This window comes from Corallincola luteus (assembly GCF_004336975.1).
Classification (GTDB): domain Bacteria; phylum Pseudomonadota; class Gammaproteobacteria; order Enterobacterales; family Neiellaceae; genus Corallincola; species Corallincola holothuriorum.
This window is the reverse complement of sequence record NZ_SJXE01000006.1, coordinates 115,344-207,500: the sequence shown is the minus strand read 5'-3', so window position 1 is coordinate 207,500 and position 92,157 is coordinate 115,344. Positions and strand designations below refer to the sequence as shown.

General features: G+C 49.1%; 86 protein-coding genes and 1 pseudogene (3 of these 87 only partly in view). 55 read left to right on the top strand and 32 right to left on the bottom strand.

The genetic code is table 11. The annotated features are described in order from the left end of the window. Nucleotides 1-10, top strand: partial view of a group II truncated hemoglobin gene (locus tag EZV61_RS13310; RefSeq protein WP_131416174.1) — the end only. 437 nt of this gene lie to the left of the window's left edge; 10 of the gene's 447 nt are visible here — the last part of the coding sequence; its start codon lies off the left edge, out of view; its stop codon occupies nucleotides 8-10. Here the strand turns inward: EZV61_RS13310 and EZV61_RS13305 are convergent. Beyond that, on the bottom strand, nucleotides 1-843 hold the 5' portion of the coding sequence (locus tag EZV61_RS13305) for a LysR family transcriptional regulator (protein WP_130567866.1). The gene continues 6 nt to the left of window position 1, outside the view; only the first 843 of its 849 coding nucleotides appear in the window; the start codon lies at nucleotides 841-843; the stop codon falls past the left edge of the window. The two genes, EZV61_RS13310 and EZV61_RS13305, sit on opposite strands and share 16 nt — an antisense overlap. Before the next feature lie 153 nt (nucleotides 844-996). Here EZV61_RS13305 and EZV61_RS13300 point away from each other — a divergent pair, with 153 nt between their 5' ends. Further along, the gene (locus EZV61_RS13300; protein WP_114339231.1) at nucleotides 997-1,380 is read left to right on the top strand and encodes a MaoP family protein; all 384 of its coding nucleotides are present in this window, start codon (nucleotides 997-999) and stop codon (nucleotides 1,378-1,380) included. Between the two features lie 38 nt (nucleotides 1,381-1,418). Here EZV61_RS13300 and hemF read toward each other — a convergent pair whose 3' ends face one another. Both hemF and tsaC read right to left on the bottom strand, forming a co-directional pair. Continuing rightward, nucleotides 1,419-2,345, bottom strand: a complete 927-nt coding sequence (hemF, locus tag EZV61_RS13295) for an oxygen-dependent coproporphyrinogen oxidase (protein ID WP_130567864.1) — start codon at nucleotides 2,343-2,345, stop codon at nucleotides 1,419-1,421. Nucleotides 2,346-2,360: 15 nt separating this feature from the next. Beyond that, complete coding sequence (tsaC, locus tag EZV61_RS13290) at nucleotides 2,361-2,912, bottom strand: L-threonylcarbamoyladenylate synthase type 1 TsaC (protein WP_130567863.1); 552 nt, start codon at nucleotides 2,910-2,912, stop codon at nucleotides 2,361-2,363. 179 nt (nucleotides 2,913-3,091) lie between these two features. On the opposite strand from tsaC, the gene purE reads away from it, so the two are divergent. Together purE and EZV61_RS13280 are read left to right on the top strand one after the other, a co-directional pair. Next, the gene (purE, locus tag EZV61_RS13285; protein WP_114339234.1) at nucleotides 3,092-3,577 is read left to right on the top strand and encodes a 5-(carboxyamino)imidazole ribonucleotide mutase; all 486 of its coding nucleotides are present in this window, start codon (nucleotides 3,092-3,094) and stop codon (nucleotides 3,575-3,577) included. Between the two features lie 2 nt (nucleotides 3,578-3,579). Continuing rightward, on the top strand, nucleotides 3,580-4,716 hold the full coding sequence (locus EZV61_RS13280) for a 5-(carboxyamino)imidazole ribonucleotide synthase (RefSeq protein ID WP_130567862.1): 1,137 nt from the start codon (nucleotides 3,580-3,582) through the stop codon (nucleotides 4,714-4,716). 3 nt (nucleotides 4,717-4,719) lie between these two features. On the opposite strand, the gene EZV61_RS13275 is transcribed toward EZV61_RS13280, so the two are convergent. From EZV61_RS13275 to EZV61_RS13260, 4 genes are read right to left on the bottom strand one after another with little or no spacing between them, the layout of a single operon-like run. Next, nucleotides 4,720-5,283 carry a DNA topoisomerase family protein gene (locus tag EZV61_RS13275; RefSeq protein WP_114339236.1) on the bottom strand — a complete coding sequence of 188 codons (564 nt, stop codon included), beginning with the start codon at nucleotides 5,281-5,283 and terminating at the stop codon, nucleotides 4,720-4,722. Between the two features lie 18 nt (nucleotides 5,284-5,301). Further along, on the bottom strand, nucleotides 5,302-5,775 hold the full coding sequence (locus EZV61_RS13270) for a DUF494 family protein (protein WP_114339237.1): 474 nt from the start codon (nucleotides 5,773-5,775) through the stop codon (nucleotides 5,302-5,304). Further along, on the bottom strand, nucleotides 5,768-6,853 hold the full coding sequence (gene dprA / locus EZV61_RS13265) for a DNA-processing protein DprA (protein ID WP_131416172.1): 1,086 nt from the start codon (nucleotides 6,851-6,853) through the stop codon (nucleotides 5,768-5,770). The genes EZV61_RS13270 and dprA overlap by 8 nt, the downstream gene beginning before the upstream one ends. Nucleotides 6,854-6,868: 15 nt before the next feature. Then, nucleotides 6,869-7,966, bottom strand: a complete 1,098-nt coding sequence (locus EZV61_RS13260) for a LysM peptidoglycan-binding domain-containing protein (RefSeq protein ID WP_165569607.1) — start codon at nucleotides 7,964-7,966, stop codon at nucleotides 6,869-6,871. A 131-nt stretch (nucleotides 7,967-8,097) separates the two neighbouring features. Between EZV61_RS13260 and def the strand changes: the two genes are divergently transcribed. From def to EZV61_RS13235, 5 genes and pseudogenes are all read left to right on the top strand, one after another. Next, nucleotides 8,098-8,613, top strand: a complete 516-nt coding sequence (def, locus tag EZV61_RS13255; RefSeq protein WP_131416168.1) for a peptide deformylase — start codon at nucleotides 8,098-8,100, stop codon at nucleotides 8,611-8,613. A 12-nt stretch (nucleotides 8,614-8,625) separates the two neighbouring features. Further along, entirely contained in the window at nucleotides 8,626-9,588 is a 963-nt protein-coding gene (gene fmt / locus EZV61_RS13250) for a methionyl-tRNA formyltransferase (RefSeq protein WP_131416166.1), read from the top strand. Further along, entirely contained in the window at nucleotides 9,575-10,897 is a 1,323-nt protein-coding gene (gene rsmB, locus EZV61_RS13245) for a 16S rRNA (cytosine(967)-C(5))-methyltransferase RsmB (RefSeq protein WP_131416164.1), read from the top strand. Before fmt ends, rsmB begins: the two co-directional genes overlap by 14 nt. A gap of 82 nt (nucleotides 10,898-10,979) precedes the next feature. After that, nucleotides 10,980-12,359 (top strand): annotated as a pseudogene (gene trkA, locus EZV61_RS13240) (Trk system potassium transporter TrkA); the annotation flags it as partial. A gap of 16 nt (nucleotides 12,360-12,375) precedes the next feature. Then, nucleotides 12,376-13,839: a TrkH family potassium uptake protein gene (locus EZV61_RS13235; RefSeq protein ID WP_131416162.1), complete on the top strand. Its 1,464-nt coding sequence runs from the start codon at nucleotides 12,376-12,378 to the stop codon at nucleotides 13,837-13,839. 3 nt (nucleotides 13,840-13,842) lie between these two features. Here EZV61_RS13235 and hemG read toward each other — a convergent pair whose 3' ends face one another. The 4 genes from hemG to pepQ form a co-directional block, all read right to left on the bottom strand. Further along, on the bottom strand, nucleotides 13,843-14,379 hold the full coding sequence (gene hemG / locus EZV61_RS13230) for a menaquinone-dependent protoporphyrinogen IX dehydrogenase (protein ID WP_131416160.1): 537 nt from the start codon (nucleotides 14,377-14,379) through the stop codon (nucleotides 13,843-13,845). A 27-nt stretch (nucleotides 14,380-14,406) separates the two neighbouring features. Further along, nucleotides 14,407-15,858, bottom strand: a complete 1,452-nt coding sequence (locus EZV61_RS13225; protein WP_114339246.1) for a TrkH family potassium uptake protein — start codon at nucleotides 15,856-15,858, stop codon at nucleotides 14,407-14,409. A gap of 109 nt (nucleotides 15,859-15,967) precedes the next feature. Further along, nucleotides 15,968-16,579 (bottom strand): YigZ family protein, encoded by a 612-nt coding sequence (locus EZV61_RS13220; RefSeq protein WP_131416157.1) that lies wholly within the window; start codon nucleotides 16,577-16,579, stop codon nucleotides 15,968-15,970. A gap of 6 nt (nucleotides 16,580-16,585) precedes the next feature. Further along, a complete protein-coding gene (pepQ, locus tag EZV61_RS13215; protein ID WP_114339248.1) occupies nucleotides 16,586-17,908 on the bottom strand; it encodes a Xaa-Pro dipeptidase in 1,323 nt (440 codons plus the stop codon). Nucleotides 17,909-18,169: 261 nt separating this feature from the next. On the opposite strand from pepQ, the gene fadB reads away from it, so the two are divergent. From fadB to tusA, 6 genes are all read left to right on the top strand, one after another. Continuing rightward, the gene (gene fadB, locus EZV61_RS13210) at nucleotides 18,170-20,320 is read left to right on the top strand and encodes a fatty acid oxidation complex subunit alpha FadB (protein ID WP_131416155.1); all 2,151 of its coding nucleotides are present in this window, start codon (nucleotides 18,170-18,172) and stop codon (nucleotides 20,318-20,320) included. A gap of 18 nt (nucleotides 20,321-20,338) precedes the next feature. Next, on the top strand, nucleotides 20,339-21,502 hold the full coding sequence (fadA, locus tag EZV61_RS13205; protein WP_114339250.1) for an acetyl-CoA C-acyltransferase FadA: 1,164 nt from the start codon (nucleotides 20,339-20,341) through the stop codon (nucleotides 21,500-21,502). A 168-nt stretch (nucleotides 21,503-21,670) separates the two neighbouring features. Then, on the top strand, nucleotides 21,671-22,036 hold the full coding sequence (locus EZV61_RS13200; RefSeq protein ID WP_114339251.1) for a response regulator: 366 nt from the start codon (nucleotides 21,671-21,673) through the stop codon (nucleotides 22,034-22,036). Then, nucleotides 22,033-22,647 (top strand): chemotaxis protein, encoded by a 615-nt coding sequence (locus EZV61_RS13195; RefSeq protein ID WP_114339252.1) that lies wholly within the window; start codon nucleotides 22,033-22,035, stop codon nucleotides 22,645-22,647. The genes EZV61_RS13200 and EZV61_RS13195 overlap by 4 nt, the downstream gene beginning before the upstream one ends. An 11-nt stretch (nucleotides 22,648-22,658) precedes the next feature. After that, a complete protein-coding gene (locus EZV61_RS13190; protein ID WP_114339253.1) occupies nucleotides 22,659-23,597 on the top strand; it encodes a sensor domain-containing diguanylate cyclase in 939 nt (312 codons plus the stop codon). A gap of 47 nt (nucleotides 23,598-23,644) precedes the next feature. Next, on the top strand, nucleotides 23,645-23,905 hold the full coding sequence (gene tusA / locus EZV61_RS13185; RefSeq protein WP_131416188.1) for a sulfurtransferase TusA: 261 nt from the start codon (nucleotides 23,645-23,647) through the stop codon (nucleotides 23,903-23,905). 9 nt (nucleotides 23,906-23,914) lie between these two features. Here the strand turns inward: tusA and EZV61_RS13180 are convergent, their stop codons facing one another. Next, a complete protein-coding gene (locus EZV61_RS13180) occupies nucleotides 23,915-24,448 on the bottom strand; it encodes a hypothetical protein (protein ID WP_114339255.1) in 534 nt (177 codons plus the stop codon). Nucleotides 24,449-24,634: 186 nt separating this feature from the next. Here EZV61_RS13180 and EZV61_RS13175 point away from each other — a divergent pair, with 186 nt between their 5' ends. Continuing rightward, a complete protein-coding gene (locus EZV61_RS13175) occupies nucleotides 24,635-27,829 on the top strand; it encodes an amidohydrolase family protein (RefSeq protein ID WP_131416153.1) in 3,195 nt (1,064 codons plus the stop codon). 74 nt (nucleotides 27,830-27,903) lie between these two features. On the opposite strand, the gene EZV61_RS13170 is transcribed toward EZV61_RS13175, so the two are convergent. Continuing rightward, nucleotides 27,904-28,539, bottom strand: a complete 636-nt coding sequence (locus EZV61_RS13170) for a hypothetical protein (protein WP_130567851.1) — start codon at nucleotides 28,537-28,539, stop codon at nucleotides 27,904-27,906. A 58-nt stretch (nucleotides 28,540-28,597) separates the two neighbouring features. After that, the gene (locus EZV61_RS13165) at nucleotides 28,598-29,188 is read right to left on the bottom strand and encodes a DNA-3-methyladenine glycosylase I (RefSeq protein ID WP_131416151.1); all 591 of its coding nucleotides are present in this window, start codon (nucleotides 29,186-29,188) and stop codon (nucleotides 28,598-28,600) included. A gap of 124 nt (nucleotides 29,189-29,312) precedes the next feature. Here EZV61_RS13165 and glyQ point away from each other — a divergent pair, with 124 nt between their 5' ends. The 4 genes from glyQ to EZV61_RS13145 all read left to right on the top strand — a co-directional run bounded on the left by glyQ (nucleotide 29,313) and on the right by EZV61_RS13145 (nucleotide 35,254). After that, nucleotides 29,313-30,224: a glycine--tRNA ligase subunit alpha gene (gene glyQ, locus EZV61_RS13160; RefSeq protein WP_114339258.1), complete on the top strand. Its 912-nt coding sequence runs from the start codon at nucleotides 29,313-29,315 to the stop codon at nucleotides 30,222-30,224. Further along, nucleotides 30,221-32,293, top strand: a complete 2,073-nt coding sequence (glyS, locus tag EZV61_RS13155) for a glycine--tRNA ligase subunit beta (RefSeq protein WP_131416149.1) — start codon at nucleotides 30,221-30,223, stop codon at nucleotides 32,291-32,293. The genes glyQ and glyS overlap by 4 nt, the downstream gene beginning before the upstream one ends. Before the next feature lie 240 nt (nucleotides 32,294-32,533). After that, nucleotides 32,534-32,977 carry an early set domain-containing protein gene (locus tag EZV61_RS13150; RefSeq protein ID WP_131416147.1) on the top strand — a complete coding sequence of 148 codons (444 nt, stop codon included), beginning with the start codon at nucleotides 32,534-32,536 and terminating at the stop codon, nucleotides 32,975-32,977. A gap of 84 nt (nucleotides 32,978-33,061) precedes the next feature. Then, on the top strand, nucleotides 33,062-35,254 hold the full coding sequence (locus EZV61_RS13145; protein ID WP_240695206.1) for an alpha-amylase: 2,193 nt from the start codon (nucleotides 33,062-33,064) through the stop codon (nucleotides 35,252-35,254). 94 nt (nucleotides 35,255-35,348) lie between these two features. On the opposite strand, the gene EZV61_RS13140 is transcribed toward EZV61_RS13145, so the two are convergent. The 5 genes from EZV61_RS13140 to dnaA form a co-directional block, all read right to left on the bottom strand. Further along, the gene (locus tag EZV61_RS13140) at nucleotides 35,349-35,543 is read right to left on the bottom strand and encodes a hypothetical protein (RefSeq protein WP_131416145.1); all 195 of its coding nucleotides are present in this window, start codon (nucleotides 35,541-35,543) and stop codon (nucleotides 35,349-35,351) included. Nucleotides 35,544-35,758: 215 nt separating this feature from the next. Further along, a complete protein-coding gene (gyrB, locus tag EZV61_RS13135) occupies nucleotides 35,759-38,176 on the bottom strand; it encodes a DNA topoisomerase (ATP-hydrolyzing) subunit B (RefSeq protein ID WP_131416143.1) in 2,418 nt (805 codons plus the stop codon). A 7-nt stretch (nucleotides 38,177-38,183) separates the two neighbouring features. Next, a complete protein-coding gene (recF, locus tag EZV61_RS13130; RefSeq protein WP_131416141.1) occupies nucleotides 38,184-39,302 on the bottom strand; it encodes a DNA replication/repair protein RecF in 1,119 nt (372 codons plus the stop codon). Nucleotides 39,303-39,305: 3 nt separating this feature from the next. Continuing rightward, the gene (gene dnaN / locus EZV61_RS13125; RefSeq protein WP_114339264.1) at nucleotides 39,306-40,409 is read right to left on the bottom strand and encodes a DNA polymerase III subunit beta; all 1,104 of its coding nucleotides are present in this window, start codon (nucleotides 40,407-40,409) and stop codon (nucleotides 39,306-39,308) included. A 42-nt stretch (nucleotides 40,410-40,451) separates the two neighbouring features. Then, nucleotides 40,452-41,843: a chromosomal replication initiator protein DnaA gene (dnaA, locus tag EZV61_RS13120; protein ID WP_131416139.1), complete on the bottom strand. Its 1,392-nt coding sequence runs from the start codon at nucleotides 41,841-41,843 to the stop codon at nucleotides 40,452-40,454. 428 nt (nucleotides 41,844-42,271) lie between these two features. On the opposite strand from dnaA, the gene rpmH reads away from it, so the two are divergent. The 21 genes from rpmH to EZV61_RS13015 all read left to right on the top strand — a co-directional run bounded on the left by rpmH (nucleotide 42,272) and on the right by EZV61_RS13015 (nucleotide 62,440). Beyond that, nucleotides 42,272-42,406 carry a 50S ribosomal protein L34 gene (gene rpmH, locus EZV61_RS13115; RefSeq protein WP_114339266.1) on the top strand — a complete coding sequence of 45 codons (135 nt, stop codon included), beginning with the start codon at nucleotides 42,272-42,274 and terminating at the stop codon, nucleotides 42,404-42,406. A 10-nt stretch (nucleotides 42,407-42,416) separates the two neighbouring features. Next, nucleotides 42,417-42,776, top strand: a complete 360-nt coding sequence (rnpA, locus tag EZV61_RS13110) for a ribonuclease P protein component (RefSeq protein WP_114339267.1) — start codon at nucleotides 42,417-42,419, stop codon at nucleotides 42,774-42,776. Further along, nucleotides 42,740-42,988: a membrane protein insertion efficiency factor YidD gene (gene yidD / locus EZV61_RS13105; protein ID WP_114339268.1), complete on the top strand. Its 249-nt coding sequence runs from the start codon at nucleotides 42,740-42,742 to the stop codon at nucleotides 42,986-42,988. The genes rnpA and yidD overlap by 37 nt, the downstream gene beginning before the upstream one ends. Before the next feature lie 12 nt (nucleotides 42,989-43,000). Further along, entirely contained in the window at nucleotides 43,001-44,656 is a 1,656-nt protein-coding gene (yidC, locus tag EZV61_RS13100) for a membrane protein insertase YidC (RefSeq protein ID WP_114339269.1), read from the top strand. A 92-nt stretch (nucleotides 44,657-44,748) separates the two neighbouring features. Continuing rightward, on the top strand, nucleotides 44,749-46,119 hold the full coding sequence (mnmE, locus tag EZV61_RS13095; RefSeq protein WP_131416184.1) for a tRNA uridine-5-carboxymethylaminomethyl(34) synthesis GTPase MnmE: 1,371 nt from the start codon (nucleotides 44,749-44,751) through the stop codon (nucleotides 46,117-46,119). A 181-nt stretch (nucleotides 46,120-46,300) separates the two neighbouring features. Further along, nucleotides 46,301-46,753, top strand: a complete 453-nt coding sequence (gene mioC / locus EZV61_RS13090; protein WP_114339270.1) for an FMN-binding protein MioC — start codon at nucleotides 46,301-46,303, stop codon at nucleotides 46,751-46,753. A 381-nt stretch (nucleotides 46,754-47,134) separates the two neighbouring features. After that, nucleotides 47,135-49,024: a tRNA uridine-5-carboxymethylaminomethyl(34) synthesis enzyme MnmG gene (gene mnmG, locus EZV61_RS13085; RefSeq protein ID WP_130567847.1), complete on the top strand. Its 1,890-nt coding sequence runs from the start codon at nucleotides 47,135-47,137 to the stop codon at nucleotides 49,022-49,024. After that, nucleotides 49,024-49,647: a 16S rRNA (guanine(527)-N(7))-methyltransferase RsmG gene (gene rsmG / locus EZV61_RS13080; protein WP_114339272.1), complete on the top strand. Its 624-nt coding sequence runs from the start codon at nucleotides 49,024-49,026 to the stop codon at nucleotides 49,645-49,647. Before mnmG ends, rsmG begins: the two co-directional genes overlap by 1 nt. A 17-nt stretch (nucleotides 49,648-49,664) precedes the next feature. After that, nucleotides 49,665-50,456 (top strand): ParA family protein, encoded by a 792-nt coding sequence (locus tag EZV61_RS13075; RefSeq protein WP_114339273.1) that lies wholly within the window; start codon nucleotides 49,665-49,667, stop codon nucleotides 50,454-50,456. Nucleotides 50,457-50,480: 24 nt separating this feature from the next. Then, nucleotides 50,481-51,380 (top strand): ParB/RepB/Spo0J family partition protein, encoded by a 900-nt coding sequence (locus EZV61_RS13070; protein WP_114339274.1) that lies wholly within the window; start codon nucleotides 50,481-50,483, stop codon nucleotides 51,378-51,380. Between the two features lie 105 nt (nucleotides 51,381-51,485). Beyond that, nucleotides 51,486-51,866: an ATP synthase subunit I gene (locus EZV61_RS13065; protein ID WP_165419407.1), complete on the top strand. Its 381-nt coding sequence runs from the start codon at nucleotides 51,486-51,488 to the stop codon at nucleotides 51,864-51,866. Nucleotides 51,867-51,880: 14 nt separating this feature from the next. After that, complete coding sequence (gene atpB, locus EZV61_RS13060) at nucleotides 51,881-52,735, top strand: F0F1 ATP synthase subunit A (protein WP_114339276.1); 855 nt, start codon at nucleotides 51,881-51,883, stop codon at nucleotides 52,733-52,735. Between the two features lie 56 nt (nucleotides 52,736-52,791). After that, complete coding sequence (gene atpE / locus EZV61_RS13055) at nucleotides 52,792-53,022, top strand: F0F1 ATP synthase subunit C (RefSeq protein WP_114339277.1); 231 nt, start codon at nucleotides 52,792-52,794, stop codon at nucleotides 53,020-53,022. 48 nt (nucleotides 53,023-53,070) lie between these two features. Further along, nucleotides 53,071-53,541, top strand: a complete 471-nt coding sequence (gene atpF / locus EZV61_RS13050; RefSeq protein WP_114339278.1) for a F0F1 ATP synthase subunit B — start codon at nucleotides 53,071-53,073, stop codon at nucleotides 53,539-53,541. Nucleotides 53,542-53,556: 15 nt separating this feature from the next. Then, nucleotides 53,557-54,090 (top strand): F0F1 ATP synthase subunit delta, encoded by a 534-nt coding sequence (atpH, locus tag EZV61_RS13045; RefSeq protein ID WP_114339279.1) that lies wholly within the window; start codon nucleotides 53,557-53,559, stop codon nucleotides 54,088-54,090. A gap of 15 nt (nucleotides 54,091-54,105) precedes the next feature. After that, a complete protein-coding gene (atpA, locus tag EZV61_RS13040; protein ID WP_114339280.1) occupies nucleotides 54,106-55,647 on the top strand; it encodes a F0F1 ATP synthase subunit alpha in 1,542 nt (513 codons plus the stop codon). Between the two features lie 41 nt (nucleotides 55,648-55,688). Next, nucleotides 55,689-56,552 (top strand): F0F1 ATP synthase subunit gamma, encoded by an 864-nt coding sequence (gene atpG, locus EZV61_RS13035; protein ID WP_114339281.1) that lies wholly within the window; start codon nucleotides 55,689-55,691, stop codon nucleotides 56,550-56,552. A gap of 31 nt (nucleotides 56,553-56,583) precedes the next feature. Then, nucleotides 56,584-57,972, top strand: a complete 1,389-nt coding sequence (atpD, locus tag EZV61_RS13030) for a F0F1 ATP synthase subunit beta (RefSeq protein ID WP_114339282.1) — start codon at nucleotides 56,584-56,586, stop codon at nucleotides 57,970-57,972. A 32-nt stretch (nucleotides 57,973-58,004) separates the two neighbouring features. Beyond that, nucleotides 58,005-58,427, top strand: a complete 423-nt coding sequence (locus EZV61_RS13025; RefSeq protein WP_114339283.1) for a F0F1 ATP synthase subunit epsilon — start codon at nucleotides 58,005-58,007, stop codon at nucleotides 58,425-58,427. 236 nt (nucleotides 58,428-58,663) lie between these two features. Next, nucleotides 58,664-60,034: a bifunctional UDP-N-acetylglucosamine diphosphorylase/glucosamine-1-phosphate N-acetyltransferase GlmU gene (glmU, locus tag EZV61_RS13020; protein ID WP_131416137.1), complete on the top strand. Its 1,371-nt coding sequence runs from the start codon at nucleotides 58,664-58,666 to the stop codon at nucleotides 60,032-60,034. A 489-nt stretch (nucleotides 60,035-60,523) separates the two neighbouring features. Next, entirely contained in the window at nucleotides 60,524-62,440 is a 1,917-nt protein-coding gene (locus tag EZV61_RS13015) for a hypothetical protein (RefSeq protein WP_131416135.1), read from the top strand. A 92-nt stretch (nucleotides 62,441-62,532) separates the two neighbouring features. On the opposite strand, the gene EZV61_RS13010 is transcribed toward EZV61_RS13015, so the two are convergent. Then, a complete protein-coding gene (locus tag EZV61_RS13010) occupies nucleotides 62,533-63,414 on the bottom strand; it encodes a transporter substrate-binding domain-containing protein (RefSeq protein ID WP_114339286.1) in 882 nt (293 codons plus the stop codon). Nucleotides 63,415-63,671: 257 nt separating this feature from the next. On the opposite strand from EZV61_RS13010, the gene EZV61_RS13005 reads away from it, so the two are divergent. The 3 genes from EZV61_RS13005 to EZV61_RS12995 all read left to right on the top strand — a co-directional run bounded on the left by EZV61_RS13005 (nucleotide 63,672) and on the right by EZV61_RS12995 (nucleotide 65,209). Beyond that, nucleotides 63,672-64,373 carry a pseudouridine synthase gene (locus EZV61_RS13005; RefSeq protein WP_114339287.1) on the top strand — a complete coding sequence of 234 codons (702 nt, stop codon included), beginning with the start codon at nucleotides 63,672-63,674 and terminating at the stop codon, nucleotides 64,371-64,373. 64 nt (nucleotides 64,374-64,437) lie between these two features. After that, nucleotides 64,438-64,686, top strand: a complete 249-nt coding sequence (locus EZV61_RS13000) for a DUF2960 family protein (RefSeq protein ID WP_114339288.1) — start codon at nucleotides 64,438-64,440, stop codon at nucleotides 64,684-64,686. 145 nt (nucleotides 64,687-64,831) lie between these two features. Further along, complete coding sequence (locus EZV61_RS12995) at nucleotides 64,832-65,209, top strand: hypothetical protein (RefSeq protein ID WP_130567840.1); 378 nt, start codon at nucleotides 64,832-64,834, stop codon at nucleotides 65,207-65,209. A gap of 85 nt (nucleotides 65,210-65,294) precedes the next feature. On the opposite strand, the gene EZV61_RS12990 is transcribed toward EZV61_RS12995, so the two are convergent. The 5 genes from EZV61_RS12990 to EZV61_RS19665 all read right to left on the bottom strand — a co-directional run bounded on the left by EZV61_RS12990 (nucleotide 65,295) and on the right by EZV61_RS19665 (nucleotide 71,498). Beyond that, a complete protein-coding gene (locus tag EZV61_RS12990) occupies nucleotides 65,295-65,807 on the bottom strand; it encodes a MarR family winged helix-turn-helix transcriptional regulator (protein ID WP_114339290.1) in 513 nt (170 codons plus the stop codon). A gap of 184 nt (nucleotides 65,808-65,991) precedes the next feature. Further along, complete coding sequence (locus EZV61_RS12985) at nucleotides 65,992-67,239, bottom strand: glutamate-5-semialdehyde dehydrogenase (protein ID WP_114339291.1); 1,248 nt, start codon at nucleotides 67,237-67,239, stop codon at nucleotides 65,992-65,994. Then, nucleotides 67,236-68,342 carry a glutamate 5-kinase gene (gene proB, locus EZV61_RS12980; protein WP_130567839.1) on the bottom strand — a complete coding sequence of 369 codons (1,107 nt, stop codon included), beginning with the start codon at nucleotides 68,340-68,342 and terminating at the stop codon, nucleotides 67,236-67,238. Before proB ends, EZV61_RS12985 begins: the two co-directional genes overlap by 4 nt. Nucleotides 68,343-68,372: 30 nt before the next feature. Beyond that, nucleotides 68,373-69,869 (bottom strand): sodium/proline symporter PutP, encoded by a 1,497-nt coding sequence (gene putP, locus EZV61_RS12975; protein ID WP_131416133.1) that lies wholly within the window; start codon nucleotides 69,867-69,869, stop codon nucleotides 68,373-68,375. Nucleotides 69,870-70,412: 543 nt separating this feature from the next. Continuing rightward, nucleotides 70,413-71,498, bottom strand: coding sequence for a bifunctional transcriptional activator/DNA repair enzyme AdaA (locus EZV61_RS19665; RefSeq protein ID WP_131416131.1), 1,086 nt, complete (start codon nucleotides 71,496-71,498; stop codon nucleotides 70,413-70,415). Nucleotides 71,499-71,636: 138 nt separating this feature from the next. Between EZV61_RS19665 and EZV61_RS12965 the strand changes: the two genes are divergently transcribed. From EZV61_RS12965 to EZV61_RS12955, 3 genes are all read left to right on the top strand, one after another. Beyond that, entirely contained in the window at nucleotides 71,637-72,404 is a 768-nt protein-coding gene (locus EZV61_RS12965) for a PepSY domain-containing protein (protein ID WP_131416129.1), read from the top strand. Nucleotides 72,405-72,532: 128 nt separating this feature from the next. Beyond that, nucleotides 72,533-73,687, top strand: a complete 1,155-nt coding sequence (locus EZV61_RS12960; RefSeq protein ID WP_131416127.1) for a GGDEF domain-containing protein — start codon at nucleotides 72,533-72,535, stop codon at nucleotides 73,685-73,687. A 1-nt stretch (nucleotide 73,688) separates the two neighbouring features. Continuing rightward, on the top strand, nucleotides 73,689-73,958 hold the full coding sequence (locus EZV61_RS12955; protein WP_114339296.1) for a YihD family protein: 270 nt from the start codon (nucleotides 73,689-73,691) through the stop codon (nucleotides 73,956-73,958). Here EZV61_RS12955 and EZV61_RS12950 read toward each other — a convergent pair. From EZV61_RS12950 to ilvC, 5 genes are all read right to left on the bottom strand, one after another. Further along, nucleotides 73,948-75,951, bottom strand: a complete 2,004-nt coding sequence (locus tag EZV61_RS12950) for a sensor domain-containing diguanylate cyclase (RefSeq protein WP_131416125.1) — start codon at nucleotides 75,949-75,951, stop codon at nucleotides 73,948-73,950. The two genes, EZV61_RS12955 and EZV61_RS12950, sit on opposite strands and share 11 nt — an antisense overlap. 110 nt (nucleotides 75,952-76,061) lie before the next feature. Beyond that, complete coding sequence (locus EZV61_RS12945; RefSeq protein WP_165569606.1) at nucleotides 76,062-76,958, bottom strand: LysR family transcriptional regulator; 897 nt, start codon at nucleotides 76,956-76,958, stop codon at nucleotides 76,062-76,064. A gap of 163 nt (nucleotides 76,959-77,121) precedes the next feature. Continuing rightward, nucleotides 77,122-79,119: a sensor domain-containing diguanylate cyclase gene (locus tag EZV61_RS12940; protein ID WP_131416121.1), complete on the bottom strand. Its 1,998-nt coding sequence runs from the start codon at nucleotides 79,117-79,119 to the stop codon at nucleotides 77,122-77,124. Between the two features lie 96 nt (nucleotides 79,120-79,215). Next, nucleotides 79,216-80,130: a LysR family transcriptional regulator gene (locus EZV61_RS12935; RefSeq protein ID WP_131416119.1), complete on the bottom strand. Its 915-nt coding sequence runs from the start codon at nucleotides 80,128-80,130 to the stop codon at nucleotides 79,216-79,218. A gap of 139 nt (nucleotides 80,131-80,269) precedes the next feature. Beyond that, complete coding sequence (gene ilvC, locus EZV61_RS12930; protein WP_114339299.1) at nucleotides 80,270-81,760, bottom strand: ketol-acid reductoisomerase; 1,491 nt, start codon at nucleotides 81,758-81,760, stop codon at nucleotides 80,270-80,272. Between the two features lie 127 nt (nucleotides 81,761-81,887). Between ilvC and ilvY the strand changes: the two genes are divergently transcribed. The 5 genes from ilvY (at nucleotide 81,888) to EZV61_RS12905 (ending at nucleotide 87,050) form a co-directional block, all read left to right on the top strand. Beyond that, entirely contained in the window at nucleotides 81,888-82,766 is an 879-nt protein-coding gene (gene ilvY / locus EZV61_RS12925) for an HTH-type transcriptional activator IlvY (protein ID WP_114339300.1), read from the top strand. 272 nt (nucleotides 82,767-83,038) lie between these two features. Next, nucleotides 83,039-84,241, top strand: coding sequence for a porin (locus EZV61_RS12920; RefSeq protein WP_131416117.1), 1,203 nt, complete (start codon nucleotides 83,039-83,041; stop codon nucleotides 84,239-84,241). A 76-nt stretch (nucleotides 84,242-84,317) separates the two neighbouring features. After that, nucleotides 84,318-84,884 (top strand): FMN-binding protein, encoded by a 567-nt coding sequence (locus EZV61_RS12915; RefSeq protein WP_131416115.1) that lies wholly within the window; start codon nucleotides 84,318-84,320, stop codon nucleotides 84,882-84,884. Next, nucleotides 84,877-85,611: a PepSY-associated TM helix domain-containing protein gene (locus EZV61_RS12910; RefSeq protein ID WP_131416113.1), complete on the top strand. Its 735-nt coding sequence runs from the start codon at nucleotides 84,877-84,879 to the stop codon at nucleotides 85,609-85,611. The genes EZV61_RS12915 and EZV61_RS12910 overlap by 8 nt, the downstream gene beginning before the upstream one ends. Before the next feature lie 134 nt (nucleotides 85,612-85,745). Next, nucleotides 85,746-87,050: an NTP/NDP exchange transporter gene (locus tag EZV61_RS12905; protein ID WP_131416111.1), complete on the top strand. Its 1,305-nt coding sequence runs from the start codon at nucleotides 85,746-85,748 to the stop codon at nucleotides 87,048-87,050. Here the strand turns inward: EZV61_RS12905 and EZV61_RS12900 are convergent. Next, nucleotides 87,004-88,854 carry a metallophosphoesterase gene (locus EZV61_RS12900; protein ID WP_131416109.1) on the bottom strand — a complete coding sequence of 617 codons (1,851 nt, stop codon included), beginning with the start codon at nucleotides 88,852-88,854 and terminating at the stop codon, nucleotides 87,004-87,006. The two genes, EZV61_RS12905 and EZV61_RS12900, sit on opposite strands and share 47 nt — an antisense overlap. Nucleotides 88,855-88,898: 44 nt before the next feature. Beyond that, nucleotides 88,899-89,249, bottom strand: a complete 351-nt coding sequence (locus EZV61_RS12895) for a hypothetical protein (RefSeq protein WP_131416107.1) — start codon at nucleotides 89,247-89,249, stop codon at nucleotides 88,899-88,901. A gap of 135 nt (nucleotides 89,250-89,384) precedes the next feature. Between EZV61_RS12895 and ccoG the strand changes: the two genes are divergently transcribed. From ccoG to EZV61_RS12880, 3 genes are all read left to right on the top strand, one after another. Then, nucleotides 89,385-90,806 (top strand): cytochrome c oxidase accessory protein CcoG, encoded by a 1,422-nt coding sequence (ccoG, locus tag EZV61_RS12890; RefSeq protein WP_131416105.1) that lies wholly within the window; start codon nucleotides 89,385-89,387, stop codon nucleotides 90,804-90,806. Between the two features lie 39 nt (nucleotides 90,807-90,845). Beyond that, a complete protein-coding gene (locus EZV61_RS12885; RefSeq protein ID WP_131416103.1) occupies nucleotides 90,846-91,838 on the top strand; it encodes a serine/threonine protein kinase in 993 nt (330 codons plus the stop codon). 62 nt (nucleotides 91,839-91,900) lie between these two features. Continuing rightward, nucleotides 91,901-92,157 carry the beginning of a thiol:disulfide interchange protein DsbA/DsbL gene (locus EZV61_RS12880; protein WP_114339309.1) on the top strand. It continues 346 nt past the right edge of the window, so the window shows 257 of its 603 coding nt (coding positions 1-257); its start codon is at nucleotides 91,901-91,903; the stop codon falls past the right edge of the window.

The following is a 92,157-nucleotide window of genomic DNA, read 5'->3' as shown; positions in this document are numbered from 1 at the left end:
TGAGGTTTGATCCAGTAGAGCCACAACCTGCTGCAATGCTTCCAACTGCTGATTTTGACAATGATAAACACCGTGTACACGCCGCGTGATCACCGGGGCGTCTACAACAGCAAAAAGTTCTTTCTGTTGCAGATAACTTTCCACCATCAGCTTTGGCAGGTAAACAGCGCCACCAGACTGCAACATAAACTCTAAGGCGATCCTTGCTGACGGCGTATGCAATATGGCCGCGCCAGCATGGGGAAGCTCCTGTGCGTGACGAATGCTAAACGCCGTGCCCCAATCCACCCGCAGGTATCGACTGGACAAGGCCTCATCCAGCCCCTGCCCCTCGATACTGCTCACCATAATTAAATCAAGATCAAACAAGGAGTGTTGCACTGTCTCTTCATTGGCTGGGGGATCAAACATCATGAGTAGGTCGATAGTTCGGGCCTGCAGTAACTTCATGCCCTGTGCCGGCGCACAGATCTCAGCCCGCAACCCCACCCCCGGCATACTGATACCAATGTTCGCCAACGAGGTTTGTAAACTAGCATCCCAAATATTGGCTGGCGCAGCGATAGCCAGTTGCGACATCTGACGACTATCTAAAGCGACCTCCTGCTGTGCCCGTTTCCATGCCAACAACATGGCATCCGCATGTCCAACTAAGCGTTCACCGGCCCCGGTGAGTTGAATATTATTCCGATGGCGGGTGAACAGTGTTGCCCCCATTAACGTCTCTAACTGTCTGATCCGAAAGCTCACGGCAGAAGGTGTAAGGAAAAGATTCTCCGCTGCCTGACCAAAATGGCGCGTACGCTGCACCTCCAAAAATGTTTTTAGCAACTCGGTATCCAACGTTATCTCCGAAATTTTTTCACGTGGCGTTAAAATTTTTTTGTTTTACGACCCAAAGGTCTATTGCTATTACTTCGCAAAACCAGATTCGTTCACCCGCTTGGTGAAACACCAAGTGACTTAGGGCAAGAAAACCAACTGAGTTGAAATAAGATGGCGACTAACAGTTTTGTAGCAGAGAAGCGCTTTTTTGACGACAAAAATTATCCACGAGGGTTCAGCCGTAGTGGCGACTTCACCAAGCAGGAAGCGGCCCTACTAGAGAGTCAGGGGCGCACGTATCAAGCTTTATATGAAGGCACCCGCGCTCCCGCTACGGCAGAGGAGCAAGCTTTTGTCGATACATTCCAAACCGAGCAAACAGCCACCACTCTGGAAACCAAGATCTGGGAGAAGTACCTAAAACGCACGCAAAAGCGCCGTGTGTTTACACTGTTCGGCTCTTCCAAACAGAGCTCCGATGAAAGTGATGACGATAGTCCCAACGATGATATTGACGTTGATGACTTAGACGATGCGGTTGGGGCAAAAGATTGAATGAAAAAAGGCAACGGTTCGTTGCCTTTTTACTGTTATCAGCCTAGCCAGTTCTGCGGTTTAAGGTAGCGCTCATAAAGTAACTGCTCCGGTGAGCCTTCAGCCGGCTGCCAGTTATATTCCCAAGCCACCAACGGCGGCATCGACATCAAAATAGACTCGGTACGTCCGCCAGTTTGCAAACCAAACAGCGTGCCACGGTCATACACCAGGTTAAACTCAACATAACGACCACGACGATAGAGCTGAAATTGTCGCTGCGATTCATTAAAGGGGGTCTGCCAACGCTTTTCCACGATAGGTAGATAAGCCCGCAGAAAGCCATCACCCACCGCCTGCATAAAAGCAAAACTTTGGGCAAAGCCAGGGCTGTTCAGATCATCAAAAAACAAACCGCCGACACCACGGGTTTCACCCCGATGCTTGAGGTAAAAGTAGTCATCACACCACTGTTTGTACTTCGGATAGCACTCATCACCAAACGGTTGGCAAAGATCTGACGCTGTTTGGTGCCAGTGCAACACATCCTCTTCAAACGGGTAAAAAGGCGTTAAATCAAAACCGCCACCAAACCACCAGACCGGTGCCTCTCCCTCTTTTTCAGCAATGAAGAATCGGACATTGGCATGGGAAGTCGGCACAAAGGGGTTGTTGGGATGAATAACGAGAGAAACACCCAGCGCCTCAAAACTTCGCCCAGCCAATTCTGGACGGTGGGCAGTGGCCGAAGCAGGCATCTCATGCCCCGTGACATGGCTAAAATTGACACCCGCCTGCTCAAACACCCGGCCACCTTTCAACACCCGACTTCTACCACCGCCACCCAAGTGGTCTTTTGCAGGATCTCGCTGCCAGGCATCTTCTGCAAAGCTTGCAACGCCATCAATCGCCGCTAAACCATCACAAATGGCATCTTGTAGGGCGAGCAAATAAGCTTTTACCGCGTATTTATCTACATCTTGCACACCTGATTCCTTCTATCAGCTAGAACGTAGGATCTGTCCTGTAAGACCATTACGGATCTCGGAGGGCGCAGCATTGCCGCCAACCGCTTTATCAATAACCACAGCCACATCCAGCAACACCTCCGGTGCCAAAGCTGATGCAGTTCGAGCGGGTTCTTGGCCAGCCAGGTTGGCACTGGTAGAAACAATCGCCCCGCCAAATTCGACACATAAAGCGGTCACCACTGGATGCGCCGACACTCGTACCGCCACACTATCAAATAGCCCAGAAACCAATGCCGGACAACTTGATGATTTTGGCAAAGTCCAGGTAACAGGGCCTGGCCAACAGGCAAACACCTCCGCACGACGCTCAGGGGTAAGTGCCGTATCATCAATATATGGCAAGAGCTGGCTGTAGTCGGCGGCAATGAGGATCAAACCTTTTTCCGCTGGTCGCTGCTTTAACGCTAACAACTTTGTTAGCGCTTGTTCATTGTTAGGATCACAACCCAGGCCAAACACAGCCTCAGTTGGATAGGCGATAAGCTCACCCTGCTTTAACGCTTCGACGGCATCAACAAACATCTATTAAGGTATCATCTTAAGGCGATTAATCACTGGCGTCGTTTATAGCACAGCACACAGCAAAGAGGCCAACCGGCACAGCTAGAGAGCATTCTCGATGACTCAATTCAACTTGTTGACGGAAACGGCTATAATTCGGCTTCTTATAGCGCTCTGACAGTCAAACAGCAGGAGAGGCAATGCAAGTAGGTATTATTATGGGGTCCAAATCAGATTGGCCCACCATGAAGCACGCAGCAGATATGCTGGATCATTTTGGCATTCAATATGAAACCAAAGTGGTCTCAGCCCATCGCACGCCTCACCTACTGGCTGAGTATGCAGGATCTGCACAAGCCAGAGGATTGAAAGTGATCATCGGTGGTGCAGGCGGTGCAGCTCACCTGCCAGGAATGACAGCAGCCTTCACCAGTCTGCCCGTTCTAGGTGTGCCAGTGCAGTCGCGCATGCTAAAAGGTATCGACTCACTGCTCTCTATTGTGCAGATGCCCAAAGGGGTCGCGGTTGGCACCTTAGCCATAGGTGATGCCGGCGCAGCAAATGCAGGCCTTTTGGCAGCGCAGATCATTGGCGCATTTGATCCCGCAATCATGGCAAAAGTGGATGAGTTCCGCCAAAGCCAAACCGATACTGTTCTTAGCCAACCGGATCCTTCCCAGGAGTAAGCATGCAGGTACTGGTATTGGGTGCGGGCCAGTTGGCTCGCATGATGTCCCTCGCTGGCGCACCGTTAGGCTTGAAGGTAAAAGCGTACGATGTACGCAGCCATACAGTGGTTCACCCATTGACGCTGGAGAATTATCAGCAGGATCTGGCCGCCGGCTTGATCGACTGCGACGTGGTCACTGCGGAGTTCGAACATATTCCGCAAGATATCCTCAGTCAATGCCAAGCCAGTGGCAAATTCCTGCCTGGCGCGGAAGCGATCCGCATAGGAGGTGACCGTCGCTTGGAGAAGCAACTTCTCGATAGTGCTGATGTCCCCAATGCCAAATTTCAGGTTGTCAGCACAGAGGCAGACCTGCATCAAGCGATTGCCTCTATCGGTCTGCCACTGGTACTGAAAAGCGCCCTAGAAGGTTATGACGGCAAAGGTCAGTGGCGACTAAAAACCACAGCGGACGCCGCTCAGGTATGGGCTGAAATTTCATCTTTTCTCCAAGAAAGCAGTGCTAATCAGGCGATAGTCGCCGAAGCATGGATCCCATTTGACCGCGAAGTGTCAGTCATTGGTGCGCGCGGCAAAGATGGTTCGGTGAAGGTCTACCCTCTTACCCAAAATCATCATGAGAATGGCATCTTGAGCCTGTCTGTTGCCCTTACCGACGCAGAACAATTGCAGCAGCAAGCCACCCATGCATTTGAGAAGCTTACGAAGACACTGGATTATGTTGGTGTGCTGGCGATAGAGTTTTTTGATGTCGACGGCGAGTTGCTGGTCAACGAAATAGCACCCAGAGTGCATAATTCAGGACATTGGACCCAGCAAGGCGCTGATGTATGCCAGTTTGAAAACCATTTGCGCGCAGTCTGCGGCTTAGCCATTGGCAACACTCAATTAGTATCAGCGGCAGCCATGGTCAACGTGATCGGTACAGATAATATCCCCAACAGCATCCATCAGCTCGATGGGGTCCACCTGCACTGGTATGACAAAGATAAGCGTGCCGGACGCAAAATGGGTCACATCAATGTCTGCGCTGAAGATAAAGCTGAGTTGAAAAAGCGTTTAGCGGCACTGCTCAAGCAGCTTGATGAAGCAGACTTCCCCGGTTTGCACCAAGCGGCACAAGCGCTAGTGTAGATATCAATCGGGGCGGGTCTGCTTTTTTCCGCACCGCTTATTCGCACACTGAAGCTGGTCACCGGAGGCCAGCTTTCTTTCCAGCAACAAACCAAAACCACAAAATTCACAGTTGCCCAAATGAGGTGGATGATTCACCGCGAACTGGCACTTAGGATAAGCATTGCAAGCATAGAATGTTTTGCCATAGCGATTGGTTCGCTGAGTCAGCTCGCCAGATTGGCATTTAGGGCACTTAAAACCGGTATCATCAGAGGTTTCTAACTGAGTGTGATAGTGGCATTCAGGGTAACCGGTACAGCCGATAAAAAATCCATAACGCCCCTGTTTCAGCGCCAATGGTTTCTCGCAATCGGGACACGGCAACTCCAATTCGCGCTCAATACGATGCTCTTGCGCATGGGTAGGACGGCTGAAGTGACACTCAGGATAATTGCTACACCCCCAAAAAGGTCCGGAACCACTGCCCCGTAAAACCAAAGAAGCCCCGCATTCGGGGCACTTTTCCTGAGATTTTTCGATAGCGCGCTGCGACGCATCGAACAGCGTCGAATCAATTTTTACCATGACAGGCCTCGCTTTCTTTTAATGGAGAAAGCCTTCGTTGACCTCAAACACCAAATCTTCCATCTGAGAGTAAGCACCTTCGCGACCTGGCACGTTGAAAAGCACCATCAGGATCACCCATTTCAGGTCTTCCAGTTCGATACTTTCCATATCGAGTTCCATCACTCGATCAACGACCATTTCCCGCGTTTCCATATCCAATACCTGGATATTCTCTAAAAACATCAGGAAACCGCGACATTCAGCATCAAGCTGCTGCGCTTCTTCAGCTGTATACACCCTGGTTGAGACAGCATCGCTACGCACTAAGTAGGGATGTCTGTCACTGTCTTGCAACTCGGCAAGCCCCTCTAACCAGCCTAAAGCTTTTGAAATTTCATCACGCCTAAAGCCTGCGCGGGTCAACTCTGAGGTTAACTCCTCATGATCGACCATCACCTCTACATCACTGTGGATGTAATTTTCAAAAAGGTACATGAGGATATCAAACATAATCGGTCCTCCTCACTCGCTGGTAACCACCTGGTACGACAGCTACTTCACCTTCGATCTCTAACATGGTCAGCTGCTGCATCACCGCTTCAATACTGCGGCCGCTGCGACTGACAATCAGATCTAAAGGAGTAGCCACATCTCCTACACTATCCAACAAACTGCCACTTGGCAATTTTGATTGCAGAGGTTTTTCTATCGCTATCACATGCGATGTCATCACCTCCTCTAATATATCGACCGGAGAAGTAACTAATTTAGCTCCCAACTTAATTAATTGATGACAACCTGCCGCTTCGGGGTCTGACATTGCCCCCGGAACAGCAAAAACCTCCCGGCCTTGCTCCGCTGCTAACCTAGCAGTGATCAAGGAGCCGCTCTTTAATCCTGCAGCAATCACCAAGGTGCCCAAAGAGAGGCCACTGACAATACGATTACGTTTGGGAAAGTGTTGCTTTAAAGGCGGCGTGCCCGGCACAAATTCGCTAACCAACGCACCGCCTTGATCAACGATTTGGTGAGCCAAATCACGATGACCCGCAGGATAGATCCGATCTGGGCCGGTGGCCATCACCGCAATTGTCTTACCTTTGTTTTGTAAAGCAGTGCGATGAGCGGTGCCATCAACCCCACGCGCCAATCCACCGGTAATACACATGCCCGCCGCAGCGATCGGCGCAACTAACTTCCGCGTATTCTCCAAATGGTTGGGCAAGGCCGCGCGGCTACCCACCACAGCCAGCTGCGGTTGCGCAAGCAACGTCACATCACCACAAACGAAAAGTAACGGCGGCGGATCGGGTAACTCGTTGAGTAGCGGTGGATAAGCGGCGCACGACCGAGAGACTATATGACATAGCTCCTGCTGAGCCCACAGCAAACAGTTGTCAATTAACCGCCAATCAGGTGAACTCAATGCCGTTGTTTGCGGCTGGGTTAAGGGGAGTTGGGCAGGAGCAAGGCTAAAGACTTGCTCAATGCTGTATTTAGAAAGCAATTTGGCGGCACTACGGCCGCCAAATCTTGGAAGTTGTGACAACACCAACCAACGTTCAATATTGCAACTTGGTTGGCGCATACTCACGAGATCTCGCTATGGGTTGGTTACAATATCCAACTGCTTCACAGGCTTGTCCGTGCGCATAATCAAGCCATAACTGACCTTCTCATACACTCGAAACACTAGCAGCTCTCCGACGCGCTCATCGGGTAATTGAACCATCACCTCTTCGTCACCAAATTCAATCGCCATTTTTTCAAGCGTGTTGGCATCTTCTTCATACTGGGGACGCTCAGGCGGCTCATCGTACATCACGGCGCCAGGCTGCATGATCGCTAATACATGACCGGCTTCGATATTGTGATTTGCACCAATACTCATCGCAACCACATCAAACTTACCCACGTACTTGGAGTAGTTGGCAGTATGGATGATATGACCTTTCACTAAGCGGTTAGGCTCATGGGGTTCAAAGAACGCCGGTAACACTTCACGCTCAAGGACTGGGATCAACTTATCGCCATTACGCACTTCATACTTGCTTTCAACAATCTCAAGCTTAGTGAAGTTACCTGCCGGCATAGATTTCGCGATTGCCACCAACTTGGCTTCATAGCCCAGCAACTCTTCCGTTTCCGGATGCATCAGGGCTTCACCTGGTCGATAAATACCGAACAGCTGTCCCTGCGGCGCATCAACGCCTTTCGCATACATAGTCTGTGGATAGCTAGAGCGCGTAGTGCCGTCGTTTGTTCCCAAAACATAGGGTAGGCTCGCGATCTCTTCCTCCGACAATACCTGCTCATAAATCAGGAACGGACGGATCTCTTTAAGCGGGATCGTTGGGATCGGCGCTTTCGGTTCACTGGTACGAACCTTAGGCCCCAATTTTACAATCCGGGTTGAAGAGGGTTTGGATTTCACCAGCTTAGGTTGCTCATTAATCCAGACCAGCTGCAACTCATCACCAGGGTAGATCAGGTGAGGGTTATCAATTTGCGGATTCGCCTGCCATAGCTTAGGCCACAGCCATGGCGTTTTCAGGAACATAGAAGATATATCCCAAAGCGTATCGCCCTTCTGCACGATATAGGTTTCAGGATAGTCGGGGTTCAATTCGATTTCGGTAGCATAAGCTGCCGTTATCACTAGAGTAAGTCCCGCAACCAAGGCAAGCAGTCTTGTTCTCACGCGGAAACCTTCCTTGTTGTTATTTGTCTTCATAATAAGACCATGCTGTTTTTCCCAGCCATGACTGGCTAGAATGTCGGCATGGCAACCACTGTTCTATTAATAGTCCAAAAAAGAAGAGTCCAAATACCATGGCGGTTTTAGAAGTCCTTCATTTTCCTGACGAACGTCTTCGCACCGTAGCGTCACCGGTGCCGGAGGTCAACGACGAAGTTCGCAAAATTGTCGATGACATGTTCGAAACTATGCGCGACGAAAACGGCGTCGGCCTCGCAGCGACACAGGTTAACATCCATAAGCAGATCGTTGTAATGGATGTGTCCGAAAAAAGTGATACACCCCGCGTATTTATCAATCCGGTGATCATTGCCCGCGATGGTGTCCAATGCAATGAGGAGGGCTGCCTATCAGTACCTGGCACCTATGCATCGGTCGAGCGCGCAGAAAAAGTCACCGTAGAAGCGTTAGATCGTAACGGCGAAAAATACCAGCTAGAGGCAGAAGGCTTGCTGGCTATCTGTATTCAGCATGAGTTAGATCACCTGCAAGGGAAGCTGTTTGTTGATTATCTGTCGCCCCTAAAGCGGCAGCGAATTAAGAAAAAGCTAGAAAAAGAAGCCAAGCTAGCTGCGCGTTCAGCGTCATAAACAGAGGTCATTGTGTCACGCCCATTAAATATCGTTTTTGCCGGTACCCCTGACTTTGCCGCTCGCCACTTAGCGCGGCTTATCAGCAGTGAGCATCGAGTGGTGGCAGCCTACACTCAGCCAGACCGCCCAGCCGGACGTGGCAAAAAGCTACAAGCTAGCGCCGTCAAGCAGTTAGCGGAAAGCCACCAGATTCCGCTATTTCAACCTAGCAACTTCAAGCAAGCAGAGGATGTTGAACAGCTAAAGGCGCTTAACGCCGATATCATGGTGGTCGTGGCTTACGGTTTACTTCTGCCCAGCTCAGTACTCGACACGCCGAAATTGGGTTGCATTAACGTGCATGGTTCCTTGTTGCCGAAATGGCGCGGCGCGGCGCCGATCCAACGCGCAATCTGGGCTGGAGATCAACAAACCGGTATTACCATTATGCAGATGGATATCGGCTTGGATACGGGTGATATGCTGCATAAAGTGGTTTGCGATATCACCCCCACGACCACCAGTGCCAGCCTATATGAAACCCTCGCAGAACTAGGTCCAGACGCTTTATTGCAAACACTTGAACGGATAGCTGATGGCGACATCACTCCAGAGGCGCAAGATGATGCAAGCGCCAGTTACGCAAAAAAGCTCAACAAAGCCGAAGCCACAATCGACTGGCAACTCCCTGCCTCTGTCGTCGATCAGCGCCGTCGCGCATTTACGCCCTGGCCAGGCAGCCAGTTTCATGTGGCTGACGCCATCGTCAAAGTGCATGATATGGAAGTGATCGACAGTGCAACGAACGCCGTTGCCGGCACTATCCTCAGCGCCGATAGTGAAGGGATCATAGTGGCCACCGGGCAGGGACAGATAAAGTTAACCCAGCTGCAGTTACCGGGCAAAAAAGCCCTACCGGCTGCAGATATCCTCAATGCTCGCAAGGCTTGGTTCGAGCCAGGCACCATATTGAGTTCCGATGACAACAGCTAATCCCAATATCCGTGCACTGGCTGCACAAGTCTTATTCCAAGTCGTTGATAAAGGGCAAAGCCTGACGCAGGCGCTGCCACCGCAACAAAGTCGATTACAAGATGGCCGCGACAAAGCACTGCTACAACAGCTTTGCTACGGCGTTTTGCGGCAGCTGCCAACGCTGGAGTTTTTTCTTAATCAACTGCTGGAGAAAAAACTCACCGGCAAGCTGCGAACCGTTCATTTTCTGTTGATGGTTGGGGTTTACCAACTCATCGCCAGTCGCATTCCTGCGCACGCTGCCGTTGCCGAGACCGTCGCTGCGGCAGTCAAACTGAAGCAGCCTAGGCTAAAAGGGTTGGTCAACGCTATTCTGCGTAATTTTCAGCGTCAGCAACAAGCGCTCGAAACTGCGTTAGCCAGCAATGAGACAGCCGATGCGATAAAACACGACCATCCTGGATGGTTACTGAATAGGCTGAAACGAGCTTATCCAGACCAATGGCAACAGATCGCAAAAGCCAATAATCAAGCCGCGCCGATGTGGCTACGCCCCAATCAAGCTAAAGTGGCGCCACAGGCCTACCAGCAGCTGTTGCTTGACGCTGAGATCCCCTGTCAACCAGCGCAGCCCCATGGCGCCATCTGCCTAGATAGCGCTGTCGATGTACATAAACTTCCAGGCTTTAATGATGGCCTAGTTTCCGTGCAGGACGGCGCACCGCAGTTTGCCGCATCATTGATGGCTGGCCAAGCGGGAGAACAGATACTAGATGCCTGCGCTGCACCGGGCGGAAAAACCGCCCACATCGCTGAAATGGTGCCGGATCTCAAACAACTGGTTGCCGTAGATATTGAAGAAAGCCGTTTAAAACGAGTGCATGAAAACCTTGCCCGCCTCAGTCTAAATGCCACGGTTATTTGTGGTGATGCCGCTAACCCCGATGCATGGTGGAGTGGTGACCAATTTGACCGCATCCTACTTGACGCGCCCTGCTCTGCCACAGGCGTCATCCGCAGACACCCGGATATCAAATGGCTGCGCCGCAACGACGACATCGCCAAGTTAGCTACACTGCAAGCTGAGATCCTTAGCGCAATGTGGAAACTCCTCAAGCCCGGTGGCACGCTACTTTACGCCACCTGCTCCATCTTGCCAGAAGAGAACAGCGAACAGGTTAAACGCTTTTTGCACACCCAAGCAGACGCTGAACTGCTCAACATCAATGATCGAGACAACGTAGACACGCCCGGTTGGCAGATCCTGCCCGGCGAACAGCAGATGGATGGCTTCTATTACGCACTTCTGCGTAAGCAACTGAACTAAACAGCGAAAAAGTGCGGGATAAGGTCAAGCTTATCCTCGCATAAGCCTCTATAATCTCTGCAAAACATGACTAAATTTTACGTCAATGAAGATTATTATTCTGGGTGCAGGGCAAGTAGGGGCCACGCTGGCTGAAAATCTGGTCAGCGAGCGTAACGAGATCACTGTCGTAGATAGAGATGGCGAACGCCTGCGCGAACTCAAGGACAAGCTCGATCTGCAGGTCATTGCCGGTCATGCCCCTCACCCCGATATCATGCGCAATGCGGGCGCTGAAGATGCCGATATGTTAATTGCCGTCACGGATAGTGATGAGATTAATATGATCGCCTGTCAGGTTGCTTTCAGTCTGTTTAATACGCCAACCAAAATCGCCCGGATCCGTTCAGACCAGTACCTGCACCACAAAGCGCAGCTGTTTCACAGCCAGGATATTCCGGTCGACCACTTCATCGCCCCAGAACAGCTCGTTACTCAATATATCAATCGCTTAGTTAACTATCCCGGCGCTCTACAGGTGATGGAGTTTGCTGAGGGACGCGCCTCATTGGTGGCGGTGAAAGCCTACTATGGTGGCTTATTGGTTGGTCGTGCACTGTCAGCTTTGCGCGAGCATATGCCGAATATTGAAACCCGTGTTGCCGCGATTTTCCGCCAAGGGCGCCCGATTAGACCCCAGGGCACCACAATTATCGAAGCGGATGATGAAGTGTTCTTTATCGCCGATAGCCGCCATATCCGCGCGGTGATGTCGGAGATGCAGAAGCTTGAACGCAGTTACAAGAAGATCATGATCGCCGGTGGGGGCAATATCGGTCTGGGTCTGGCCAGAGCGCTAGAAGAGCGCCATCAAGTTAAGTTGATTGAACGCAGCCCCAATCGCGCAACTTATCTTGCCAACGAATTGAGCAAAACCACGGTATTTTGCGGTGACGCATCGGATCAAGAGCTGCTTGGCGAAGAACATATTGAACAAACCGATGTCTTCATCGCCGTCACGAATGATGATGAAGCCAACATCATGTCAGCGATGCTCGCCAAGCGGATGGGTGCAGCCAAAGTAATGGTATTGATCCAGCGCGGCGCATACGTAGACCTGGTACAAGGCGGCGAAATTGATATCGCCATCAGCCCGCAAACCGCAACCATCTCGGCACTGTTATCCCATGTGCGGAAAGCAGACATTGTTAACGTCTATTCATTGCGACACGGTGCTGCCGAAGCGATTGAAGCGATAGCTCACGGCGATAAAAACCAATCGAAAGTAGTGGGTCGTGCCGTGCGCGACATCAAACTCCCGCCGGGCACCACCATAGGCGCAGTCGTGCGAGGAGAAGAGGTGCTAATTGCCCATAAGAGCACGGTCATCGAGTCAAACGACCACGTGATTATGTTCCTGGTCGACAAGAAGTATGTCGGTGAAGTAGAGAAGCTGTTCCAACCCAGCCCGTTCTTTTTCTAGAGCCTGCAGTTAGCAAATGTCTACCATAAACTACCGGCTTATCTGTTTGCTGATAGGCCTATTTCTCTCAAAATTGACCATGCTGATGGTGATCCCATTGGGGCTATCATTCATCGATCATGACGGGCTCACCTTCCATTATGTGCAATCCGCTGGCGTAACCGCAATTTCAGCCATCGCACTGTTAGCTCTGGGACGAGGCACCCGACGCTCACTCAGCCAGTTAACTATGCGGGTACGAGATATGTTTATGCTCACTACCTTGACTTGGTTGGTGATGACCGCGTTTGCAGCACTTCCTCTGATATTTGTACCCCACACCAGTTACACCGACGCTTTCTTTGAAACCATGTCAGGCGTTACCACCACCGGCAGCACCGTGATGTCGGGGCTGGATGCCCTACCCCGCAGTATCCTAATCTGGCGCTCACTGCTGCAATGGCTCGGTGGCATCGGCTTTATTGTCATGGGTGTAGGTATTTTACCGTTTCTCAATGTTGGCGGCATGCGCCTGTTCCAAACCGAATCATCCGATTGGTCAGATAAACCCGTACCGCAAACCCGCCGCTACACGCAACAACTGCTATGGCTTTATATCGGCTTAACCCTGCTGTGTAGTCTCTGCTACTGGTTGACTGGCATGAGCCTGTTTGAAGCCGTTTGTCACGCCATGACCACGCTTTCCACCGGCGGTTTTTCTACCTCTGATTCCTCCATGGCTGAGTTTTCCAGCGCCAGCCACTGGGTAGGCAGCGTGTTTATGCTGTTGGGAGGACTGCCCTTTATTCTGTTTATCTTGATGATCCGACGTCGCAGCCTAAAGGTTTGGCGGGATGAACAGGTCAGCGGCTACCTCGCACTGATAGCCGTCACCACACTGATCTTAAGCGTCTGGATGTGGCAAGTTGAACCGGTAGATTATATTGATGCCCTGCGCCTCACGCTGTTTAACATCGTTTCAGTGATCACCACGACAGGATTTGCTTTAGGGGACTACACCCAGTGGGGCAGTTTAGCGGTGGTAATGTTCTTCTTTCTAACCTTTGTCGGTGGTTGCTCCGGCTCCACCGCGGGGGGGCTGAAAATATTCCGCTTTCAAGTCGCCTTTAAGGTGATCTACCAACATATGAAACGTCTGGTACACCCTGCCGGCATATTTCCACGTAGATACAACGACAGAGAAATATCAGATGAGATCATCACTTCGATGATCGTACTGATGCACCTGTTTTTTCTCACTTGGGTGCTACTCTCTTTGGCGCTTGCCATGCTCGGGATTGAACCACTCACCGCTCTCACCGGTGCGCTCACCGCCCTCACCAATGTGGGGCCAGGGCTAGGGGATCAGATTGGTCCATCAGGGAACTTTGCTGACCTACCAGATACGGCAAAATGGCTATTGAGTATCGCGATGTTACTGGGGCGGCTTGAGATCACCACTGCGGCAGTTCTTTTACTGCCAACCTTCTGGCGCAAGTAAGTACTAACCAACCATCTTGTTTAGTTGACCAGCAAAGCTATCCACTGCCTGCCAGTCGGTGAACTCTACATCCTGACTAGGATCGGTTGGTCCCTTGGTCATTTTCATAATCAAACGAATGATCGCTTTGTCATACCAGCGGTACTTAGAGTAAACGCAAGCACCAGCAAACACTCCCTGCACAGTAGGATGCCAAGGAGATTTAACGGCAAATTTGCGCATATAGGCGTTAGTCTCTGGAGTGTTCTTATCCGCTTTACGCGCAGTCAAATTCACTCCAAAGAAAGCCGATGGTACGCTGGCCAGCGCATGGTGATGACGTTGAATAAACTGATAAAACAGTTGGCTGAAATGACCATAACGGACCGAAGCACCAATGACGATGCCATCATAACCGGCGATAGAAAAAGTGGCAGCCAACTCAGGAATGCTCACCAGCTCCACCTCATGCCCACGGGCCAGTAGTCGCTCCGCCAAACGGTTAGTGATCTTAAACGTTTGTCCTTCACGACTGTGAAACGCCATCAAATAACGCGCCATGAATAATCCTTAAATAGCCAAATTGAATTAGTTACGCCAGAACGCCGGAGTAAAGATCACCAACAGGGTAAAGATCTCAAGACGCCCAAACAGCATGGCTATAATCAACACCCACTTGCTGCTATCAGGGATCTCACCATAATGAGATGCCACCTCGCCTAAACCTGGCCCCAGGTTATTCAGACAGGCTGCCACCGCAGAAAATGCCGTAAGATCGTCCATTCCAGTGGCGATCAAAAGCAGCATGCAGAAGATAAATACCAAGGTATAAGCAGAAAAGAAGCCCCAAATCGCTTCAATTACCCGCTCGGAGAGCGGGCGCGAGCCCAGTTTAATACTGATAATCGCTTTCGGGTGTACCAGTCGCTTTAGTTCTCGCATTCCCTGCAGGTGCAGGATCAGCACTCTAACCACCTTCATCCCTCCCCCCGTCGAACCGGCACAACCACCGATAAACGACGCAAAGATCAGCAGGATAGGCAGAAAGATCGGCCAATCATGAAAGCCCGTGGTAGCAAAACCAGCAGTGGTGCCCATGGAAACCGCTTGGAATAACGCATGATCCAAAGCCGAATTAGGATTTTCATAAACCTTGCCATGCACCAAGACAAAAAAGCACACCGCCACGATCACTAACTGGAAAAACAGAAAGCCTTTAAACTCAGGATCAGAGAGGTAGTGATAGATAGATTTGGCACGCCACGCCGTGTAATGCAGCGCAAAGTTGGCACCAGAGATAAGCAGAAAGACCACACAAATCAGGTTGATCAGACTGGAATCAAAATGCCCGATGCTGGCGTCATAGGTGGAAAAGCCACCAATAGCGATAGTGGAAAAGCTGTGGCAGATAGCGTCAAACAGGTTCATACCCGCGGCCCAATAGGCTGCAGCACAGGCTAACGTCAAAGAGACATAGATATACCAGAGATGTTTTGCGGTATCGGCGATCCGAGGCGTCATTTTAGAGTCTTTCACCGGCCCAGGCGCTTCAGCACGATAAAGCTGCATACCGCCCACGCCAAGGATAGGTAGGATGGCGACGGCCAGCACAATGATCCCCATACCACCCAGCCATTGCAGCTGCTGACGATAGAACAGCACAGCTTTAGGCAAGGTTTCAAGATTGGTCAGAATGGTCGCGCCAGTCGTCGTTAACCCAGAAAATGATTCAAAAAACGCATCGGTATGACTGATCGATGGCGTTTCCGTCAACATCAGTGGCACAGCCCCCACACTGCCTAGCACTGTCCAAAACAGCACCACAATAAGGAAGCCTTCCCGCGCTTTTAGCTCAGCACGAGAATAACGATTTGGAAACCACAGCATAAAACCAATAAACAGGTTAAACAGGAAGGCCAGGAAGAACGGTAAGCCGCCGCCATCTTTAAAAATTAAAGAGACGAGGATCGGTGGCACCATGGTGACACTGAAAAGGCTAATCAACAGCCCGACGATGCGGATAATGGCACGATATTGCATCTACGAGCGCTCAGCCTCCATTGCGTATTGTGGCGAATCAAGCATCTGTTATGGATCTGTTTTTCTTCGAATATGGCGCCAGTGTAGGGCGAAGCAGAGATTATGCAATCTACTGCTTCACAACACAGCGGATTTGTCCGCCAGAGATATTGGTCAATTGCATTTGCAGCCCAGCGCTATGACGCTCAGGCACCGACACAGTAAACAACACATCATCGGCAAAAACTGAATCCAACAACTCAGCCTCAAACTGCTGTAGCAGCTGCTCAACACGCCCCGTTAAATCGTAACTTAACCGCAGCAACAATTGCTGTTCCGGTTCAACCGCCAACCACTGCGCCTGCTGCATTGCCAACTGCGCCGTACCACCATACGCACGTACCAAGCCGCCAGTTCCCAGCTTGATACCACCGGAGTAGCGCACCACGGCGATACAGATCTGACCAACACCAGCCCCTTGCAGTACCGCTAATATGGGGCGCCCAGCGGTGCCGCTCGGCTCACCATCGTCACTGAAACCTAAACAATGACTATCATCCGGTGTCCCCGCAACAAACGCGGAACACACGTGCCTGGCTTGGGGATGCAGCGCTCGCACCGACTCAATGTAGGCCTTGGCCGCTTGTGGCGACGCCACCCTGGCTGCAAGCGCAATAAATCGACTGCGTTTAATCTCCTGCTCGGCTGAGGCTGGCGCGGTCAACACCCGATAAGTAGCCATTAACGGTTACGCCAAGCCCAGATCCCGGGTCATATTCTCGGTACGATCTTGCAACACAATCAGGTTGTCTTCGATGCGAATACCACCATAACGCTTGAACTGTTCCACCTTATCCCAGTTGACGGCTGTACTATGGGCACAATCACGCAGGCTGGCTAACAAACTATCAATAAAGTAAAGACCGGGCTCAATCGTAAACACCTGACGTGGTTCGACTTTGCGGGTCAAACGCAGAAATGGATGTTGTTTCGGTGCCGGTTGATGAGTCCCACGTTCATCAGCCATAAAGCCGCCAACATCATGAACCTGCAGACCAAGGAAGTGGCCAAGACCATGGGGGAAAAAGGTTCGCGTCACACCACTTTCAATCATCGCTTCCGGACTCATATCAACAAATTTGAACCGTTGCAGCACCTCAGCAATCAGCAAGTGCATTGCTTTGTGGAGATCGGGGTAAGCGACCCCCGGCTTGAGCTGCTCCATGATCTGATGATGACATACATCCAACGCTGCAATCAGATCAGCAAACTCATCCTGTTGGAAACTGTAGGTACGGGTAATATCAGCGGCGTAACCATGGAAGTTGGCACCGGCGTCAATCAAAAAGCTATGGTGTTGCGCGGGTTTGCTGCGCTCCAACTGCATATAATGCAAAATCGAAGCGTGCTCATTTAAGGCCACAATATTGCCATAAGGCACATCATTTTCACCATGGCCCGTGGCCTGCAGATAAGCTAACTGGATCTCAAACTCAGAGCCTCCACCATAAAAAGCTGCTTTTGCCGCTTGATGCCCGGCAACAGCGATTTTATTGGCTTCACGCAGCGCCATCAGCTCATAATCACTTTTATACGCGCGGTGGTAATGCAGGTAATTGATCACCCCTTCCGGGTTAATTTGCCCAAAGCCAAGCACCTGTGCCAGCTCCTGTTGCTCACCAATATAAGCAACTTTACTCAGATCCGATGGCAACCAGTCGGCCGCGGCATCCGCTTTCTCCAGCAGTTGGATGGCAAAGTTATCAGTCCAGAAATCCTCTGGCGCATCAGGCACCTTATGCCAAAAATCTACCGGCCGATAAAACAACAACTTTGGTTTATCGTCGCCATTGATAATCAGCCAGCAATTAGGGTTATCGATCACTGGCACCCACGCTTTAAAGTGAGGGTTAACTTTAAATGGATAATCCATGTCATCAAGAAACTGGCGCTTGAGCTGACCAGAGTGGATAACGAGATACTCCAATCCTTCTCTCGCTAATAGGTCACGAGTACGGATCTGCAAATTGGCAATATGCTGGGTAAACAGGAGGCTATGTTGTTCGCTCATGGGCTTACATTCCAAATGATGACTGTCATAGCATACACAATTTCTACCTACTATCACGCTCGCCCCACGGCAAAAATAGCCAAGCACAGCGTAAAACCTGCGTCATATTAAGAAACCCAACAGGCTGGCAAAGCAAAAATTAAACAACCGTTTAAAATAACGGTTGAAATCCAGCCAGATCGCGTCCAAACTTAGCCTTTCTGGTATGACCAGTTATTATAATACGCCTACCTTGACGGGCTAGCCCGACGGGAGAAAAGAATGATATATCAAGGCAAAACCCTCTCTGTACGCTACTTGGAAACAGGTATCGCCGAACTACTGCTAGACGCAGAAGGCTCGGTTAATAAATTCGATCAAGCCACACTAGAAGACTTCAATCTGGCACTGGATGCACTTTACGCCAGCAGTGAATTGCAAGGTGTTCTACTCCGCTCTGCCAAAGAAACCTTTATTGTTGGCGCTGACATCACCGAGTTCCTTGCTACCTTTGCCCTGCCGGAGGAGGAACTACGACGCTGGATCAACCACGCCAACCAAATATTTAATCGCTTGGAAGATCTTCCTGTTCCCACCATTAGTGCCATCCGTGGCTTTGCTCTGGGGGGCGGCTGTGAAGCGATCTTGGCCACTGACCTTAGGGTTGCGGACAACAGCGCCAAAATTGGCTTACCAGAGGTGAAGCTCGGCATCATGCCCGGCTTTGGCGGTACCGTGCGTCTGCCACGCTTAATTGGTGCTGATAACGCGATGGAGCTGATCACCACCGGGAAAGACAATCGAGCAGATAAAGCACTCAGTTTAGGCTTGGTCGATGCGGTAGTGCCTCCAGACAAACTCGATGGCGCCGCATTAAACATGCTGAAAAGCGCCATCAATGGCGATATCGATTGGCAAGCACGGCGGCAGCAGAAGTGCTCACCACTGGGGTTAAACCAAATTGAAACCGCCATGTGCTTCACCACCGCAAAAGGGATGGTGGCACAACAAGCAGGTAAACATTATCCAGCCCCGATGATGGCGGTGAAAGCGATCGAAAAGGCAGCAAGCCAAGGCCGGGATGGTGCGCTTAATGCCGAAGCAGAAGGCTTCATCAAACTAGCGAAGAGTCCGCAAGCAGAAAGCTTGATAGGAATTTTCCTCAATGACCAGTTGGTGAAAGCTAAAGCCAAGCGAGCCGGCAAAACAGCACACAAATTTCAACGTGCCGCGGTGCTCGGTGCGGGTATCATGGGCGGTGGTATCGCCTACCAGTCAGCCTCCAAAGGCACCCCTATTGTGATGAAAGATATTCGTCACGAAGCGTTAGATCTTGGGCTCAATGAAGCAGCTAATCTGCTCGGGAAGCTGGTTTCTCGTGGCCGTATGAACGCAGCAAAAATGGCTGGCGTACTCAACAATATTACCCCCTCCCTTAGCTACGACGCTCTCGCAGATGTCGATGTGGTCGTGGAAGCTGTGGTCGAAAACCCTAAAGTGAAGGCCGCGGTGCTCGCTGAAGTGGAGCAACAGGTGACAGACAACACCATCCTCACTTCGAACACTTCAACTATCTCTATCGATCTGTTGGCTGCGAGCCTAAAACAACCCAGTAAATTCTGCGGCATGCACTTTTTCAACCCAGTACACAGAATGCCACTGGTGGAAGTTATCCGCGGCAAAGAGACCAGTGACGAAACGGTTGCATCGGTGGTCGCTTGGGCTGCAAAACTTGGGAAATCCCCCATTGTGGTCAATGACTGCCCTGGCTTTTTTGTTAACCGCGTACTGTTCCCCTACTTTGGCGGCTTCGCTAAGTTGCTCAGTGATGGCGCAGATTTCACCCAGATAGACAAAGTCATGGAGAAACAGTTCGGTTGGCCGATGGGCCCCGCCTACCTGCTCGATGTCGTCGGTATCGATACCGCACATCATGCCCAGGCGGTGATGGCAGAAGGCTTCCCTGAGCGGATGGCAAAAACTCAGCGGGATGCGATCGACGTGATGTTTGAACAGCAGCGCTTTGGCCAGAAAAATGGCGTCGGCTTCTATCGCTATGAGAAAGATCGTAAAGGGAAGCTAGCCAAACAACCGGCGGCGGATACGCCCGCACTGTTGGCAGAGGTCTCAGCAAATCCGCAAACATTCAATGATGAAGAGATCATTGCCCGGGTCATGATCCCTATGTGTAATGAAGTGATCCGTTGCCTTGAGGAGGGCATTGTCGCCTCACCGGCAGAAGCGGATATGGCACTGGTTTATGGCTTAGGTTTCCCGCCGTTCCGCGGCGGTGTCTGTCGCTATCTGGATCAGATAGGGCTCGACAGCTTTATTGCGCAAGCAGATGAACTCGCCCACCTTGGTCCCTTGTACCAGGTGACAGATGGACTGCGGCAGATGTCTGCCAACGGCAAACGCTTCTTCGCAGGCTAAGGCAGAGAGGAATTACTCATGAAAAACGCTGTAATTGTTGATTGCATTCGTACCCCGATGGGCCGCTCAAAAGGGGGCGTATTTCGCAACGTACGTGCTGAAGATCTCTCTGCACACCTGATGCAGGGACTTCTGAGCCGCAATCCGAATCTTGATCCCAACGAGATTGAGGATGTTATCTGGGGTTGTGTACAACAGACCCTGGAACAGGGATTTAATATCGCCAAAAACGCCTCTCTGCTGGCCGGGCTGCCACGCAGTGCTGGGGCTGTCACCATCAACCGTTTATGTGGCTCGTCAATGCAAGCACTACATGACGCCACCCGCGCCATAATGACCAATGCCGGTGATGTATTTATCGTCGGCGGTGTTGAGCATATGGGGCATGTCCCCATGAGTCATGGCGTCGACTTTCATCCTGGTCTCAGCCGCTCGGTCGCTAAGGCCGCAGGCATGATGGGATTAACAGCTGAAATGCTGGGACGAATGCACGGCATTAGCCGAGAGCAACAAGATGCCTTTGGTGCCCGCTCCCACCAGCGTGCTCACGCTGCAACTATCGAAGGGCGCTTTGCCAATGAGATCTTAGCCACTGAAGGCCACGATGCTGATGGCACACTGATCCAAGTGAAGCATGACGAAGTGATCCGCCCGGAAACCACGGTGGAGTCTCTGGCACAACTGCGGCCGGTATTTGATCCTGTCAACGGCACAGTGACCGCAGGCACCTCTTCTGCACTGTCAGATGGCGCATCGGCGATGCTGGTGATGTCAGAAGATCGCGCCAAAGCATTAGGTTTACCCATCCGAGCACGGGTCCGTTCGATGGCAATTGCTGGCTGTGATCCTTCAATCATGGGCTATGGCCCGGTACCGGCAACGCAAAAAGCACTCAAACGTGCGGGTTTGAGCATGGCCGATATCGACTTAGTGGAACTGAATGAAGCCTTCGCGGCACAGTCATTACCATGCGCCAAAGATCTTGGTTTGCTCGATATGGTCGATGACAAGGTGAACCTAAATGGCGGCGCAATCGCCCTAGGCCACCCACTCGGCTGCTCTGGCACCCGAATTTCAACGACACTACTAAATATTATGGAAGAAAAAGACGCTCAATTAGGTCTCGCCACCATGTGCATCGGTTTAGGTCAGGGGATCGCTACGGTTTTCGAACGCGTCTAACCCTCCTTTTCTCTGCCAAAAATATAAGCGGGTTCAACCTTTATCAATCAGGGCTGGACTCGCTTCACAAAGCCATATTGTCAGGGCTAGGCAGCTATCAGCCCCTATGCTATAAACCCTATAATCACAATTCAGTTACAATTCATTAGATAAGTTTAAGGGTTGGGAATGTCGCTACCCATTTTGATCTGTGACGATTCAGCATTGGCACGCAAACAGGTCAATAAAAGCCTACCGGAAGGTTGGGACGTTGAAGTCACTTTTGCTAAACATGGTTTAGAAGCTGTAGAGCACCTACGTCAGCATCACGTTGCATTGCTCTTTCTAGACTTAACGATGCCAGAACTTGACGGCATCGGCGTACTCGAAACCATCAAGAAAGAAAAGTTAGAAGTGTTTGTCATTGTCATCTCTGCCGATATTCAGCCGGAGATGAAAAAGCGCGTCATGGACCTTGGTGCACTCGACTTCATTCATAAGCCTGTCAACCGTGTTAAGTTGACTGAGATCTTAAACAAGTTCGGACTTTTATGAGCAGCCAGACTATTACCGAAGACCAGAGGGATTGTCTTCAAGAGGTGATCAACGTCGCAATGGGACAGGCCAGTGATAAACTCGCCCGCTTCCTTGAGACTTTTGTTCATCTGGAGGTGCCAGATATCGAACTGGTATCGACCAGCGAAGTTACCGCTATGCTTGCCAGTAACTATGAACAGAATCCGGTCTCTCTTGTTAGCCAAGGCTTTTCCGGTGCAGAAGGACTGCGCGGCGAAGCTCTGCTGATTTACAGCAAAATTAATGCTGACGAAATCGCTGATCTACTTGGCTATACCGAAGATGAGGCAACTCACACAGAGCAACTGACCGATATCAGCTCCTTGCTGACTACCACCTTTCTTGAAGGGTTAGCAGAGCAGATAGAAACTCAGCTTAGTTACAGCGCCCCTCGAGTGATGATGCTGCAGGAACAGGGTATCGCTCGCCAACTTGAGGAAAAAACCTTCAATTGGGAATATGCGCTCAAAGTAAACATCAGCTATCTGGTGACGGATCACTCATTTAACTGCGACATGTTATTGCTATTCCCAGGAACAGCAGTAGAAGTACTCAAGCAGGTGCTTGATCAGATCCTCGAAGATTTTTGATTAGTGGGCGAATGACTCAGAACTTACACAACACCATACTTAACCAAGTTAATACCGGCGTTCTTGTGATCAATTCAGATATGGAAATTGATTACTGGAACCGATTTTTGCAAGTCCACAGTGGCCGAGCAAAGGAAGATATTGTTGGTAGAAATCTGTTTGATGTATTCCCTGAGCTACCCAAACCCTCATTAAGAAGAAAGCTCCAAGGGGTTTTCCTTTTAGGCACTCCCACTTTCAGTTCATGGGAGCAGCGCCGCCACCTATTTGAGCTACCCCACAGCCGCCCGATCACCACAGATAGCGAATTTATGGCGCAGAACTGTAGTTTTCTGCCATTGAAAGATGAATCAGGCCAAGTGAATCAGGTCTGCATCATTATTGAAGACGCTACGGATGTTTGTTATTTCCAAAGCCAGCTGAACGACACCATGGCCAAGCTGGAAAAGTCCAGCCGCACAGATGGTCTTACTCAGATCGCTAACCGTCGCTACTGGGAAGAACGACTCACAATCGAGTTTGCCCGCTGCCATCGCCATGGTGGTGAGCTAAGTTTAATCATGTTTGATCTCGACAAGTTCAAATCAATCAATGATATCTACGGCCATCAAGCTGGTGATTTGGTGCTAGTCAGGACGGCCGCTGAACTAACCAGTATGCTGCGAACTGCAGATCTGGCAGGACGCTACGGTGGTGAAGAGTTTGGCATCGTATTACCAGACACCGATTTAACACAGGCAATGGTGGTCGCTGAACGTATCAGAGAGAAGATAGAAACCACGGTATTTGAGTTTAATGACAAAGTATTGCCCGTCACCATCAGCTTAGGGGTGACCCAGTACGACAGTAGCCAAAAGAACCATGAGAAGATGATTGCGCAGGCTGACGCCGCACTTTATAAAGCCAAGGAGAGTGGCAGAAATATCTCTATCGCCTTTGAACTTGAATAGTCATAGGCCTCCGCTCTATCATGGCTTCGCTATCTGCCGGAGCCATGATGAATACACAACTAAGCTTTCCCCCACACGACCAACAACTAGACACACAAGGCCTACGCTGCCCTGAGCCTGTCATGTTGGTAAGAAAGAAAATCCGCGCGATGGCAGCAGGTGAACAGCTGTTAATACTTGCCGATGATCCGGCGACAACCAGGGATATACCCAGTTTCTGTCAGTTTATGGACCATCAGCTGATCAATGCACAAACCCAACAAAAACCCTATTTCTATATAATAAAGAAAGGGATAGCTGCACACTAGCAAGCAAAGTTAGTTGACCCGCTCACTTTTCGGCACCACTTTCACCGCTACGTCCTGATCTGGAATATCAGTACACCCGCCGCGACGCATAAACAGATAGTTTTGCTGACCTAGCAACACCATTTCATCGCCAAGGTATTCAGCAACAGATAACCGGCCAAGCTCATTATCTACCTGCAGGTTGCGCCCCTTAAACTGGAATTTAGTCGTCGCATTATCGTCGAACTGATCCAGATCCTGAATTTCCAGCTGCCCCGTCATACTCAACGACCAGCGATCAGGATCGGTATAATCACGAACACCACCAATAGAGTGCGACTTAGCGTAGTTACACCAAACGCCAGCCAGGGTTCGAAGTGAAAGCTTATTGACGACGCCAGAGCCGACTTTGTATTCCGCCGACTCGCGATTTTCCTGATGCTCATTACAAGGCATATCACGGTACTCATCACCGTAATCTCCCGTGCAACGATACACTTTGGCTTGAACGCAGAAGCTAACAGAAGCAACGGCTATAATGAGCGCATACCATTTAATTGCCATATCCCTGACCTAGAGCACACCGAACTCCTTGTGTGCGTGACATGTGAATGATTTATATCCATTATCACTAATATAGTTAATGCCTATAAATTGTCCAACAAAAACGCAATATAGACTTGCGTCAAACAACGCAGAGCGGCAAGGTAAGCGGATATATTTAAGTCGTACCTACAGATAAAAACAAACATGACTCAACTTAGAATTATCATTCTTTTCAGTGTACTTCAGTCACTCTTTGTCCAAGCAGAGGATACTTGGGATGTCCAGAACCCCACAGGGATCTTCGATAACGCGCTGATTGATGTGCGTGAAGGTACTTGGATGAACTTGGATATCAGCCCAGATGGTCGCTGGTTAGTCTTTGATCTACTTGGTGATCTATATAAGTTACCAATTGAAGGGGGAGACGCGATCCCTCTAACTCAGGGTATCGCTTGGGATATGCAGCCCAGATTCAGCCCTGATGGAAAGCTGTTGGCTTTTACCTCGGACAGGGACGGTGGCGACAACCTTTGGTTAATGGAGTGGCAGAGTGGCAAGCTACATCAGGTCAGCAAAGAAACATTTCGCTTAGTGAACAGCCCAGCCTGGAGTCCTGACGGCGAAACCTTGGTAGTGAGAAAACATTTCACTGCTCGCCGCTCTTTAGGCGCCGGTGAAGTCTGGCAATATCATCTACGTGGTGGTGACGGCTTGAAACTCACCAGCCGCCCGAATGATGAGAAAGATCTTGGTGAACCCGCTTTTTCCCCTGATGGCCGCTATATCTATTTTAGTCAGGACGCCACCCCAGGTAAGACTTTCCACTACTCAAAAGATTCTGTGAAAGGGATCTATACGATTAAACGCTACGATCGTGAAACGGGTGAAATCAACACCGTGATTAAGCGTCCTGGCGGGGCTATTCGCCCTACTCCCTCTCCTGATGGGAACTATCTAGCCTATGTTACTCGCGACGATTTCCAGAGCGTTTTGATGCTTTACGATATGCGCTCTGGTACTAGCCAGCCGCTATATAAGAAGCTCGATCGTGATATGCAGGAAACTTGGGCGATCCACGGTGTTTATCCAACCCTAGCTTGGCACCCTAAAGGTGACCGCCTCTATTTTTGGGCCGGCGGCAAGATCCACGAGCTCAGCGTAGCCGATGGCGCCAGCCGTGAAGTTGATTTCCACGTCAAGACAGAGCTCGCGGTTCAACGCGCCTTGCGCTTTAAACAGCGCATCTCACCAGGCAATTTCGAAGTGAAGATGATGCGTTTTACTCAGGTTTCGCCATCCGGTCACAACCTGGTGTTTGAAGCCTTAGGCAAGCTTTGGATAAAAGAGCTGCCCTACGGTAAACCGCAGCGCATTACCAAACAGGAGAACCACTTCGAACTTTATCCGCAGTGGTCCCGTGATGGCACACAGCTTATTTACACCACTTGGCATGATCAACGCCAAGGCAGTGTAAGAATACTCGATGTCGACAAGCGCACCGAGGTGGTCATCACCAACGAACCGGGAAAGTATATTGAACCGACATTCTCTCCTGACGGTAAGCAGGCGGTGTTTCGTAAGGTTGCCGGTAACAGTTTATTAGCCGATGCTTGGTCGTTAAAGCCTGGCATCTATCGGGTCGATCTGACAGACAAAAGCCAAGGGGCTCCCACCCTAGTGACAGAACAGGGACGCGAGCCACAATTTGGAGCTGACAACAGCCGAATATTTTTAACTGAAAGTGGTGAAACGCCGCAACTGGTGAGTGTCGACCTCAACGGCTATCAATATAAGGTGCACTATAGCAACAAGCGTGTCACCGAATACAAGCTCAGCCCCAACGGTAAGCAACTCGCTTTTGCAGAAGGCTTTAAGATCTACGTAACGCCATTTATTGAACGCGGTTCAGTCATTGAGCTCAGCCCTAACAGCAATAATGTACCTGTCACCCAGTTGTCACAAAAAGCCGGTGAAAGCATCAGCTGGACAGCAAACAGTTTCGTGATCTATTGGACCCTCGGCCCCGAGCTGTTCAGTCAGTCAGCGAAGAACCTGTTTGCATTGAATAGCCCCGCCGACGAACTGGACCTGCTTTCGCTGACACAAAATGGCCAGTACATAGGTTTTATGCATCGCAGCTATCGACCCAGAGGCAAAGTTGCTTTAGTCGGCGGACAAATCATTACCATGGAGAAGAATCGGGTCATTAAGGATGGCACCATCGTCATCGACGGCAAACGGATCCTCGAAGTTGGCGAACGGGATAAAGTTAAAGTCCCGGGCGATGCCATTATCATCGATCTTAATGGGCGAACCGTCATGCCGGGGCTGATTGATGCACATGCTCACGGTGCTCAAGCCAGCAATGAGATCGTTCCGCAGCAGAACTGGAAGAACTATGCCGCCCTCACCTTTGGCGTAACGACGATCCACGATCCGTCAAACGATACCACCGAGATATTCGCTGCCAGCGAGTTACAGCGTGCTGGGTACATAGTCGCACCAAGGATATTCTCCACCGGTGCCATCCTCTATGGCGCCGAGTATCCCGGATTAACAGCACAAATTGAGACCATAGACGACGCGAGGTTCCACGTGGAACGCCTCAAACGCGCCGGCGCTTTCAGCATCAAAAGCTATAACCAACCAAGACGCGATCAGCGACAAAAGGTGATCCAAGCTGCCCGAGAGATGAATATGCTGGTTGTTCCGGAAGGTGGTTCACTGCTGCAACACAATCTCACCATGCTCATTGATGGACACACCACCATCGAGCACTCAATTCCTACGGCAAGGGTCTACGACGATATCAAGCAGCTTTGGTCGCAGATCCACACCGCATACACACCCACCATGGGCGTTGCGTTTGGCGGTATTGCCGGTGAAAACTATTGGTATGCCCACAACGAAATCTGGCTCCATCAAAGGTTGAGTCGATATGTTCCTGGTGACGTATTGAATCCACGCTCCATGCGTCGCCCGATTGCACCAGAGCATCACTACAACCATTTCAATGTCGCTAAAGTGGCCAATGAGCTTCGGCAGCAAGGCGTGTTAACCAATATGGGAGCCCATGGCCAACGGGAAGGATTAGCTGCACATTGGGAGATCTGGATGTACAGCCAAGGTGGGATGACACCAATGCAAGCATTGGCAACAGCCACGATTAATCCAGCCAAAACGCTCGGCCTAGATGATGAGTTGGGCTCATTAAAACCAGGGAAGCTTGCAGACCTAATCGTGATCGACGGTGACCCTCTGAAAGATATACGCCTGTCGGAAAAGGTGGTGTATACCATGGTTGGCGGTCGCCTGTTTGATGCGGAGCGTATGACTGAACTGAATGGTCCAGCCAAGAACCGCTTACCTTTCTATTTTGAAGCTTCAGCCAGCGAATAATTGCCGCTAGTTTTACAATCCATGCCCAGGCCTCCTATGAACAGATAGGAGGCGGGTTTTGGATTTTATAAGAATCAGAGGTCGTTAGTATCAGCTAAGCATTGACGCCAACCGAGCAGCGCCAATAAACAGAAACAGAGGAATATTGCTGAGGTATCAGGGATCATGGCGCGGGTAACAACGCGTATCCAATCTCCGGGTTCTTTGACATAAGAGTGGAAAGTCAGTTTGTTGCCATCGACTTTATACCAATCATTATTTTCCAGGCCCCGCAACTTAAACCAATCAGGGTAACGCGTTCCTTCAGCGCCTAATATAGCACTGGCAAGCGCCTCTAATTTACCATTACGGTCGGACATCACACCGATAATTTTGCCATCAAAATACCAATCAACTGTTAGCTTGGCCGACACTCGACCCATGGTATTTAAAAAAATCATGTGACTATCAATGTCACCACTGGCAAGCACACCTTGATCGACCGAGAGATTGTTGGCGAGTCCCACCCCTTGGCGCTCATCAAAGCCAAGCATTTCACACTCCCCCTGTTCAGAGAAGGCAGAACAGAACACAGAGTCATCATCAATCACTGCTGGCGCATCAATGATCCGGCCCCCCTCACCCACACCAATAATTGCTGCGGAAGCAGTGCCAGCAAGCAGCAACATCATTACTGTAGCAATCTGAACAAAGTGGCTAATTCTCATCATATCTATACTTACTTCAAGGTGACCTCAATAAGCATAGACTAATTTAAGACGGCGAGCGTTATGGCGTTTTTGGTGGCACAGCACACTGATGGTAGCAATGACAATCAACCAGATGATCGTTGATCATCCCCACGGCCTGCATAAACGCATAACAGATAGTACTGCCGACAAAATTAAAGCCTGCCTGCTTTAGCGCTTTCGACATCGCATCCGACTCCACAGATGTTGCTGGCACCTGCGACATCTCTGTCCAGTGATTGACGATCGGTTCACCACCAACAAATTGCCATAAAAAGTCACTGAAGCTGCCATGGTTCTGCTGGTAGGCTAAATAGGCTTTGGCATTGCGAATGATTGAATTCACTTTCAATCGATTACGAACAATACCTTTATCTTGTAGCAAGAGTTCAACCTTGGCCTCGTCATATTGCGCAATTAGCGTTGGCTCAAACTGATCGTATGCCTGCCGATACGTATCTAGCTTGCGCAAAATAGTGATCCAAGCGAGCCCAGCTTGTTGGCCATCAAGACAAAGCTTTTCAAATAGCTCTCGGTCATCATAAACGGGACGCCCCCAGACGTTATCATGGTAGTCAACATAGAGTGGGTCAGTTCCTGGCCACGGACAGCGCTGTTTCTTGTCATTCATCACGAAAGATCCCTGATATAAGGCGTTTAGAAGCCAAAATAGCCTACATTCTACGCCATGCAAACGGTATACTTGTCCAATTTTCTGCCAACTTGACCGCCAGCGTTTACGCTGCAGGACCATCATGCAAAAGTACGATGTAAAGACTTTCCAGGGCTTAATCCTGGCCTTACAGGATTACTGGGCACGCCAAGGCTGCGTTATTATCCAACCATTAGATATGGAAGTGGGCGCCGGCACCTTTCACCCAATGACCTTTTTACGTTCATTGGGCCCAGAGCCAAATAATGCGGCTTACGTTCAGCCAAGTCGCCGCCCTACCGATGGTCGCTACGGGGAAAACCCCAACCGTCTGCAACACTATTACCAGTTTCAGGTTGTACTGAAACCTTCACCACCGAACATTCAAGAGTTGTACTTAGAGATGCTCAACATGTTGGGGATCGATACGCTGGTACACGATATCCGTTTTGTCGAAGATAACTGGGAATCACCTACGTTAGGTGCCTGGGGTTTGGGTTGGGAAGTTTGGCTGAACGGCATGGAAGTGACGCAATTCACCTACTTCCAGCAGGTCGGTGGACTCGAGTGTAAGCCCGTCACCGGCGAAATCACTTTAGGTTTAGAGCGTCTCGCCATGTATATCCAAGGGGTCGATTCAGTTTACGACCTCGTTTGGGCGGATGGGCCGATGGGCAAGGTCACCTACGGTGATGTATTCCATCAAAACGAAGTAGAACAATCGACCTACAACTTTGAGCACGCCAACGTTGACGCGCTTTTTGCGCTGTTTGATGAAAGTGAGAAAGAGAGTGCTGCCATGATAGAGGCGGGCTTGCCACTACCGGCGTACGAAAAAGTGATGAAAGCTTCCCATGCATTCAACATGTTGGATGCACGTCATGCAATCTCTGTCACAGAGCGTCAACGCTATATTCTTCGAGTCCGCACGTTGGCTAAAGCCTGTGCTGAAACCTATTACAACGCGCGCGAAGCGCTGGGCTTCCCTATGTGCAATAAGCAGGAGGCGGAATGAGCACGCAAACCCTTTTAGTTGAAATCGGCACAGAAGAGCTGCCACCAAAAAGCCTGAGCAAACTGGCCAGTGCCTTCGCTGACAGTGTTCAAGCTGGTTTAGATAAAGCAGAGCTGAGTTATACAGCCGTTAACTGGCTTGCCTCCCCGCGCCGTTTAGCGGTTAAAGTTGAAGCATTGGCACCTGCCCAAGCAGATAAGGTGGTAGAGAAGCGCGGCCCAAGTCTAAAAGCTGCGTTTGATGCGGACGGCAACGCCACCAAGGCAGCCGAAGGGTGGGCGCGTGGTAACGGCATTACTGTCGCACAAGCGGAACGACTGGAAACAGACAAAGGCGCTTGGTTATTGCACAAGGCTGAAGTTAAAGGCAAAGAGGTTGATGCCCTTATCCCCGATATTGTCGTTGACGCCCTTGGCAAGTTACCAATTCCAAAACCGATGCGTTGGGGCAGCTCAGATGCCAGCTTTATTCGCCCTGTGCATACAATCACCCTGCTGTACGGTGACCAATTAATCGACGCTACCATTTTAGGTATTCAATCCAACCGCATTTTGCAGGGCCATCGCTTCCACGGCGCCGCCACCGTCACCCTCGAGCATGTAGATGACTACGAAGCGGTGTTGGAAGAACAAGGCTTTGTTATTGCCGATTTCCAACGTCGTAAAGCGATGATCAAGTCGCAGGTAGAAGCGGTCGCAGCGCAAGAAGGCGGTGTCGCAGACATAGATGACGCACTCCTCGATGAAGTGACCGGTCTGGTAGAGTGGCCTGTGACTTTAGTTGGTAGCTTTGAAGATAAATTCCTCGAAGTGCCTGCTGAAGCATTGATCTATACGATGAAGGATAATCAGAAGTACTTCCCGGTACTCACCACCGAAGGCGAACTGCTGAACCGTTTTATCTTTGTCAGCAATATAGCAAGTAAGCAACCAGAAGCGGTTATCGAAGGTAACGAGAAAGTGGTTCGTCCACGTTTGGCTGACGCCGAGTTTTTCTACAAGACCGACCTTAAAAAGTCACTGGAGAGCCGCCTCGACAGCTTGAGTACTGTGCTGTTCCAAAAACAACTGGGCACACTGAAAGAAAAGTCCGAGCGCATCGCCTCACTCAGTGGCGCAATCGCTCAGCAGATTAACGCCGACAGCAGCCTTGCCACCCGCGCGGGTTTACTATCAAAGACAGATCTGATGTCAGAGATGGTCATGGAGTTCCCTGACGTACAAGGCGTCATGGGTATGTACTATGCGCGCCACGACAAAGAAGACGAAGCGGTAGCCATTGCGCTTAACGAGCAGTATATGCCGCGCTATGCCGGTGATAGCTTACCCACAGGCGATATTGGCTGCGCTGTCGCTATTGCTGACAAGCTCGATACGCTGGTGGGTATTTTCGGTATCGGTCAATCTCCGAAAGGCGATAAAGATCCGTTTGCACTGCGTCGTGCAGCACTTGGTTTACTGCGGATCATCGTTGATAAGGCACTGCCACTCGATATTATCGAATTGGCTGAGACAGCCAAGGCGCAGTTCGGCGACAAGCTCACCAATGACAATGTCGTCAATGATGTGTTTGAGTTTGTGCTCGGCCGCTTCCGAGCCTGGTACCAAGATCAAGGCTACTCTGTCGATATCATCCAAGCCGTGCTCGCGCGAAAACCGAGTCGCCCTGCCGACTTTGATGCCCGTATCAAAGCGGTTGCTGCATTTAGAAGTTTGCCACAAGCCGCCGCACTGGCTGCAGCGAATAAGCGTGTTGGCAATATTCTCGCGAAGCAGGAAGCCCCTGTCGCAGAGACAATTGATGTAACACTGCTTATTGAAGAGCAAGAGAAAGCACTCGCCAACTCAGTTGCTCACCAACAGCAGCAATTAGCGCCACTGTTTGCCAATAATGACTATCAAACCGCATTACAACAACTGGCCAGTTTACAACCCGATGTTGATGCGTTTTTCGACAGTGTCATGGTGATGGCTGACGATTTGGCCGTTCGTGGGAACCGCTTGGCGCTGCTAAACCAGCTACGCCAAATGTTTTTGCAGGTTGCGGATATTAGCTTGCTACAGTCTTAGCAGGTTAAATATCAAACAAATGGCGGGTAGCAATCGGTGCAACCCGCCATTTTTCCTTATTTTATCGGGGTTTTAGCAGGTCCAACTGAAAAAATTTGCAGTTCATCAAACTTCCGCAGCGCTGCATTTGTTATAAAAACCCAGCTCCTAACAAGATAGGAATTCTGACCGTCAGAAAACCTACAAAGGGACGTCTAGACACAATCGGATATATCCAAAAGAAAAAGATAGGGAATGGCTATGTTTAAGAAACTTTTACTCGTTACTCTGGCAGCCGCAGCGCTGGCAACAGGTTGTACCGCTGGTGGTGGTAGTTCAGCAAGCGGCAAGCGCGACATGAGTGAATTCATGTACCTGCGCGGCGTATTCACTTGGTGGGATGCAGAGCCTGAGTTCCAATTGAAGAAAACTGATGCTGATGACGTTTACTACTCATCTGCTGAATTGGTTGCTGACGGCCAGCCTTACGACTTCAAATTCGCTGACGCGGGTTGGAGTGCTGGTAGCAACTGTGGCTTTAAAGGTAAAGAAGACGAAGTAATCGAAATCGGCAAGCGCGCCAAAGTTAACTGCTCTTCAGCTTTCGAAAACTTCAAGTTCACACCACCAGATACTGGTGTTTACAACTTCTTCATCGATTTCTCTAAAGAAGTTCCTGAAGCTTACATCGAAAAAGCTCAGTAAAATCGGGTATCATGTACCCAGCAAACGCCAGCCTTGCGGCTGGCGTTTTTGTTTCAGGAATATATAGCGGTTTAGGAATTTAATATGCATGGTAAGTGCTCTCTTAGCTTGATCTCCGGTGCATTACTACTCGCCAGCCTCAGTGGTTGCGGCAGTAATGATGTAGCAGAGGAGTCTCCCGGCCCTTTAACAACACCCATCTACTTGTACTACCCTGGTACTGACGGTTGGCGAATGGATCAAAAACTGATTCATACAGGCGATGGGGTTTATCGTGCAAAACTAAATCTAGGTAAAGGCCAATTTCAATTTCGCATCGCCGACAACAGCTTTACCTGTGGCACAAACTTTGGAGCGATTGGAGGTGAGCGCCTCAAGCTCAACCAGCCGACCGCACTTAATAGTTGTAACTCTAAGCAAAATTTCCAACTAAAAGTGTTCCGCTCTGGCGAATACGAAATCCTTTTAGATCCCAAGTCTGAGACAGTGCAAGTTTCCTTAGTTGTACCGCCGCAGGAACAAGGCGCCGAGGTGGCCGCAGCGCCCGCTCAGTGCGACACATGGGATGGCGGTGACGTTACCGTTGCGGTTGGCGATACTTTCGCTGAAGGGCAGTTGGTGAGAGATTTCTATTCCGGTGCCACTGCAACCGTAAGCGGTGGTTCTATCACCCTAACCCCCGCAAACAATAGTGAGGGCTTACTACTGCTGGAGCCTGCAGAAAAAGAGAGCTCAGACGAGTTCAGCTGGGATAATGCAACCGTTTATTTTGTGCTGACTGATCGCTTTGAGAATGGCGACCCCAGTAATGACAACAGTTACGGTCGAAAAAAAGACGGTAAGGATGAAATTGGCACCTTCCATGGCGGCGATCTCAAAGGCCTCACCAATAAACTAGACTACCTGGACGAGTTAGGCGTCAACGCCATCTGGTTATCAGCCCCTTACGAGCAGATCCACGGTTGGATTGGCGGCGGTATTCGCGGCGACTTTAAGCATTATGCCTATCACGGTTATTACGTTCTCGATTACACCAAAGTAGATGCCAACATGGGAACGGAAGATGAATTCCGAGCCTTTGTAGACGCCGCCCATGAACGGGGTATCCGTGTCGTGATGGACATCGTAATGAACCATACCGGCTATGCGACCCTAGCAGATATGCAGGAATTTAAGTTTGGCGCATTCCAAGAATTTGAGCAGCCGATTGAAGAGATCATAGGCGCAGAGCAATGGACCGATTGGGAGCCAGGCCCTGGCGAAACCTATCATAGCTTTAATAACTTGGTCGATTACGGTAACTCTGTTTGGGCTAAAAATTGGTGGGGCCGCGAGTGGATCCGCACCGATATTGCGGGTCATAAAAAGCCCGGCCGAAATGACCGCACTATGATGCTAGCTTACCTACCAGACTTTTTGACCGAGTCGAAAGAGCCAGCTCCCCTACCCCATTTCTTCGCGAATAAGCCTGATACCAAAGCTGTTGCTATAGAAGGTGCCACGGTCCGCCAGCAACTGATAGGTTGGTTGACACAATGGGTACGCGATTATGGTATTGATGGCTTCCGTGTCGATACGGCAAAGCACGTTGAGATGGAAGCATGGGCAGAGTTAAAGGTTGAAGCAACTGCTGCACTCGCTGAGTGGAAGCAGAATAACCCAGACAAGGCGTTGGACGACAAGCCATTTTGGATGACTGGCGAAGTTTGGGGCCACGGGGTGAACAAATCAAACTACTTCACCGAGGGTGGTTATGATTCGATAATCAACTTCCGTTATCAAAATGACGGTGCGCTTGTTGGAATGGAGTGTTTCAGTAAATCTGAGGAGGTTTATGAAACCTACGCGAAGAAGATTAATAGTGACGACTCCTTTAATGTGCTGACCTATCTGTCCAGTCATGACACTAAGTTGTTTTTTAATCGCAACGCCAACGACGATATCGCTAGTTACAAAGCGGTTGCTGCTCCCTTCCTGTTATTGCCAGGCGGTGTGCAGATATTCTATGGTGATGAAACTGCACGCCCATTTGGTGCAACAGGATCAGATAAGCACCAGGGCACACGTTCTGATATGAACTGGGCAGATATTGAAGAGGGTGGTGACGAACAACGTATCGACCTACTTCGTCATTGGCAAAAGATCGCTCAGTTCCGCAAGAAGCACCAAGCGGTGGCTGCAGGCCAACATGAGAAGTTAGGTGAGTCACCTTATGCCTTTAGTCGTAGCTTAGGTGACGATAAAGTGATGATCGTTTTTGCTGGTAAACCTATGTAGATTCGGTCTTTCATAAGCAAAAAAGCCGCCTGTGTGCGGCTTTTTTTACGTCTATATATCAGAAGCGTTTCGAAGCCGACAATTAAAACAACAGCTAAAAATAATTACGCAATAACCAGAGAAAAAATGGCAGCCCAAAGCACACGACTAGAATAGCGAACATAGCAATAATGCGTCTTTTTGAGCCTGCGAGATACTGCGCAGCAGCATACTCTTCTAGTGAACCGGATGCTAACAACAAGGAGATATGTTGAATATCCCGCGGTCCTTTCGGCTTTTTCTCATACATAGTTTTCATCCTGAACTCAGCACTCGACCTAACCTGTGCCAGGTACGTAAATTAGAATACGTCTATCTCCCGACAAATGCTATTCACCGCTCTGCTACTTGAAGAACTGGGTGACATAATCACAGGCACATAGAGAACACCGACTCTCGCCTTTTTGCCAAAAAAAAGCCCAGCATTTTATGCCGGGCTTTCTAATTACTGGTGACACTATCTAACTAGACATCTAGGTTGGCCACTTTCAACGCATTGGTCTCAATAAAGTCACGGCGGGGCTCAACCTGATCTCCCATCAAGGTAGAGAACAGTTGGTCTGCACCGATCGCATCTTCAATGGTGACTTGCAGCATACGCCGCACTTCAGGATCCATGGTAGTTTCCCAAAGCTGGTCCGGATTCATCTCTCCCAAACCTTTATAACGCTGAATATATTGACCACGTTTAGATTCAGACAGCAACCAACTAAGGGCCTGTTCGAAGTCCTCAACACTCTTCTTGCGTTCGCCACGAACAACATAACCGCCCTCTTCTACTAAGCCGTTAATCGACGTTGAGAGATCCGACAGCACTTTATAATCACTACTATGGAAGAAGTCGTAACCCAGTTCATAGCGATACTCGACGCCATGATGACGAACATTAAATACCGGGTAGAATAGCTGACGCTCTTCGTTGAACTTAGTTTCTACCGTATATTGTGTAGCGCCGGCATTGGTTTCGTTGAGAGTAGCAACAACTGTCAGTAACCATTCCTGTACTGTCGCCTCTTGCGCTAACTGCTCAACAGTTAAGGCTGGTACATAGATCATCTGATTCATCAGATTCTCACTGTAACGACGAGAAAGACGCTCCACCGTCGCCATACCATTTTGATAAAGGCGGACTAGCTGTTCCAATGCCACACCATTAATTGGTGGTGAATCTGGATTTACGTACAAGGAAGCATTATCGATTGCCAATGTGGTGAGGTACTCATTGAGAACTTCATCATCCTTAATATATCGCTCTTGCTTGCCCTTCTTTACTTTATACAGCGGCGGCTGCGCAATGTAGATATGACCCCGTTCGATCAGCTCTGGCATCTGACGATAGAAGAAGGTCAACAGCAGCGTACGAATATGGCTACCATCGACGTCGGCATCCGTCATGATAATAATGCTGTGATAGCGTAACTTATCAGGGTTGTACTCATCACGGCCGATGCCACAACCCATCGCAGTGATCAGTGTTGCCACCTCCTGAGATGACAACATCTTATCGAAGCGTGCTTTCTCAACATTAAGGATCTTACCTTTAAGCGGCAAGATAGCTTGGTTCTTACGATTACGCCCTTGCTTAGCCGAGCCGCCCGCAGAATCACCCTCCACAATATAGAGTTCTGACAGTGCCGGATCTTTCTCCTGACAATCTGCAAGTTTGCCCGGTAGCCCAGCCAAGTCCAACGCGCCTTTACGGCGTGTCATTTCACGAGCTTTTCTTGCCGCCTCACGAGCACGGGCAGCATCAACGATCTTCATTACAATCGTCTTGGCTTCGTTTGGTTTTTCTAACAGGTACTCTTGCAGCTTCTCGCCCATCGCCTGCTCAACGGCAGTCTTCACTTCGGAAGACACCAGCTTATCTTTGGTCTGCGAGGAGAATTTAGGATCAGGTACCTTAACAGAGATAACCGCAGTTAAACCTTCGCGGGCATCATCGCCCGTTGCAGAAGACTTCATTTTTTTAGTGAAGCCCTCTTTGTCCATAAAGGTATTCAATGTCCGAGTTAATGCAGCCCGGAAACCAGCGAGGTGAGTACCACCGTCACGCTGTGGAATATTATTGGTAAAGCAGTAGATATTTTCCTGGAAACCGTCGTTCCACTGCATCGCGACTTCTACAGACGTGCCGTCTTCACGCTCAGCATCAAAGTGGAAAACATCTTGATGAATAGGTGTTTTGTTTTGGTTCAGGTATTGAACAAAAGCTTGAATACCACCTTCGTAACAGAAGTGATCATTCTTATCGTCACGTTCATCCTGTAGCCTAATTGAAACGCCAGAGTTTAGAAATGAAAGTTCGCGTAGGCGTTTAGCTAGGATATCGTAATGGAAGTTGATACCAGTAAAGATGGTGTCACTTGGCCAAAAACGAATAGTTGTACCCGTGGCATCAGTATCTCCAAGCGTTGCTAACGGCGCCTTGGGTTCACCCAGATGGTATTCCTGCTCATGAATTTTACCATTGCGACGAATGGTCAATTCCAACTTGTCCGACAGTGCGTTTACAACCGAAACGCCAACACCGTGCAGTCCGCCAGATACCTTATATGAGTTGTCATCAAACTTACCGCCTGCGTGTAGCACGGTCATGATGACCTGAGCGGCGGATACGCCCTCCTCCTCATGGATATCAGTCGGAATACCACGACCATTATCACTAACAGAGACGGAACCATCGGTATGGATAGTGACAACAATGTCACTACAATGCCCGGCCAACGCTTCATCAATTGAGTTGTCTACTACCTCGAACACCATATGATGCAACCCAGTGCCATCATCCGTGTCGCCGATATACATGCCCGGACGCTTGCGAACAGCATCGAGCCCTTTTAATACCTTAATACTTGAGGAGTTGTAGCTATTCTCAGACATAGTGTTCTCAGTCATTATTATTAGCGGTGTGGGCGTCGTTGACGAACTGCCACGACTTAACACAACCTTGTTCCACGTGGAACACTCGGTCATCAGATGCCAGCCCTGAGGTGATTGCTTCTCTATTTATAAGAGTAATCAGTGCTTGGCAGCCCAATAGCCGAAGTTGTTCCAATACTCTTTGGCGATTAGCGCCATCGAGCTCTGACTCAATATCATCGAGTAGAAAGATCGCGCGTAAACCGCGATTCTCTCTTAGGTGTTTGGCCTGTGCTAACTTCAAACAACAGACCAACAATTTTAGTTGTCCTCTTGAACAAACAGCCTCTGCTGCCTGCCCATCAACCCGCAACGAAAAGCCTGACCGATGCGGGCCCGATTGGGTGTAACCGTACTTACAATCTCTATCGAAGTCACGTACCAATATATTGGCCAATGACTCTCTGTCGGTCCACCCAGGACGAAAGACGAATTTTACCTCAAATTGAGGAAAAAAGGCGTGTGCGAGGTCGGAAAAAAATGGCAAAAGTTCGGTTACGTACGCCTGGCGGTAAGTTGTCAACTCAAGCGCTTCCTTAACAAACGCTTGGTCCCAACTCGAAAACTCACTGCGCCTAGCCTTCGTTTTAAGTAAACGGTTACGCTGCGCCAACAACCGTTCACTGCGTCGCCAACATTCATGGAACCGTTGTTCCACGTGGAACACACCCCAATCGATAAACTTGCGCCGTTCTTTGTTGCCACCAGAGAGCAACATCAAAGACTCCGGACTCACTATTTGCACAGGCAGATGACTGGCAAGCGCAGACAAAGTTGAAACATTATCGCCATCCACCTTAGCTTGAAATACGCCCTTGCGGGCGCGACTCAATCCGAGGCGCACAACATTGCCATCAACGTCGCTATTTTCTAAATAGAGAAAGAACTGCTCGTGTTGGTTAGCAATGACTTTGGAAAGATCGGAGGTTCGAAAGGAGCGACCGGCATGGATAAGATAAACAGCTTCGAGCAAGCTCGTTTTACCTGCGCCATTTTCACCGAAGAAGAAATTAAAAGAAGGGCCTAATTCAAGGCCCACATTTTTCAAATTACGAAGATCGGAAATATTAATTCGCGTAATCGACATTAACTACAAACGCATAGGCATAACAACATACATGGCATGATCACTCGCAGCATCCTCAACCAAGGCGCTGCTATTCGCATCAGCCAACGTCATTTTTATCTGTTCGCCATTAACGACGTTTAGTACATCTAACAGATAACTGACATTGAATCCCATCTCCAACGATTGATCAGCGTACTGAACTTCTACCACCTCTTCCGCTTCCTCTTGCTCAGGATTATTCGCAGTAATCTTCAACTCTGCCGGATCAAGATTGAAACGAACCCCACGGAACTTTTCGTTAGAGAGAATAGCAGCCCTAGCTAACGCATCACGAACCACGGCGCGATCAGCAATCAAAATTTTGTCGCCGCCACGGGGTAATACTCTTTGGTAATCAGGAAACTTACCGTCGACCAACTTACAGGTGAACATAAACCCTTCAACACTGGCGCGCAGATGATTCTCACCAATCTGCAAAGTGATGATTTGTTCCTCAGTACCGATTAAGCGCTGCAGTTCGAGTACCCCTTTTCGAGGAACAATGCACTGCAAAGGCAAACCTTCGCTGATATTCACAGGCACAGTTGCTAAGGCTAAGCGGTGACCATCGGTGGCAACTGAGCGCAATACCTCGCCGTCAAGATCAAACAACATGCCGTTAAGGTAGTAACGGACATCCTGATTAGCCATGGAAAAACTGGTGCTATCGATCAGCTTCTTTAGCTCAAGCTGAGACAAACTCACTTCACAAATACTGTTCCACTCTTCAATATTCGGAAACTCGGCTGCGGGTAACGTAGCCAAATTAAATCGCGAACGACCAGAGCGGAGGACTAAACGGTCACCACTTTCAGCCAATTCGATATCAGCCCCTTCAGGTAGACTCTTACAGATATCCAAAAACTTTTTCGCTGGCACAGTCGTCGAGCCAACTTCACTGATCACTTGCGCAGGAAATCGAGCCACCAGCTCAACTTCTAAGTCAGTGCCGGTTAATGCAATGCCCTGCTCGTCCGCTTTAATTAAAATATTCGCCAACACTGGTAATGTTTGTCGACGCTCAACAGCACCGGTAACCAGCTGCAAAGGCCGAAGAAGTTGTTCGCGATTGACGGAGAGCTTCATCACTTCACCTTAATAGTTATGTTTGTAATCTAGATAATTTTACTACGAAGACAGCGTACGGATCAGGTTGGAATAATCTTCCTTTATATCGTGACTCTCTTCCCTCAGCTGCACTATCTTACGACAAGCATGCAGTACAGTGGTATGGTCGCGACCGCCAAATGCGTCACCGATCTCAGGTAAACTGTGGTTGGTCAACTCCTTCGCCAGCGCCATCGCTATCTGACGAGGACGAGCAACAGATCGACTACGACGCTTAGACAGCAGATCGGCAACTTTAATTTTGTAATACTCTGCTACTGTCTTCTGAATATTGTCTATGGTGATCAGCTTTTCCTGCAGCGCTAACAAGTCACGTAATGCTTCGCGAACAAAGTCGATGGTAATAGGGCGACCAGTAAAATTAGCGTTAGCAATCACCCTGTTCAACGCCCCTTCCAACTCGCGAACATTTGAGCGCAACCGTTTAGCAATAAAGAAAGCCACTTCGTCGGGCAAGTGGATCGCATTTTCTTGCGCTTTGCGCATCAAGATAGCGACACGGGTTTCCAACTCAGGCGGATCAATAGCGACCGTTAATCCCCAGCCAAATCTTGATTTCAGACGATCTTCTACGCCATCAATCTCTTTTGGATATCGATCACTGGTCAAGATAATCTGATGATTACCTTCCAATAGCGCGTTGAAAGTATGAAAAAACTCTTCCTGGCTACGATCTTTATGGGCAAAAAACTGAATATCATCAATAAGCAAGGCATCAACGCTACGATAGTATCGCTTAAACTCTTCTATCGCATTGTTTTGTAACGCTTTAACCATATCTTGTACGAAACGTTCTGAATGCATGTAAACGATTTTCGCGTCCGGCTTTCGCTCAACGATGCCATTACCTACTGCATGTAACAGGTGAGTTTTACCTAAGCCGGTGCCACCGTATAAAAATAACGGGTTATATGATCCACCGGGATTGTCAGCAACCTGACGCGCAGCGGCGCGTGCCAGCTGATTCGATTTACCTTCAACGAAGTTATCAAAGGTATAATTTAGATTGATGTTACTACGCTGTCCGGCAGGTTTAAGCGCTTCCGCGGGCGCAACTGCAGGTGCAGCCGCACTGACATCGGCTTGCACCGGTGCCGCCGCAGGTTTACATACCCGCTCAGCGCTTTGCGTATTCACGGCCGCTTTCGGCATAGACCCCACATCAAATACCAATTGGGGGGCACTGTCCTGAGCAAATAACTCGATGGTCTGGTTAATCCGCAGCAGATAGTTATCCCGCACCCAATCCAATACAAATCGGTTAGGTGCGAACAAAGTTAAACGGTCGGATGACTCTTGGGCTTGTAACGGCCGGATCCAGGTATTGAACTGCTGAACCGGCAAATCGTCCTTAAGCACCGACAAGCACTGTTCCCAAAGGCTGCTGGGCACGGAAAATACTCCTTATCCCGATAGCATTCGCCATCAGGGTGAAAACCAGAAATGTTATAATTAGCTAGTGACAGGGGAAGACCGACTACTTTTTATTTAGTAGCTCTTTTCGCGTCACCACTTTTTGGACCCTTATTATGGATCGAAATGGGTAGATCATCCTAGATCGATCTGATCTAATAATGCATGTGTTATAAGATCTATCTCTCTGTTTTTTATTGACAAAGAAAACTCTTTCAGATCCTGTCCACAGGTTATACATATACATTTATTATGCCATGGATCCGCCAAAGATCATTTTTGATCGCTTAAAAATATGGTTTGACTTTCACCACTACAAAGGTCTAAAATTCGCCCTCTTTTTTTGGGTGCTGGCAGCCAAAAAAGGCAACCAACACCTTTATGTAACTTAAATCGGCGGATCAGCTATGAAACGTACATTTCAACCGAGCGTTCTAAAACGTAAACGCTCTCACGGCTTCCGTGCTCGTATGGCAACCAAAAATGGTCGCGCTTTACTTGCTCGTCGTCGTGCCAAGGGTCGTGCTCGTCTGAGTGCTTAACCCGCCAGTGATGGCAAAGCACGCATTCGGTCGGGAGTTAAGACTCTTAACACCCGACCAATTTCAATTTGTATTCGCTAAGCCCGTTCGGGCAGGTTCCCCGCAACTTACTCTTCTCGCTCGTCATAACCAACTAGACCATCCGCGTCTAGGCTTAACTGTGGCAAAAAAACACGTTAAACGTGCTGTTGGCCGCAATAAGATAAAGCGCCAAATGCGAGAGTACTTCCGCCAACACCAAGCTGAACTGACCAATATCGATATTATTGTCGTAGCGAAGCGCGGTATTGGTGAATTAAGTAAGCAGGAACTCTACGAACTAATGAAGCGCTTATGCAAACTGTTAAACAAACGCTGCAAGCCGCACTAATCTTGTTGATCCGGGGCTACCAGATTATCATTAGCCCCCTGTTAGGTCCGAGGTGCCGTTTTTATCCAAGCTGCTCTGAATATGCGATTCAAGCAATCAAAGCGCATGGATTAATCAAGGGCGGTCGCTTGGCCTTACGCCGGATATCTCGCTGTCACCCTGGTAATCCAGGTGGTCACGACCCGGTGCCACCACCACCTAATAAGAAATAAGCTGAATTAGCCATGGAATCACAACGCAATTTACTGCTTATCGGGTTTCTACTGGTAAGCTTCCTACTGTATCAGCAGTGGGTATCTTACAGTCAGCCAGATACGGCACCTGTCGAAACCAGTTTAACTACGCCAAGTGCCACAGACGCACTACCTAGCGCACAAGCAACTGGTGGCGAAGAGGGTATTCCAGATATAGCCCCAGCCGCGCCACAGGCACCTGCCGCTGATGATACACTGGCACCTGTTTCGCGTTTAATCACAGTGACAACAGATAAACTCCGCATCACTATCGACACCTTGGGTGGCGATGTCGTGCACGCCGACCTGATGGAATTCCCATTAACGCTGGATTCAGACGATCCGTTCGTGTTGCTACACCAAAGCAATCAGTTCCGTTACATCGCACAAAGCGGTTTAACCGGTTTTGATACACGGGACAACCGCCCACTTTATGCCGCTGCACAGCAGAACTATACCCTCGCCGATGGCGAAGATATGTTGGCAGTGCCATTGAGCTACCAGCGCGATGACGGCGTCATGATCGCTAAAGTATTCAAGTTCAGCCGTGGCAAACACTCTATTGATGTAGATTTCCGCATCCATAACGGCACCAGCCAACCACTCAGTACCCAGGTATGGGCGCAATTGCGTCAAACGATGGCAGGTGAAGGCGGATCAATGTTGATGCCAACCTACCGCGGCGCAGCTTACTCGACAGCCGACTCACGATACGAAAAATTCAGCTTTGACGATATGAGCGAGAAAAAGCTCAATAAGCAAACCCAAGGCGGTTGGGTGGCCATGCTTCAGCACTACTTTGTTAGCGCTTGGGTGCCAGGCGCCGATGACAATAACGAGATCTATAGCAGCACCAGTAATGGTCAGGGCATCATAGGTTTCATCGCCCCCGCAACCACCATTGCAGCGGGTGCCGACCAAACCCTGAACACCACGCTGTTTGTCGGTCCTAAAGATCAGGATGCGCTGTCAGCATTATCACCAACCCTCAACCTAGTGGTTGATTACGGCTTCCTCTGGATGTTGGCGCAACCTCTGCATTGGTTGCTGGTATTGTTCCAAAGCTGGGTGGTTAACTGGGGTATCGCAATTATCCTAATCACGCTAACCGTCAAAGGCAGTATGTACCGCCTCACCAAAGCGCAGTTCAGCTCAATGGCGAAAATGCGCAAGTTGCAGCCAAAGATGGCTGCACTGAAAGAGCGTTATGGTGATGATCGCCAGAAGATGTCGCAAGCGATGATGGAGATGTATAAGAAAGAGAAGGTTAACCCCATGGGTGGTTGCCTACCTATTCTTATCCAGATGCCTATCTTTATTGCGCTCTATTGGGTACTTCTGGAAAGCTATGAGTTACGTCAGGCTCCCTTCTTCCTCTGGATCGACGATCTGTCAGTACAGGATCCATATTACGTATTGCCGTTGTTGATGGGCGCCTCCATGTGGTTGATGCAAAAGATGTCGCCAAATACCATTACGGATCCAACACAGCAGAAAGTGATGCAGTTTATGCCGGTCATATTCACTTTTATGTTCCTCTGGTTCCCTTCAGGACTGGTACTGTATTGGTTGGTATCCAACCTGATATCCATTGCCCAGCAATGGTATATCTACCGCCAAATGGACAAAGCAGACGCCAAAGCCTAACTAACAAGTTGAGCTAACAGTGAAAAGGGGCAACCAAGGTTGCCCCTTGTTGCTTTATAATGACGGTAATTATCCTAATTATTATCGCCATTATGCCTAGTCATATAGATACAATTGTCGCCCAAGCTACCCCTCCAGGCCGTGGTGGCGTTTCTATCATTCGTGTTTCCGGTCCCGACGCAGAGCGGGTCGCTGAAACCGTTTTGGGAAAAGTGCCAGCGCCTCGTGTCGCCGAGTACCTCCCCTTTAAAGATCACAAAGCACAAATATTGGATCAGGGCATAGCCTTACTGTTCAAAGCCCCGAACTCCTTTACCGGTGAAAACGTACTCGAGCTGCAAGGCCATGGTGGGCCCGTGGTTGTCGATATGCTATTGAAAGCGATCTGTCGCATTCCCGGTATACGCATCGCCAATCCAGGGGAGTTTAGCGAACGTGCTTTTCTAAATGACAAATTGGATCTGACACAGGCAGAGGCGATCGCTGACTTAATAGAAGCAAACAGTGAAGCCGCGGCCAAAAGTGCCCTGCACTCACTGCAAGGTGTATTTTCCCAGCAGGTACACGCGTTAGTAGAACAACTCACCCACCTACGGATCTACGTTGAAGCAGCTATCGACTTTCCCGATGAAGAGGTCGACTTTCTCTCTGACGGCAAGATCAGCGGCGACCTCAGCGCCATCGAGCAGCAACTCGCGGAAGTACAATCACAAGCCAAACAAGGCAGCTTGATCCGTGAAGGAATGCGCGTAGTACTGGCGGGCAAACCAAATGCCGGCAAATCAAGCTTACTCAACGCATTAGCAGGCAAAGAAGCTGCTATCGTCACAGAGATAGCAGGCACCACCCGAGACGTATTGCGAGAGCATATCCATATCGACGGGATGCCACTACACATCATCGACACAGCAGGCCTTAGAGAGAGCCCTGACAAAGTCGAACAGATAGGTATTGCACGCGCCTGGGAAGAGATAAACCAAGCAGACAGAGTCCTGTTTCTGGTTGACGCCAGCGAAACCAAAGAGACTGATCCCCATAAGATCTGGCCAGAGTTAGTCGACAAACTACCAAACGATGTACCACTCACTCTGGTACGCAATAAATTGGATGTTGCAGATATCCAAGCTAAGCCGACCGCAGAAGGTCGCTATCCAATAATCCAAATATCCGCGAAAACGGGCAGCGGTATTGATGAACTAAAAGTCCATCTAAAAGCGATCATGGGCTATCAAGGACAAGGGGGCGAAGGTCAATTTACCGCCCGACGTCGGCACACAGAGGCTCTCAAACAAGCTGAACAGCACCTGCTTCAAGGTCGAGAGCAGTTAGATATCTATTGTGCCGGTGAGCTGTTAGCGGAAGAGTTACGGCTGGCACAGCAAGCATTAGCAGAGATCACCGGTGAATTTAGTTCAGATGATCTGCTTGGAAAGATCTTTTCTTCTTTTTGTATAGGTAAATAACCAAATAAAACAATAAGTAACAGTTATAGCTTGGGGAATATGTGTGATCGTAAACGATCACTTACCCCCAACTTAATCCTGCCTTGTTCACATCAAATACCTTGGGTTACTCACAGAATTAGCCACAAGCGACAGCGAGCGGTTACAATAGCCATCACTTTACTCTGAAGCAGGTTTTTCGATGAGCAATACAGTTCAACTCTTGGTGGGCTCCATGCTAGGAGCGACCGAATATGTCGCAGACCACGCCGCAGACCTGTTGCAACAAGCAGGCTACAGCACAGAAATAGTGATCGACTTTAATCAATGGCGACCAAGAGATGATGAAAGCCAGCGTTGGCTCATCTGCACATCGACCCATGGCGCTGGCGATCTTCCAGATAATATTCAGCCACTGGCCGAATATCTGTTGATGCATCGTCCTAATCTTGCCAGTGTAAAGTATGGCGTTATCGGTTTAGGTGACTCCAGCTATGACACTTTTTGCGAAGGTAGTAAGACCCTAGATACCGTTCTGGAGGATTTAGGCGCCTATAAAGTTGCCGAACGACTAGAGATTGATGTCCAAGAAACACCGATCCCCGAAGATGCAGCCGAGGCCTGGTTGCCACAATTTATTGAAAAGATCGCTTAACAACTATGGATCTTAACTGTGTATAAGTAACCTAGTTACCCACAATACATACTGAAAAGCCCAGATTATCTCTCCCCATGTATATACGATTGTGGATAAAACAGTGTTTCATCCACGATCAATACCCGTTAGATCCCAACGATCACACAGCTTTCAAACAAGCTAACTTATTGTAATTTAAATCATTAAAATCTTAATCCACAGGGATCTCCGTACTAATTAAAAGATCAGTAAAGATCGATCTAAAGATCTTTTTGATCTTATTTAAGCAAGTAAGATCCTTTGTTCACTTCACGCCAGCCCTGCCATCAAGTAGAATATGCGACCCTTAAAGATCCTAAGGATCGCGATCCTTGAGATCCTAATGCGTGAGGCAGAGATATGTTGTTCGATGAAAAGTTTGATGTGATCGTTGTTGGTGGTGGCCATGCTGGCACTGAAGCAGCAATGGCATCAGCGCGAACAGGTGCGAACACACTTTTACTCACCCACAACATAGATACTTTAGGACAGATGTCCTGTAATCCCGCTATTGGTGGCATAGGTAAAGGCCATTTAGTGAAAGAGATTGATGCTCTGGGTGGTCTGATGGCCACAGCCATCGATCATGGCGGGATCCAATTCAGGACGCTCAATGCCAGTAAAGGGCCAGCGGTAAGAGCGACACGAGCACAGGCTGATCGTCAGTTGTATCGTTCCTTCGTGCGTCACGCATTAGAAAACCAGCCCAATTTGAAAATTTTCCAGCAGTCCTGCGATGATCTTTTAGTTGAGAACGATCGGGTTACCGGTGTGGTAACTAAAATGGGGCTGACGTTCAAAGCTGAGGCGGTGGTGCTGACGGTAGGTACCTTTCTTGGTGGTCAGATCCATATCGGCATGGAGAACTACAGTGGTGGACGCGCAGGTGATCCACCATCGATCGCATTAGCACAACGAATGCGTGAATTGCCGTTTCGGGTTGGTCGTTTAAAAACCGGCACCCCACCCCGTATTGACGCTCGTAGCATTGATTTTTCTGTGATGGAGCCACAACCCGGTGATGCGCCAACACCGACCTTTTCTTTCATGGGAAAAGCATCGCAGCATCCCCAGCAGATCGCCTGTTATATCACCCATACCAATACGCAAACCCATGAAATCATTAAAGGCGGGTTAGATCGATCACCCATGTATGCCGGAGTGATCGAGGGTGTGGGGCCAAGATATTGTCCATCAATTGAAGACAAGGTGATGCGCTTTGCGGATAAACAATCCCATCAGATATTCGTTGAGCCTGAAGGGCTAACTACCCATGAGGTTTATCCGAACGGTATCTCGACCAGTTTGCCATTTGATGTCCAGTTAAACTTAGTGCACTCGATTGTTGGCTTTGAAAACGCCCATATCACTCGACCTGGTTACGCCATCGAATATGACTTCTTTGATCCTCGGGATCTTAAAGCCACGCTGGAAACCAAGTTTATCCAAGGGCTATTTTTTGCTGGCCAAATCAACGGTACAACCGGTTATGAAGAAGCGGGCGCACAGGGATTAATTGCTGGTGTTAACGCTTCGCGCTTGGCTAATGAACTTGAGCAGTGGACGCCGCGTCGAGATCAGGCATATATGGGCGTATTGGTTGATGATCTTGCCACTTTGGGAACGCAAGAGCCTTATCGCATGTTTACCAGCCGTGCGGAATATCGTTTGTTGTTGCGCGAAGATAACGCTGATCTGCGTTTAACGCCGATCGGGCGAGAACTAGGCTTAGTGGATGATCTCCGTTGGCAGACGTTTAATGAAAAACTCGAAGCCATTGAGCAAGAAAAACAGCGCCTAAAAGAGACTTGGGTACAGGCTAATTCCGTTGCAGCTAGCCAGCTCAATCCAAAGCTGAAAACACCATTGGCGCGGGAAACTAACTTGGAAAGCTTGCTACGCCGACCAGAAGTGACTTATCAGATGCTTTCAGATCTCGAAGGTATCGGGGCTGGATTGGAGCATCAACAAGCGGCAGAACAAGTAGAGATCCAAACGAAGTACGCTGGTTATATTGAGCGGCAGAAAGATGAAATAGCCAAACTGCAACGTAATGAAAATACTCTGCTACCGTTAGATATTGATTACGCCAATGTCCCCGGGCTTTCTAACGAAGTGATCGCCAAATTGAACAACAGTAAGCCGGAAACGATCGGTAAAGCCTCCCGTATATCTGGGATCACACCGGCTGCTATCTCGATCTTACTGGTGCATTTGAAGAAGCTTGGTTTATTGAAAAAGAGTGCTTGATGGAACAGTTTAAAACCCAACTGATAACCCAAGCGAACAGCTTAGGTTTGTCGCTGACGGATGAGCAGAGTGACAAACTGTTAGGTTTTTTGGCGCTACTGAACAAGTGGAACAAAGCGTATAACCTCACCTCTGTGCGTGATCCGCAAGAGATGTTAGTACGTCATATTCTAGACAGTTTGGTAGTCTTACCCCATATGGACGGACTCAAGCGGGTCATCGATGTGGGGACGGGTCCGGGGTTACCTGGGATCCCATTGGCAATTATGATGCCCGAGACTCAATTTTTTCTGCTTGATAGTCTGGGTAAGCGTATTCGCTTTCAGAAGCAGGTTTGTCATGAGTTAGGACTCACTAATGTCACTTCTATACAAAGTAGAGTTGAAAAATTCCAGCCGGATCACCCATTTGATGCTGTGATCAGTCGCGCCTTTGCGTCGATAGGTGATATGCTCAGTTGGTGTAGCCATTTGGGCTGTTATTTTCTAGCCATGAAAGGCACTTATCCTGAACAGGAACTTGCACAACTGCCTGCCGACTTTACAGTCAAAGCAGTACATCCGTTACAAGTACCTGAGCTGGATGAAGCTCGTCACTTGGTAGAGATCATACGCAACCAATAACTCGATTGGGGTCTGTCGTGGGTAAAGTCATTTCAGTAGCAAACCAGAAAGGTGGTGTCGGTAAGACAACCACAGCTGTCAACCTGGCCGCGTCGCTGGCCGCCACCAAACGCAAAGTGCTGTTGATCGATCTCGATCCACAGGGTAATGCGACCATGGGGAGCGGTGTCGACAAATATGAAGTGCCGAAAAGCGCTTACGAGCTATTGATTGATGAAGAACCGTTTAATGACGTGGTGGTCACGGAAACAACCGGTGGTTATGACCTGATCGCTGCTAATGCCGATGTCACGGCGGCCGAAATTAAGTTGATGGAAGTTTTCTCGCGGGAAACGCGCCTGCGTAATGCATTGCATCCAGTGCGAGATAGTTACGATTTCATTTTTATCGATTGCCCACCCTCGTTGAACTTATTGACGGTCAACGCGATGGCGGCATCTGACTCTGTACTGGTACCAATGCAGTGTGAGTACTTTGCTCTGGAAGGATTGACCGCCTTGGTTGATACCGTGAGTAAAATATCAGCGGCAGTGAATCCTGGGCTACATGTCGAAGGTATACTTCGTACCATGTACGATCCTAGAAATCGCCTCTCCTGTGATGTATCAGAGCAGCTGAAACAGCACTTTGGTGACAAAGTTTACCGTACTGTTATTCCTCGAAATATCCGCTTAGCTGAAGCGCCTAGTTTTGGTACACCAAGTATGTACTACGATAAAAACTCGACTGGCGCTAAATCATACTTAGCACTTGCAGGTGAGATCCTGCGTCGTGCCGAGCTCAGTGGTGCTAATTCAGAATCAGCCTAACGTCTTAAGGAAATAGTTCAACTCATGTCGACACCTAAACGTAGAGGCTTGGGCCGCGGATTAGATGCCCTGCTAAGTACCAGCCAGGCAGCTCGAGATAGAGTGGATGCTCAGGCTGATGGCGAAGCGCAGTCTGCAGCGGCCATTCCGAAGGGAGAGATGCAAAAACTCCCGATTGAACAACTCACGCCTGGCAAATATCAACCTCGTAAAGATATGTCACCGGAAGCGCTGGAAGAGTTGGCGCATTCTATTGAAGCACAGGGCATTATCCAGCCGATTGTGGTGCGCAAAGTTGCCAGTGGTAAATATGAGATTATTGCCGGTGAACGGCGTTGGCGTGCTTCTCAATTAGCCGGGTTAGATATCGTTCCCTGCATGGTTAAAGATGTGCCCGATGAAGCCGCTGTGGCTATTGCGTTGATTGAAAATATTCAGCGTGAAGATCTTAATGCGATGGAAGAAGCTATCGCATTAAAACGCTTAATGACTGAATTTCAGCTTACTCATCAGGAAACCGCCGATGCCGTAGGTAAATCTCGCACTACTGTGACCAATTTATTACGCTTAAATAACCTGAATGATGACGTTAAGGTTATGCTAGAGCGTGGCGATATTGAGATGGGGCATGCCCGTGCTCTGTTGACGCTTGAAGGTGAGCAACAATCTGAAGCTGCTCGCATCGTGGTGGGTAAAGGCATGACCGTTAGGGAAGCTGAGCGCTTGGTGCGGAAGATTATGGATCCGCCTGAAGCGAAGCCAGAACCTACCATTGATCCAAATATCACCCAGTTACAAACTGATTTGGCAGAGCGTTTAGGAGCCAATGTAATGATCAATCATACTTCTAAAGGCAAAGGTAAGTTGGTTATTAGTTATACTAATCTGGATGAGCTTGATGGGATTCTTGAGCACATTAAGTAATGGCCTAGCACGGATATACAATGTCCATTTGCGCTCGGTCAATAAATGCCTTTATACTCCGCTAGCAAATTGGCTTGCCAATAATAAATTAAAGAAAAAAGCCTTGTGATCCCATTAATTTCGCAAACTAGGCGTGTAGCGATAAAACAGGTGCAGATTCTGCTGTTTTTGTCTGCTGCTACCGGTTTATCATGGACTATAGTTGCAGACTATATTGATGGTATCGCCGCATTTTGTGGTGGTCTTTCCGTGTCGGTAGGACAGTTAGTTTTTATCTGGTCGGCACTAAGATTTAATGGAGCCAGACAGGCTGGACTGATAAAGTCAGGTTTCAAGCAGGGGTTACATTTAAAATGGAGCGCGACACTTATCTTTGCTGCTTTAGCGTTAGCGAAGTTCAAGTTACCTCCGCTGCCCTTTTTAACAACTTTTTGTGTAATGGTATTGGTCAGTGCATCGATACCGGTTATGTTTTCAAAAAAATAAAATCAGGATGAGCTATGGCTGCCTCAGGTGAACCTTTAACTTCGACCGAGTACATCCAGCACCACCTCACCAACCTTCAGGTTTGCTCGACCGAGCATGGCCTGCAGTGGGGACACCACTGCAGTGAGGCTGGTTTCTGGGTGTTGAATGCAGACTCACTTTTTTGGTCGATCTCTCTCGGTGTATTCTTTCTATGGTTATTCCGCCGAGTGGGTAAAAAAGCTACAACCGGGGTGCCCGGTAAACTTCAATGTTTTGTTGAGATGCTTGTCGAGTTTGTTGATGGCAGTGTTCGCGATACCTTTCATGGAAAAAATAAGTTAATTGCGCCATTGGCTTTAACTATTTTTGTTTGGGTATTTTTGATGAACCTGATGGATCTTATCCCGGTTGATTTGATTCCCTATGCGGCTCAAGTAAGCGGCGTTCCGTATCAAAAAATAGTATCGACTACAGACCTTAATTTAACATTTGCCCTAGCTCTTGGCGTTTTTGCTTTGATGCTGTTCTATAGCGTTAAAGTGAAAGGTCCTATCGGTTTCCTGAAAGAACTAACCTTACACCCTTTTAATAGCAGCAATGTATTCATTCAGGCGCTATTTGTACCGGTTAACTTCCTTCTTGAAAGTATCACCCTACTGGCTAAGCCAGTATCACTCGGCTTGCGTCTGTTTGGTAACATGTATGCAGGCGAGTTGATTTTTATTTTGATAGCCATTTTATACAGCGCCGGCGCCGTTCTCGGTACGCTTGGTGGTGTGTTGCAAATCGGGTGGGCTATCTTCCACATATTGGTCATCACGCTGCAAGCGTTCATATTCATGGTGTTAACCATTGTGTATCTGAGCATGGCACACGAAGATCATTAACTCGTAACTAACTATTTGTTCGTTAAAACCATCAAAGCTAATAACTGGAGATTAAGATGGACGTACTTGGCTTGAAATACATCGCTGTTGCTCTGATGATGGGCCTTGCAGCCCTGGGTACCGGTATCGGTTTCTCTATTCTAGGCGGCAAGTTCCTAGAAAGCTCTGCCCGTCAGCCTGAGCTGGCGCCACAACTGCAAGTAAAGATGTTCATCGTTGCAGGTTTGCTTGATGCGATTCCAATGATCGCAGTTGGTATCGGCTTGTACCTATTGTTCGCTGCATAAGCTAACTATTTCATTAATGCGAACAGCAGTGAATAAGGAGGATGTGTTGTGAGTATCAACGCTACCTTGTTTGGACAAATGATCGCTTTTGCGGTGTTCGTGTGGTTCTGCATGAAATATGTGTGGCCACCGCTGATAAGTGCGATCGAAGAACGTCAGAAGAAAATTGCTGACGGCCTTGCTGACGCTGAACGTGCTTCAAAAAGCTTAGAATTGGCGCAAAATAATGCCGCGGATAAGTTAAAAGAAGCTAAGCAGCAAGCCACTGAAATTTTAGAGCAAGCTAACCGTCGCAAAAATCAGATTGTTGAAGAAGCACAAACTGAAGCGCGCGGTGAACGGGAAAAAATCCTCGTTCAAGGGCGAGCTGAAATTGAAGCTGAACGAAATCGAGCACAGGAAGAACTGCGTAAGCAGGTCGCGGTACTGGCTGTTGCTGGTGCTGAGCGAATTCTGGCTCGTTCTATCGATAAGGCTGCTAATGCCGATATCTTAGATCAGTTGGCTAAAGAGCTGTAATAAGGGAGTGGCGACATGTCTGATTTGACTACGATTGCGCGCCCTTATGCTAAGGCAGCTTTTGACTTTGCTATTGAGAACAATACGCTGTCGGATTGGAACGAAATGTTAGCGTTTGCCGCTGCTGTTTCATCTGAGCCGCAGGTTTCAACATTACTGGCTGCTGCCGGTAATGCTGAAAAAGCAGCGGAGGTGTTTAACACTCTGTGCGACGAGCAACTCAACGAGCATGGTCGTAACTTGATCAAGGTAATGGCCGAAAACAAACGTCTTCAAGCACTACCAGAAGTGTTCCGCTTGTATCAGATTTTGAAAGCGGAGCATGAACTAGAGATTGACGTATACTGCACCTCAAACACCGATCTAGATGCTGCTCAAAAGCAAGCAATTAGTCAGGCAATGGCAGTACGTTTGTCACGTAAAGTTAAGTTGATTTGTAATGTAGACAGCACACTGCTTGGCGGTGTTGTGATCAAAGCTGGCGATTTGGTGATTGATAACACTATTCGCGGCAAGCTGGATCGCATGGCTGATTCATTACTGTCATAAACGGGAAAGCAGAGCATGCAACTGAATTCCAATGAGATCAGTGAGCTGATCAAAAAACGGATTGAGAAATTCGATGTTGCCAGTGAAGCCCGCAACGAAGGTACGATCGTATCTGTTAGCGATGGCATCATCAGCATCAACGGCCTAGCCGATGTGATGCTTGGCGAAATGATTGAATTGCCAGGCAATCGCTTTGCTATGGCATTGAACCTTGAGCGCGATTCTGTTGGCGCGGTTGTTTTGGGTTCTTATGAAGGTTTGGCTGAAGGTCAGATCGTTAAGGGAACAGGCAATATTCTTTCGGTTCCTGTCGGCCGAGGGTTGTTAGGCCGCGTTTTGAATGCCTTGGGTGAACCTATTGATGGTAAAGGCCCTGTTGAGCATGACGGTTACTCACCCATTGAGGTGATTGCACCGGGGGTTATTGAGCGTCAATCAGTTGATCAGCCTGTAGAAACAGGTTATTCAGCGATCGATTCGATGATTCCAATTGGTCGTGGCCAGCGTGAATTGATTATTGGCGACCGTCAAACCGGTAAAACTGCCATAGCAATTGATGCCATCATCAACCAAAAGCGTTCAGGTATTAAGTGTGTTTACGTTGCAATTGGCCAGAAAAACTCGACCATTGCAAATGTCGTACGTAAGCTCGAAGAGAACGGCGCTATGGAGTACACCACGGTGGTTGCGGCATCGGCTTCTGAAGCTGCTGCATTGCAATACTTGTCAGCCTACTCAGGTTGTACCATGGGTGAGTATTTCCGTGACCGTGGCGAAGATGCACTGATTATCTATGATGACTTGTCAAAACAAGCCGTTGCTTATCGTCAGATCTCTTTGCTGCTAAAACGCCCTCCGGGTCGTGAAGCCTACCCTGGTGATGTTTTCTATCTTCATAGTCGTTTGCTTGAGCGTGCAGCTCGTGTGAATGCTGACTACGTTGAGAAGTTCACTAATGGTGAAGTGAAAGGCCAGACAGGCTCATTGACTGCACTGCCAATTATTGAAACGCAAGGCGGCGACGTTTCAGCGTTCGTTCCAACCAACGTGATCTCTATTACCGATGGTCAGATCTTCCTTGAAACCGATTTGTTTAACTCAGGTATTCGTCCTGCGGTTAACCCAGGTATCTCGGTATCTCGTGTCGGTGGTTCTGCGCAGACCAAAGTGATTAAGAAACTAGGTGGTTCCGTTCGTACGGCTCTGGCACAGTTTCGCGAAGTTCAGGCATTTGCTCAATTTGCATCGGATCTAGATGATGCGACATTGCAGCAGCTTGAGCACGGTCAGCGAGTGACAGAGTTAATGAAACAGAAACAATATGCGCCTTACTCTACTGCGCTGATGGCTGTTTCGTTGTATGCCGCTGAGAATGGTTATCTCAAGGATATATCACTCGACAAAATCGGCGACTTTGAAGCGGCGTTGCACTCTTACGCGACTAGCGAGCACAGCAAGTTGATAGACACCATCAACGAAACCGGCGCATACAGCGATGATGTTGCCAGTGGTTTGAAGACGGTTCTTGATGGCTTCGTGGCTGGTCAAAGCTGGTAATACAGGTTTTTCTGTATTTCACTTTATACGAGGAGTGAGAGATGGCCGGTGCTAAAGAGATTCGAGGTAAAATTGCGAGTGTAAAAAGCACTCAGAAGATCACGAGTGCGATGGAAAAGGTAGCTGCTTCGAAGATGCGTAAGACGCAAGCTCGAATGGAAGCTTCCCGCCCTTATGCTGAAAGCATGCGCAACGTGATTGGGCATATTGCCCTTGGCAGCTTGGAGTATCGCCATTCTTATATGAATGAGCGGGAGACCAAGCGAGTTGGCTATTTGATCATTTCCACTGATCGTGGTTTGTGTGGTGGTTTGAACTTTAATTTGTTCAAAGAAGTTTCACAAAACATGAAAGAGTGGCAAGACAAAAATGTTGAAGTGGATCTGGCCTTAGTGGGCAGCAAAGCGGCAGCGTTCTTTGGTCGCCATGGTTGTAAGGTACTCGCTCAGACTTCGGGGCTGGGGGATGAACCAACGGTAAAAGAGCTGATTGGTACAGTCCGTGTCATGCTTGATGCCTACAACGAAGGCAAGATCGATCGTCTGTACTTGGTGTACAACCATTACATGAACACCATGTCGCAGAAGCCCAACATTAGTCAATTGCTGCCTTTGCCTAAATCGGATGATGAAGAGCTGATGAAGCACAAGTGGGACTATATCTATGAACCAGATGCCAAAGTTCTGCTCGACAGACTTTTGGTTCGTTACATAGAGTCTCAAGTGTATCAAGGTGCGATTGAAAACCTCGCCTGCGAACAAGCAGCTCGAATGGTTGCGATGAAAGCCGCAACCGATAATGCGGGTAGTCTGATTGACGATCTACAATTGGTGTATAACAAAGCCCGTCAGGCGGCGATTACCCAAGAGTTGAGTGAGATCGTCGGCGGTGCAGCTGCTGTTTAGGTAGAGAAACGCAAGATTTAGAGGACAGATAATGAGCATAGGAAATATCGTCCGGGTGATCGGCGCCGTGGTAGATGCGGAATTTGCACAGGATGCAGTACCGCAGGTATACGACGCACTGGTTGTCACCGAGGAAGGTCAGAACAAAGACCTAGTGCTGGAAGTTCAGCAGCAGCTAGGCGGCGGTATCGTGCGTACCATCGCCATGGGTGCCTCAGAAGGTTTGAAACGCGGCCTTAAAGTTGAGAATACCAATGAGCCGATTAAGGTTCCTGTGGGAACTCAAACGCTTGGCCGCATTATGAACGTATTGGGCCAGCCTATTGATGAAGCAGGCCCCATCGGCGAAGAAGAGCGGTACGCGATTCACCGCCCTGCGCCAAGTTATGAAGAACAGTCAAGCTCTAATGACCTATTAGAAACAGGCATCAAGGTAATCGACTTGATTGCACCGTTTGCTAAGGGCGGTAAAGTTGGGTTGTTCGGTGGTGCTGGTGTTGGTAAGACCGTAAATATGATGGAGCTGATCAATAACATCGCAAAAGCACACAGTGGTTTATCTGTGTTTGCGGGTGTTGGTGAGCGAACTCGTGAAGGTAACGATTTTTATCACGAAATGAACGATTCCAACGTACTTGATAAAGTTGCGATGGTTTACGGTCAGATGAATGAGCCTCCTGGAAACCGTTTGCGCGTTGCGCTAACAGGTTTGACTATGGCTGAAAAATTCCGTGATCAAGGTAAAGATGTACTGCTGTTTATCGATAATATTTATCGTTACACATTGGCCGGTACAGAAGTATCAGCGTTGCTGGGTCGGATGCCTTCTGCGGTAGGTTATCAACCGACTTTGGCTGAAGAGATGGGTGTGTTGCAGGAACGTATTACATCAACCAAAACAGGATCGATTACCTCGGTTCAGGCGGTTTATGTACCTGCGGATGATTTGACCGATCCCTCTCCTGCAACCACGTTTGCGCACTTGGATGCGACTATCGTATTGAGTCGTGATATTGCTGCCCAGGGTATCTACCCGGCCATTGATCCATTGGACTCTTCATCACGTCAGTTAGATCCGTTGATTGTTGGCCAAGAGCACTACGAAGTTGCTCGTGGCGTGCAGACGACTTTGCAGCGTTATAAAGAGCTCAAGGATATCATCGCGATTTTGGGTATGGACGAGTTGTCAGAAGATGACAAAATGACCGTTTCCCGCGCGCGTAAAATCCAGCGCTTCTTATCGCAGCCGTTCCACGTTGCTGAAGTGTTCAACGGTGTACCAGGTAAACTGTGTTCACTGAAAGACACCATTCGCTCATTTAAAGCGATTCTTGCGGGTGAGTATGATCACTTACCTGAGCAAGCGTTTTATATGGTCGGTACCATAGAAGAAGCTGTTGAGAAAGCGGCTGATCTGTAATCATCCTCGTATAACAGAGTTAGGAGGATTTTATGGCTATGACGACACAGTTAGACGTTGTAAGTGCTGAAGCTGAAATTTTTAGCGGCCGCGTTGAGTTCTTGCAAGTCACTGGTTGGGAAGGTGAGTTAGGGATCCTTCCTGGTCATGCTCCACTATTAACCCGGTTAAAGCCGGGTATGGTGAAGCTGCGCAAGCAACACGGTGAGGAAGAGGTGTTTTACCTCTCTGGCGGCGTTTTAGAAGTGCAGCCAGGAACGGTAACCGTATTGGCTGATACGGTTATTCGCGCCGACGAAATTGATGAAGTTTCCGCTAACGAAGCGAAGCGCCGCGCAGAGGAGCATATTGCTAATCCGGGTGCAGACTTCGACTATGCGCAAGCAGCAAGAGAATTGGCGAAGTCGATTGCTCAACTTAAAGTGGCTCAATACAGCCGCAATAAGATAGGCTAGAGTTCTTAGTTGATTCAATAAAGCGACCCATTTGGGTCGCTTTTTTTATGTCTGTTAGAGAGCAACTAGACGTTTTAAGTAAAACAAATTCTCCGGTAGAGCTATTTGTGGACGGTTAGCGTGTACAACCATCTCGGTTAATACTGGGATACGAACTGGAAAAGGCGACCTTAGGGTCGCCTTTTTTGTATACTTAATTCAATTTATTACTGAACTCGTCACTCTATGAGGACCTTATGTCACTGACTGTCGTCATTCTCGCCGCTGGTAAAGGAACGCGGATGCGTTCCAAACTTCCTAAAGTGCTGCACCCGGTTGCTCACAAGCCGATGGTTCAGCATGTGATTGATGCCGCTGCAGGTGTCGGTGCCGAAAAAACCTGTTTGGTCTACGGACACGGTGCTGAACAGATCACGACAGCGCTGAAGGACCCTGATTTGGTATGGGTTGAGCAAGCTGAACAACTAGGTACCGGCCATGCGGTTGCGCAGGCTATCCCTCACCTTGCTGACAAAGATAAAGTATTGGTGCTCTACGGTGATGTACCGCTGATCTTGAGTTCAACATTGCAGCAACTGTTATCTGTACAACCTGACGGTGGTATCGGTTTATTGACAGTTAATCTGGATGACCCTAGCGGTTATGGTCGTATCCTGCGAGATAACGACGGCGGCGATGTCTGTGGCATCGTTGAACAGAAAGATGCTAGCCCTGAACAGCTCGCCGTACGGGAAGTGAATACAGGCATTCTGGTGGCCAATGGTGAGGATCTTACCCGCTGGTTGAACAATCTGTCGAATGACAATGCTCAGGGGGAATACTACCTCACTGATATAATTGCCATGGCCTATGGCGAAGGTCGTAAGATTGCAACGGCGAACCCAGCTACTGCTATCGAAGTGGAAGGGGCAAATAACCGCCTGCAACTCGCCACTTTGGAGCGGGCGTATCAACAGCGAGCGGCAGAGCGGTTGATGACAGAGGGGGTGACACTGCGCGATCCGGCCCGCTTTGATCTACGTGGTGAACTGACTGCTGGTGAAGATTGCGTTATTGATATCAACGTCATTATTGAAGGCAAGGTCAGTCTTGGTAAAGGTGTGCAGATCGGTGCTAACTGCAGCTTGATTGATTGCGAAATTGGTGATCATAGTGTTGTGAAAGCTAACTCTATTGTTGAGTCGTCTTCGGTGGGAGAAGCTTGTTCCATTGGACCTTTTGGTCGCTTGCGTCCAGGTTGTGAAATGGCTAATGACAGCCATATCGGTAATTTTGTCGAGATGAAAAAAGTGCGATTAGGTGAAGGTTCAAAGGCCAACCACCTAACTTATCTTGGCGACAGTGAGATTGGCAGCGGCGTGAATATAGGTGCGGGTACTATTACCTGTAATTACGATGGCGCGAACAAGTTTAAGACCATCATTGGCGATAACGCCTTTATTGGCTCCGACAGTCAACTTGTAGCACCGGTCACAGTTGGTAAAGATGCGACAGTCGGTGCAGGTAGTACCATCACCAGAGATGTACCTGATGCGGCGCTGGCGATATCACGCAGTAAACAAGCACATATACCAGCTTGGCAACGGCCGGTTAAAATCAAAAAATAGTAGTATCTATAGCGTATTAAAGGGCAGCTATCAGCTGCCCTTTTTTGTTCAGGGGGGAACAGTAGTAAAGTGTCCTGCAATTCAATATTTCCCCTGCCGGTGGTAGTTGGCGCACCCTGCATTACAATTGTAAAACTGTTTTAATTATGGGTGTTTGTTCGCCAAAACCCTTATGGATAGCGTGACTCAATCAAGTGAGCGGAGCGCTCTGTCACGCTAACGCAGACAATCTTTATCAAATAGTAAACAGATTAGTTGTGGTGTGCTCTTATTGGGTAATTTGCTTACGAAAAACAATGTTGCTTGCTTTGGCTCGCAACAAAAGAAAAAACCACACAAAAATTAAGATAATCATTTGCACCGTCTTCTTTATGTAAATATATTCGACACTACTTACATATATTAAAAAACGCTGAAATTTTAACCGGTTAGACCGCCCTTGTGGGCGGTCTATTTACTCGTTTTTTAGCCGTTTGAGGAGTTGTCGTAGTGGCCTATGATTTTGGCAGTCTTAAATTAGGGATAAAAAACCCGTTTAAACAGGAAGGGATTATCAGCACCCTCGCTGGTATCGCGATCGTTGGTATTGGCCTTGGACCGCTGTTAAGTGTGGCGGGTGTGATCCAAGAAGATCGCACCCGTGCTTGGTTGTATGCTGGGCTCGGTTTGTTCCTGTTAGTGGTAGGCTTGCGTCGCGCCGGTCGTGGCTTGTTTCAGCTATTTCGTTTCTTCGTAGGGCGCTCGGTGCCAACCTCTTTGGCGTATAACTGTAATCCCAGTGAGCAAGATAACGCCAAAGCAGAACACCGATTTACCGCTTATGATGCTAAACAGCTCGAATCGATGTTGATGGGGCGTAAAAACACCACATTCACTGAGCCGCAAGGTTGGTTATCGCGGCTTCTACATAGCTTGATCCCCAGTCTGATCACCACGCCCTATCCGTTGCGTAATTTGGCGCAGGAGTTGTTTGGTGTGCTGAGTGTCACCTTTACCGCCATTATTGCTTTTGCTGTGGCGTCTTTTGTATGTGCCACTGGATTAGCGGGTCCCGTTGGCGATCTGATCATGCCGCTGATGTCGGTTTTGCTGCTGGTTTATATGACGTTTGTATGGCGTGCGACCGGTTCGCGTTTGCAAAGTAACCAGATGGGGCGTTTGCAGGCAAAGGGGGCTGGTGGTCTGGCGCGTCTGCTTGGCTTCTCTATTTTGTTGCCGATCATTATTGGTTACGGCTATCAGCAATTGAACCTTGATTCCGAGCAGGCCGTGCAAGTTAGCCAGCTGTTTGAATTAGTGACGTTCAATGCTTGGCCGAATCTAAGTTATTTGGGGTTGATGGTGATCGTGGTGTTAGCTGCCACTGTGGTGCTGTTTATTGAGCGATTGAAGCTGTCTAATCCGACCACCGAAGTCAGTGAATACCGTGATAACTTGCAGGAGTCTATCCACCCGAATGAGATCTTTATAAACACTGAATCCATTGTGTTAGCTAACCGTCGGTACAACGAGATCCCTAATCGTACCTACCGAGCATTTGATCCGGCGCTGAATGATCAAAGTGAAGGTAAAGGCTCCTTTGGTGGTGAACTACTAATTGAAACCCAGCCTGCTTATCGCGAGCTGGAGCATTCTCCCTTATTTAAGTTGTGCCGGAGTGCCGCCACTTTGGTAGGACAGATATTGTTGGTGGTGGGGGTGGCGACGTTTGCCTCTGTCATCATGAATGGTTATGACGTCTATCTGCTGGCCGATTCAGTGTTCTTAAATCAGTTGGTGCCTGCACTGCAAGGTGTCCGGGATGAAACCTTAGCACTAGAAGTTGCAGCGCCGATCCTGACGCCGGTAGCCGATCAGATATCTGGTTTGATCACCTTGCTGTTTATCAGTCTGGCATCTACCGCTGCTGGACACATTCTGTCCCGTGGTGCCAACCTGTTCTGGGCTGAGATGCATTGGGACAGCTTGTTGATGTGGATGAAAATGGAAGGCACATACACTGAATCAAAAGTGTCTACAGGTATGTCTATTCACGACTCTACACGTTCTGAAAATGTGGTCGTACGTAGTTCAATAACACCGTGGATCATTAGTTCAAGGGTGCGTACTACTTGCTTTGCCACCAGCGGCAACTACAACCTTGAACTGCCTCGTTATATTCTCGAAATGCAGAAAAATGATGGGGAGCTGGCGGGGATAGTCGATGAAATTAAGTCGTTCTTACGTGGCCGTGAGAGTATTGCATCGATTACCAACGAGAATGATCTGGCCAACGCCAAGAATATTTATGATGTGAATCAGGCGAGCCGCACTCCGCTCGGCGCGCCGCAACAAAATGGCCAACTTAACATCGAAGAACAGGCTGCGCATCAACAGCGTCAGGAAGCGATAGAGCAAACTGATTAGCCGACAAACGGCAGTGTGTTAATTAGTTAAAGGCCTCGAGAGAGGCCTTTTTAGTTGGTGACGAGCAGGAAATTAGTGCCGTCTGGGGATACTTATTTCGCAGCAGGTTTAAGTGCTGGTGGGTTCGGTAGTTGCTGCATCCATGCTGAGCTCTTCAGCCATTTTGCTTGCATCAGTGTCAACATGCCGCTCTTTTCAATGGTATTGAAAAAATTGGTTATCAGATTGGCGAACTGTGGATCATTTTTGTTGATGGCAATCCCTAGTGGTTCTAGATTGAACGGTGGCTCTAAGGTCATCAGGTTGTCTTCTGGGAACATCAGTTGCGCCATCACACAAACTGGCATATCCGCTACCATGCCATCCGCCTCACCGTTGCGCAGCTTCTCCACCCCTTCGAGGTAATGATCTACTTCTATCAGCGTCGATTTTTTTAGTTTATTGCCAACGAAGTCAGCACTGGTAGAGCCTTTCAGTGCTACTACGCGATATTTCGCTTCGTTAATGTCATGGGGCTTGGCTAATTTTTCCAGCGTCGCTTTGGTGGTCAGAAGTGACTTACCGGATAGCAGGTAAGGGCCAACAAAATTGAAATTCTTGCTTCTTTCGAGAGTCACCGCCATACCTGAGATCACCATATCTACTTCGCCTTTTTCCAGGGCGGGTAGCAGTTCTGCAAATGGCTTGCGCACGATGGTTAATTTTACGCCCATCCCTTGGGCCAGGGTGCGAGCCAGATCTACATCCAGCCCCATGGCGACACCGTCTTTACTGATCACGTTAAATGGTGGTTGCTCTGCGGTCATACCGACGCGGATGATCTGATCCGCAATAATGCGGTCAATTGCTGATGCTGCTACGGATGTGGTGGTTTGTGCAGGGGCGCTTGTGTCGGCGGTGGTGCTGGCGCAGCTGACAATGAATGCCAGAACAATACCGATAGGTAAGATACGTTTAACGAGTTTACTCATCATGGTGTGGCTTCCTTTGCAAAGATTAGTACTGATGGTTTTAGTTGTAGCTTTGTTATCAACCTCTAAGTGTAGGAGATGATTGGAAAAACAGTGTCAGAATAAGAGTTTTATCTGTGTTACCGCCGTTGCAGTCGTCTTAGCCTAATAACGCGAGGCTCGCGGCGGCTGGGGTTTCTTTCGTGTTAGGTTTGGTATCTGTGCCAGATCGGCGATAATGGCTCTATCACTCCATTGTTGTGTCCAGATAGCCGTTTACTATGCGCCTAGATAAATACCTAAGTACTTATGCTGATTTAACCCGGTCACAGGCGAAACGCGCCCTCCATGCTGGCGAGGTGACCTGTAACGGTGAGCCTATTCGTAACCCCGGTTTTAAAGTGTCTGCGGATGATCATATCTCATTGGATGGCATGCCTCTTGATCCTGCGGGTGAGCGTTATCTTATGTTGCATAAAGCCGAGCAGACCGTGTGTTCCCATGTCGATGATGGTCATATGTCGATTTTTTCCCTGATGGAGATCACCCGTCCGGATAAGCTGCATGTGGCTGGGCGTCTGGACGCTGATACCACAGGTTTGGTTTTGATCACCGATGATGGCCAGTGGTCCCATGCCATCACCTCCCCTAAACGAGCGTGTCAAAAACGTTATCGAGTGTGGCTGGCTGAAGCGCTGACCGAGCAAGCTTGTCTGCAGCTGCAACAAGGGGTGATGCTGCATGGTGAAGAGCATCCAACCAGGCCCGCTGTGGTTGAGAAAGTGGCAGAAAGTGAATGTTTGCTGACCATCAGCGAAGGTAAATACCATCAGGTGAAACGCATGATGGCGGCGGTGGGTAACAAAGTGGTGGCGCTGCATCGCGAGCAGATTGGGGCGATTGAATTGGATGAGGAGTTGGAACCGGGTGAGTGGCGTTATCTGACTCCTGAAGAGGTTGCCTCGGTCGAGAAACGTTCGTGAATAAGACGAGCCTAATTATCTTTTTGACAGAACGCCCCTATTTCGGCTCGATGGAGATACGCTGATGGCACGACAGGTTAAATACAAGTTCAAGAAGCAGAGTAAGGTGATCCCGTTTGCTTTTGATAAGTTTAACGACCCCCATGAAGCGGTAGCCGCTGCGGAAGGGATCGATATCAGCGCTTTTCTGGCAATGGAGCAGCAGGTTGCAGCAACCACCAAGGAGAAATCAGCGATCAAAGATTTCCGGATAAAGAGCTTTGCCAAGTGGGGCATCACTGATGTTGGTTTTGTGCGTGATGAGGAAAGCTAACAGTTCACAATCGAATTAAGAACAGATGGTAAACAGTAACCAATACTTTGGTTACTGTTTAAGTCTTTCAGATCTAAGCATCCCGCTTTGTTCACGCCGGATTGAACTAGTCTTAGAGGTAACTCAGCTAATCAGAGAGTGAGTTATGCCCATAGGCTCTGTATATGCCGCCGCGAGTTATCCGGTGTCGAATGTGACTGCCTCAACAACATCGGCCACACTCAACACAAATCAACCGCAGCCACCTCAGAATGACTTGCAACAACGGCAACAGATCCAACAGGCATCGGACATAGCAGCCGACCAACGCGTATCGGGAGATCCCGAAACATCCTCTGCGCTGATACAGTCGCAGGACACACAGGCGTCCGGCCTTGCTACAACCGACAACTCAAATTCTGGTGAAGCGGAGTCGATTGATGAAGCAGACTCTTATGACGTTTCCGACAGTCGACGAGCGGCAGGCGCCGCCCTGAATGAAGCGAATGTGGCGGCTCAGCCACGGATTGATCTCTTTGTCTGACTTTGTTATTTCAACCATTTAACGCCAAAGAAAGGTCACCTCGGTGGCCTTTCCTCTTTCTATGGGGGCTTTAGCGGGTGTGACGCTAGAGTGTGGTTTTGTCCGTCAAATGAGCTAACGTCGGTGCAGGGCGGTCGATGTCACCAATATCTAACACTGGCGCTGCATCGATATCTTCGGCATCCATCATGGTGGCTAAGCGCTGTAATGATGACAGGATCATGCTTTGCTCCCAGCTTTCCAGCTGTTTGAACTGACGAACAAAGCTCTCTTGCAGTGGCGCCGGTGCTGAAGCTATTTTTTCGTGTCCTTTTTCACTCAGGCTGACCATCACTTTGCGCCGATCATCCTCTGAGCGCTTTCGTGTTATCAGCTGTTTGGCCTCAAGTCGGTCCAGAATGCTGGTGATAGTGGCTTGACTTAAGTTTATCTCTTTGGCGATCTCGCGACTGATCATCGCCTGTTTGTTTTTCAGTGCTTGCAGCACCAATAACTGTGGCGATGTTAAACCTGAGGTCTTATTTAGGTATCTGGAGTGCAGATCGGTCGCACGCATTAGCCGTCGTAAAGAGGTCAGTACTTGTTCGTAGTTTTCCATGGTGTGACAGATACCCCAGTCATAATTGGCCGATTATATGCGCTGATCTTTTACTGCGATAGCTGCGATTAAGTGACATGACTTATTAAATCGATCTAATGCGTTTTCGTATGTATGAATGGCGCCAGCTATGTTGCTAACGCCATCTAACACAAGCTTCAAATAGAGTGAGCAGAGCGCCGACTTAGGTGCGGATCTGTCCGCTACCGTTGACCAGAAACTTCTCGGTGGTCAATGAATCAAGCCCCATCGGCCCATATGCATGAAGTTTGGTCGTGGCGATACCAATCTCTGCGCCTAATCCCAGTTCGCCGCCATCAGAGAATCGTGAACTGGCATTGACCATCACCACCGAAGCGTCAACTTGTTGTTGGAACGCTTTCGCAGCTTCTGGTGACTGGGTGCATATCACTTCAGTATGTTTACTGCCGAAACGGTCAATATGTTCGATAGCTTGATTAAGGTTATCGACGATCTTTATCGCGATTTCGAGACGGAGGTACTCTTCACCGAACTCATCATCTGCTAACACATTTGCTTGCTCGAAGTAGGCGGCGGCGCGCGCGCAGCTATTCACTGTGACACCCAATTCTTTCAGTGTGTTGGCAACCAAAGGGAGAAACTTCTCGGCAATAGACTCATCTACCAGCAAGCATTCCAGGGCGTTACAGACACCTGGACGTTGCACTTTACCGTTGAGGAGAAGTTCCAGTGCTTGTGCCGGCTCCGCTGATTCGTCAACGTAGAGGTGGCACACCCCTTTAAAGTGCTGGATCACGGGGACTTTACTGTGCTCTGTAACGAAATTAATTAGGCCTTCGCCGCCGCGCGGGATCACTACGTCGATAGTGTCACGCTGTTGGAGCAGTTCCAGCATGATCTGGCGATCGGTATCAGGAACCACAATAACTGCTTCTTTCGGCAAACCAAACTCCACAAGCACATCTCTCATGATGTTAGCGATGGCCAGGCTGGTTTGCAGTGCTTCTTTACCGCCACGCAGAATAATGGCGTTACCAGATTTCAAGCACAGCGCTGCCGCGTCAGCCGTGACGTTGGGTCGCGCTTCAAAAATCATACAGATCACGCCGAGTGGCACGCGTACTTTGTCGACACTGATGCCACTAGGTTGCTTGCCCAGATGGCGCTTTTGGCCAACGGGGTCGGGTAAGGCGGCTACTTGACGTAGTCCATCGACCATTGCGTCGACACGTTCTGCTGACAGTGTCAGGCGGTCGATAAAGGCATCATCGTAGTCACCGTTTTGGGCATTGCCGACTTCGATGCCATTGGTAGTAATGATGGCATTTTGATGCTGGTGGATCGCGTCAGCCATCGCCAGAAGAATGCTGTTTTTCTGTTCTGTTGTTAGTAGTGCAATAGCTTTGGCGGCTTTGGCAGCTTGGGCTGCGAGAAGAGTAGCGATGCTCATTGGGTCTCCAGAATGGCAAAGTGATGATTGGAAATAATGGGAGTCTTATCGACCGTTAGCGCAAGCAGCGCGTCTCCAGATGATTCACGGGTGATTAAACTAAGAACACAGCTACTGTGCTGGGTGGTGGCTTTGGCGAGCTTTGTGCCATTCTTCGCCCGGATCAGAATGGTATCACCACTGGAGAAGTCGCCTATCACATCCAATATATCGGTGTGCTTTAACTCTTTTCCGCCCGCTAGCAAACGTGACTCAGTACTATCACAGACAATGATTTCACCCTGCGCCTGTGACGTGTGGGTCATCCAGTGACGTCCATCCTGCAGTGGCGTCTCATGGGGCAAAAAGACGGTGCCAGGATTGCGCCCGTTCTGCAGATCATACATCGCTTGCTCAGAGGAGCCATTGACGATGTAAGTACGAACACCACTGGCGGTGGCTTTCTCTGCCGCTTCCAGCTTGGTGCGCATACCACCGGTGCCGACATCAGTATTTGAATCTCCCGCCATCGCCAGCACGGTATCATCGATTTTTTCGACCTGCTCTATCTTCTCTGCATCAGCATGCAACTGCGGGTTTTTGTTGTACAGACCGTCAATATCAGAGCAAATAATCAGTGCATCAGCAGACACGGCGGAAGCGATCATGGCCGCGAGATTATCATTGTCACCCACCTTGAAGGCGTCTGTGGTAACCGCGTCATTTTCGTTTACGACCGGCAAGATATCATTGTCCAGTAGCTCAAACGCTGTCTCTTTGATGCTGCGATAACGCTCTCTGTCTTGCAGATCGTTTTGGGTTAATAGCAGTTGGGCTGTTGGAAAATCAAACAGTCGTTGCCACGCAGCCATCATCGCCATCTGACCGGTCGCGGCCATGGCTTTTTTCAGTGCTGGAGCGGCATTTGCTGTGCTCTTGAATGATTCTGCACCCGCCGCGACAGAGCCGGAGGAGACCAGTACCACCTGACAGCCATTTAGCCGGCAATGGACGATAAACTTGGCAATCGATAGCAGATAACGTGAGCTGCAACCCTTGCGCGTTGGCGCGATAAGGGCACTTCCCACTTTAATGACGACTCGTTGCCATGGTAACTCTGACAAAATAGATCCTTATTCGTTTAAACGATATGGTTATCGAGCGAGAGCAAGTTCTTGTTGAACTTGATCGAAAGTTTTAAGTACTTGCTCATTCGGTTGCGCGCTCAGTCGGCTGACGACGATGATAGAGAGTGTGGCAACAATGAACCCAGGCACGATTTCGTAAACCAGGCTGCTTAATGTGGCACCGTCAGCAAGGAGCGGCACATGGCTCCATAACAGTACAGTGACGGCGCCGGAAATAATGCCGGCAATAGCACCGTGGTAGGTCATCTTTGGCCAAAACAGGCTTAACAGCACTAAGGGGCCAAAGGCTGCGCCAAATCCTGCCCAGGCATTACTGACCAGATTAAGGATGGAGTTTGTGCTGTCCATAGCAAGCAGTGTTGCCACTATTGCAACGATAGCGACACAAGCGCGCCCCATCAGTACAGCTTGCTTTTGGCTCATCTCCTTTTTTGTCAGCGCGACAAAAATATCTTCGGTCAATGAGCTTGACGAAACCAACAGCTGCGATGAGATCGTACTCATGATCGCGGCAAGAATGGCCGCCATCAAAAATCCACTGATGTAGGGGTGGAACAGGATCTCGGAGAAAACAATGAATATGGTTTCGGGATCATCTAGCTGCAAGTTGAACTTACTGACATAGGCGACACCGATAAGCCCTGTGGCCACGGCGCCCACGATGGTCACCAGCATCCAGCTCATCCCTATATTCCGCGCCGTTGATATCTCAGACACAGAGCGGATCGCCATAAAGCGGACGATAATGTGGGGTTGTCCAAAGTAGCCAAGGCCCCAAGCAAGACTTGATATCACACCCAATACGGTGACTTGCGTCAGCATGCTGCTGAAATCAGGGATGGTATTTGCTGTCTCGCTTAATACCTCTGCGCCGCTATTGAAATACTGGTAAGCAACGACAGGCACCAGCACCAGAGCGATAAACATGATACAGCCCTGAACAAAGTCAGTCAGGCTGACAGCAAGAAAGCCACCCAGCAGTGTGTAGGCCACAACAACGCCCACGGTGATGATAATGCCTAGAGAGTAATCCAAGCCTAAAGTCGCTTGAAACAGTTTGCCTCCTGCGACCAAGCCCGACGAAGTGTAGAGAGTAAAAAACAGAATAATGACGATACCGCTGGTGATCTGCAGGGCGCTGTGTTTGCGGCCAAAACGCTCACCAAAAAATTGCGGCAGCGTCAGCGCATCGTTAGCAGCTTGGGTGTATACCCGTAATCGTGGTGCTACTAGTTGGTAGTTAGCCCAAGCGCCGAGTACCAGGCCGAACGCGATCCATAGGGTTTCATAACCCATGACAAACATGGCTCCGGGTAAGCCCATTAACATCCAACCGCTCATATCGGAAGCGCCGGCAGAGAGCGCTGTGACCTGTGGGCTGACCTTACGTCCACCCAACATGTATTCAGACAGATCGCTGGTGGACTTACGATAGGCAAACAAACCTATCAACAGCATGGCGATGAAATACACGGCCAAAGCGATGGCTTTCTCGAAAGACATTAAGAAACCTTATTTATTAGAGTTCGAACCAATTTCTGTGTGGCGAGAGAGGGCGGCGGGAATAATGCAGACACCAATAATTAGCCAAAAACAAACATTTTCAAGCGTTTGTTGGCCTATCTTGTTTATGTAAGCCTTGATTGATAAGACTTTGCGACTGCTCATTTAATACCTTTTAGTGATTAGTTTAGTAAATGTATGTGTACTAATCATTGTCAAGGTTAAACAATGAGCGAAGTAGTTTCAACAGTTTAATTTCTTATGAAAAACAGGGGTTGTTGGTAAACTGTTGAAACGTAAGGCTTAAGTGGGTTTGTGTGGTTGCTTTTTAAAACGGGCTTTATTAAATGCTAGCTGCATTGTGGCCGTTTGACAGTTCAAAACAGCGTCATAATGAATAAGTTCAGTGCACTTTTCCCTCTTGATTAAGGAAAAAGTGCTTTGTATTCGATTGAATCTCTGTGATCTGTTCGGCGCTATTTATATATCCTCGCTAAAATTACGCTGTGGTGCTTTTGTTGCGTAGCAACGAGGGGCAATGGCTTAGGCCATTTCCGCCAGTAACACACCTTCTAAATTCAATAAAAAACGCTTGCGTGGTAATCCGCCGCCATACCCTGTTAGTGCGCCATTGGCACCGATCACTCGGTGGCAAGGTACCAAAATAGCCAGCATGTTATCGCCGTTGGCCTTCGCTACTGCGCGGGTGGCTGTCGGTTGACCTATGGCCTGTGCCTGTTCGTTGTAGCTCCGTGTCGTACCACAGGGAATGGTCATCAATTGCTGCCACACGCGTTGTTGAAAAGGTGTCCCGTTCATCACCAGTGGCAGATCAAACTGCTTACGTTGCCCTTTGAAATATTCATCCAGTTGCTGCTTTAACGGGCAAAATAGTGGGTGATCACCGGGGGCAAATACGCCGTTCATTCGTTTGGTTAAGCGTTTTAGTTGGGTGGCCAGCATCCAGCGGTCTACGAACTCCAACAGACAGATCCCCTGCTCTGTTGTGCCAGCCAGTAACGGACCTATGACCGTAGGGATCCTAGTTAGGGTGATCAGGGTTTTGTCACCGGTTTTTGTCGGTGGTAGGTCAAACTGCTTTTTAAACGCCTGCTGAAACCCGCTGAGCGACTCATAACCCAAAGAGAATGCTGTATCGATTACTGATTGGGTATCAGTGTTATCGTAACTGAGTTGACCCAAGGCTTGTCCCATTTTGGTGGCTCGTTGGTAGGCCTGAAAGCTCATCTTGTGGTGTTTTTGAAACCAGCGCCGCACTCGCTCTGGCGATATCCCCATCTGCTTTAGATCGAAATCTTTGAAGCGGATGTCGGGCTGTTGGTGAAGTCGTTCCAACAGTGGTTTTAACCATTCCGGTGGACTGTCTGCAGGGGCTAATGGTCGGCAAATTTTGCATGGGCGAAAACCACTGTTGGCGGCCAGGGCTGCATCGGCAAAGAAAGCGATATTCTCCCGCTTGGGTGTTTTGGCTCGACAACCAGGGCGACAAAATATCCCTGTGGTTTTAACACCAATAAGAAACTGACCCTCATAGCGTGTATCACGATCACAGATCGCCTGATACATCTCATCTTCAGACAGTGTGAGTTCATTTAACGGCTGGTTCATGGTGAGATGCTCGTTTGGGCTGCGGTTTGATACAGGCACTGTAGCCGATCCTATGTTTAGCCAACACCGAAAAATCGACAACTAATTTGGCACGCCATTTATCTGTAAAAATAGGCTTGGATTTAGCGGCTGGTTGGGATGCGTATTCGATCGATGGTGATGCTAAAAACGGAGGCACATAAGGTGCGGGCGAAAACCAAATCTTTGATTCGGAAAATCCATAAATGGCTTGGTTTAGTATTGGGTTTGCAGTTATTGCTGTGGATTTTAGGTGGCTTGTATATGAGCGCCATGCCTATCGATACTGTGCGGGGACGAGATCTTGCCCGTTCATCGGCGGCAATCGCGGTGCCTGACACACTGTTCCATGTGGAACAATTACTAGAAAATCATTCACTTCTATTAGGTGATCTTAAATTGCTGCAACTGCGCCCCTGGCTTGACCGGTGGGTATATGAGTGGGCAGATCAGAACGGCGTTAAACTATTTGATGCATCTACTGGTGGGCTATTGTCGCCGCTTAGTGATGGGTTGGTTCGTGATGTCGCTAATCAAGACTATACGGGCGCAGGCCGGATTGTCAGCGCCAACCTTCTTACTGAACTGCCTTGGGAAGTGGCAAGCAGAGGTCAGCCGCTATGGCAGGTTAAGTTTGATGATAGTCGTGGGACGCACCTTTATATCGATCCGGATAGTGGTAAGGTGGTTGCCCGTCGTAATACCCAGTGGCGCATTTTTGATATTTTGTGGCGGGCACACATCATGGACTATACGGAGGGAGAAGATTTTAATAATCCGCTGCTCATCGTGTTTGCTGCTACGGCATTGATTTTTACCTGCTCGGGCCTCTGCCTACTGTGCCTCTCTATCAAGTGGCGCCGCCGTCGAATGCACTCCGCACTGTAATGCGAATTAATATCTAACTCGCTTCACGAATGTTCACCTAATAACAAAAACCCGTAGGGCGAGCAGCTACACTATGTTGGATATGAACATTCTGACTAAGCGCTAAGCTTGTCTCCACGGAGTTGATCATGGCAGACAACCAGCAGCGTGTTGCACTAGAAAAAGTGCGTCAGCTGTATCTGTATTATCGCTATTCGATGCCTGTGAACGTGGCTATCGCCCTGACTTGGGGAGCGGTACTGTATGGCTACGTGCCGGATCAGCAACTACTGGCTTGGAACTCATTGGTTATAGGTGTGGTAGCCGCGCGTATGCTGCATAGTCGGCGCCGTACCTTACAGGGGTTCACCTTGCCTGCTCGCCGACTCGAATGGGAGTTTTCAATCGGCTCAGCTTTGATGGGTTCTCTTTGGGGGGCTGCATCGTGGCAGTTTCTACCTGCGTTACCCGGTTTTTACCAAGCCTTTTTAGTGATCACCGCTTATGGCTTGGTTAGTGGTGGCTTCGTTTCTATGATCACCTCGCGCCTCTCTTTCAACCTGTTTGCTTGGACGACGATTCTGCCACCATTAGCTGTGCTGGCTGGTGGTAATTTGGAGATGCAACTGCCCGCATTTGGATTGGTGCTGTTTGCGGGCTTCTTTATCTTTTCCACCTACCCGCGGATGGCGCGCCATGTTGAGATGGGCATTCGTAGCAATATCAAAAATGAATTGTTGGTGGAGGACCTCCGTTGTGCCAATGAGAAGATCACAGCGATGTCTTTACAGGATGCATTAACCGGCATCAGTAACCGCAGAGCCTTAGATCAGCATTTGGATGAGCACTGGCGTCTTGCGGCACGGCATAAAGATCATATTGGTTTGATCATGATAGATGTCGACAAATTCAAAGACTATAACGATGAATTAGGACATCTTGCCGGAGATGAATGTTTGCAAATAGTGGCGCAAGCCATTGCTAGCTTTAGTCGTCGTCCGGCTGATATGGCTGCACGTTATGGTGGCGAGGAGTTTGTTTTGCTACTGCCCGACACTGAGCAAAGTGGTGCTGAGTTGTTGGCTGAAGAGGTTCGCGCGCATATCGAACAACTTGCCTTGTCTCACCCCACGGTCGCTGGTGGCGTAGTGACGGTCAGCTGTGGTGTTGCCGTGACCGAGGTGTCATCAGATATTTCTTACGATGTTTTAATTAAAGCCGCTGATAATGCACTGTACAGCGCAAAGAATAAGGGCCGAAATAGGGTAGAATTAGCACCAGAATTGATAAAATCTGGAGAGTGAGATGAACGATCACCGCATTTCTGAGCTACTAGAGTTGCTAGAACCTTATTGGAAAAAACAGGGGCAACTGAATCTGACCGAACTACTGGCGCAGATTGCCGCTGCCGCCGGGCACACATCGGGTCTGGAAACCCTGACTGATGACGTTGTCTTCTATCATCTGAAGATGGCTCTGTCTGATAAAGACGCGATGATCCCTGGCATTGCCAAGGACTGTGAAGATGACTTTAAAACCGCCATCCTCAAAGCCCGTGGTGTGATTAAAGAGTGACAGTACTAACCCCGCCTATGAGGTTAGTTGTGTTATCAACCCGCTGACAGTCATCAGACATCACCCTGTTTCGACCTAGTGCTTTAGCCTGATACAGGGCGATATCTGCCCGTCGATAAAGCTCTGTCTCTGGCATGTTGGCTTGATAAGCTACAACGCCGATACTCATGGTCACTTTCGGGACTATGTTGGTGTGCTCAATCTCGTTGCGTAACCGTTCGGCGACAGAAATTGCCGCCGAGATCTCGGTGTGTGGCATCAGCACGGCAAACTCCTCACCCCCCAAGCGGGCAAAGAAATCTGTTTCACGTAGCAATGGATGGATATGGGAAACAACCGTCTTGAGTACTTCATCGCCCACATCATGGCCATGGGTATCATTAACGGCTTTGAAATGGTCGAGATCGAGGATGGCCAAGCAAAACTGATTGTTGGCGTAGCGATCCGCTATTCGGCTTAATCGGTTTAACTCTTCATCAAATCGGCGACGGTTATAAGCACCTGTTAACGCATCGGTGTTAGATAGTTTAACCAGTTGGCTTTCTAATCTTTTTTGTTTGGTGATGTCGATAAAATTAGCCACATAGTAGTCGACGTTTTGTTGACCCTTTCCGTTATGGATCGCGCTGGCCTCAAGCCAGATATTCAGTGTTCTGCCATCTGCGCAGACACAACGCATCTCCCCTTGCCAGCGCCCATGGTTGGCAATAATGCTCTTTACGGACCCTTGGAATTCTTCAAATGATTGGTTTATAGCTTCAAACATCTCCGGCACTTTCTTAACGATGTCACCGCTTTGATAGCCGGTGAGTTGTTCAAATGCTCGGTTAACGCCTACCAAACGGTTATTCTGATCGGTGATGATGACGGAAGACATGCTACTGATGGCCGATAACATCAGCTTTTGGGTTTTGAATCGGGTCAGCCAGCGCTGTAACCACAGTGAAGCCACAATACTGATGGACAAGATCAGCGCGAGGCGAAGTAGCCATGAGCTATTGGCTGTGCTGATTGCTTCATGGGTAGCCAATTGAATGTCGTTGTCTCGGATATGCGTCAGAATAAGCAGGCGTTGGGTGGAGTGAGGCATTAAGCGTTGGCGCAAGTTGAAGTTCACCCAGCGATAGGTCAGGTAACCCTTGTCTAGGCGAAGCACACCTTCACTATCTGCTTGCATCTTCTGCCATGTGTTGTTGTCGCTCAGCGCTAAGCTAAATTTTTGTCGTGAAGGGAGGACGTGACCGTAAGCATGTGCCGGATCTTCACTGCGGATATAGTGGCCATCATTGGTCATCACTTCGATGGATAACTGATTAACCCTCTCCTGTTCATCAATTAAACTCATTACCTCTGACATATCCAGATTGAACAGCACATAGCCTAAACGTTGACCATCAATGGTTAATGGGGTGATCACCCTACCCGCCTGTTTCAGGGGACGTACAATCTGACCAAATTCTGATTCTACATCGAAGGCGATCACCGCCACTTCACTAGGTTTAAGGTTTTTTGCTTCCAGCATATAAGGGCGGTTGCCTTTATATTGAAGCTTGTTGGCAACGGTGGCCTCGCCAGATTCTGCGTTGTAGTTGATCCGGATCTTTTCCATTCCCTGGGGGTCGATGAAACGTATCTGTGTATACAGGCCAGAGTTTTGTGACAACAAAATCCATTGTTGCTCTACGATTTGGCGCATCTCCGCTGAGTGAGTTTGGGCATAGTGCTTTAGTGGTGAGTTCTCAGCGAGTAAGCGGATGCTGTCTTCAATATGTTGGAACTTCTGCTGCAGGATCTTTTCCAGCAACAATTGTCCTTTGAGCGCAGCTTGTTTGGCGACGGTTGTGCGTTCAGATATCAGGCTCTGTTTATGCCAATGGTAGTTATAGTAAGACGCCACCGACAGAATGATTAAAAAGCCCAGCAGCAGAGGCCAAAGGTAGGGCGTGAGCTTTTTACACTGTGTGGTTAACAGCAGGTCGTGGTTATTTTTCATGATAGCTCAAGTGCTTTATTGGCTTAGCAAGGAGCGGCGATTTTACGCGCAGCGAGTTGCTTGAAAAATAGCCGTTTAGGTATACTGCTATTCAGTAATTGAATACCTTGCTATCGGTATGAAGAAAAGAAGCTCATCAGAGCATCAATAAACACCCGCTCTTTTGGTGGTTGATACTGCCTGCCACGATAGATGACATAAATGGTTCGTATGGTGCTGAAGTCGTGCTGGAATACTTTCACCAATTTGCCCGAAGTGACTTCGGCTTTGACTTGGGGCTCAGCTAACCAAATCACACCACGGCCATTGAGCGCAGCAAGTACGGCCAGGTTGCCTGTATCAACGGTAATGGAGCCTGTGACGTCTAGTGGGAAGCTCTTATCATCTTCGATGTAAAACCATGACTCGGGCTTACCGGGGGCAAATAGAATGCGTATACAAGGGACACCAATAAGTTCTCTTGGATGGTTAAACGGCCCATATTTCTCGATAAACGCGGGTGTCGCATAATAGTCTCTGGCAACTTTACAAACCGGGCGCGCCACCAGTTGTTCGTCTTTGGGAAGTGAGAGATGTAATCGCAGATCCACGTTAAGGGGGGCATCCCCCTCTCTTAGCGTAATGGTGTTTATACCCAATGATATGTCTGGATAGTCAGCGGCGAACTGATGCTCAAACTCGCCTAAAAACATCATTGCTATACCAGGGAGTGTTTCTATCTCAAGGTGACCACTGGGGCGACTGCGGCTGCCTTCTGCAAACTGTGCGGCATCTTTGTGTGCGGATTGGATCCGTTTTGCATGATCGAGAAAAGCGCGGCCAAACTCGGTGAGCTGAATATGACGCGCCTTACGGTCGAACAAACGTAGTCCTAACTCATCCTCTAGTTGTTTTATTTGCCGACTGACGGTGGGCTGTGGCACATGATGTTTATCTGATACTGCAGTGAAGCTGCCAAGTTCGGCAACGGCGAGAAAAAATTGGATCTGTTCAAGACGAAACGACATCGAAGACCACATTTGTGAGACGTTGAGTTCAGTTTAGTTGAGCTGCTCATCTATTCAAAATTTGAGTGGTAGTTAGTTCGTCTTGATGGCTGATGGCATGGACGTAACCATTGTTTTTGTAGGCCATGATCTGCCGATCACAGCCCACAATACCGGTGCTCGTTTACATGCCAATATCAAAGCTTGGTGATGGTAGCTTGGATCTCTTCTTCGCTGCTGTTATGTCTTCGAATCTGACGCGATTTCGGCCCAATGCTTTTGCTTGGTAAAGCGCTTTATCGGCGCGCTCGTATAGCTCATTGGCAGAAAGCTTTGCCTGGTAGTTGGCGATACCGATGCTGACGGTGATTTGCGGGTCTAATGTCAGTTGCGTTGTGGATAGGCGCAGGCGCTCACACACTGAAGTCGCCTCTTGGATCGAAGTAAAGGGCATAATAATTGCGAACTCTTCACCCCCTATGCGGGCAAAAATATCTTGTTCCCGTAGTTGTGAAGTTATCAATTTCGCAAAACTTTTTAATACGTTATCGCCGGTGGTATGTCCGTATACATCGTTGACCTGTTTAAAGTAATCCAAATCAAGCAGCGCGAGACAAAACGATGCGCTTGGATAACGACGCGCTGTTTTTTCCAGCTGTGTTAGCGTCACATCGAATTGTCTGCGATTGCTTATTCCGGTTAGAGGATCTTGGGTGCTCAAAGAGACTAATTCCTGTTCCCGCTTTGTTCGCTCGGTGATATCGACAAAGCTGGCGACATAGTATTTTGTGTATTTACTGCGTAACCTAATTGCGCTCACCTCCATCCATAAGCTAGAAATGCTTTGGTCAGGAAGCTTGCAGCTGACTTCTCCGTGCCAAAAGCCATTCTCTGTTAAGGCGTTGTTTATGGCCTCTTCAAGTTTTGCACGGCTCAGCCCTTCAACAAACAGCATGCTTGGCTTATACCCACAGATATCATCGACGTTATACCCGGTCATGCCTTCAAAAGCGTGATTAACCCCGATAACTTTGCCCTTGGTATCCATCAGCATGACGGATGACATTTGGCACATCGCTGTCAGCATTAACTTTTGAACTTTGTACTGCGTCAGTAGATATCGCATTACAAATGCCAACATTAGGCTGGTGATAAAAATGAATATGCCACGGCCTATCCACGCCTGATTTATCGTCAGTATTTGTGCTTGTGTTGCCGCAAGAATGTCTGCTTCACTGATGCGAGACAGCAGCAGTATTTGATCCGAATCGGGGCTGAGTATGCGTGTATCAGTACCGAGTTGGACCCACCTAAACGCGAATAAGTCGCCATCTATCTCTTCTATCCCTAGCTGATGTTGGCTGACTGTTCGCCATAACGTTGGGTGGGATTGGTTCAGGTTGTACTTGTTTCGTTCACTGATCATATGACCGTATTGATGGCTTGGTTCTTTTGAGCGGATGAAATGTCCGCTTTCAGCGACCACTTCCAGTGGGATCTTTAGCGTGTTTAGTTGTGCGTCAAACAGACTTGCGATGGTGTCCATTTTTAAGTTGAGTACAACATAGCCTTTGCGCTCACCAGAGATCACGACGGGGCTGAGTGTTCTCCCCATCAACCGATACGGAGCGCGTATTTGATTGTTTTGTTTTTCCAAGTCAAAAACGATAAGGGCCGTTTCATCTTCGTTTACGTTATTAGCCAACATCATGAAGTTATGTTGGCTTTTATTGATCAGTTCATTGGCTGGTTGAGCCTGGTTTATTTCTGAGTCGTAATCGATGCGAATTTTCTCATAGCCATCTATATCGACAAGTTTTAGGTGCCGATAGTTGCCTGATGCCTGTGCTAGCAGTGCCCACTGCTTTTCAACATAGAACTTGTTTTCAAGGGTTGGATTTTCTATGTATTCAATCAGTTTGTCGCTTTTTGCTAGTAACCGAACACTGTCTTCAATGTGTTGAAAGCTGTTAACTAATACCTGCTCGGTAAACGCAAGTTTGCTTGTCATCGATTCTTCCAATGAATGTTTATGTTGTTCCGTAATACTGGCGCGCTGGTAAAGGTAGTTGTATCCAGAAACGCTTGAAAGCAGCACCAGAATGACAATCAAAATGGGCCAAAAATAGGGCGCGAGTATCCTTTGTAGGGTTGGCTGCAAGGGATCTTTAGTAAAGGGCATTGAATAGGTTCCTAAGATTGGTGCTGGATGAAAAGCGCGCAATTATAGGGGGTGAGTGATGGCTAAAAAATGATCACCTACAAATGTATACATTCACTATTTGGATTGATTGTATGGTGTATCACGATCGAACTGAGCCAAAAGGCTGGCAATAAAAACCCTCTCTTTGGGGGGCTGGTAATGATTACTACGATAGATAAGGTACACCGGGTGGGTATAGGTAAACTGCTGTTTAAACAGAGGGACCAGTTCTCCGCGTTCAAGATTTTCTGCAATAAGTATGGGAGGTGCCCAAATAACCCCTCTGTTGTTTATTGCTGCTGAAATGGCTAGATAGCCGATGTCGACGGTCAGAATAGGTTGAATGTCTAATGTCTGGATCCGGTTGTGCTCTAGATACATCCACTGTTCAGGCGACTCTGTATCTGCACAAATTTGAATGCAGGGGACGCACTGCAATTGAGAGGGGTGGCTAAAAGGGCCATACCTGGCGATGAAATCAGGCGTGGCATAAAAATCTCTTTCAATGTCGATAAACGTTCGGGCTATCAAGTTCTCCTCTTTAGGTTTTTGCATATGAATGCGTATATCTCCTTGCAGTGGCTTATCTCCATCACTGCTTCTTAACGAGCGAAATGACAGCTTAATTTCGGGATATTGCTGCGCAAATTTTTCGTCGAAGTGGCGTAGTAGAATTTCACAGATACCGGGAACCGCTTCAATCACCAGATTGCCGGATGGCGTTGAGCTGCAACCTTCGGCAAACATCAGAGCGTCGTTGTTGGCTGCATAGATCCTGTTGGCATAGTGTAAAAAGCCATGGCCAAATTCGTTGAGTGTGACTTTGCGTTTGCCGCGGTCAAACAGGTGGATACCGAGCGTGTCTTCTAATTGCTTTATATGTCTGCTGACGGTGGGTTGAGGCAGATTTAGCTTGTCGCCAGCAGCGGCAAAACTGCCTAACTCGACAACGGCGAGGAATAGCTTAATTTGTTCCAGGCGAAGTGACATGGGTTGAGCATACGCTTGTTGAGGGATATCAACAGCATAGTTCAGTCGGTCGACTAATTCATTTTGTGAATTTTAGATAAAAGAAAGCTCGGGGATCACCCGAGCTTTTAAAAAGGCTTTTGGCCCATCTCCAGGGTGGTTACTTAGATGAAGCATCCACAATTTGTTGCATGTCGGTCATATAACCGCGTAGCTCCTGACCGATCCACTCCACAGGGTGGTTTTGGATAGCGTCATTCACTTCATTTAAGCGAACGTTATCAACGCTGGTGGAGGTCAGAGAAAGTCCTTTACCGATCACGTCAGTACCGATGTTAGGCATGAACTTCTCGCGCAGCAGTGGTACCGCCACATGAGAGAACAGGTAACAACCGTATTCAGCCGTGTCTGAGATCACTACATTCATTTCGTAAAGACGCTTACGAGCAATGGTATTAGCGATCAGTGGTGTTTCGTGCAGTGACTCGTAGTAAGCCGACTCTTCGATGATGCCAGCAGCGGTCATTGCTTCGAAGGCCAGTTCAACACCGGCTTTCACCATGGCAACCAACATGATGCCGTGGTCGAAGTATTCTTGTTCGTCGATAGCTACATCGCTAACCGGTGCATTTTCAAAACCAGTTTCACCGGTTTCTGCACGCCATTTCAGCAAGTTGGCATCGTCGTTGGCCCAATCTTCCATCATGGTGCGAGAGAATTCGCCAGTGATGATGTCATCCATGTGCTTTTCAAACAGTGGGCGCATCAACTCTTTCAACTCTTCAGCCATGTCGAAAGCTTTCAGTTTGGCTGGGTTGCTCAGGCGATCCATCATCAGGGTGATGCCACCGATCTTCAGTGCTTCAGTCACGGTTTCCCAACCGTACTGGATCAACTTAGCGGCGTAGCCAGCGTCGATACCGTCAGCCAGCATCTTCTCATAACCGAGGATGGCACCGGTTTGCAGCATGCCGCAAAGAATGGTCTGTTCACCCATCAGGTCAGATTTAACTTCAGCGACGAAAGAAGACTCAAGTACACCTGCGCGGTCACCGCCAGTCGCTGATGCCCATGCCTTGGCAATGGCTTCGCCTTCACCGTTAGGGTCATTCTCTGGGTGAACGGCCATCAGGGTTGGTACACCGAAGCCACGCTTATACTCTTCACGTACTTCTGAACCCGGGCACTTAGGTGCAACCATCACAACGGTGAGGTCTTTACGTACTTCCATACCCTCTTCAACGATGTTGAAGCCGTGGCTGTAACCCAGTGTGGCACCCGCTTTCATCAACGGCATTACAGTATTAACAACGTTGCTGTGCTGCTTGTCAGGAGTCAGGTTACATACCAGATCCGCTGTTGGGATAAGCTCTTCGTAGGTACCGACGGTGAAACCATTTTCTGACGCGTTTTTCCATGATTGACGTTTTTCTGCAATCGCAGCGCCACGCAGTGCGTAGCTAACGTCTAAACCGGAATCGCGCATGTTCAAACCCTGGTTTAGGCCCTGTGCACCACAGCCGACGATGACGATTTTTTTGCCTTTCAGGTATTCGCAACCATCGGCGAATTCTGAGCGGTCCATAAAGCGACATTTGCCCAATTGAGCAAGCTGCTGACGCAGGTTAAGGGTATTGAAGTAGTTAGCCATTGCTTGGATCCTGTTCTTTCTTTGGGTCACGGATACGTGACCAATTTTGACGCAGTCATAGTAGGCCAAGCTTTCTATTTCTTAAACTGATATATTTGCAATAGTGTATTTCACAAAGTGAAACGTTATGGATATTCGCTCGCTGCGCCTGTTTAGCCATTTGGCGCGGTCACTGCATTTTGGCCGCACCAGTGAAAGTTTGCATGTCAGTGCCCCTACCCTAAGCCGTGTCATACAAAGGTTGGAAGAGGAGGTGGGTGAGCCACTGTTGATGCGAGATAACCGCACAGTGGCGCTGACACCGGCCGGAGAAAGTTACCTGCGTTTTGCTGAACGCGTGTTGGATGATTGGCAGCAGTTGTCACAAGAGTTGAGTGTCGATAGCTCCGCGTTGACCGGACGTATCAGTTTGTATTGTACCGTCACGGCGGCATACAGCTATCTGCGGCAGCTATTGGTGCCGTTTCGTCAGCGTTATCCGCAGATTGATATCGATCTGCAGACGGGGGATGCTGCCTTCGCGGTGGAAAAGGTCCGCGAGGGGGAAGCGGATCTGGCGATCACCGGTATTCCCGATAAACTGCCCACCCACGTGATTGTGCATATGCTGGCCGATGCGCCACTGGTACTGATAGCGCCCACCCTGAGTTGTCCGGTGCGTACCGCCGTTCTGCAGGATCCAATTGACTGGGCGCAGTTGCCAATTATTTTGGCTGAGCGCGGCTTAAGCCGAGAGCGGCTATTAGGCTGGCTGAAGCGCAAACAGGTAAAACCCAATATTCATTCAGAAGTGTCTGGCCATGAAGCGATTGTGTCTATGGTGGCGCTGGGCTTTGGCGTGGGTGTGGTGCCAGCCCCTGTGTTAGCCCATAGCCCGCTGCGGGAAGAGGTGGTGGAGTTGCCTGTTACCCCAACTTTTGAACCATTCCGGGTCGGCCTTTGTGCCGATGACCGACGCCTGAAAGATCCCCGTTTAGCTGCCTTCTGGCGGCTAGCGGTGGGGTAACAGGGCCATGTAGAAGCTCTCTGCATGGCTCTTTTATATGACGCATACCCTTTAAAGCACTTTTTCAGTACGTTGCCTAATCAGTGAAACTTATTTCATCTACCTGAATAAACGCCACTTTTTTAATCCTTTTGCTGTCGCTATAACCCAAGTTGGTTTTGTAGATCTTGATCTGAATCATATTGCGAGTGATAACAATTCCTATTTACATTTGTTTCTGGATAGCGATAATACCCCTATAAATATTGCAAATTTGTTATAGGGATCTTGTTATGAAGTTACGCGCACTCTCTTTAGCTGTCGCGCTGGCGGCTTCTGGCCAAACGTTTGCTACTGAAACTGATACCAAAGCGCAGTTAGATACGCTTAGCAAACAGCTGGAAGCACTGCAGGCTAAAATTAAACAGCTGGAAACTGCCAACGAAGAGCAGGAAGAAGCGATTGAAGCGACAGCTGAAGCGGTTGAAAAGACCAGCGGCCTGGCTGAGATTGTGAATAAGGTTCATATCGGCGGCTATGGTGAACTGCACTATAACAACCTGGACGGCAGTGGCGGCGCATCAGACAAAGATGAAATTGATTTTCATCGCTTTGTACTGATGTTTGGTTATGACTTTACTGACGACATCCGTTTCTTCTCTGAATTGGAGCTGGAACACGCGCTGTCTGGTGACGACAAGCCTGGGGAAGTGGAGCTGGAGCAGGCCTACATTGATTTTGATATCAACGACTCCGTAACCGCCCGTGGTGGTTTGTTCCTGCTGCCTATCGGTATTCTCAATGAAACTCACGAGCCAGCGACTTTCTATGGGGTTGAGCGTAACCCGGTAGAGAAAAACATTATTCCTACCACGTGGTGGGAATCAGGCGGTGGTATCTATGGTGAAGTCGCGGAGGGTGTTCGCTATGATCTGTATATGCACTCGGGTCTGAAAACATCTGCGGAAAAGAGCTACAACATCCGTAGCGGCCGCCAAAAAAGCGCCAATGCAGATGCCGATGATTTCGCGTATACCGCAGCGATACGTTACACCGCTATTCCTGGTCTGGAGTTAGGTGGATCATTCCAGTATCAGGGCGATATGACCCAGAGTGAAGACCCTGAAGCAGGCAGTGCCTTTATGTTAGAAGGCCATGCGGCTTATCAGAAAGGTCAATTTGGCTTGCGTGCATTAGCTGCTTATTGGGATTTGGATGGTGATGGCCCGGCAGATATGGGTGCTGATGAACAGTTTGGTTTCTTTGTTGAGCCAAGCTGGCGTTTCAACGAAGAGTTCGGAATCTTCGCTCGCTACAACTTCTGGGATAACCAGGCTGGTGAGAGCAGCATTGAAAGTGAGAAGAAGCAGTACGATCTGGGTGTGAACTACTGGCCTCACGCACAAGTAGTGCTGAAAGCCGACTACCAGATCCAAGACAATGAAAATGGTAAAGAACAGGATGGTTTCAACCTGGGTATTGGCTACCATTTCTAATTTAACGCGATAAGCGTTTATAGTTAGGCGACCCGTTCATTGAACGTGTCGCCTTTTTTCGTTTTATCAGGTGGTTATGAGAAGACTTAAATTACTTATCATTGGTCTGTTTTTTTCGGCGATCGCCCTTCCTGCTCAGGCAAAGGAGGAGATCTATAAAACGGCAGATCAGTTTCTGGCGGAAGCCTTTGATGGTGACGTACCCAAGACCAAAGTACTTTGGTTAAAGCGCGATGTTAAAGCGCTAAGCAAAGAGATATTGGACCATGCCTATCCTGCTTTGAGGATCCGCTACTGGATGCGTGATGACCAGTCAGTATGGATATTGGAAGAGATAGGTAAAGAACGCCCTATCACTATGGGTATGGTGGTGAAAGGCGATGAGATCAGATACAGCGAAATTCTGGCTTATCGAGAAAGCCGAGGTTGGGAAGTTCGTTATCCGCAGTTTATGGCGCAATACGCTGGGGCGACGTTAACTGAAGAGAAAAAGCTCGACCGCCACATTGATGGCATTACCGGAGCGACACTCTCGGTCCAAGCGGTTACTCGTATTGCTCGGTTGGCCTTAGTTTTCCACCATCATGTTATGCCGAATACAACATTAGCTGAATCCAAAGTCAGCGGGGATAGTAATGGCTAGGGTGTTAAGGGCGCTGCACTGGTGGCACCGCAAGCTTGGGTTGGCTGCGGCATTGTTTATCTTTTTGCTTAGTTTGACCGGTATCGCACTAAATCATACTGATGGCCTTAAACTGAGCCAGCAACATCTGGATTGGCCATGGCTACTGCGCTGGTATGGTATTGAGTCACCGCAGCCGCAAGCTTATCCCGTGGCGGGCGACTGGCTTATTGTCCAAGGACAGCAGCTTTACCTTAATGATCAACCATTGATGGCCGTGGATGGTGACGTGGTTGGTGCGCTTGTCTGGCAGACGATGCTGCTGGTAGCTACCGACAAGCAGTTGTTGCTGCTTACCGAAGAGGGCGAGTTGGCGGAAAAGGTTAGCGCCGAGTTAGGTTGGCCTCAAGGTGTGACGGCAATGGGGCTGGATGAACAGCAGGTGCCGACTATTCGAATAGAGCGGCAGCTTGCGCAAGCGGATGAAGATTTGCTTGCGTGGCACCCGGTGACGCAGGCTGAGGTGAGCTGGAGCTCGCCTGCAGCGATCCCCGCGGATTTAGCGCAGGCGTTACCCGCGCACGGGGCCGTTGATTTAGAGCGTGTATTGCTAGATCTGCACAGCGGACGTATCGTCGGCGTCTCAGGTCCTTGGTTGATGGATATGGCTGCGGTAGCGATGATGTTGTTAGCTGCATCAGGTATATGGATGTGGGCAAAGCGCAGGCGGGGTAATCGGCGGCGCTGAGTCGTTGCGATGCTGACGGCAAATAGAAGATATTGCTTAGCTTGATTATTTGCCGGTCTGTTTAATTACGCTTTGCTTAGTTAAAAGCGGACTACACTTGCTGATAGTACCTCGCCAATCGACTTAATCTATTGATGTTTAAAGCGACTTTAGCAATTTGGTTGACCCGTAGCGTTAATCTGATCACCCAGGTTGCTCCAGGTGAGTTGCGCCCTGCCCTGTGGTTGACACTGAAAGCCTTCCTTCTGCTGTTTGCTTACTATCAATTAAAACCGCTGCGCGAGGCGTTGATCCTGAGTGAGCATGACGCCACCATTCGTAGCTACGCGACGGCGATCCAAGCGTTAGTGCTGTTTCTATTGATGCCGCTTTATGCCTATCTGGTGAGTCACTTGGGGACCCAGCGAATGTTCTCCGGCGTGCTAGTTGTCGCGGTGAGCTCTCTTGCTCTGTTTTGGTTAGGTCATGGACTGCAACTGCCTGTAGCAGCACCTTTCTATATCTGGTTGGGGATATTTAATGTATTCATCATTGCCCAATTCTGGGCTGAATGTGCGGCCTATTACCAACCAGAGGCAGGTAAACGGCTGTTTCCGCTGATTGCAGCGGGTGCCACTCTGGGGGGACTGCTTGGTGCTGTCTCTGCCCACTGGGTGTTTATTGTTAGTGGTGTTGGCGGCGCGTTTGCTGTTGCCATTTCGGGGTATGTTGCCGTTTGGCAAACGCCGCGCCCCATCTCTTGCGAAGTGGCGCAAGCAAGCGCTGACAGATCTGTTGATGCTAAACAGCATTGGTTTCGAGGCTTAAATCACCTGCTGCTAAATCCCTATCTCATGCTGATCGCGCTGTTTGTGTTGCTGCTAAATACCGGCAATAGCTTGGGAGAATATATTTTGGCGCGTTGGGTTGAGCTGCAGTATAGCGGTGCGGATCAGATAGGCGCTTTTTATGGCGGGTTCTACAGTTGGGTGAATTTCGCTACCGTGCTCTGCCAGCTGTTTTTGGTGTCGAGAATGATTCGTTGGTTGGGCGTTTCTTCCGCACTTTTGTTGGTGCCTTGCTTGATGTTGGGCGGCTATTTAACGCTATTTTTCTTGCCGCTATTTTGGCTTACTTATCTTTATAAAGTGGCTGAAAACAGCCTGGATTATTCGTTGCAAAATACCCTACGTCACACGCTTTTTCTGCCTCTTTCAGGGGTGCAGCTGTATGAGGGCAAGGCGGTGATAGATACGATTTTTTGGCGTTTGGGGGATCTCATCCAATTGGTCATCGTGTTGCTCGGTAGCCACTGGCTGCTGTTGGATCTATCAGGTTACCTGCTGATCAATGTTGGCCTGGCGTTAGTTTGGATCTGGATCTGTCTGCGGTTGCAGCGGCATATCGCTCTGCTTAGCGCTGATCTTTCCAGGCGCGGAGCAGCAGATCCCGGCGCTTAGTGATGGCTCTTAGCTGATCACTATCCAACCATCTGCCCAACACTTGTTGTAGTTTTTTCCGTGACAACAGCTGCAGTTGCTGCCTAACCAGTGGCGAATAGATTAACTTAGCCTGCGCAAGATATTCTGGTGCGCGAGGTAGCGTCCTGAATGCCCGCGAATGGTCTATCCACCAGAGCTTCCAGTTGGATCTTTGATACAGCATGTTGGCACGGGTACGGTCATCATTGTGAATTAGTATATCGAATAGGTTCATCAAGCTGTGTTGATAACTCAGTACGCAAGTTTCCGCAGGATAAAGGCCCTCTTTTAGCCGTTTGCTCTCATTAAATGTGTTATTGACCCAAAGCTGCAGTGCGCCACTTTTACCTTTAATTGTGCGCTCCACGGTGGGAGGGATCTCGGTCAGTGCCATTGCGCGGGCAAGCTGATAGGCGGCGATATCAAAACGGAAGCTGTCACTGAGTTGATGATGTTGATTGCGCCGCCGTGGCCGCACATCTTCGGTTTTGAAAATGGCGTGAAAGGTTTCCCCGTTGGCGCTCAGCGTCACTTTTTGTGGCTGGGTGACGCCTTCGCCAACGGCTTCAATCTCAGTGATCTCTGCGTTCGTCAGTAGCAGCTCCCAATCTTCATAACGGCGGCCTTTGTATCCGTCAGGGGCGCTCTCCGCTCGCCATGATTGCCATCTGCCATCAGTGAATACCTGCATCTGTGCGTCATCAGTGATTTTTAGCAACGCTGGCTTGCCATGGTAGTAAGCGGTGTTCATGCCGGTATCGACATCGATCACTAAGCCGTCTAAATACGCGCTGATCTCCCGACTGGGGGTCGGGGTATGTCCGACAATCAGTTGCTCAATATTCAGGTTGGCCAAGCGTTCTTTAAGCATAGGTTGCTCAAACAGCGGGTGGCATATCACATTGCCTCGATACCAGAGCGGACCTTCGTTATTCAGCAGGGGGTTGTTGCCAGCCTTGTATACCAGCTGGGCTTGTTTTTGGATCTGCGCATCGCTGCTTTCGGTGGCTAGTAATTTGGCCTGCTCCAGCCGTTCAAACCAACTATAGCCGGTCAGGTCGTGCCCCTGTTCGAGTAGGTTCTGTTGAGCGGTGACAAATTGGCGAATGTTTGTCTGGGTCATTTCGTTTATGGCGCCGCTGGAGAGCCCTGCGATGACACTGGATAATCCACCGTGAACAAAACCGAAGCGACCAATGACCAACAGCGTGGGGCGTCTGATCAACCATTTGCCGTAGTCGCCATCCAGTGCCATGGCTGCACGGTGCCCCAAGTAGCCAGGTTGATAGTGTTGTTCAAATTTTTCCATCAAGGTGGCGGTAGATTCGATGTCCGGATGCAGTTGCGTGAATTGTTCGAATCGTTGGTTGCGCAACTGACTGGTTTCCAGCTCGATATAGCTGGCAAATTCCCCTGGCGTGACATAGTTGAGCTCACCCATCAGGTTCATCTGCTCATGGTTGCCCATCAACACATAGACGCGGCCGCCAGCATCGCGGGCTTCCTTTTCTAGCCGTCGCAGCAGATCCATTACCCAGCGGGAATCGTCACCGCGATCAAGCAGATCGCCAACACTGACCAGATAGCTGGTACCACCGATCCAACGTTCATCTTCATCAATGAGTTTGGCGCCCTGGAGCAAGGTGGAGAGCTCTTGGTAGGCGCCATGGACATCACCCAGCACATAAAGCGTGCCGGGCATGGGGTAACGGTGTTTTTCGCTAAAAGCCCCCTGTGAAAAAAGCAGCAGGGCTAAGCAGAAAAGGTGTTGCCAGCGTTGCATAGGCGGTCATTTTTGTCGGCTATTACAACTCATTGTAGTCAAAACTAATTTATACCGAGCTTGTCGCGCGCATAGTCACACATTTTTGCTTGGCGATTTCCATCCAGTGTGGGATGTTCCTGAGGATTTTCGGGGTTACAGAACTGGTAGAGGTACTCCTCTTTGGCTTTGACTGAGGCGTCTAATTTGCGACGGAAGTTCGCCAACGTGGTATCTACTTTCATCCCATCCGCCATCTGCTGTTTTAGTTTATCGGGGTGGTAGTCGCCAAACAGTTCGTTGAGCTTTTCCAGCAGCGGTTGTGGCCCTTCAGTGATAGCTTCCCTGACATACTCTGAACGCGAGGCAACCATGGCGATCACCACCAGTAACATGGTCAGTAAAATTTTTTTCACGGTTTATCAGCTCCTTGTGATGCTGCTTCTGTTAGCTAACTGTTTCGGGTTGTAAACTGTTTACTGCTACAATGCAACGCCGCCTAATCAACGACGGCTGTCGAGAGCGCCTTTTGTAAAGCAGTGAGGACAGTGATGAGCGATAAAATCGAGGTGCGTGAAATCAAGCCTTCCCGGCCCCGCCCTGCCGCTAAAACCAAGATGGGTGACCAACCCGTTCATCCTAACAACACCATTTACGTACGGGCGATGAAAGGCGTTTTTCAACGCTTGCGTCGCTACGGTGGCTGGTTCTTGATGGCGCTGTTTATGCTCACCCCCTGGATCCCTTACCAAGGGCGTCAGGCGATCTTGCTCGATATCGAAGCGCAGCAGTTCAATTTCTTCTCGGTCACTCTGTTTCCACAGGACCTCATTCTATTGGCGTTCGTGTTTATGATCGCCGCTTTTGCCCTGTTCTTCTTTACCACTTTCTTAGGTCGTGTTTGGTGCGGCTATACCTGCCCACAAACGGTCTGGACCTTTATATACATTTGGTTCGAAGAAAAAATTGAAGGCGCCCGCAATAAACGGGTAAAACTTGACCGGACAGCTTGGAACTTTGAAAAACTCTGGCGTAAAACCTTCAAGCATTTCTGTTGGTTAGCCGTGGCCTTGGTGACCGGTATCACCATGGTGGCTTATTTTGTGCCAGCCCCCGATGTGGTGTTTGGTTTGTTTACCGGTGAGTTGAGCTTTGCCGCCACTTTTTCAGTGATCTTCTTTATGTTGGCCACCTATGCCAACGCTGGCTGGATGCGTACTATTGTTTGTACCCACATGTGCCCTTATGCCCGCTTTCAGTCCGCCATGTTTGATAAAGATACCTTTATCGTTGGTTATGATGTCGATCGTGGTGAAGCCCGTGGCCCCCGTAAACGCAAAGAAGATTATAAAGCGGTTGGGCTGGGCGATTGTGTTGATTGTAACCTCTGTGTTGAGGTCTGCCCCTCCGGCATCGATATCCGGAATGGCCTGCAGTATGAGTGCATCAACTGTGGTGCTTGTATCGATGCTTGCGACCAGACCATGGACAAAATGGGTTATGAAAAAGGCCTGATCAGCTACACCACCGAACACCGTTTAGCTGGAGGCACCACAGAGTTAGTGCGGCCCAAGCTGATCGGTTACGGTTTAGCGTTGGTGGTGATGATGATTGCGTTTGTCGTGACCGCCAACCTGCGGGTTAATTTCGAAGTGGATGTGTTGCGCGATCGCAACCAGATGTTCCGCGAAACCAACGAGGGCTGGATCGAAAACACCTATACCTTGGTACTGGTGAATAAAACTCAGCAAGCCACGCAGTTCCACCTGAGTGTTGAAGGGCTGCCGCCCTATGAGTGGAGCGGCCCACAGCAGATAGAGGTGGCCGCTGGCGATGTCGCCGATGTGCCGATCAGTCTGGCGGTTGACCCCTATGAATTAACGAGCCCCATGACGCGGATAGAGTTTGTTGTGACTACCGATAGCAGTGACGATGCCCGGCGCATCGACAGCCGCTTCTTTAGCCGACGCTAGTCATGGCGATACCCCTTTAAATAAGGAAATGACCTCCCAGTGAGTCAATTTCACTTTGCTAAGCTCACGCCTGAGCTGATCCTTGATGCGCTGGAAAGTCAGGGCATTCGGGTCGACTCAGGTTTGCTGCCCTTGAACAGCTACGAAAATCGCGTTTATCAATTTCTTGATGAGGAGCGCCAGCGTTACGTTGTTAAGTTCTACCGCCCTGAACGCTGGAGCGATGATGCGATCCTGGAGGAGCATGCCTTTACCCAGCAGTTGCTTGATGCGGAAGTCCCTGTTGTTGCGCCGCTGACCTTTGCTGGCAAAACACTCCTCAAAGCGGAAGGCTATCGCTTCGTGGTGTTTCCCAGTGTCGGTGGTCGTCACCTGGAAGTGGATAACTTGGATCAGCTGGAGTGGGTGGGGCGTTTTGTTGGCCGCTTGCATATGGTGTCCAGTAAACAGGATTTTGTGCATCGCCCTACTTTGGATTTTGACAGTTTTGGTGCCCAGTCGGCTGAGTATCTGCAACAAGCTAATATGTTGCCCGATTCGCTGAAAACGCCGTTCTTTACCGTGCTTGAGCACCTGCTCACGGCCTTGCAGCGGCATCTGGCCGAAGCGGCAGTTTATACGCCGATCCGACTGCATGGTGACTGCCATCCTGGCAACATCTTGTGGCGTGATGAGATTGGCCCGCAGTTTGTCGATCTGGATGATGCCCGTATGGGGCCTGCGGTGCAGGATATATGGATGCTGCTGTCAGGCGAACGCGCCGAACGTATTCTGCAGTTAGAGTTGATTCTGGAAGGCTATGAGCAGTTCTGTGAGTTTGATAACAAGCAGTTGGCATTGATCGAGCCGCTACGGGCATTGCGTCAGATCCACTACATGGCATGGCTGGCGCGTCGCTGGCAAGATCCTGCTTTTCCTCAGGCATTCCCCTGGTTTAACAGCGATAAATATTGGGAAGGACAGATCCTGGCGTGTAAAGAACAGTTATCTAGCCTGCAAGAACCACCTTTAAGCTTGCAGCCTTGGCTGTAAATCCCTAGCATCGGACATTCTGAACTGAATTAGCTGAGCTTACTTTCTAGGAACCTATACGAATGAAAAAGATCCTCTTATCTCTGTTGGTATTGCTGCTGCCGATCACGGCGTGTGCAGAGCGTTTTCAAGAGGGCAAGCACTACACTGTTGTTCGCAGTGTTGCCAGTGCCGAGCCAGAGATCACCGAATTTTTCTCCGTGCTTTGCGGTCATTGTTATAGCTTTGAGCCTATCGTGCATGAGCTGAGCAAGCAGCTTCCGCCAGGGGTGAAGTTTAAGCGGAATCACGTGGATTTTGTTGGTCGCGATATCGGCCC

Coding starts and splice junctions, on each gene's coding strand:
- rsmB (WP_131416164.1), top strand. CDS start 9,575: ATGACAACAGCTAATCCCAATATCCGTGCACTGGCTGCACAAGTCTTA.
- EZV61_RS13300 (WP_114339231.1), top strand. CDS start 997: ATGGCGACTAACAGTTTTGTAGCAGAGAAGCGCTTTTTTGACGACAAA.
- def (WP_131416168.1), top strand. CDS start 8,098: ATGGCGGTTTTAGAAGTCCTTCATTTTCCTGACGAACGTCTTCGCACC.
- purE (WP_114339234.1), top strand. CDS start 3,092: ATGCAAGTAGGTATTATTATGGGGTCCAAATCAGATTGGCCCACCATG.
- tusA (WP_131416188.1), top strand. CDS start 23,645: ATGAATACACAACTAAGCTTTCCCCCACACGACCAACAACTAGACACA.
- hemG (WP_131416160.1), bottom strand. CDS start 14,379: ATGGCGCGTTATTTGATGGCGTTTCACAGTCGTGAAGGACAAACGTTT.
- EZV61_RS13010 (WP_114339286.1), bottom strand. CDS start 63,414: ATGATGAGTAAACTCGTTAAACGTATCTTACCTATCGGTATTGTTCTG.
- fadA (WP_114339250.1), top strand. CDS start 20,339: ATGAAAAACGCTGTAATTGTTGATTGCATTCGTACCCCGATGGGCCGC.
- EZV61_RS13000 (WP_114339288.1), top strand. CDS start 64,438: ATGGCACGACAGGTTAAATACAAGTTCAAGAAGCAGAGTAAGGTGATC.
- rpmH (WP_114339266.1), top strand. CDS start 42,272: ATGAAACGTACATTTCAACCGAGCGTTCTAAAACGTAAACGCTCTCAC.
- atpH (WP_114339279.1), top strand. CDS start 53,557: ATGTCTGATTTGACTACGATTGCGCGCCCTTATGCTAAGGCAGCTTTT.
- atpG (WP_114339281.1), top strand. CDS start 55,689: ATGGCCGGTGCTAAAGAGATTCGAGGTAAAATTGCGAGTGTAAAAAGC.
- recF (WP_131416141.1), bottom strand. CDS start 39,302: ATGTCGATTACGCGAATTAATATTTCCGATCTTCGTAATTTGAAAAAT.
- EZV61_RS13195 (WP_114339252.1), top strand. CDS start 22,033: ATGAGCAGCCAGACTATTACCGAAGACCAGAGGGATTGTCTTCAAGAG.
- EZV61_RS12940 (WP_131416121.1), bottom strand. CDS start 79,119: ATGCCCTTTACTAAAGATCCCTTGCAGCCAACCCTACAAAGGATACTC.
- EZV61_RS13175 (WP_131416153.1), top strand. CDS start 24,635: ATGACTCAACTTAGAATTATCATTCTTTTCAGTGTACTTCAGTCACTC.
- EZV61_RS12915 (WP_131416115.1), top strand. CDS start 84,318: ATGAGAAGACTTAAATTACTTATCATTGGTCTGTTTTTTTCGGCGATC.
- EZV61_RS13170 (WP_130567851.1), bottom strand. CDS start 28,539: ATGATGAGAATTAGCCACTTTGTTCAGATTGCTACAGTAATGATGTTG.
- yidC (WP_114339269.1), top strand. CDS start 43,001: ATGGAATCACAACGCAATTTACTGCTTATCGGGTTTCTACTGGTAAGC.
- EZV61_RS12950 (WP_131416125.1), bottom strand. CDS start 75,951: ATGAAAAATAACCACGACCTGCTGTTAACCACACAGTGTAAAAAGCTC.
- EZV61_RS13280 (WP_130567862.1), top strand. CDS start 3,580: ATGCAGGTACTGGTATTGGGTGCGGGCCAGTTGGCTCGCATGATGTCC.
- dnaN (WP_114339264.1), bottom strand. CDS start 40,409: ATGAAGCTCTCCGTCAATCGCGAACAACTTCTTCGGCCTTTGCAGCTG.
- EZV61_RS13145 (WP_240695206.1), top strand. CDS start 33,062: ATGCATGGTAAGTGCTCTCTTAGCTTGATCTCCGGTGCATTACTACTC.
- EZV61_RS13190 (WP_114339253.1), top strand. CDS start 22,659: ATGACTCAGAACTTACACAACACCATACTTAACCAAGTTAATACCGGC.
- EZV61_RS12995 (WP_130567840.1), top strand. CDS start 64,832: ATGCCCATAGGCTCTGTATATGCCGCCGCGAGTTATCCGGTGTCGAAT.
- EZV61_RS13070 (WP_114339274.1), top strand. CDS start 50,481: ATGTCGACACCTAAACGTAGAGGCTTGGGCCGCGGATTAGATGCCCTG.
- atpE (WP_114339277.1), top strand. CDS start 52,792: ATGGACGTACTTGGCTTGAAATACATCGCTGTTGCTCTGATGATGGGC.
- EZV61_RS13225 (WP_114339246.1), bottom strand. CDS start 15,858: ATGCAATATCGTGCCATTATCCGCATCGTCGGGCTGTTGATTAGCCTT.
- rnpA (WP_114339267.1), top strand. CDS start 42,417: ATGGCAAAGCACGCATTCGGTCGGGAGTTAAGACTCTTAACACCCGAC.
- tsaC (WP_130567863.1), bottom strand. CDS start 2,912: ATGTTTGTTGATGCCGTCGAAGCGTTAAAGCAGGGTGAGCTTATCGCC.
- yidD (WP_114339268.1), top strand. CDS start 42,740: ATGCAAACTGTTAAACAAACGCTGCAAGCCGCACTAATCTTGTTGATC.
- pepQ (WP_114339248.1), bottom strand. CDS start 17,908: ATGAGCGAACAACATAGCCTCCTGTTTACCCAGCATATTGCCAATTTG.
- EZV61_RS13025 (WP_114339283.1), top strand. CDS start 58,005: ATGGCTATGACGACACAGTTAGACGTTGTAAGTGCTGAAGCTGAAATT.
- glyS (WP_131416149.1), top strand. CDS start 30,221: ATGAGCACGCAAACCCTTTTAGTTGAAATCGGCACAGAAGAGCTGCCA.
- atpD (WP_114339282.1), top strand. CDS start 56,584: ATGAGCATAGGAAATATCGTCCGGGTGATCGGCGCCGTGGTAGATGCG.
- EZV61_RS12985 (WP_114339291.1), bottom strand. CDS start 67,239: ATGAGCATCGCTACTCTTCTCGCAGCCCAAGCTGCCAAAGCCGCCAAA.
- EZV61_RS19665 (WP_131416131.1), bottom strand. CDS start 71,498: ATGAACCAGCCGTTAAATGAACTCACACTGTCTGAAGATGAGATGTAT.
- EZV61_RS12955 (WP_114339296.1), top strand. CDS start 73,689: ATGAACGATCACCGCATTTCTGAGCTACTAGAGTTGCTAGAACCTTAT.
- EZV61_RS12960 (WP_131416127.1), top strand. CDS start 72,533: ATGGCAGACAACCAGCAGCGTGTTGCACTAGAAAAAGTGCGTCAGCTG.
- EZV61_RS13005 (WP_114339287.1), top strand. CDS start 63,672: ATGCGCCTAGATAAATACCTAAGTACTTATGCTGATTTAACCCGGTCA.
- EZV61_RS12905 (WP_131416111.1), top strand. CDS start 85,746: ATGTTTAAAGCGACTTTAGCAATTTGGTTGACCCGTAGCGTTAATCTG.
- EZV61_RS13275 (WP_114339236.1), bottom strand. CDS start 5,283: ATGGTAAAAATTGATTCGACGCTGTTCGATGCGTCGCAGCGCGCTATC.
- atpA (WP_114339280.1), top strand. CDS start 54,106: ATGCAACTGAATTCCAATGAGATCAGTGAGCTGATCAAAAAACGGATT.
- EZV61_RS13165 (WP_131416151.1), bottom strand. CDS start 29,188: ATGAATGACAAGAAACAGCGCTGTCCGTGGCCAGGAACTGACCCACTC.
- rsmG (WP_114339272.1), top strand. CDS start 49,024: ATGGAACAGTTTAAAACCCAACTGATAACCCAAGCGAACAGCTTAGGT.
- EZV61_RS12900 (WP_131416109.1), bottom strand. CDS start 88,854: ATGCAACGCTGGCAACACCTTTTCTGCTTAGCCCTGCTGCTTTTTTCA.
- EZV61_RS12945 (WP_165569606.1), bottom strand. CDS start 76,958: ATGTCGTTTCGTCTTGAACAGATCCAATTTTTTCTCGCCGTTGCCGAA.
- EZV61_RS12990 (WP_114339290.1), bottom strand. CDS start 65,807: ATGGAAAACTACGAACAAGTACTGACCTCTTTACGACGGCTAATGCGT.
- glmU (WP_131416137.1), top strand. CDS start 58,664: ATGTCACTGACTGTCGTCATTCTCGCCGCTGGTAAAGGAACGCGGATG.
- EZV61_RS13220 (WP_131416157.1), bottom strand. CDS start 16,579: ATGGCTACTTATCGGGTGTTGACCGCGCCAGCCTCAGCCGAGCAGGAG.
- atpB (WP_114339276.1), top strand. CDS start 51,881: ATGGCTGCCTCAGGTGAACCTTTAACTTCGACCGAGTACATCCAGCAC.
- fadB (WP_131416155.1), top strand. CDS start 18,170: ATGATATATCAAGGCAAAACCCTCTCTGTACGCTACTTGGAAACAGGT.
- EZV61_RS12910 (WP_131416113.1), top strand. CDS start 84,877: ATGGCTAGGGTGTTAAGGGCGCTGCACTGGTGGCACCGCAAGCTTGGG.
- EZV61_RS12965 (WP_131416129.1), top strand. CDS start 71,637: ATGCGTATTCGATCGATGGTGATGCTAAAAACGGAGGCACATAAGGTG.
- putP (WP_131416133.1), bottom strand. CDS start 69,869: ATGTCTTTCGAGAAAGCCATCGCTTTGGCCGTGTATTTCATCGCCATG.
- EZV61_RS13150 (WP_131416147.1), top strand. CDS start 32,534: ATGTTTAAGAAACTTTTACTCGTTACTCTGGCAGCCGCAGCGCTGGCA.
- EZV61_RS12935 (WP_131416119.1), bottom strand. CDS start 80,130: ATGTCACTTCGCCTGGAACAAATTAAGCTATTCCTCGCCGTTGTCGAG.
- mnmG (WP_130567847.1), top strand. CDS start 47,135: ATGTTGTTCGATGAAAAGTTTGATGTGATCGTTGTTGGTGGTGGCCAT.
- gyrB (WP_131416143.1), bottom strand. CDS start 38,176: ATGTCTGAGAATAGCTACAACTCCTCAAGTATTAAGGTATTAAAAGGG.
- mioC (WP_114339270.1), top strand. CDS start 46,301: ATGAGCAATACAGTTCAACTCTTGGTGGGCTCCATGCTAGGAGCGACC.
- dprA (WP_131416172.1), bottom strand. CDS start 6,853: ATGCGCCAACCAAGTTGCAATATTGAACGTTGGTTGGTGTTGTCACAA.
- ccoG (WP_131416105.1), top strand. CDS start 89,385: ATGAGCGATAAAATCGAGGTGCGTGAAATCAAGCCTTCCCGGCCCCGC.
- EZV61_RS13180 (WP_114339255.1), bottom strand. CDS start 24,448: ATGGCAATTAAATGGTATGCGCTCATTATAGCCGTTGCTTCTGTTAGC.
- EZV61_RS13270 (WP_114339237.1), bottom strand. CDS start 5,775: ATGTTTGATATCCTCATGTACCTTTTTGAAAATTACATCCACAGTGAT.
- ilvY (WP_114339300.1), top strand. CDS start 81,888: ATGGATATTCGCTCGCTGCGCCTGTTTAGCCATTTGGCGCGGTCACTG.
- EZV61_RS13140 (WP_131416145.1), bottom strand. CDS start 35,543: ATGTATGAGAAAAAGCCGAAAGGACCGCGGGATATTCAACATATCTCC.
- EZV61_RS13235 (WP_131416162.1), top strand. CDS start 12,376: ATGTCTACCATAAACTACCGGCTTATCTGTTTGCTGATAGGCCTATTT.
- EZV61_RS12920 (WP_131416117.1), top strand. CDS start 83,039: ATGAAGTTACGCGCACTCTCTTTAGCTGTCGCGCTGGCGGCTTCTGGC.
- glyQ (WP_114339258.1), top strand. CDS start 29,313: ATGCAAAAGTACGATGTAAAGACTTTCCAGGGCTTAATCCTGGCCTTA.
- ilvC (WP_114339299.1), bottom strand. CDS start 81,760: ATGGCTAACTACTTCAATACCCTTAACCTGCGTCAGCAGCTTGCTCAA.
- mnmE (WP_131416184.1), top strand. CDS start 44,749: ATGCCTAGTCATATAGATACAATTGTCGCCCAAGCTACCCCTCCAGGC.
- EZV61_RS13200 (WP_114339251.1), top strand. CDS start 21,671: ATGTCGCTACCCATTTTGATCTGTGACGATTCAGCATTGGCACGCAAA.